This window comes from Bacillus sp. FSL P2-0099, assembly GCF_038007445.1.
GTDB classification, from domain to species: domain Bacteria; phylum Bacillota; class Bacilli; order Bacillales; family Bacillaceae_G; genus Bacillus_A; species Bacillus_A mycoides.
Genome location: NZ_JBBOXE010000001.1, coordinates 4,398,938 through 4,514,280, shown reverse-complemented (window position 1 = coordinate 4,514,280; position 115,343 = coordinate 4,398,938). Strand labels below are relative to the sequence as shown.

Below are 115,343 nucleotides of genomic sequence, written 5' to 3'. Positions count from 1 at the left end.
AACAGCTCACCTTTTAGCACAAGCGTTAAAACGTTTATATAAAGATGTTAAGCTTGAGCTTGGCATTGGTCCAGTAATCGAAAATGGCTTCTACTACGATATTGATATGGAAGAAGCAATTACAGTTGAAGACTTCAAGAAAATCGAAAAAGAAATGCAAAAAATCGTGAACGAAAACTTAGAAATCGTTCGTCATGAAGTACCGCGTGCAGAAGCACTTCGTCGCTTTGAAGAAATCGGCGATGAGTTAAAATTAGATTTAATTAACGATCTTCCAGAAGATGCAGTTATTTCAATCTATGAGCAAGGCGAATTCTTCGACCTTTGCCGTGGTGTTCACCTTCCATCTACAGGGAAGATTAAAGTGTTTAAATTATTAAGTGTTGCTGGTGCTTACTGGCGCGGCGATAGCAATAATAAAATGTTACAACGTATTTACGGTACTGGATTCGTTAAGAAAGCAGAATTAGATGAGCACTTACGTATGCTTGAAGAAGCGAAAGAGCGCGATCACCGTAAATTAGGTAAAGAGTTAAAACTATTTACTAATAGCCAAAAAGTAGGACAAGGTTTACCACTTTGGTTACCAAAAGGTGCAACAATTCGCCGTATTATCGAGCGTTACATCGTTGATAAAGAAGCAAGCTTAGGCTATGATCACGTATACACTCCAGTATTAGGAAGTAGAGAGCTTTATGAAACTTCTGGTCACTGGAACCATTACCGTGATGGCATGTTCCCATCAATGGAAATGGATAATGAAGAGTTAGTTCTTCGTCCAATGAACTGCCCTCACCATATGATGGTTTATAAAAATGATATTCACAGCTACCGTGAATTACCAATCCGTATTGCGGAACTTGGAACAATGCACCGCTATGAAATGTCTGGAGCATTATCTGGATTACAACGTGTACGCGGAATGACTTTAAATGATGCGCACATTTTCGTTCGTCCAGATCAAATTAAAGAAGAATTAAAACGTGTTGTAAACTTAACGTTAGAAGTGTACAAAGATTTCGGTTTAGAAAACTATTCATTCCGTCTATCTTATCGTGACCCAGCAGATACTAAAAAGTATTATGCTGATGATGAGATGTGGGAAAAAGCACAAGGTATGTTAAAAGAAGCTATGGATGAAATGGGTCTTGATTACTATGAAGCTGAAGGTGAAGCGGCATTCTATGGTCCGAAACTTGACGTTCAAGTTCGTACTGCTCTTGGAAAAGACGAAACACTTTCAACTGTACAATTAGACTTCTTACTTCCAGAACGCTTTGAATTAACTTACGTTGGTGAAGACGGTAAACAACATCGTCCAGTTGTAATTCACCGTGGTGTTGTATCAACTATGGAACGTTTCGTAGCCTTCTTAATTGAAGAATACAAAGGCGCATTCCCAACTTGGTTAGCTCCAGTTCAGGCGCAAGTAATTCCAGTTTCTCCGCAAGTACATTTAGACTATGCGAAGAAAGTACAAGATGAATTACGACGTGCTGGTATCCGTGTTGAATTAGACACTCGTGAAGAGAAAATTGGTTACAAAATCCGTGAAGCACAAATGCAAAAGATTCCGTACATGCTTGTAGTAGGTGACAATGAAGTTACTGAAAATGGCGTTAACGTACGTAAATATGGTGAACAAAAATCAGAAACAATCGCATTAGATGCGTTTGTTGACATGATTAAGGTAGAAGGAAAACGATAAGAAAGAGCCGCGGTATACCGCGGCTTTTTTATGTATTATAAAAAAGGAAATCTAGAAAAAATAACCAAACAATACTTATCATAAAAAAGTATTGCAAGTATGCTGGTTGTTTGTTACAATATTTCTTGTTGTTAGTAAAACACATCGCGTCTTCTTGACAGACGTCATGTCCTATGATAAACTCATCAAGGATAATAGAATATGGTTTTGACAAGTAGAAGCACCCGCTTCTCACCTGATGGACGCATTCGCAGTTAGCAGGTAAATGTATTTCTTACTAAAGATATTACAAGTGTGGGTGCCGTGTGCCCGCACTTTTTTTGTTCGGGTTCTACAATTGCAAAACGTATTCTAAGAAAACCTTGGAGGTGGCTTACTATTAGCAAGGATATGATGATTAACGAGCAAATTCGTGCACGTGAAGTACGCTTAGTTGGCGCAAACGGCGATCAACTTGGAATCAAGTCTCGTAATGACGCTTTAGACTTAGCTGCAGGTCTTAATCTTGATTTAGTATTGGTTGCTCCAAATGCGAAACCACCAGTATGCCGCATTATGGACTACGGTAAATTCCGCTTTGAGCAACAGAAGAAAGAAAAAGAACAGCGCAAAAATCAAAAAGTAATTAGCATGAAAGAAGTTCGTTTAAGTCCAACAATTGATGAACATGACTTTAACACAAAACTTCGTAATGCTGTCAAGTTTTTAGAGAAAGGCGACAAGGTTAAAGCGTCAATTCGCTTTAAAGGACGTGCCATTACTCATAAAGAAATCGGTCAACGTGTTTTAGATCGCTTCTCAGAAGCTTGTGCTGAAGTTAGTACAATTGAATCTAAGCCTAAAATGGAAGGACGTAGTATGTTCTTAGTTTTAGCACCGAAAAACGATAAGTAATAGATAGAGGAGGAAATACCTATGCCTAAACAAAAAACTCATCGCGGCGCTGCAAAGCGTTTCAAAAAGACTGGATCTGGTAAACTGAAGCGTTCTCACGCTTACACAAGCCATTTATTCGCTAACAAATCTACAAAAGCTAAACGTAAACTACGTAAAGCTGGTGTAGTTAGCGCTGGTGACTTCAAACGCATTCGTCAAATGCTTGACAACTTAAAATAAGTTCGGCTGATATATAGAACAAACTAGGAGGTAATATTATGCCAAGAGTAAAAGGTGGTACAGTTACTCGTCAACGTCGTAAAAAAGTTATAAAATTAGCAAAAGGTTACTACGGTTCTAAGAGTACATTATTTAAGGTTGCTAACCAACAGGTTATGAAATCTCTAATGTATGCATTCCGTGACCGTCGTCAAAAGAAACGTGACTTCCGTAAATTATGGATTACACGTATCAACGCAGCAGCTCGTATGAATGGTCTTTCTTACAGCCGCTTAATGCACGGTTTAAAAAATGCTGGCATCGAAGTTAACCGCAAGATGCTTGCTGACTTAGCTGTTCATGACGAAAAAGCTTTCGCTGAATTAGCAACAGTTGCAAAAAACAACATTAACTAATTGTTTAAAACCTTAGAAGATTTTCTTCTAAGGTTTTTTTATTTGTATTTATTGTAAAATCAGCCACTTATTATCGTTATTTCTTGCTCAAGTATATTAAGATGTGCTTGTAAGAATTTTTGTAACGATAACGTGGAGACTTTTACATGAAAGTAGGAAAGATTAACGGATGTGTCGTTATCGATATGACAAAATCAATATAAAAGCTATAGCGATATAAAAGAATATATATATAAACTCAGGAGAATCCTCCTGACTTTTTTTATTTGAACTCATTCGTGAGAAGTGCATCTTTCCTAGCAGAAACGACACTGCTATAATGGAAAGATGATATGGAACTTTCATCAAGTGAACAATATATGAGTGATGATTGAAACGTATTTGCAAATTAAGGACAAGCTATCTTTATAAAGATGTAGGTAGCTGACTTGTTAATAAGAAACGAAAAATAATAATGAACTTTGAGATGAAACAACATTGTTGCGGAAAATGCGATGTTGGAGGAGGACAATAGAATGGACTTACTACAACTATTTAAATTACAAAAAGAATTAGATGACCGTATTGTGAAAGAACATGACTTACAACCGAAAAAATTGTTAAAAGAAAAAATGTTAGCTCTTCTTGTAGAAATTGGAGAACTTGCAAATGAAACACGTTGTTTTAAATATTGGAGCAATAAACCAGCTTCAGAACGTGAAGTAATATTAGAAGAATACGTAGATGGTTTACATTTTATTTTATCAATCGGAATCGATTTAGGAATTGATAAAAACTTCTTATTCTATAAATGTGCGCAAACGAATAAAACACAAGTGGAAATTTTCTTAGACACATATGCGAAAGTAATTCGTTTTACAGATCAACCTTCTATTACGAACTATATTGAACTATTTACAAGCTATCTTCGCCTTGGACAAGCGCTTGAATTTGAACAAGATGAAATTGAAAAAGCATATTTGGATAAAAATGAAGTAAATCATCAGCGTCAAACACAAGGATACTAATTTAATTTTTGAATATTTCAATTTCCTTTTGTATAATAAAGTGACTGAAGAAAAAGGAGGGTGTTGGCAATGATAAAATTAGACGAGACATTGACAATGCTAAAAGAATTAACAGACGCACGCGGTATTGCGGGTAACGAGCGCGAACCACGTGAAGTAATGAAGAAATATATTGAGCCGTTTGCAGATGAACTTTCTACTGACAATTTAGGAAGTTTAGTTGCGAAAAAAGTTGGGGAAGAAAACGGCCCGAAAATTATGGTTGCAGGTCATTTAGATGAAGTCGGATTTATGATTACGCAAATTGATGACAAAGGCTTCCTTCGTTTCCAAACGGTGGGTGGCTGGTGGTCGCAAGTTATGCTTGCACAGCGCGTAACGATTGTAACGCGTAAAGGAGATGTAACAGGTGTAATTGGTTCAAAACCACCGCACATTTTACCTCCAGAAGCTCGTAAAAAGCCAGTTGAAATTAAAGACATGTTCATCGATATTGGTGCTTCTAGCCAAGAAGAAGCGATGGAGTGGGGCATACGACCAGGAGATCAAGTTGTACCGTACTTCGAATTCCAAGTGATGAAGAATGAAAAGATGTTACTTGCAAAAGCATGGGATAACCGAATTGGTTGTGCAATTGCAATTGACGTATTAAAACAATTAAAAGATGAAAAGCATCCAAACGTTGTATACGGCGTTGGGACTGTACAAGAAGAAGTTGGTCTTCGTGGTGCGAAAACATCTGCAAACTATATTAAGCCAGATATCGCATTCGCAGTAGATGTAGGTATTGCTGGTGATACACCAGGTGTAACGGCAAAAGAAGCACAAAGTAAAATGGGTGATGGTCCGCAGATCATTCTATATGATGCTTCTGTTATTGGTCATACAGGTTTACGTGATTTCGTTGTTGATGTTGCGGATGAATTACAAATTCCATATCAGTATGATTCTGTAGCGGGCGGGGGAACGGACGCAGGAGCAATTCACATTTCTGTAAATGGTATCCCATCTATGGCAATTACGATTGCGACACGCTACATTCATTCTCATGCAGCGATGTTACATCGTGATGATTATGAAAACGCGGTGAAGTTAATTGTAGAAGTTATTAAACGTCTTGATAAAGAGGCTGTACATAACATTACATTTAATTAATAGAAAAAAGCGAAGGATAACCTCCTTCGCTTTTTTCATTTTTAAAACGGTCTTTCTAATCCTGCTGCAGTATGAGCTCCTAAAATAATTAAGCGAGTTAATTGCATTGCCATGAAATGTGGGGTATAAATCATGCCTCTTTTTAACCATGACATAATCATTCCGATATGAGCGCCTGTAACATAACTAATAAGAATATCACGAGGGACCATAAGGTCTTCATCATCTGGCTGGGAAATAGATAGGCTTAATGTTAAATGTGTTTGAATTGTTTTCATCATTTTATAAGAATAGTTTCCAGCTGCCTTATCGCCGAGCATAACGTTATAGAAATTAGTATTATCTGCGATATGCTCAAACAAAGCTAAAAAAGTTGGATGCGGTGAATCAAAAGTGAGCTGAAAATCTTCTTTATTTCGATTTTGTGGTTTAATTACTGCAGCTAGTTTTTCTAACATTTCTTCTATGCTTTTTTCTAATAAATCATATTTATCATGGTAATGGCTATAAAATGTAGCGCGATTTACAGGAGCGCGTTCCGCGATATGTTGCACAGTTACATTTTCGAAGCCCTTTTCGCCTACTAAAGCGACAAAAGCATCCTGTATGAGTTGTCTCGTTCGTTTTACACGTGGATCATTTGTATTTTTAATAGACATTTTTACTTCACCTCGTTTAATTTTTTAACCTTAAACAACACATGTATAGTGTAATGTTGTTTAAACAACATATAGGTTTAAATTGTTGGTTGTAGATTCGGGATAATTATTTATAATTATAAACGATAGTCCTTTAGAAATCAGCACCGCTAGGATGCAGACAAAACATAGTTTGCGTCGTAAAAGGTGTGCTTTTTTTGTTTAAAGGTTAATATAATTAACAATTAAACAATATAAACACTAAGGATATAAATAGTTTAGAAAAAAATTATATGCGATATAAGGAGAGGAATGCAATGAATCAGTTTCGAAGAATGGTAATTATCAACATTATCACATTAATTGTATTAGTTGGCGGCGGTATTGGCGGTTATTACTATTACAATCAAGCGGAAAACTATTTAAAAACAGAAAATGCAAAGATTGACGGGAAAGTAATCCCAATTGCATCACCAGTAGCAGGTAAATTAACAGACTGGAAAGCTGAAGTCGGAAAAAATTACAATGAGAACGATAAATTAGGTGCGGTTACTGTAGCAGGAGCAAATGGTGAGCAAACAGTAGATGTAACAATTCCGCAAAATGCAACAGTTGTACAATCAAATGCAACAACTAATGCGTTCGTTGGGGCAGGTAGCCCGATTGCTTATGCATTTGATATGAGCAATTTATGGGTAACAGCAAATATTGAAGAAACAAATATTGATGATGTTCAAAAAGGCCAAACAGTAGATGTGTATGTAGACGCATACCCAGATACAACGTTAACGGGAAAAGTAGAACAAGTTGGATTAACAACGGCGAATACATTCTCGATGTTGCCATCAAGTAACGCAACAGCAAACTATACGAAAGTAAAGCAAGTTGTACCAGTTAAAGTTTCTTTAGATCATAGTAAATCAGTAAATATTGTTCCTGGAATGAATGTGTCAGTTCGTATTCATAAGTAAGGGGGAGATGAGATGTCCTCAATTGCAATTGTAGGATATGCACTATTTTGTATAATCGTCTTCTTCCTTGTAAATCGTCTTTTACGAAAGAAAAAAACGAATTTGGGAGAAGAACAAGTCCCAGCCGTAAGTAAGATAGAAGTAAGTCAAGCAGAAACAGTAGAGAAAGAACTTGAACAAAAACAAGAAACAGAAGCTTCTAACGTAGTGGAATTAGAAACAGGGAAGCAAGAGCAAGTAAAACAGGAAAAAGAAATGCTGAAGAGACAATTGCCGGTAGAGAATGTGAATGTAAAGGCAGTTGTAGCTGTATTAATTCTCGGTATGTTCGTTTCTATTTTAAACCAAACGATCATTAATGTTGCACTGCCTCCATTAATGAATGAATTTAACGTATCAACTTCAACAGCACAATGGTTAATTACAGGCTTCATGCTTGTAAACGGAATTTTAGTACCAATCAGTGCATTTTTAGTTTCACGATTTACGTATCGTAAATTATTCATAGCAGCAATGTTATTCTTCACTGTAGGATCTATCATTTGTGCTACATCAGGAAACTTTACAATGATGATGACAGGCCGTGTTGTTCAAGCGGTTGGTGCAGGTATTTTAATGCCAGTTGGTATGAATATCTTCATGACATTATTCCCGCCTAATAAACGCGGAGCAGCTATGGGGTTACTTGGGGTAGCGATGATTTTAGCACCAGCTATCGGACCAACTGTAACAGGTTGGGTAATTGAAAACTATAGCTGGAACTTAATGTTCTATGGGATGTTTGTTATCGGTTTAATTATTACGTTCTTATCTTTTAAATTCTTTACACTAGCTCAGCCAGTGTCCAAAACAAAGTTAGATGTATTCGGTGTTATTAGTTCAAGTATTGGACTAGGTAGCTTACTGTACGGATTTAGTGAAGCTGGAAATAATGGCTGGACTAGTGCAGAAGTTGTTATAACACTTATCATCGGTGTCATTGGTTTAGCTGTATTTATTTGGAGAGAGTTAACAACAGACAATAAAATGCTTGATTTACAAGTGTTTAAATATCCGACGTTCACTTTCACATTAGTAATTAACGCGATTGTAACGATGGCCTTATTCGGAGGTATGCTATTACTTCCAGTATACTTGCAAAACATTCGCGGTTTTACGCCGATGGAATCTGGTTTATTATTACTTCCAGGATCATTAATTATGGGGATCATGGGACCAGTTGCAGGTAAACTATTCGATAAGTATGGTATTCGTCCGTTAGCAATTGTCGGATTAGCCATTACAACATATGCGACATATAAATTTACAACGTTATCGATGGATACACCGTATAGCGTTATTATGACGGATTATATTATACGCTCAATTGGTATGTCATTCATTATGATGCCAATTATGACAGCTGGTATGAATGCACTGCCGATGAAATTAATTTCTCACGGTACAGCAACGCAAAATACGTCAAGACAAGTAGCTGGTTCAATTGGAACAGCGATATTAATCACGCTTATGACGCAACAAACTACTGCTCACGTAGCGGATTACGGCAATATGTTAACAACGTCAAACCCGATTTTAGTTGATAAAGTACACGGTATGGGCCAAAGCTTAGCGGCATTAGCCGGATCAGCTCAAGCAGGAGATGCGATGAGTACACAACTATTATTCGGACAAATTTCAAAGCTATCTGCAATTAACGGTATTAACGATGCCTTCTTAATTGCAACAATATTAGCCGGTATTGCTTGGGTGTTATCGTTCTTCTTACCATCAGGCAATAAACCAAATAGAAAAGCAGGGAATTAATTTCCCTGCTTTTTTGCCTTTTTAAAGAGTAAGATATAAAAAATGATAACCAGCTACGGAGCACAGCCCTGTTATAAACAAAATTGTTCCCATAGCACGAATGCTGGATATTTGTCTTCCACTTATAATAGCTAATAGTCCAGCTAAAGAGAAGAAACACCAATATAAAGTTCCTGAAATTGGAACCATCCCCTCTAAATCTATTCCAAAACCTATACAAATGATAGGAACAACAATAAGCGATATGCTAATTAAACCAGCTATAATAGTAAGTGATTTACGATATTTAATGCCAGCAATAATTAAAAAAATGCCAACGATGAATTGGCATAACATCAAAGTAAGAGCCAAAACCATCCAAGTTAATATTCCAAACACTTCTGTATTACCTCCGATAAAATATTATATATAGAATGAATCCCCTACAGACATAAGTACCCAGAAAATAACCCCTAATATGCCAGCGATAAAAATAATGAATCCCATATTACGTATACTTTTAATCTTTGCCTGTAATCCATTTAATCCTGCCAATAATCCAGTTAAAGAAAACAGTATCCAATATAAAGTAGTTGAAATAGGGAGGATCGTATCGCTATTCACCCCCATGCCCCAAAAAACAAAAGGTAGTGTGACAAAAGATAGGATAAGTAGCCCCATTAAACCCACAAATAATTTAAGATGTTTAATGCTAGTAATAATTAAAAAAATACCACCGAAAAATCCGCATAAAACAAGAAGTGGCATATAAAAAATCCAAAGTAAGCTCGACATAAATAATCTCCTTCTATGGTGATGAGTTATATTTTACTACATGAGGTTTATTTTGGATATTATTAATAAATATGTATAAATTGATAGAAATGAGAAGTGATGATACGAATTAATAAAAGAGGTATCGCGATGACACCTCTTTCTAACTCAAGAATGCTAACATATTATTCATAATATGAAATAACATAGCTGGAATAATGGATTTTGTTTTTTTACATAAAATAGCCATTAATAATCCCATGAAGAAAGTAATTACCATTACTCCAAGTGAGTATGTATGAGCGATACCGAAGAAGAAGCTTGTTATGATGGCTGCAATCCAAAATGGAAAGCGTTCTGAGAAGAAGCGAAGTATAAAACCACGGAAAATAAGCTCTTCAAAAATTGGTGTGAGTATAGCGAAGCCGAGAAGTAATAATATTTGATACTGCTTAAAAACGTCTAAGTTTAGTGCGGAAGATTGCTGCTTTGTTGCGTCTTGGAACACATAATTTAACAAGATGTAATTGAGTATAATGTTTATAGCGAAGAAAAGAAGTAAGTATACGTATGTACGCCATTCTTTAAGTACTTTAAAGTTAAAAGATTTTAGTAGTAATTTTTTTGCGGGTTCGAATTTAAAAATGAAGAATAACAACACGGCTAGTTGTAATACGATACTTGCAGTATTTGCAATAGATTCATACAGGGCAATTTGTTTTTTATCTGTAAGACCGGCTGTATAAATTGTTAAGGGCATTGCGAGGAACACAGTAATAAGTCCGGTTCCGAAAAAAGCGAATAAAACGGAGCTAATAAATTGTCCCCATGACATAGAGTATTTCTGCTCATTAGAAAGTTGTGTAACGGGTTGCATTTGTAAAATCACCTCTTTATATTTGTATATTTAATTATAAAGTATTTTACTTTTGAGTGTAACATTTAAATATTACATACAAAGGTGTATTTTTCGCAAAATAATAAAAGAGGTATCACCCTATAGTGATGCCTCTTTCTCATTGATAACTATGTTCTGCCTTGTCATTCAATTTCTTTTGCTCTATTTGTAATTCACGCTCTACCAATCGGTCTAATTGCTGAATTGCTTTCAATGCTTTTTCATAAGAAATAGTTCTATAATGGTGTGCGCCACCTGGTTCTTCATCGGCTTCATCCGCCCACTTAATAACATTTTGTAGAGGTGTTCTTTCAAGTGTTTGTTCTAGTAGGAAAGAATCAGTGTGCAGAAGAATTGCAACAGAAATTTCTTTTGCTAGTTTAGGATGTTCTCCTAATCTAATAAGCAATTTATGAGATCTTTCTGCCCCTTTAATCGCATGTATATCATTCTTTTTGTACAAGTCATAGTCCCATTCGCCGCCTGTGTACCACGTATGATGTCCGATATCATGAAGGAAGCCAGCCTTTGTCGCAGCATCGACTGAGGCGTGATGCTTTTTGGCTAAGTGAAACGCATGGTAAGCGACAGCAATCGCGTGGACCATTCCAGAACGGTTTACATATTTTTGTGTAATGTGATGTTTAAAAACTTGTTCAAGCGTAATACGTTGCATAAAACATTCACTCCTTTTATCCCGCTTTAACGGGCAATAAGATTCCCACCTTAAAATTTAGCGAATACGAGGAAGTTAGGTGGGGAATCAACTGCCCGTAAAAGCCCGATTGGTTCAACTAATAATCAGTGTGGGGGGGACCCCCACTGATTAAAGTTTCACTTTATCTAATGATGTACATGAAGAAAAACCGATCGGTTTAAATGTATTTTGAATATTGTACTCCATCGGGGTAGTGTTAGTAAAGTAGAAATGTTTAGGAGAAGAAAAATTTTATAGACATAAAAGGTCACCTTAGTTTTTTTTCTAAGGTGACCTTTTATTGCTTATTTTTTTAATCCTTGCTCCAGTGTTCCTAACATTTCGTGTTTTTCATTTTCATCAGCATTTTTCCAAATGACTTCGAATAAAACGCCAAGACCTGGAAGCATTTTTTCTTCACCGCTTTGAATTGCATCGACAATCGTTTCTTGTAATTGGTCTTGTGAATTTCCAGATACATTCGCTAATACCGCGCCGCGTAAATTAAAACTCATTATCTTCACCTCTTCTTCAGAATTGAAACTGACGTTAGTTTTTGTTCTTTTTTATGTAAATATGTATGAAAAATAGGCTATAATGATAAGACAAGAAGAGAGGGAAATACATATTATGAAAAACATTGATTCAGTACAAAACCCGCGTGTGAAGCAGTGGAAAAAGCTGCAGACGAAAAAAGAGCGCGATAACAAAGCTTTATTTTTTGTAGAAGGATTCCATTTAGTAGAGGAAGCGTTAAAGGCAGGAGTTGTAACAGAACTTATCGTTTCAGATCAGACAGATCTTCCGAAAGATTGGACAGTTAATGATGTTGAAATGTATATTGTGCCTGAAGCAATTGTAAAAGTACTTCGCGAAACAGAAACAACGCAAGGTGTATTTGCTGTTTGTGAGAAACATGAGAAAGAAGTAGCTCTTACTGATGGGAAATTTCTTTTATTAGACGGCCTTCAAGACCCAGGTAATTTGGGAACGATTATTCGTACAGCGGATGCAGCGGGTATTCATGCCGTTGTGCTTGGAGAAGGGTGCGTTGATGTTTATAATAGTAAAGTACTACGATCTACACAAGGTTCTATTTTCCACTTACCGGTTGTGAAAGGGAACTTAGAAGAATGGGTAGACAAGTTAAAAGAAAATAATGTCCCTGTATATGGAACAGCTCTTGAAAATGGAGTTCCATTTGGTGAAGTAACCCCGGCTGGAAGTTTTGCATTAATTGTAGGGAATGAAGGAAGCGGCGTACGCCAAGAAATTCTTGCGAAAAGTGATCAAAACTTGTATATTCCGATTTACGGCGGGGCAGAATCATTAAATGTTGCGGTTGCAGCAGGGATTTTAACGTATTATTTACAAAGCCCAGTTGCGAATCGATAAAAAACTTCTTATAATAAGTTGAAGTACATGTTCATAAAAAAGTGGTGAAATGAGTATCGAACTTTTTTGAACATATAATAAAAGTATATTAATGAAAAACGTTGATAGAGAAGAGTAGCTTACAAAATCGCCATATAGGGAGAGAGTGCCGTAGACTGAAAGCATTCTTATGGTAGATGGAAGTGAATTCACCTCTGGAGTTGGCGCCAGGACCATTTATATGTAAAGGCGTTCCGGTCAGAATTGATCGTTATAACTAATGAGTGGGCAGACTTGTTCTGTCAATTTAGGGTGGTACCGCGAATTTACCTCGTCCCTTTTTGGGAGCGGGGTTTTTTTATTTTTAAAATTAGGAGGGTTCCAAATGGAAGCACGTTTAAAAGAGCTAAAGCAAAAAGCGTTAGAGCTTATTGAAGAAGCGAAAGAGCTAAAGGGCTTAAACGACGTACGCGTAGCGTATTTAGGGAAAAAAGGTCCAATTACAGAAGTATTACGCGGCATGGGGAAATTATCAGCAGAAGAGCGTCCACGTATGGGAGCATTAGTAAATGAAGTACGTGAAGCGATTCAAACGCGTCTAGAAGACAAAATTGGTAACTTAGAAAAAGCAGTAATTGAGGCGAAATTAGCTACTGAAACAATTGATGTTACACTGCCAGGTCGTCCTGTTGAAACAGGTTGTCACCATCCGTTAACAGCAGTTGTTGAACAAATTGAAGATGTATTCATCGGTATGGGTTATGAAGTAGCTGAAGGAACAGAAGTAGAAAAAGACTACTACAACTTCGAAGCATTAAACTTACCGAAAGATCACCCAGCGCGTGATATGCAAGATACATTCTACATTACAGAAGAAACGTTACTACGTACACATACATCTTCTGTGCAAGCACGTACGATGGAAAAGAATAAAGAAAAAGGACCGATTAAAATTATTTGTCCTGGTAAAGTGTATCGCCGCGATGACGATGATGCAACGCATTCACACCAATTCATGCAAATTGAAGGTCTTGTAATTGATAAAAACATTCGCATGAGTGACTTAAAAGGTACACTGCAAGTATTCGTGAAAAAGATGTTCGGTGAAGATCGTGAAATTCGTCTTCGTCCAAGTTTCTTCCCATTCACAGAGCCGTCTGTAGAGATGGATATTTCTTGTATGATGTGTCACGGTAAAGGTTGTGGCACTTGTAAAGGGACTGGTTGGATCGAAATTTTAGGAGCAGGTATGGTTCACCCGAACGTACTTGAAATGGCTGGTTATGATTCAAAAGAATATCAAGGTTTCGCATTCGGTATGGGCGCAGAGCGTATCGCAATGTTGAAATACGGCGTAGATGACATTCGTCATTTCTATACAAATGATGTACGTTTCTTACAACAATTCAAACGAGCGTAAGGGAAGGAGAGGATAAATATGTTCGTATCATATCGTTGGTTACAAGAGTATGTAGATATTAAAGATGTAACAGCACAAGAACTAGCAGACAAAATCACGAAAAGTGGTATTGAAGTAGAAGGTGTTGAAGTATTAAATAAAGGTGTAAAGGGTGTTGTAGTTGGTCACGTATTAGAATGTGAAAAACACCCAGAAGCTGATAAATTAAGCAAATGCTTAATCGATATCGGTGAAGAAGAGCCGGTTCAAATTATTTGTGGAGCTGCTAACATTGCAAAAGGTTTAAAAGTACCAGTTGCAAAAGTTGGCGCTGTACTTCCTGGTAACTTCAAAATTAAAAAAGCAAAACTACGCGGGGAAGCTTCTCACGGTATGGTTTGTGCTCTTCAAGAGCTTGGTATTGATGGGAAATTCGTTGCGAAAGAATATGCAGACGGTATCTTCATCTTCCCAAGTGATGCTGAAGTTGGTGCAGATGCACTTGAAATTTTAAATTTAAATGATGAAGTACTTGAGCTTGGTTTAACACCAAACCGTGCAGATTGCTTAAACATGTTAGGTGTTGCATATGAAGTAGCTGCTATTTACGGCCGTGAAGTAAAACTTCCAGCTATCGACTTACAAGAAACAGCAGAAAAAACTTCTGATTACATTTCTGTAAGTGTAGAAGCGAAAGAAGAAAACCCATTATATATTGCAAAAATGGTGAAGAACGTAAAGATTGGTCCATCACCAATGTGGATGCAAACTCGTCTTATGGCAGCTGGCATTCGTCCAATTAGTAATGTAGTTGATATTACAAACTACATTTTAATGGAATACGGTCAACCGTTACATGCATTCGATTACGATAAATTAGGTTCAAAAGAAATCGTTGTTCGTCTTGCAAAAGAAGGCGAAAAGATTCAAACATTAGATGCTCAAGAACGTACGTTACAAAGCCACCATCTTGTAATTACAAACGGCACAAAAGCGTTAGCTGTTGCTGGTGTAATGGGCGGAGCGGATTCTGAAGTTGATAGCGAGACAGTAAACGTTCTAATTGAGTCTGCATACTTTGCAGGTCAAACAGTGCGTCGTACATCAAAAGACTTAGGTCTTCGTAGCGAATCAAGTGCACGTTTTGAAAAAGGAATCGACCCAACACGTACATTTGAAGCAATTCAACATGCAGCTGCTTTAATGGCAAAATACGCTGGTGGAGAAGCACTTGAAGGTGTAGTAGAAGCTGACAACTTACAAGTACAAGAGCGTACAGTATCTGTTACTGCTGAAAAAGTAAACCGTGTATTAGGTACAGATATTTCTGCGAGTGAAATGGGTACAATGTTCACAAACTTAAAATTCCCATTCACAGAAGTAGAAGGAACATTCCATGTAAATGTACCAGCACGTCGTCCTGACATTACAATTTCAGAAGACTTAGTAGAAGAAGTAGGTCGTCTGTATGGTTATGATCACATTCCAGTTACATTACCATCTGGAACAATGACACGTGGTAAATTAACATCAGCACAAACGAAACGTCGTAAAGTACGCCGCTTCCTAGAAGGTGCTGGTTTATATGAAGCAATCACATATTCATTAACAAGCGCTGACAAAGCGAAACAATATATGGTTGAGCCGAACGAAAAAGCTCCTGTAAATCTTGCGCTTCCAATGAGCGAAGAGCGTAGCCAACTTCGTTTAAGCTTAGTGCCACAATTGTTAGAAGCAGTTTCATACAATGTTGCACGTAAAAACGACAGCGTTGCATTATATGAAGTAGGTTCTATCTTCTTACCAACAGAAGCAGGAGAACTTCCGAAAGAAGAACAACATCTTGCAGGTGTTATGACAGGTCTTGCTCTTCACCATGCATGGCAAGGTGAGAAGAAAGTTGTAGACTTCTTCGTTGTTAAAGGTGTATTAGAAGGATTATTCGACGTACTTGGCGTGGCAAATCAAATCACTTATGCACCAGCAAAACGTGAAGGTATGCACCCAGGCCGTACAGCTGACATCGTATTAGATGGTGAAGCAATCGGATTCATCGGTCAATTGCACCCGGAAACAGAAAAACAATTAGATGTGAAAAATACATTCGTATTCGAATTATCTCTTGCAAAAGTATTCGGTGCAGACGCTGAGGAAACTTACTACTTAGCAATTCCACGTTTCCCATCTATGACACGTGATATGGCTGTTGTAGTAACAACAGAAACAAAAGCTGGTGAAATGAAGCAAGTCATTGCTGAAGCTGGCGGAGAACTTCTGAAAGACGTAGCACTATTCGACTTATACGAAGGTGAAAAAATGGAAGAAGGCAAGAAATCACTTGCATTCTCTATGAACTACTTCGATGCAGAACGTACATTAACAGACGAAGAAGTAACAGAAGCACATAACCGTGTATTAACAGCGGTAGAAGAGAAATTTGGTGCGGAGTTACGTAAGTAATAAAAAAGTTGCCGGAATATTTTCCGGCAACTTTTTTATAGAACAACTATCGAAGGATGTCGGTAGGTCGATATATTGCGAAAATCGCTGATATATTTTCTGGCATCTTGCATCTTTCTCTCGAATGTAGTACATTAATTTTAGTTTAACAAAACGAAAGACGATGATAAGGAAAAGTAGTATATACTATAATCCAAAGCGAGTCAGGGGCGGTGAGAGCCTGATGAGGCGGTATATGTGAAGAACACCTTGGAGTTGCTAACCGAAATTGAAGCTTGTATTCAAGAGTAGACTTAGACGGGAATCCGGCCTGTTACAAACCGGGAAGTATGTATTACATACGAGTTAAAGTTGGTCTTTATGACAAATTGGGTGGTACCGCGAAGTTTAACCTTTCGTCCCTTTATGGATGAAAGGTTTTTTGTATTTAAATATATGAGTAAAGGAGAATTTTACTATGGAAAACATATTAGTAAAAAGTCTGTATAGAGATACAGATAAATACGCAGATCAAACAGTACAAGTATCAGGTTGGATTCGTAACTTACGTGATTCAAAAGCATTTGGTTTCATCGAATTAAACGACGGTAGCTTCTTCAAAGGTGTTCAAATCGTTTTCGATACAGAATTAGAGAACTTCAAAGAAATTGCAAAGCTTCCACTTAGCTCTTCAGTTAAAGTAGAAGGTAAAGTAATTGCAACGCCTGGAGCGAAGCAACCATTTGAAATTAAAGCAGAAAAAATTGATATCGAGGGCTTATCAGATTCTGATTACCCACTTCAAAAGAAGCGTCATACGTTTGAATATTTACGTACAATCGCTCACTTACGTCCAAGAACAAATGCATTCTCTGCAACGTTCCGTGTGCGTTCTATCGCAGCATTTGCGATTCACCAGTTCTTCCAAGAGCGTGGATTCGTACATGTTCACACACCAATCATCACTGGTAGTGATACAGAAGGTGCAGGCGAAATGTTCCGCGTAACAACGCAAGATTTAAACAACGTACCTAAAGGTGAAGACGGACAAGTTGACGAATCAAAAGACTTCTTCGGTAAAGAAACAAACTTAACAGTAAGTGGACAGCTTAATGCTGAAGCTTATGCGTTAGCATTCCGTGATGTGTATACATTCGGTCCTACATTCCGTGCAGAAAACTCAAACACAACTCGCCACGCAGCTGAGTTCTGGATGGTTGAGCCTGAGATTGCATTCGCTGAGTTAGGCGATGTAATGGATCTTACAGAAGATATGCTGAAATATGCAATGAAATACGTACTAGAGCATGCACCAGAAGAAATGGACTTCTTCAACAGCTTCGTTGATAAAACAGTTCTAGAGCGCATGAACAACGTAATCAACTCTGACTTCGGTCGCATCACTTATACAGAAGCAATTAAAGTACTTCAAGAATCAGGTGCTGAATTCAAATACCCAGTAGAATGGGGTATTGACTTACAAACAGAGCACGAAAGATACTTATCAGAAGAAATCTTCAAACGCCCTGTATTCGTAACTGACTATCCGAAAGACATTAAAGCATTCTACATGCGTATGAACGAAGATGGTAAAACAGTAGCAGCTACTGACCTTCTAGTTCCTGGCATCGGCGAATTAATCGGCGGAAGTCAACGTGAAGAAAGAATGGACGTTTTAGTAGACAGAATTAAAGAATTAGGTATGAACGAAGAGGACTACTGGTGGTACTTAGAACTTAGAAAATACGGCGGTACAAAACACGCTGGATTCGGTCTAGGTTTCGAGCGCTTCCTAATGTATATCACTGGTATGGCTAACATCCGTGACGTAATTCCATTCCCAAGAACTCCAGGTTCTTCAGAGTTTTAAAATATAAAAAAGCGAGAGGATTTCCTCTCGCTTTTTTTATTGGAAAGGGTGTAACTACAAGCCGAATTTTATAAAGTATTTCACGATTGGAAAAGATGTTGTTCATAGTTCCCTTCCCACTTCATATATAAGTAAAACGAATGCGACATTTATAGGGAAGGGGTTTTTGTACAATGGGAGAAATTCCAAGTCATACAAAGTGGACATTGCGTGACAAGTATATAGTGATCACTGGTGCAACAAGTGGTATTGGATTAGCGGCAGCTAAGGTATTTGCCGAACGCGGTGCCAAACTAGGAATCATTGCACGTAACGAAGCAAAAGCGAATGATGTTATGACTCAAATTAAAAATGTAACGAATGGGAATGCAGTGGTAGATAGATTTTTAGCTGATATGGCTTCCCAACAATCTATACGCCGGGTAGCTACTGATATTTTAGAAAGGTGTCCGAGAATAGATATATTAGTGAATAATGCTGGTGCTTTATTTCAAACAAGGCAGCTTACGAAGGACGGTTTGGAGATGACCTGGGCGGTAAACCATTTAGGTCCATTCTTACTCACTAATTTGTTGTTGGAGCGTTTAAAAGAAAGTGCTCCTGCTCGTGTCATTACCACTGCATCTCACGGTCACAAAATGGCTAAAAAGGGAATTGACTTCGGTGATCTAGATGCAGAACAACTTTATCGCGGTGTTAAGAAGTTCATGGGCGGTCCCACAATGCGTTATGCGCAAACAAAACTGGCTAACATTTTATTCACCTCTGAATTGGCACAGCGGTTGGAGGGAACGAGTGTTAGTGCCTATAGCTTTGATCCAGGGCTAGTGGATACGAATTTTAACCAGGACAATGGTCTGGTTGCTCGCTTAACTATGGCAGCAATGCAACCTTTCTCTCGTACACCCGAGGAAGGTGCTGAAACTCTAATATGGCTAGCAGAATCAACTGAATTTACTGATCATAGTGGTTATTACTATGCCGATAAGCAAATAGGAAAAATGTCTGAAGCTGCCTTGGATAAGGATGCCGCAAAACGTTTATGGGACATTAGTGAAAAACAGATAGGAGGATAAAAGAGTAGCCAGTATATGTTCAGATGGTTATGCTGAATAGTTTTTTACTCTTAAGTGAAAAGTAATCTTGGGGGTGATTGTAATGAGTAAGAAAGTGAAAACAGACCATTCTAGATCAAGCTTAGGTTCTCCGGAAGTGGAAGGACAAGGAACGACTACGCATGAAACGGGTTCTTATAAAGTACCTTCATCAAATAAGAAGCAGAAACGAAGTTAAACATAAAAAGGGAGTCATGGAGACTCTCTTTTTTTAGGTGAATAGTGAATATATATCGTCCTAAATTTAAATATATATCGATATAACGAAGAAGTGCGACAAAAATAGGAACGTGTGAGATTCTATTTATCCATTTTTCATCCATAAAAGGCGAAAAGAATTCAATTCTTTTCGCCTTGTTTAGTTCATTCATATCCTGTCGATACTAAAAAGTAGTTATTTTTTTAATAAGCGAAACGCCTTCTCTGTATTAGCAAAATGCACTTTCACAAATTCAGGTAGTCTTTCTTTACCGACTTTTTGAATTAATTTAGCAGCGGCAATATCAACTTGTTTACCAGCACCTTTCGGAAGTTGCATACCAGCTTTTTTGCTTAGTTCGTCAAATTGTTTTACGAATGAGTAACGAGCTAAAATGGAAGCGGCGGCTACTGCTAAATGGACACTTTCACCTTTTGTAGCGAAGTAAACATTTTCACGCTGTACCTGTTTTTGTTTCGCTAAATATTTATAGTATGTATCAGGCTGTGTAAATTGGTCGATTAAGATACCCTCAGGTGTTGTAGGTGCAATTTTAGCCAATAAGTTTGTGATGGCTTTGTTATGTAGTAAAGCTTTTAGTTTACCTTGGTTGTTTCCTTTATCAAATAGCTCGTTATATTTTTCATTATGAAGAACGAGGGAGCTGTAAGGAACAACGTGAAGGAGTTGTTTTGCAATCTCAGCAATTTGAGCATCATTTAAGTTTTTGGAGTCTTTTACACCGAGTTCTTTTAAAAGTGGAATTTGCTTCGCATCCACATATACAGCAACAACTGTCATCGGTCCGAAGTAATCACCAGTACCTACTTCATCGGACCCTAAAATCGACATTGTACCAATAGAAGAAGGTGGTGCATATTGATGCGAATTGACCGATTTTTTTACAGTGGATTTTGGTGTTTGAGAGACAGTTTGCCAACGAGAAGCTTCTGCTTCAGCACGTCCACCTTGAAACATTACTTTTCCTGATTTATAGGCTGTAATTGTGCAAGATGGAACCTTTGCCATAAAGATACCGCCTTGCGGAATTTTGGGGCTAAGTGCTTGTTTGTATTGTTGTTTCATGTCTTCAATTACTGTAGAACTTGTTTGTATTACGATAGAATTTGACAAAATGGTCGCTCCTTTTTTATGTTGTTATTTTTATCATATCGGATTGTTCTTTCTGTTTCCATATTATGATGGTTCATGGTATGATAAACTTTAGGATTCTGTACGTGATTGGAGGCCGGTGAGTTGTCACAACAAAAGGGAAATAAAAGTCGAATTAATGTAGAAATATATGGCCAACAGTATTCAGTTGTTGGCGATGAAAGTACAAGTCATATCCGCATGGTAGCAGCGATTGTGGATGATAAAATGCGCGAACTCAATGCCAAGAATCCTTCGCTTGATACGAGTAGACTAGCGGTATTGACGGCGGTAAACGTCATACACGATTACATAAAATTAAAAGAAGAACATGAGAAGTTGAAAGAAAGTATGACACAAAAAGGAATGGAATAAACATGATTGATATTATTATCATTTTATTGCTTGTTATGGGATTTTTCCTCGGTTTACGCAGAGGATTTATTTTGCAACTTGTAAAGTTAACAAGCTTTATTATCGCATACCTCGTTGCATACTGGTACTGTAAAGATTTAGCGCCAACGCTTGCGAAATTTATTCCGTATCCATTCGATAAGAATGTATCTGTTCCAGAATGGATAGATGCGAATAATATTGAGGGTGTCTTCTATCAAGCAATTGCGTTTATTGTATTATTTATTATTACAAAAATCGCACTTTCACTACTTGGTAATTTACTGAATATGTTTGCAGAAATCCCAGTTTTAAAGCAAGTCAATGCGGTTGCTGGGGCACTTCTTGGCTTTTTAGAAGTGTATATCGTTCTGTTTGTCTTAATTATTGTTGGAACAATTCTTCCAATTGAACAAATACAAACACCATTACAAAAATCATCAATTAGCAAAATAATTGTAGACGATACACCGATTCTTTCTGAAAAGGTGAAGGAACTATGGCAGACAGGTAGCAGAGTGTAACTTCTCTTTTTTCGGAAAGAGAAGTTTTTTTCTATGAAAGAAAGGCGGGGCAATGATGAAAGTGAATAAAAAACAAGTTATCAAATTACTAGAGACAATCGGCCTATTTATGGAACTAAAGGGCGCGAATCCATTTAAAATATCTGCATTCCGTAAAGCGGCGGCAGCACTAGAAAGTGATGACCGTAGTCTTTCTGAAATTGAAGATTTTACAAAGATTCCAGGTATCGGAAAAGGAACGGCAGCAGTTATTCAAGAATATATAGAATCGGGAACATCTGAAGTACTACAAGAACTTGAAAAAGAAGTACCAAGCAGTTTATTACCACTATTAAAACTACCAGGCCTTGGTGGTAAAAAGGTGGCCAAGTTATACAAAGAACTTGGTGTTGTTGATATGGAAACGTTAAAAGCTGTTTGTGAAGAAAATAAAGTACAAGCTTTAGCTGGATTCGGTAAGAAAACAGAAGAGAAAATATTAGAAGCAATTGATCAAGTAGGCTCTCGTCCAGAGCGTTTACCAATTGCGATGGTATTGCCTATTGCCGGGGAAATAGAGGAGAAATTGTCGAATGTTGCTGAAATAATTCGTTTCTCACGCGCTGGTAGTTTACGCCGTGTTCGTGAGACAGTGAAGGACTTAGATTTCATCATTGCAACGACAGAGCCAGCAGTAGTGCGTGAACATTTACTACAATTTGATAATATGATTGAAGTGATTGCAAGTGGAGATACGAAAGTATCTGTTCGTCTTCAATATGAATATGATATTTCAATTGACTTCCGCTTAGTAAAACCAGAAGAATTTATTACAACTCTTCACCATTTCACAGGATCAAAAGACCATAACGTAAAAATGCGCCAAATTGCGAAAGATAGAGGCGAGAAAATTAGTGAATACGGTGTGGAAATCTTAGAGACAGGTGAAGTGAAAACATTCGAAACAGAAGAAGCATTCTTCGCCCACTTTGGCCTTCCATTCATCCCACCAGAAGTGCGTGAAGATGGAAAAGAAATTGAATTAATTAAAGAGTATCCGAACTTAATTCAGTTCTCTGATATACAGGGTGATTTACATATGCATACAACGTGGAGTGACGGTGCTTTTTCAATTGAAGAAATGGTGCAAGCGTGCCGCGCTCGTGGATATAAATTTATGGCAATTACTGATCACTCGCAATACTTGAAAGTAGCAAACGGTTTAACGAAAGAGCGTCTTCGTGAACAAGCGAAAGAAATTGAACGTATGAATGAAAAGTATCCAGACATTACAATTTTGCGCGGGATTGAAATGGACATTTTACCAGATGCGACACTTGATTTTGACGATGAAGTATTAGCAGAACTAGATTATGTCATTGGAGCTATTCACTCTAGCTTCTCACAAGACCGTGAAACGATTATGAAGCGTCTTCGCACTGCACTTGAGAATAAGCATGTCACAATTATTGCCCATCCGACAGGACGTCTTCTTGGGCGCCGTGAGGGTTACGATGTAGATACAGATTTATTAATCCAGCTCGCAAAAGAAACAAATACAGTTTTAGAATTAAATGCAAATCCAAACCGTCTAGATTTAAGCGCGAAATTATTAAAACAAGCACAAGATGCTGGTGTAAAAGTAGCGATTAATACGGATGCCCATACACTTGAAATGTTAGAAGATATGGAAACAGGTGTAGCAGCAGCGCGCAAAGGTTGGATTCAAAAAGATAACGTGATTAACACATGGGATATTGAACGTTTATTAGACTATATTAAACGTAATAAGTAATACAGGGGGGACCTGCAACATGTTAGAACGAACGTTGCGTGTATTAGAATACAATAAAGTAAAAGAACAATTACTTGAACATACAGCATCTTCACTTGGTCGTGATAAAGTGAAGAATTTAGTGCCAAGCACAGATTTTGAAGAAATTGTGGAATTGCAAGAAACAACGGATGAGGCAGCGAAAGTCATCCGCTTAAAAGGACATGTACCACTTGGAGGGATTTCTGATATTCGTGCAAATATTAAGCGTGCGAAAATTGGAAGTATGTTAAGTCCTCATGAATTAATTGAAATCGCAAGTACGATGTACGGTAGTCGCCAAATGAAACGTTTCATTGACGATATGATTGACAACGGTGTTGAGCTTCCAATTTTAGAAACACATGTCGCACAAATTGTGTCTTTATATGATTTAGAAAAGAAGATTACAAATTGTATTGGTGACGGCGGTGAAGTAGTCGATAGCGCAAGTGACAAATTGCGTGGTATTCGTAATCAAATTCGTACTGCGGAAAGCCGTATTCGTGAGAAATTAGAAAACATGACGCGTTCTTCAAACGCGCAAAAAATGTTATCAGATGCAATTGTAACGATTCGTAACGAACGCTACGTAATCCCGGTAAAACAAGAATACCGCGGCGTATATGGTGGTATTGTTCACGATCAATCTGCTTCTGGACAAACATTATTTATCGAACCGCAAGTAATCGTGGAATTAAATAACGCACTTCAAGAAGCACGTGTGAAAGAAAAACAAGAAGTAGAACGCATTTTAATGATGTTAACGGAAGAAGTAGCAGTGGAAGCTGATATTGTTTTATCAAACGTAGAAGTAGTTGCAAATCTTGATTTTATTTTTGCGAAAGCTCTTTATGCGAAGCGAATTAAAGCGACGAAGCCAATCGTAAATAATGAACGCTACATGGATTTAAAACAAGCACGCCATCCGCTTATTGATCCGGAAATTATCGTGCCAAATAACATTATGCTTGGTAAAGACTTTACAACAATCGTTATTACAGGACCGAATACAGGTGGTAAAACAGTTACACTGAAAACAGTCGGTATTTGTGTCTTAATGGCGCAATCTGGTCTTCATATTCCAGTAATGGATGAATCAGAGATATGTGTATTTAAAAACATCTTTGCTGATATCGGTGATGAGCAATCGATTGAACAAAATTTAAGTACATTCTCTTCTCATATGGTAAACATTGTAGATATTTTAGAAAAAGCTGATTTTGAAAGTTTAGTCCTATTTGATGAATTAGGTGCTGGGACAGATCCGCAAGAAGGGGCTGCACTAGCGATTTCTATTTTAGATGAAGTATGTAACCGTGGTGCTCGCGTTGTTGCAACGACGCATTACCCAGAATTAAAAGCATATGGATACAATCGTGAGCAAGTTATTAATGCGAGCGTTGAGTTCGATGTGAATACATTAAGCCCAACGTACAAATTATTAATCGGTGTACCAGGACGTAGTAACGCCTTTGAAATTTCGAAGCGTCTTGGTTTGTCTGATCGAGTTATTGATCGTGCTCGTAACCATATTAGTACAGATACGAACAAAATCGAAAATATGATTGCAAAGCTAGAAGAAAGCCAAAAAAATGCAGAGCGCGAACGAAAAGAAGCGGAAGAGCATCGTAAGCAATCTGAAAAACTTCATCGTGAATTACAACGTCAAATTATTGAATTTAACGATGAGCGCGATGAAAAATTATTAAAAGCGCAAAAAGAAGGGGAAGAAAAAGTCGAAGCTGCAAAGCAAGAAGCAGAAGGCATTATTCAAGAACTTCGTCAATTGCGTAAAGCACAGCTTATAAACGTGAAAGACCATGAGCTTATTGAAGCGAAGAGCCGTCTAGAAGGTGCGGCGCCAGAGCTTGTGAAGAAACAAAAAGTAAACGTGAAAAACACAGCGCCAAAACAACAATTACGCGCAGGTGATGAAGTAAAAGTGTTAACGTTCGGTCAAAAAGGTCAATTGCTTAAAAAAGTAAGTGATACAGAGTGGAGCGTACAAATTGGTATTCTGAAGATGAAAGTGAAAGAATCCAATATGGAATACATTAATACACCGAAGCAAACTGAGAAAAAAGCAGTCGCAAGTGTGAAGGGTAGAGATTATCACGTGTCGTTAGAGCTAGACCTTCGCGGCGAACGTTATGAAGATGCAATGATGCGCGTTGAAAAATATTTAGACGATGCACAGCTTGCAAGCTATCCTCGTGTATCAATTATTCACGGCAAAGGAACAGGAGCGCTTCGCCAAGGTGTACAAGATTACTTGAAGAAACATCGCGGTGTGAAAACCTACCGCTACGGTGACATGGGCGAGGGAGGCCTAGGCGTAACAGTTGTCGAATTAAAATAGTAAACAACCAAACAAAAGGGGAAACCATTATATGTTTATGGACAAACTTGCAAAAGTATTGTTAGCTTGTTGCGGAATATTTTTGGTAATTGGGGTTATTTATTTAGTTGTTTTTGCGAAGTAAAGGAGCGTCAATCTTGGCATAATGATATCGCCATGGATTGACGCTTTTAATCTATAAGAAAAGGAACAAAACATGAAAATCAACCAATACATAAGCGAAGCAAAATCCTGCTCAAGACGTGAAACAGACCGTCTCATTAAAGCAGGACGTGCCTGTATTAACGGTGAAGTATGTACGCACGGTGCACTCGTTAATGAAGGTGATATTGTAACGATTGATGGGCAAGTTATTGTAAAAGAAGAGAAAGAAAAGGTGTATATTGCCTTCCATAAACCAGTCGGAATTACTTGTACAGCAGCTGAACATATTGAAGATAATATTATTGATTATATCGATTATCCAGAACGAATCTTTCCTGTTGGACGATTAGATAAAGCATCGGAAGGACTCATCTTATTAACGAATGACGGTGCGATTGCGAATCAAATTTTGCACGGTGATCATGAGCATGAGAAAGAATATGTTGTCACTGTTGATAAGCCGTTTACAGATTGGTTTATTGATGAGATGTCCAGCGGTGTAAAGATTAAAGATGGAATGACGAAGCCATGTAAAGTGACGAGAGTTAATCAGTCTACATTCCGCATCGTTTTAACGCAAGGAATGAATAGGCAAATTCGTAGAATGAGTCGTGCTTTCGGATTTACTGTAACAAAGCTAAAGCGAGTACGCATTATGAATATAGAGCTAAATGAGCTTGAAGCTGGAAAATGGCGAGACATTACACCTAAGGAATTAGAAATATTAATAGGGCAGTTATAGGGAGGAAAGTTTTCTCCCTATATTTTTTTGTCAGAAAAAATAAAACTATTGATTTTTTAAAAAATAGCCCATATAATAAAAAACAACAAGTTTCGACAACATATTTTATAAAAGTAATGATGAGGACATGAGTTGTTTTTGACGATTCTCAGAGAGGGAAGCCTTAGGCTGTGAGCTTCCTAATACGGAAAGACAAACTTACCACCTCTAAACTTCAAGAGTGAACTGCAGATGCATTGTAATTCTTGGCGGATAAAACCGTTATCAATTTACACGAGCTATAAAATGAGCTTATTTCGTTATAAATTCATTTTATTAGAATAAGGGTGGAACCACGATTTCAACACTCGTCCCTTTGTTAGGGACGGGTGTTTTTTGCGTTCTTTTACGGGGAAGTATGCTTGAAAGAGGATATGTGACGGATTTTAATTCAGAATATTTTGTCAATAAAATAATTAGGAGGTAGTAGAAATGAAGTCATCTTTAAAGTTTTCTGAGATGTTTGCAATAAGCTTAATGTTATTTGCACTGTTTTTCGGTGCCGGTAATATGATTTTCCCACCAGCGTTAGGGCAAGGTGCTGGAACAGATGTATGGATCGCGTTATTTGGCTTTATCGTAACAGGTGTAGGACTGCCTTTATTAGGAGTTATTGTTATAGCTCTAAAGGGAGATATTAATGAATTAGCAAGACGTGTACATCCTGTATTCGCGCTAATTTTCATTACTGCAATTTATTTATGTTTAGGCGTATTTGTTAGTGTGCCACGTACAGGGACTGTTGCTTATGAAATGAGTGTTGCACCGTTTTTACCAAGTGAGATAGCTGGTCAATCCTATCCACTTGTTATCTTTACATTTATTTTCTTTGCAGTAACTTTCTATTTAGCATTAAACCCATCGAAATTAGTGGGGCGCATTGGTAAAGTGTTAACTCCAATTTTATTAGCTGTTATTGCAATTATTGTAGCGAAAGCAATTATGACTCCAATGGGAGAGTTTGGTGCCCCTACAGAAGCGTATAGTGCCCCACTCTTTAAAGGTTTTATTGATGGATATTTAACTTTAGATGGACTTGCAGCACTTGTTTTCGGAAATGTTGTGATCAATGCTTTAAAAGCAAAAGGCATTACAAATAAGAACAGTATTGCGAAAGTAACAATCTTTGCAGGATTTATTGCAGCACTTGGCTTACTTCTTGTTTATTTAGCACTTGCTTACCTTGGAGCTTCAAGTGTTTCACTTGGAATGGGAGCAAACGGCGGAATTATTTTAACAAACGTCGTGAATCATTTATTTGGTAGCTACGGAACATTATTACTAGGTATCGCAATTACAGCAGCATGCTTAACAACTTCTGTCGGTATTGTAGCAGCTTGTGGAGAATATTTTTCTTCGTTATTACCAAAGCTTTCTTATCAAAAAGTCATTTTTATTTTCTCTGTATTAGCATTTATGGTAGCAAATCTTGGTTTAACTCAGTTAAACGCATTAGCATTGCCGATTTTAATTGCAATTTACCCAATTGGTATCGTACTGATCGTATTATCACTTGTTGAAAACTATATTCGTCTTCCATTAGCTATGTATGTAGGCGGTATTGTAGGCGCATTTGCAATTAGCTTCTTTGATGGATTGCATAATGCAAATCTTCAAGTAGCGGCCCTTGCTCCTATTTTAGATAAAATTCCATTATATAGTGTAGGGATTGGTTGGCTAGTTCCGGGTATCATTGGAATTGCAATTGGATATGTAGTTTCTTTATTTCAAAAGCAAGAAATTGCTGTAGAAAAATAAGGGAAAGAGGCTTTCTTTAAAAGAAAGCCTCTTTTTTTGTAGAAAAATTATATATAGAAGAATTCAGATATTAAAAATTTTATACGTAATATAGTTGACAAAAAAATTACCAGTAGGCTAAGATTGACTTAGTTGTGGGAATATTGGAAGGGAAGAGGTTTTCTATGACTATATCATTTTTGTAAGAAGAGGTGATAAAACGATAGAATTAGGCGGTTTATTTTTTTTGAAATTCGTTGAGAATGATAATCAATAAAATGATGAAAGAGTTTTATGTTTATTCTTATAGGAAAAATTGGTGGGATTATTTTTTTGTCTATCAATGAGAATGATAATCAATATATTTCTAACTACATAGTGTTACTCGTTATAAAATAGAGATAGAAAGATTATTTTTTTCTTATATATTGAGAATAATTATCATTTTCAAAAAAGAAAAACAAGGAGGCAGTAAGGTAAATGAGAAAGTTTTCGGTATTACCCGCTTTTATTATGACATTCGTATGTATGCTAGCTTTTCTCGTAGTGCCATTCGGACAAGCTTCGGCAAATGTAGCTGACGGTACTTACGATATTAACTATGTCATACAAAAAGCAGAAAATGATTCAGCTTCAATGGCAAATGATTATTTTGAAAAACCAGCTAAGTTAATTGTAAAAAATGGTGAGATGAGAGTACAAATTCCTATGAATCATAGTGCTTGGATTACAGAATTTAAAGCACCAGAGAACGGGAACTTTGTTGAAGCAAAAGTTGTTAGTAAAGATGAATCTGCAGATAAAAGAACTGTAGAGTTTAAAATAGACGACTTATCTAAACCAGCAGCTGTAAAAATTCATGTTGTTGTACCGAACGTAAATTATGACCATAACTACACAATTCGCTTTGCGTTTGATGCAAATGTAAAAGCAGTAGGTGGAGAGAATAAGGAAACTGCTGCAACAAAAAATGAAGATCAAACTCAAAAAAATACACAAGTAAAAGAAGAAGTGAAGAAAGAAGAGAGCAAAGAAACAAACAAAGAAACAAACAAAGATGTAAATAAAGGAACAAATGAAAGTGGGAAAGCTGAAAAAACAGATAACCCAAAAACAAGTGATGAAGCACGTATCGGATTATTTGCAGCGTTAATTCTTATTTCAGGTGTTTTCTTAATTCGTAAAGTGAAGTTAAGTAAATAAATCTTTTGAAGGGTGATGAATATATGTTTAAACAATTTAAAATGATTATTGCCGTATTTGCTGTTTTATTTACGTTTATAGCAACACTAGGTTCACAAGATACAAAGGCTGCTACAAAATTAGCTGATGGAAAATATAATATTGCTTTTACTGTATGGAAAGGCGATAAAGATGAATCATCTAGAATGAATAGTTATTTTGAAAGTCCAGCAACATTAACAGTTAAAAATGGAAAACAATACGTTTCGTTGAAAGTGAAAGATAGTGTTTCTATTAAAAGTTTCCAAGTAGAAAAAGATGGTCAATTTTTAGAAACAACAGTCTTAAGTGAAAACAAAAAAGAGAATACTAGAGTAGTAGAATTTGAAGTAGCTGACTTGTCAAAAAAACTAAATGGCAAGGTGAAAATTAATATCCCAATTATTAATTATAACGCTTCGTATGATATTCGTTTTGTATTTGATGGGAACAGCATTAAATAATTGGAAGTTTTTAAAAAAGGAGAGTCATTCTATTGAACAGGTATTTTAAAATTGTTGTTGCAATGTTTCTAACGATTTTCACATTCGTATCAACGCTACAACCACTTGCAGTTCAAGCTGCTAGTCAACTAGCTGACGGTGAATACTCAATCGGTTTCAAAGTTCTTAAAGACACATCAGATGAAGAATCTATGATGAATCAATACTCTGTAAGTCCAGGAACTTTAAAAGTGAAGAATGGGAAAAAGAAAGTATCCTTTACGTTAGAACATAGTTCATGGATTACAAAGTTTGAAACGGAAAAAAGTGGTCAGTTTGTTGCGACAAATGTAATTAGTGAAGATCAAGAAAAAGATACAAGAGTCGTAGAATTCGATGTGGACGATGTAGAGAAGGTATTAAATGCGAAAGTAAAAGTAGACATTGATTTTTTAAATTATCATCATGACTATGATGTGCGTATTGCATTTGATCAAAATAGTATTACACCGATTCATGTAGAACAACCAAATGAAAAAGAGGACCCAGCTAATAAGCCAGATCCAAATGAAAATCCGGATCCGAGTCAGAAGCCCGACCAAAAGCCTGACCCAGATCAACAACCAAATTCTAACACAATTAAAGATGGAGAGTACAGCATTCCATTTAAAGTGTTAAAAGATCAAACAGATGAAGAATCTAAGATGAATACTTACATGGTAAATCCAGGGGTATTAAAAGTAGAAAATGGTAAGAAAAAAGCAATTGTAACACTAAAAAGTAGCTCATTAATTAAAAATTTCCAAACGGAAAAAGATGGTGCGTTTGTTGATGCAAAAGTAGTGAGTGAAGATAAAGAAAAAGATACAAGAGTAGTAGAGTTTGAAGTAAACGATTTATCTAAAAAACTAAATACAAAAGTATTTATCGAAATGGCATCAAGAAACTATAAGCAAACACATGATGTGCAACTTTTATTTGAACAAGATAAGCTTGAACAAATTAAAAATGAAGAGAAACCAGAAGTAGAGAAGCCAGAAGTAGAGAAGCCAGAAGTAGAGAAACCGGAAGTAGAAAAACCAGATGGAAACAAAAATCCAGATGCTGAAACAATTAAAGATGGTGAATACAGTATCAATTTCAAAGCTTTAAAAGATCAAACAGAAGAAATTTCAATGATGAACACGTATACAAAGAGTCCAGGCGTGTTAAAAGTGAAAGATGGTAAAAAATATGTATCATTCACATTAACGAATAGCGCTTGGATTACAAAGTTTGAATTTGATAAAAATGGTTCGTTTGTTGATGCGAGTGTATTGAGTGAAGATACGAAAGCTGATACGCGTGTAGTGGAAGTGGAAGTAGCAGATTTATCGAAAAAATTGAACGCAAAAGTAAAAGTCGATATCGATTCAATGAATTATCATCATTTCTATGATATTCAATTTGCATTTGATAAAGATAGCATTAAACCGTTAGACAACCAAGGCGGAAACGACAACCAAGGCGGAAACGATAACCAAGGCGGAAACGATAACCAAGGCGGAAACGATAACCAAGGCGGAAACGATAACCAAGGCGGAAACGATAACCAAGGCGGAAACGACAACCAAGGTGGAAACAACAACCAAGGCGGAAACGACAACCAAGGCGGAAATGATAACCAAGGCGGAAACGACAACCAAGGCGAAAACGACAACCAAGGTGGAAACAACAACCAAGGTGGAAACAACAACCAAGGCGGAAACGACAACCAAGGCAATAATACAACAATTGATCCAAACGCTCTTAAAGACGGTGAATACAGCATTGGCTTTAAAGTATTAAAAGATCAAACAGATGAAATATCAATGATGAATACATACACAAAAAGCCCAGGTGTATTGAAAGTAAAAGATGGTAAGAAATATGTATCGTTTACATTAACAAATAGTACATGGATTACAAAGTTTGATTTTGAGAAGAATGGCTCGCTCGTTAATGCAAAAGTATTAAGTGAAAATAAAGAGCAAAATACAAGAGTAGTAGAAGTAGAAGTAAATGATTTGTCTAAAAAATTAAATGCAAAAGTAAAAGTAGATATTGATTCAATGAATTATCACCATTTCTACGATGTTCAATTTGTATTTGATCAAGATAGTATCAAAGCTTTAGGGAACCAAGGTGGAAACGATAACCAAGGTGGAAACGATAACCAAGGCGGAAATGATAACCAAGGTGGAAACGACAACCAAGGCGGAAATGACAATCAAGGTGGAAATAATACACCGAAAGTAATAGTTGATCCGAAAAATTTAGTAGATGGTCAATATGATATTACATTTAAAGTGTTAAAAGACAAAACAGAAGAACTTTCAAAGATGCATGACTATACTGTAAATCCAGCAAAATTAATCGTTAAAGATGGTAAAAAGTACATTGAGATGACGCTGAAAAATAGTGCGTGGATTACGAAATTCCAAACAGAAAACAATAGTCTTTTGGCTGATGCAAAAGTAGTAAGTGAAGATAAAAATGCAAATACGCGAGTAGTACAATTTGAAGTAGAAGATTTATTTAAAAAATTAAATGCAAAAGTGAAAGTAGACATTGATGAGATGAACTACCACCACTTCTACGATGTCCAAATTCAATTTGATACAAATAATATTGGTGCGTTAGGGACTATTAAAGAGGATCCAAAAAAAGATCCGAAAAATGATCCGAACAATCCAGTGATTACACCGAAAGTAGATAATGTAAAAAAAGTAGATAATCCTGATTTTAACCGAAATGCAGATGATAAGAAGAAAAAAGAAGATCAAAAAAATGATTCAAAAAAAGAGAAAAACTCAAAAACGGCAGATACAGCACAACTAGGTTTATACATGGTGCTATTGCTTGGGTCACTTGCTTTACTAGTTCGTAAATATAGAGCAGGTAGATTGTAATTTTTGGAGTCTTGATGCATGTTTGCATGCATCAAGACTTGTTTCATATTGTTTGGAAAGGAGTGGTGATTAAGAGTGAAGAAAATTGTAAGTGTACTAATGGCTATCATTTTATTAGTGAGTATAGCTGGATGCCAGGCGCCCAAAAAAGAAACAGCGAAGCAGGTAAAGAGTGAGGGTAAAGAGAGGATTGTCGCAACGACAGTTGCTGTTACTGAAATTATGGATGCGTTAGAAGTAGATTTAATTGGTGTACCAACAAGTACTAAAGATTTACCAAAGAGATATAAAGGTTTACCTGAAGTTGGGAATCCGATGAGTCCTGATATGGAAAAGGTAAAATCATTAAAGCCGTCAGAAGTATTATCCGTGACAACACTTGAATATGAATTAAAGCCAGTTTTTGATGGTGTAGGTATGAAAGCAAACTTTTTAGATCTAACAAGTTTAAAAAATATGCAAAATTCCATTAGTAATTTAGGTAAGCAATATGGACGTGAAAAGCAGGCTGAAGCAGCTGTAACTAAGTTAGATAACAAGGTTGCAGAGATTCAAAAAGCAGTAAAGGGAAAGAAAGAACCGACAGTGCTTATTTTATTAGGTGTACCGGGGAGTTATTTAGTAGCAACAGAGCATTCTTATATTGGAGATTTAGTGAAACAATTAGGTGGTAAAAACATTGTACAAGGTGAACAAGTAGAGTATTTAGCTTCTAATACAGAGTATTTAAAAAAAGCTGATCCAGACATTATTTTACGAGCGGCACATGGTATGCCTGATGAAGTTGTAAAAATGTTTGATAAAGAATTTAAAACAAATGATATTTGGAAACACTTCGCTGCAGTTAAAAATAATCGTGTTTACGATTTAGAAGAGCGTTTATTTGGAACGACAGGAAATTTAGCAGCGACTGAAGCGCTAGATGAATTGAAAAAAATGATGTATCCGTGATGCATTTTAATATAAAGGAAGATTAGCATGAATAAAAAATTTTGGAGTTTCTTTATTGTTACTGTATTACTCATCATTATGACTTTGTTGTCAGCGACGAAAGGTAGTTTAGAAGTAGGTATTATTGACCTTGTACAAGGAATATTTACAGGGGCAAATGAAGATGTTGAAGTGATTAAAGATTTACGTTTCCCACGTATTATTATTGCACTATTTACTGGAGCAGCTCTTGCTGTTTCGGGCGTGCTCTTCCAAGCTGTCATGAAAAATCCACTTGCTGATGCTGGGGTAATCGGGATATCTTCAGGAGCAAGTTTTATGACACTTGTTATTATTACGCTATTCCCGCAATTCTTTTTCTGGACGCCGGTATTCGCCTTTCTAGGTGGTGCGTTTGCGTGTTATCTCGTTTATTCGTTTTCATGGAAATCAGGATTAAGTCCGCTTCGCATTATTTTAATTGGTATTGCCATTAATGCGATGTTCACTGGATTAAATGAATCGTTCATTACGATTTGTGGATACTTCATTAAGAGTATTAAGCAAACGACGACTTCTAATATAACGATGAAGACGTGGGGCGATGTAGAAATAATGGTTACTTATGGAACAATTGGTCTTATTCTTGCACTGTTTGTCGGAGCTTGGTGTAACTTATTATCTCTACAAGATAAGACTGCAAAAAACTTAGGCTTGCACGTGACGAGAGTTCGTCTTATTATTTCTGCCATTGCAGTACTCTTAGCGGCAGTATCAACAGCAATTGCAGGTGTTATCGCTTTCGTAGGATTACTCGTTCCGCACATTTCAAGACAACTAGTTGGTTCAGACCATAAAGCATTAATTCCATTTTCTGCTCTTGCAGGGGCGTTATTAATTTTGACGGCGGATACGATTGGAAGGTTAATTGTGCCACCTAACGAAATTCCAGCAGCGACGATTATGGCAGTTATTGGTGGCCCATTCTTAATATTCTTGCTTAGAAAGAGTGATAAAGTTCATGGAAATTAAAAATGTAACCTTTTCGTACGATAATGTAACGGATCGATTAAAGTCGGTTAGTAGTGAAATAGAGATTGGTAAAATTACAACAATTATTGGACCAAACGGTTGTGGGAAATCAACATTACTTGGTGTGATGTCAAGAAATCACGATCCTCGTAGTGGAGAGGTAATACTTGATGGGAAGGCAATTAGCCAATATAAACCGAAAGAGTTTGCTAGAAAGTTAGCCGTTGTCCATCAACAAAATGAAGCACCGGCAGATATGACGGTAGAGAAATTAACAAGCTTTGGCCGTATGCCTCATAAAAATATATTTTCTTCGCAAACTGATGAAGATAGAGAAGCAATAGAAAGGGCTTTAGCATGTACAAATTTGCTAAGTAAACGTGATAAAGAGATTCACGCCTTATCTGGTGGAGAAAGACAACGTGTTTGGATTGCCATGACGTTAGCTCAGAAGACGCCAATGCTCTTTTTAGATGAACCGACAACATATTTAGATATTTATTATCAACTTGAAATATTAGAGCTAGTAAAAGAGTTAAATGAAGTACATGGATTGACAATCGTTATGGTATTACATGATATCAATCAGGCGATTCGCTATAGTGATCATATCATCGTTATGAAAGACGGCGAAATTGTTACAAAAGGCAAGCCGAATGATGTTGTGACAGAAAGTATGATAAAGACGATATACGGTGTAGATGTCGTTGTAAAGCAAGATGAAGATACAGGGTTGTATATGGTCCCAATGGGCATTTAAACATGCGAACAATCCGTTTTGAGGTGATGATTTGAGTAGTAAAAAAGAACGGAAGAAGAATTCTTTTTTTCAACGAATACTTACAGTTGTTTTTTTAGGTACCTTTTTCTATTCAGTATATGAATTAGGTGATATTTTCATGGATTACTATGAAAATCGTAAAGTAATGGCCGAAGCACAAAACATTTATGAAAAGAGTCCGATGGAAGAGCAATCACAAGACGGGGAAGTACGTAAACAGTTCAAAGTTCTACAGCAAATTAACCAAGAAATAGTTGGATGGATTACGATGGATGATACACAAATTAATTATCCAATCGTTCAAGCAAAAGACAATGATTACTATTTATTTCGAAATTATAAAGGTGAAGATATGAGAGCAGGAAGCATTTTTATGGACTATCGTAATGATGTGAAATCTCAAAATCGAAATACTATTTTATATGGTCACCGTATGAAAGATGGTTCTATGTTTGGAAGTTTAAAGAAAATGTTGGATGAAGATTTCTTCATGTCGCATCGTAAATTATATTACGATACATTATTTGAAGGATATGATCTTGAAGTGTTTTCGGTGTATACAACAACAACTGATTTTTATTACATTGAAACGGATTTTAGTAGTGATACGGAATACACATCATTTTTGGAGAAAATTCAAGAAAAATCGCTGTACAAAACGGATACAAAAGTGACAGAAAGTGATCAAATCGTAACACTTTCGACGTGTGACTATGCACTTGATCCAGAAGCGGGAAGATTAGTAGTACATGCGAAACTAGTAAAAAGACATTAAATAAAAAAAGTATAGAATATGAGAAGTGGTAACACTCTTCATATTCTATACTTTAAAAAATAAATATGCTTACTGTGCTGCAGCCATTGGCATACGTACAACTTTTACATCATAGTAAGCAATTTTATTATCAAGAATATAGTCTGGCATCCCGCCTTGATGTGAGTGAGCATCTTTAAATGCTGAGCTCTTTGTCCAACCTTGGAAATCTTCTTTTGCATTCCAGCGAGTGCTAATTGTTACTTCATCATAATCAACTGTATTTTGCGTTAAAAGAACTTCTAATCCTAAAAATCCTGACATTGTTTCGACTCTACCCACTTTATTAAAACGCTCAATTAATTTATGGCCATTTCCCTTTGTAATTTTAGTTGTATTTGTAACAATAATCATGTTTATTCCTCCTATAAATGTAGCCTTTATTTTCAAGAACTCATATACATTAAATGATAATGAAAATCATTATCATTGTCAATAGTAATTTTCATATAAATGTAGAATTAAGGATGAATTTACTATTATATAAATAATTTGACCATATAGTTAATGAAGTTATATATTATTAAAATAAAACAAAATAAGAAATATACATAAGCAAAGTATGGTTTATACCTTGCTTTCGCAATACTATGAACAAGGAGGGTATTATGGTCGAATCACTGTTACTTAGTATCGTTATTATTATTACACTAGGCATCGCCTCACAATGGACTGCATGGCGCTTCCAGCTCCCTGCTATTGTTGTTATGGCAGTTGCCGGATTATTAATTGGTCCAGTTTTCGGTATTATTAATCCAAAAGAGGTGCTTGGAGATGTTTTTAGTCCACTCGTATCACTTTCTGTTGCTATTATATTGTTTGAGGGTAGTTTAAGTTTAGATGTACGTGAACTGAGGGGACTATCAAAACCAGTATTTCGTATTGTTACGTTTGGTGCGTTTATTGCTTGGATTGCTGGCTCACTTGCAGCTCATTACGTCGCTGGATTAGATTGGGCGGTTGCATTTATTATTGGAGGACTTTTTATTGTGACAGGTCCAACTGTAATTATTCCTTTGTTACGCCAAGCACGATTAAAGCCAAGGACAGCTGCAATTTTAAAGTGGGAAGGGATTATCGTTGATCCGTTTGGAGCATTACTTGCTGTATTCGCCTTTCAAATTGTAAATTTCTTAACGAAAGAAAATGTACACTTACATACGTTACTATATTTCTTTGCAGGTTCGTTATTTGCAATGGTGCTTGGGTATGCGTTTAGTATTTTTATGAGTTATATGATTTTAAAAGGGAAAGTACCAGAATATTTAAAGGCACCGATTTTGCTCGTTACGGTATTACTATGCTTCGGCATTGCAGATGAAGTCATGCATGAAACAGGTATGCTAGCCGTAACTGTAATGGGGATTACACTTGCACGGATGAAGAAATATATTTCTTCTATCGGTGATATTCGTCATTTTAACGAAAATATTTCCGTACTATTAACATCGACTGTTTTCATCATCTTAACAGCATCACTTCCAAGAACGACGATTATGGAGATTTTTAGCTGGCCTATTATTAGCTTCGTACTTATGATGATATTTGTTGTTCGTCCTTTATCAATTTGGGTATCGACAATCGGAACAGAGTTAACAAGATCAGAAAGGGCGCTAGTTGGTTGGATTGCGCCGCGAGGTATTGTTGCATTAACGGTTTCAAGTTACTTTGCGACGGAGTTATTACAAGAAGGGTATAAAGATGCTTCTATATTAACAGCACTTACATTTGCACTCGTAATTACGACCGTTTGTGCTCATGGATTTTCAATTGGATTTTTAGCAAAAAAATTAGGATTAGCCAATACACAGCCACCAGGTATTTTAATTTCAGGAGCTAGTACATTCTCAACTGCATTCGCTATGCATTGTAAAGAGATGGGGATTCCGAGCTTAATCGTAGATGTATCGGAAGAACATTTGCAATGCGCAAAAGTGAAAGGGCTTAATACATATAACGGCCAAGTACTCTCAGAGCAGTTGCAATTTGAAGTAGATATGAATCAGTATGAATACTTAATTTCAGTTACAGATACGGATTCTTACAATGTATTAGTCGCAAACACATATGTACCGCAGTTTGGACATCATAATACATTTTTACTTCCGATTCATGATGTGGAAAAGATTGAGCAAGAACGCATCTCTCTTTCGAAAAAAGCTCATTTACTGTTTGGTCAAAATGAAATTTATGAAGAGTTAGATAGAAAAATTGAAGAGGGTTATACATTTAAAACAATACAAGTTGAGGAAGAACAAAAAATTAATAAAGAAGAGAGCGATTCAGAGGATGTAATATTATTTATTCGTCACGATGATGGTAGTCTTACTTTTTCAACATTGTATAAATATATAGCGGTTATACCAGGAGATGAGCTAGTTGTACTAGCAAAGCAATAATATGGTATAGTGAAACGAGGCTTTTTTCAGCCTCGTTTTTTACATTGCTTCCTACTAATTAGAAAGCATTCAAATGGAAAGGAAGACATTACATGCGATCTGAAGTAACTATAAAAATAAAACCGAAGTTTATAAAAGAAATTAAAAGTGGATATCCACTTATTTTAAAAGATGCTATTCAAAATTTAAATGATGTACGTGAAGAAGGAACAATCATCAACGTAGTAGATGAGAAGAACCAATTCATCGGAAAAGGCTATTATGGAAAACAAAATAAAGGATATGGATGGATTTTAACGAGAAAAGAGAAAGAGCAAATTAATCAACCTTTCTTTGAAAGTAAAATCAAATCTGCTTTACATAAACGAAAAGATTTTTATAAATCAAATGATACAACAGCATTCCGTGCCCTGAATGGTGAGGGCGATGGCCTTGGTGGTTTAATCATCGATTATTATGACGGCTATTACGTAATAAGTTGGTATAGTGAAGGGGTTTATACTTTCCGCGATGAGATTATAGCAGCACTTCAAAAAGTAGCAAATTTCAAAGGGATTTATGAGAAAAAGCGTTTTGATACGAAAGGGAAATACATTGAAGGTGATGATTTTGTCGCAGGAGAGCGCGGTGAGTTCCCACTTATCGTAAAAGAAAACGGTGTAAACTTTGCTGTATATTTAAATGACGGGGCGATGGTTGGTGTGTTTTTAGATCAGCGTAACGTTCGAAAACAAATTCGTGATAAATATGCAAAAGGAAGAACGGTTTTAAATATGTTCTCTTATACTGGGGCTTTCTCTGTATTTGCAGCGCTTGGCGGTGCAAGTAAAACAACAAGTGTGGACCTTGCAAATCGTAGTTTAAGTAAAACCATTGAGCAGTTTAGTGTAAATGAAATTGATTATGAAGCACAAGATATTATTGTAGAAGATGTATTTCTGTATTTCAAATATGCAGCTAAGAAAAAGATGAAATTTGATATGGTTGTACTTGATCCCCCAAGCTTTGCACGCTCTAAAAAATATACGTTCAGTGCGGCGAAAGATTATAAAAACTTATTAAAAGAAACAATTGCGATTACAGAAAATAACGGTATTATCGTTGCTTCTACAAATTGTAGCGCATTCGATATGAAAAAGTTTAATGGCTTTATCGATACAGCATTTAAAGAAATGAACGGTAAATATAAAATATTAGAAGAACATTCTTTACCGGAAGATTTCCGTACAATTGATCAATTTAAAGAGGGAGACTATTTAAAAGTAGTTTTCATCGAAAAAATTAAAGGTTAATGAAAATAAGAAAAGGAGCTCAAGTTTAAATGAGCTCCTTTTCTTATTGAATAATATTTTGTACTCTGCCAACCTGTCCGTCTTGCAATCTTACTTTAATGCCGTGCGGATGTGAAGGTGAGTTCGTTAAAATATCTTTTACAATTCCTCTTGTTAGCTTACCTGTACGTTGATCTTGTTTTAATACAATATCAACTTCAAGACCTGATGAAATGTTAGATCGTTTTTGCCCGTTCATTTATACACCTGTACGTCTACGTTGGTTGTTTGTTTTCTTCGTTTGTTGGTTTTGTAATTTTTTCGTTTCTTGACTTTGACTTCCATTATTTGAGCCGTTTCCATTTCCTTGCTTTTTCTTCGCAAGTTGTTCGCGCATTAAATCAGCTAAGCTTACTTTTTTGTTTTCTGACATGATAAGTCTCCTTTATATAAAGTTAATTATGAACAATCGTAGTGAATTTCATCATATCATTGTTAAGGAAGGAAGGGAAGTTGGTTTGAAAATTCATATAATTCTTTCCAGCATTCATTCGTTACGATACAATTAAATTGTTAATGTTTGTTAAAAAAGGGGATAGAAATATGTCACATCATATTTTATTAGTTGAAGATGACATCTCAATTCAAGAGATGGTTGAAACATATTTAGTAAAAGAAGGTTTTCAAGTTACAATCGCATCTGATGGAGAAGAAGGAGTTAACGCATTTTTAAAAGGTTCATTTGATTTGATTATCCTCGATATTATGATGCCGAAGTTAGATGGGTTAGAGGTTGTGCGAATCATTCGAGAAAAAAGTGCCGTTCCGATTTTAATGATGTCAGCGAAAGATACAGATGTTGATAAAGCTGTTGGATTAGGACTTGGAGCAGATGATTACATTTGTAAGCCGTTTTCTATGATTGAATTAGCTGCACGTGTAAAAGCGGGTATTCGGAGGTCTACAAAGTATTCGGCTGTGGAATCAAAAGATGAGGCGATTCAGATTGGTGATTTAATAATTGACCCAATTAATTTTACTGTGGAGAAAAAGGGAAGACAGCTTAAACTTACTTTAAAAGAATTTGAGATTTTAAAGCTATTCGTGAAGAATCAAAATCGTGTTTTTACGAAAGCACAAATATATACGCTTGTTTGGAATGAAGAATATTATGGTGATGATAATGTTATTAATGTTCATATGAGAAGATTACGTGAGAAAATTGAAAGTGATCCATCTAATCCAGAATATATTAAAACATTATGGGGCATCGGCTATAAGTTGGAAGTGATGTAGTATGGTTGTATTTTTAACAGTGGTGATTATTATATTGCTTATCGTTATTTACGTGCAATATAAAATTAGGAAAAATAGTAGTAGGAATTTACGCTACACGTATGAGAAGTTAAATCGAATTGTAAAAGAACAAACTGGTGAGAAGCTATTAATTATGACAGATGATCTAGAATTGCAAAAGTTATTAGTGGCGATTAATCATTTATTAGATGCAAAACAGAAAACGAATGCAGATCATGCGAAAGTGGAAATTTCGATGAGAAAAATGCTTTCAAATATTTCGCATGATTTGAAAACACCACTAACAGTTATTCTTGGATATACCGAAATGTTAAATAAGGATAAAACGATAAATGAGGAAGAGAAGCAAATATTACTCGAAAAGGTGCATGTAAAAACACTAGAAGTGATGGAACTGATTCATAAGTTTTTTGATTTAGCAAAATTAGAATCCGGTGACAAAGCAATTGAGATGACAAAAGTAAATATGAATGAAGTTTGTCGCGAGAAGATTTTATCTTTTTATGATTTAGTGACGACGAAAGGGTTTCAAGTTCATATTGATATACCAGAAAGAAATATATATGCACTTGGAAATGTAGAAGTATTAGGTAGAGTATTGAATAATTTAATATCAAATGCGATTACATATGGTGACGATGGAAAGACACTTGGTATGACGTTAAGAGATGATGAAACGAGTGTGTATATAGATGTATGGGATACAGGAAAAGGAATTGATGAATCTCACATTGATAAAGTGTTTGAGCGTATGTACACGCTTGAAGATTCCAGAAATAGATTGTACCAAGGAAGCGGTTTAGGGTTAACGATTACGAAAAGGCTTGTGGAAGCGATGGACGGAGAAATACATCTTTCTAGTAAGCCGTATGAAAAAACAATTTTTACAGTTGTATTAACAAAGATGCTGTTTTAGCTTGTAGAGAAGTAGATTCTACAAGCTTTTTTTTCAGCGTAAGGAATTTGTAAGGAACGGGTAAGAAAAAAGAGATTTCTGTTGTCTATTATAGAAATATAAAGTAGTGCGAAAGGAGACAGTGACATGACATATATATTAAAAACGAATCAGTTAACGAAAGTGTTTAAAGGGAAAGAAGTTATTTCTAGCGTTAACATGCATGTGAAAAAAGGAGAGATATACGGTTTCTTAGGGCCGAATGGTGCAGGTAAAACAACGATTATGAAAATGATTACAAATTTAATAAAACCGACGAGCGGTGATATTGAAATTTTCGGTGAGAAGTTAACAGACACATCTTATGAAGTATTAAAAAGAATGGGGACAATTATTGAATATCCAATCTTTTATGATAAATTAACGGCGAAGGAAAACTTAGAATTACATTGTGAATATATGGGATATTACGATAAAAACGCAATTGATTATGCTTTAAATTTAGTAAAACTGCACGGTATAGATGATAAAAAAGTAAAAGATTTTTCATTAGGGATGAAGCAACGACTTGGTATTGCAAGGGCGATCATGACAAAGCCAGAACTACTCATTTTAGATGAACCGATTAATGGTTTAGATCCAATTGGTATTAAAGAATTAAGAGACTTATTTAAAATGCTGTGTAAGGAATATGGAATTACTTTATTAGTTTCTAGTCATATTTTAGGCGAGATGGAACAAATGGCAGATACAATTGGTGTGATTCAAAACGGAAAACTAATAAAAGAAGTTTCAATGAAGAGTATTAATGGGAAACAAACAGAGTACATTGAAATCACTGTTCCTGATGTGAAGCGTGCAGCTTATATTTTAGAAGATAAACTCGGTATAAAAAATTACAAAATAATGAGCGGAAATATGATTCGTGTGTATGATACGGTAGCGTCTCAGCAAGCCATTTCAAAAGCACTTATTATGAACGATGTAGAAATTGAAAGTATTAATAAGAAACATAGCTCTTTAGAGGAGTATTTCTTAAATGTAATGGATGGGGAAGGCATTCACGCTTAATGTAATTTCAGCGAGGGGGATATGATGATGAATGCATTAATAGTGAACCTTATAGCGGGATTTATCGTAATGCTCATAAGTGGAATTTTATATTATAAAAAGCCAGAACGAAAGTGGAGTTTAATTTTACTAGTGATAGGAATAGTAAGCGTAGTTACGGCTGGAATTAGAATGTTAGTAGCATAGAGGAAGTTATGTCAGTAATGGAGGCGTGGTTTATATGTTTAAATTAATGAAACTTGAATGGAAGAAACATAAATTATCTAGTTACTTTAAAGGGGTAGCCATTTGCATTATAGCAATTTTTGCTGCGGTGAGCCTTATGGCATTGGGAATGAAAGGTGAAGGAGACGCGGCAATCACTGACTTCACAAAATATATGATTTTAGCAAATCTTATTATTAGGATAACATTCATTATTTTTAGTTCGGTCATTTTATCACGTTTAGTAATTGATGAGTACAAGAATAAAACAATGCAATTATTGTTTATGTACCCACTGCAAAGAAAAGTGGTAATGGGAGCGAAATTAGCAATTGTTTTTAGTTTTTGCTTTGTGAGCACGATTATCGCTACTTTCATTATTAGTTTGCTTCTATTCTGTATGAATCCAATGATGGGCCTACTTGAAACACCTGTTACGATGGGCGAAATAATATCTACTGTTCCGGCTACTTTTATAAATGCATTTATGATATCTGGTATAAGTTTAATTCCTTTATTTTTTGGTATGAGAAAGAAATCGGCACCGACAACGATTACTTCTGCAGTAATAATCGCGATGATAATTAACGGTAACGTTGGTACTGGAAACGGTCAAGTAAGTATGTTTAATTTCATAGCTATCCCAATGGTGTTTTGTTTATTAGGAATTTTCATTAGTTATCTTTCGTATCGTAAAATCGACAAGATTGATGTGGCGTAGTAAAGCAAGCTTAAAACAATAACGAACTGGGGTATGAATAGTGAAAAAAATAATAGTAATTGCAATTTTATTGATTACAATTGCTAGTATGGTTTTTGGTTTTAAGACATTTCATAGGAAAGATTTTAAGAAAGAAAATTCTTTTGAGATAAATAATATAAAAGAAATAGAAGTGGACAATGAAAACTGGGATATTGAATTTAAAAGTACAGACTCTAATAAAATAGTAATTTCCGCTCAAGGTCAACGATTAGATAAAGAGATAGATCCCGTTAAAATAGAAAATGACGGAAATAAAATGATGATTAAGCAAGAACAGAAGATGAACGGATTCGTTAATGGTTTTACGTTTAGGAAGAAGAATATCATTTCTATATTTATTCCGAAGAAAGAAATAGATAAAATTGTATTAAATAATAAATCTGGTGATGTGAAAATAAGCGATATAGCAGTGAAACATATCGTCACAAAAAGCAAGTCTGGAGATGAAATGATTGTAGGACTATCCGCAGAGAAAGGTGAATTCATATCGCAAAGTGGAGAGTTAGTTCTAAAAGATAGTTCAGTACAAGAGTTAAATATAAAGTCTACGACTGGTGATAACTATATAACAAATGTAAGTAACTCAAATATGAACATCACTTCAACATCTGGGGAAGTATTACTGAAAGATATGAAAGAAGGAAAATCATTATTTGTAGAAACAAAATCAGGAGATATTGGCGTAAGGTATAAAGGTGTTCCGGCTTCATTGAAACTTACGGCTAAAAGTAATTCGGCTGACATAATGGTGAATGTAAACGGACTTAAGAAAGATAAAAATACAGAAAAGATAAAAGAAGGAACTATTGGTGATGCAAAAAACAAAGTGGAGATTTTAAGTGAAACAGGGGTAATTTATATCGATTAAAATTTAAATGAAAGGAGGGCTATCATGCTACGTCTTATGAAGCTAGAAATGAAGAAGTTTAAGCTTGGATGGTATGTAAGGGGAGTAATTATTGCAAATATCGCTATACTGGCATTATTGACCTCTATGAGCATCGTTTCTCAAATAGAAGGAGATCCAGAAATAAGAGATCCGCAGATGATTTTGTTAGCGGTTAGTACATTAGTAAGAGCAACATTTATTATTTTTGGTAGTGTGTTAATCGCAAGGTTAATAATTAGTGAATATAAAAATAAAACAATACTACTTATGTTTTCTTATCCAATTAACCGAAAGAAAATGATGGTTAGTAAGTTGGCCATTACAGCAACATTAACATTTATAACAGTTATTTTATCGAACATTTTAGTAGTAGGAATTTTCTTTGGGATAGATAGTTATTTTTCAATTCTTCCTAATCCATTTACAGTAGATCAATTGATGCAAGAAGGAATAAAACTGGTTCCTTTAGCCATTGCAACTGCGGGAATGAGTTTAATCCCATTATATTTCGGAATGCGTAAACGTTCAGTGCCAACTACAATTGTTTCATCCCTTATCGTTGTATCAATTGCAATGAATAGCAACCCAACGTTTCCTACAGCAACTTTTCTTCCCCTTCAACTAGCATTGGCAGCAATTGGATTTGCGATTGCATATTACGGAATTAAAAATATAGAGAAGGAAGATGTAACAGTATGACAAGAATAAGAAAAAAGAATTGGCGTTACACCAACTCTTTTTTGTATATGTATGCTTCATTACTACTCTGTATATTTGTAGTGTTTACTTAAATATTCTTGAACTCCTGGAGAAATGTTAAAGTTATTTGGACCTTTATATTCGATAGTAAACTCTCCATCTTCATTTGTTTCAAAGGAGATTGCATAGCTATCTATTTTAGAATCGTAAGAAGTATTTTTGACTTTTGCATCTAGATTAAAGTATTTTGTAATATACTCTTTTGATTCAGGAATTGCTGTTTGTTTTCCCCAAGGGGTACCATAACTTGTGAAATAAAGAGATACACCGATAACTCCAATGATAGAAGTTAGTAAGAGAGTTCTTATTGTTATTTTTTTGTTTTTTGTATTCAATTTAGTTCCCTCCAATTAATATGAATTTATCTTAACGTATTTTCTCATAAAATACCATTTAGTAGAAAATAGTTTCACATGAAACAAGTTACAGAAAAAGACAAGGTGCATAAACACCTTGTCTTTTTCTGTCGTTACATTTGGGGAGCTTCCATTCCAGTAGCAGCCCATTCTTCTTTGGAAGGACCGTATACGCCAGGGACTTTTAATCCAGCTTGACGCATTAAAACAGTCATCTGCCCGCGGTGGTGATTTTGATGATTAATGAGTGTCATTAAAAATATAGAATTCGGCATAGGGCGACCAAAGAAGTCATTAATAGTAGCTAAGTCTTTATCAGTCCATTCACTTTGAAGCGTTTCAACAAAAGCTGCATTCACATTGCGATATCCATCTGCAATTGTTTTTGCTGAAGTTGGTACAGGATAATCTTTCGTTTCTCCTTCAAACTTAAGTCCTGTCCCTGATAGCATAATAGGAAGTGCTGTAACGATATGCCAAGCGACTCTCCCTAAAGTCCAGTGCCCAGGTGCAATTTCTTGTGATAAAGATTCATCGGTTAATGCATCGAGCATCTTCTGAGTAGACTCAGCCTCGTATGTCCATGATTGTAGAAAACCTTCAATAGTTTGGTACATATTTATCCCTCCTGTTTTTCGCTCGTATATTAAATTCGTGAGAGATAATATAATCCCTGTTTCATAAGCGATACTTAATTAAGCATTGCTACAATATAAAAATAATTAGAGAATATTTGTAAAAGTGTCAGAAAACCGCTCTATTCATTCGTATATATAATGAATAGAGAATGGAGTAAAGAGTGGTGATAAGGGTGAAGGATATAGAAATAGTAGAAGGTCTTCGAAAACAAGACATGTTAGCGTTACATACAGTCATTGATCAATATGGAGATTTAATTTATAAGGTGGTTCATAGTGTTTTAGATACGGCACAGAGTAAGGTGCTAGTGGATGAATGTGTTGACGATATTTTATTAATCGTTTGGTACAACATTAATAGTTATGATGAAAATCGTGGGAAGTTTAGAAATTGGCTTATATCTGTTGCGAAATTTAAAGCCATTGATTATAAACGAAAAAGTAATAAGGTCTATCAATTACAAGAGTTTCAGCAAGACATATATGTAGAAGGAAAAAATGTTAATTTAAAAAAAGAAGAGCTAGATTGTAATTTTTTCGTTTTGATTAAAGAATTGAACGAAGAAGATAAGAAAATTTTTATAAAAAGGTATTTAGATGAATATAGTGTACAAGAAATAGCGCTTGAGTTCGGTATGACACGAGATACGGTGTATAGCAGGCTTTCAAGAGGGAGAAAAAAATTGAAGAAGATGTTGGGAGGGAATAGGGATGAATAAAGAAAAGTTCCTTCAGGAATTAAATAATTTGCAGTATAGTGATGATTTTGTAGATGACGATATAAATGATGAAAAAATAGATGAAAAGAAAATAAATCGTACAAAAGAAGTTGTAACAAAAAAAATTTTAATGAAACGATGTCATGAGGTTGTAAAAGAAGGATTACAGGGAAGTGAAGAGATTTTATATAGTATGTTTGCTGAAAATCCTCGCGTGAAAAATTGGCAGACAGGAACAGCGATGAGCTTAGGGGTAGGCGTTCTTGCAATGAACTTCGGTATTAATAATATGCTAATCGTTACAAATGAACGATTGTACGTGTTTTTTGTCGATCGTTATTATAATGACGTTGATCTAAAGGTATGTTTATTAAATGAAATAGCTTCTATGAAAACAATATTAGACCGTAAAGGTGGAAGTGAATTTCTGTATATAAAGTATAAAAATAATAGAGAATACGTATTGTTAGGAAACGCTGATGATTACAGAGAGCTATTTCAAATAGTAGGTGGATTGAAAATGGCAAGCGGAATAGAACTAAGGTTACAGGATAAGAAATTAAAGAGACAGTTAACTTTAAAACGAAGTGTGTTTAATATAATCATGTATTCAATTGTTATATACTTTATTTACAAAGCTTATATTAATTTTATCCCGCATTAACGGACAGTAAAACCCCCACTGATTAAAGCTTCGCTTTTGCATCAGCAAAGTGATCGTTATTGCTTGTTGATGGATCGAACATAACTGTAGGAGCGATTTGCTCTAATTCGTTTTTAATTGCTTTACCACGGAATGAAGTTATGATAATTAAATCTGGTTTTAGACGGCTGATTTCCTCTAAGTTTGGTTGTTGAAGTGTCCCAACATCTACAACATCCTTACTCGGTTTTGTTTCTGTATTTACCCATGTATTATAATTCTTAATGTCTGCCATCCATACTGGCTGAACACCAAGTGCTAATAAGTCTTCTGAATATCCCCACTCAAGTACAACAACTTTTTTCGCTGATTTATCTAACTTCGTTTCCCCTTCAGCGTGTTTAATTGTTATAGCTTGATTTGTATTGTCCGCTTTTGTTTCTTTTTTCTCCTTTTTTTGTTGTTTGTATCTGATATACGATTTATACAAATTTTAATATATTGTATTGAAGTGCATACGTGTATCAAGGTTGAAGGAGCTGAAATTCCTTTAATGAGGAAGGCGAAAGTACAAGCGAAGGGAGAGCGTATTGCATGTAATATTTATTAGAATGTAAGGAAAAAAACTTTGTTTATAAAAGGTTTGTTCCAGAGCGGGTAGTTGATAAGGAAAATAAAAACTGATTTTTATTAGAAAGATATTTTTAATTAGTGGGCTTACTTAAAAAATCGAACACGAAGGAGGGTCAACATGTCTTTATGGAGTAATAATGCAAATGGATATTGTGGATGTAATAATCAAAATGGTGTGCATGTTGATTCATGCTGTTTTAGTTGCGATGGGACAGTTCCTAAGCTCGGTCCAACAGGCGAAACGGGAGCAACAGGAGCAACAGGAGCAACAGGAGCAACAGGAGCAACAGGAGCAACAGGAGCAACAGGAGCAACAGGAGCAACAGGAGCAACAGGAGCAACAGGAGCAACAGGAGCAACAGGAGCAACAGGAGCAACAGGAGCAACAGGAGCAACAGGAGCAACAGGAGCAACAGGAGCAACAGGAGCAACAGGAGCAACGGGAGCAACGGGAGCGACAGGTCCAACAGGAGCAACAGGAGCAACGGGAATAACGGGAGCAACGGGAGCGACGGGAGCGACAGGTTCAACGGGAGCGACGGGAGCGACAGGTTCAACGGGAGCGACGGGAGCGACAGGTTCAACGGGAGCGACGGGAGCGACAGGTTCAACGGGAGCAACAGGAGCAACGGGAGCAACGGGAGCAACGGGAGCGACAGGTCCAACAGGAGCAACAGGAGCAACGGGTGAAACAGGAGCGACGGGAGTAACAGGTACAAGTATAACTGCGACGTATGCATTTGCGAATAATACATCAGGAGCGGCAATATCAGTGCTTCTTGGTGGAACAAATGTCCCACTTCCAAATAATCAGAATATCGGTCCAGGAATTACAGTTTCGGGGGGGAACACAGTATTTACGGCCGCAAATGCAGGGAATTATTATATTTCATATACAATTAATATAACGGCCTCATTATTAGTCAGTTCGCGAATTACAATTAATGGGGCACCGCTTGCTGGGACTATCAACTCTCCTGCATTAGCAACGACTTCATTTAGTGCAACAATTATTACGACTCTTGCAGCGGGGAGTGCAATTAGTTTGCAGTTGTTTGGATTGTTAGCAGTTGCCACGTTATCAACGACTACACCTGGTGCAGTTTTAACGATTATAAGATTAAGCTAAGTAACGTGAACTCTCTTATTCTTTTAAAATTAAGAGAGTTTATACATATAATAAGAAGTTAACGAAGTAAAGCATAGTTATACAAAAGTCAGAATATTATGATTGTAACGCTGTTCTGACTATAATATAATGAAAACAATCATCATGAATGAACATTCATTTATTTTCACAAGTATTGGAAGGGGGAATGAGAGTGGAAAAACCTTGGTTGCAGAGTTATCCAGAGGAGATCCCAGGTACGATTTCATATGATATTCAGCCACTTCATGGATATTTAGAGAAAATGGCTGCTCGTTATCCAGAAAAGAAAGCGCTTCACTTTTTAGGTAAAGATGTTACATTTTCAGATTTCCATGACAAGGTAAAGAAATTTGCGAATTACCTTCAAAGGCTTGGTATTGAAAAAGGCGATAGAGTTGCGATTATGTTACCGAATTGTCCGCAATCTGTAATTGGTTATTATGGTACTTTGCTTGCGGGGGGGATTGTTGTACAAACGAATCCTCTTTATACAGAAAGAGAGCTTGAGTACCAACTTCATGACTCAGGGGCAAAAGCTATTCTTTGCCTGGATTTAGTGTTTCCGAGAGTTACTAATGTTCAAACTGCCACAAAGCTTGAGCATATTATCGTAACCCGTATTGCAGATTTTTTACCATTCCCTAAAAATTTACTTTATCCATTTGTACAAAAAAAGCAGGCAAATCTTGTTGTGAATGTGTCGGAAAGCGAAACGATTCATCTTTGGAAATCGGTAGAAAGAGAAAGTAATGCTGATGTTGAAGTTCCATGTGATCCCGAAAATGATCTAGCCCTTTTGCAGTATACAGGGGGAACGACAGGGTTTCCGAAAGGGGTTATGTTAACGCATAAAAACCTCGTTTCGAACACTTTAATGGGAGCGCATTGGTTATATAATTGTAAAGAAGGAGAAGAAGTAATCCTTGGTGTCCTTCCATTTTTTCATGTGTACGGAATGACAGCTGTAATGAATTTAAGTATTATGCAAGGATATAAAATGGTGCTTATTCCGAAGTTTGATATGAAAATGGTTTTTGAAGCAATTAAGAAACATAAAGTTACACTATTTCCAGGAGCACCAACCATTTATATTGCTCTATTAAATAGTCCTCTTTTAAAAGAATATGATATTTCTTCAATTCAGGCTTGTATTAGTGGTTCTGCACCGCTTCCTGTAGAAGTGCAGGAGGAGTTTGAGAGAGTTACAGGTGGTAAATTAGTAGAGGGTTATGGATTAACGGAGTCATCACCAGTTACACATGGGAATTTTTTGTGGGAAAAGCGTGTGCCGGGAAGTATTGGGGTACCGTGGCCGGATACAGAGGCAATCATCATGTCACTTGAAACAGGAGAGTCATTACCTCCAGGTGAAATTGGTGAAATTGTTGTAAAGGGCCCACAAATTATGAAAGGGTATTGGAATAAGCCAGAAGAAACGGCAGCTGTACTGCAAGATGGCTGGCTCCATACAGGTGATGTAGGATACATGGATGAGGATGGCTTTTTCTATGTGAAAGATCGTAAGAAAGATATGATCGTTGCTAGTGGCTTTAACGTATATCCTCGTGAAGTAGAAGAAGTGTTATATGAACACGAAAAGGTGCAAGAAGTGGTAACAATCGGTGTTCCTGATCCGTATCGAGGGGAAACTGTAAAAGCGTTTGTTGTTTTGAAAGAAGGCGCTGAGTGTTCTGAAGAAGAATTAGATCAGTTTGCACGTAAATATTTAGCAGCTTACAAAGTTCCGAAGGTATATGAGTTTAGAAGTGAGTTGCCGAAGACGACAGTCGGAAAAATTTTACGCCGTGTCCTAATAGATGAAGAGAAGAGAAAGAATGAGGATGAGCAAACGGGCTAAGGCCCTTTCTTTTTGAAAAAATAGGATTGACACTTTTCTAAATAGTCAGTATTATAAGAATATGAATGACTATTCATTCAGTCATCTTCTTGAAGGGGACAGTAAAGTGAAGAAAAATAGACCGAAATACAATCAGATTATTGATGCTGCAGTCATTGTGATTGCGGAGAATGGATACCATCAAGCGCAAGTTTCTAAAATTGCAAAGCAAGCTGGGGTAGCTGATGGCACGATTTATTTATATTTTAAAAATAAAGAAGATATATTAATATCCTTATTCCAAGAGAAGATGGGAGAATTTGTTGAAACAATTCGTCAAAAAATAGCAGGAATTGAAAGCGCTGTAGCGAAGTTATTCATGTTGGTAGAAACGCACTTCTTGCTGTTGTCACAAAATGATCCTCTTGCTATCGTTACGCAATTAGAGCTAAGGCAGTCCAATCAAGACTTGCGCCTTAAAATAAATGAAGTATTAAAAGGCTACTTACAAGTTATGGATGAGATTTTAGAGACAGGTATAAAGCAAGGTGAATTTCAGGCGGATTTAAACGTTCGCGTGGCAAGACAAATGATCTTTGGAACAGTAGATGAAGTTGTGACCAATTGGGTAATGAGCGATCATAAGTATGATCTGGTCGCACTTTCAAAAACGGTACATGGGCTACTTATTGCAGCTTGTGGTTATCGTCAATAATGGGAGGGATCATGTTGAAATTCCTATCTGTAAAAGTTGAAGATCATATCGCGGTGGCGACGTTAAATCATGCGCCAGCTAATGCGATGTCTTCACAAGTTATGCATGACGTTACTGAATTAATCGATCAAGTGGAAAAGGATGATAACATTCGTATTGTTGTTTTACATGGTGAAGGACGCTTCTTCTCAGCAGGGGCAGATATTAAAGAATTTACATCTGTTACTGAAGCGAAGCAAGCAACAGAGTTAGCACAGCTTGGACAAGTTACGTTTGAGCGTGTTGAAAAATGCTCAAAACCAGTTATTGCGGCAATTCATGGAGCGGCACTTGGCGGCGGCCTTGAGTTTGCTATGTCTTGCCACATGCGCTTTGTAACTGAAAGTACAAAGCTTGGTTTACCTGAATTAACACTTGGATTAATTCCTGGTTTTGCAGGTACACAGCGCTTACCACGTTATGTTGGTAAAGCGAAAGCTTGTGAAATGATGTTAACAAGTACACCAATTACTGGTGCAGAAGCATTACAATGGGGACTTGTTAACGGAGTGTTTTCTGAAGAATCCATTTTAGAAGATACGCTTAAAATTGCAAAACAGATTGCTGGAAAAAGCCCAGCAACAACTCGTGCTGTGCTAGAGTTATTACAAACGACAAAATCGTCTCATTATTATGAAGGTGTACAGCGTGAATCACAGATTTTTGGTGAAGTATTTACGAGTGAAGATGGAAGAGAAGGCGTAGCAGCGTTTTTAGAAAAACGTAAGCCTTCATTTAGTGGTAGGTAGTCCAATTATTTTTTTAATAAAAATTAACAGAATTTTAAAATTGATAGAATCTTTCTGAAAAATAAGGGGGTAAATGGAATGAACATCTACGTACTCATGAAACGAACATTTGATACAGAAGAAAAAATCGTAATTAAAAACGGTGCAATTTACGATGGCGAAGCGGAATTCATCATCAACCCTTACGATGAATATGCGATTGAAGAAGCGATTCAAGTAAGAGATGCACAAGGTGGAGAAGTTACGGTTATAACAGTTGGTGGCGAGGATAGTGAAAAAGAACTTCGCACAGCATTAGCGATGGGCTGCGATAAAGCGGTACTAATTAACATTGAAGATGATGTTGAGAATGGTGACCAATTTACAACAGCAAAAGTGCTTGCTGAATATTTAAAAGATAAAGAAATCGATTTAATTTTAGGCGGGAACGTTGCGATTGACGGTGCATCTGGACAAGTTGGTCCACGAGTAGCTGAAGCGTTAAATATTCCATACGTAACGACGATTACGAAGCTTGAAATTGATGGTACAAATGTGAAGATTGAGCGTGATGTTGAAGGGGATACAGAAGTAATTGAATCATCATTACCTCTTCTAGTAACAGCGCAACAAGGTTTAAATGAACCGCGTTATCCATCACTTCCAGGTATTATGAAAGCGAAGAAGAAGCCACTAGAAGAAGTAGAATTAGATGATTTAGATTTAGAAGAAGATGATGTGGAAGCAAAAACAAAAACAATTGAAATCTATTTGCCTCCTAAGAAAGATGCAGGAAAAGTGTTACAAGGCGAGCTGCAAGATCAAGTAAAAGAACTTGTATCGTTGCTCCATACAGAAGCGAAAGTAATCTAATAAAATACGAAATTATATATGCAGGAGGGAAAATCTATGGCTCGTAAAGTATTAGTAATGGGTGAAGTTCGTGATGGATCGCTACGTAACGTTTCGTTTGAAGCGGTAGCAGCAGCAAAAACAATTGCAGAAGGCGGTGAAGTGGTAGGTCTTCTAGTTGGAGACAGCGTTGCCTCTTTTGCAAATGAATTGATTCATTACGGTGCAGATCGCGTTGTGACAGTTGAAAATGATAAATTAAAATCATATACATCTGATGGATATGCACAAGCGTTTTTAGCTGTATATGCTGAAGAAAAGCCAGAAGGCATTGTATTTGGACATACGGCACTTGGTAAAGATTTATCACCAAAATTAGCAGCGAAATTAGAAGCTGGTTTAATTTCTGACGTAACGGCTTTAGAAGTTGAAGGTGGAAATGTTATCTTCACTCGTCCGATTTACTCTGGTAAAGCATTTGAGAAGAAGATTGTAACAGATGGTATATTATTTGCGACAGTGCGTCCAAATAACATTGCAACTCTTGAAAAAGACGAGTCTCGCACAGCTGACGTGTCTTCTATTACAGTTGATGTGAAAGATTTACGTACAATCATTCAAGATGTTGTCCGTAAAACTGCAGAAGGTGTTGATCTTTCTGAAGCGAAAGTTATTATAGCTGGCGGACGTGGTGTGAAGAGTGAAGAAGGATTTAAACCGTTAAAAGAATTAGCTGACGTACTAGGCGGCGCTGTTGGAGCATCTCGTGGTGCTTGTGATGCAGAGTACTGTGATTATTCATTACAAATCGGTCAAACAGGTAAAGTTGTTACACCAGACCTATACATTGCATGCGGGATTTCTGGTGCGATTCAGCATTTAGCTGGTATGTCTAATTCAAAAATAATTGTTGCGATTAATAAAGATCCAGAAGCTAGTATCTTCAAAGTAGCTGACTATGGTATTGTCGGTGATCTGTTTGAAGTATTACCTCTTTTAACAGAAGAGTTTAAAAAGTTAAAAGTACATTCATGATTTGAGTACCCTTGAGTTCCAAGTGAAGTACCCCTATATATAGAAAAAGGTGAGAGATCCCCTGTCTCTCATCTTTTTAGTATTTCATCCATATTTTTATATAGTATAAAGGAACATTTTTTTGTTACAATACATAACGATACATAATATTCGCCACGTATAAAAGTTAATGATATACTCTTGGTAGAATATACTTGAAGGAGGAAATAAAATGGCAATTATAAATGCAAATGACCAAAGCTTCGCAGCTGAAACTAGCGAAGGTGTTGTACTATTAGATTTCTGGGCGCCTTGGTGCGGACCTTGTAAAATGATCGCTCCTGTATTAGAGGAAATCGATTCAGAGTTAGGCGAGAAAGTAAAAGTAGTAAAAGTGGACGTTGATGAAAACCAAGAAACTGCTCGTCAATTCGAAGTAATGAGCATTCCAGCTCTTTTCGTATTAAAAGACGGTAAAGTGGTTGATCAAGCGTTAGGATATAAACCGAAAGAAGCGTTAGTAGAATTAGTTTCTAAACACTTCTAAAATAAAGAAGCTACCATTTGGTAGCTTTTTTTATTTTCTTTTTTACAACCTTTCCGTTACAATAAAAGAACGTATGTTGGGTGTTTTGGCATAGTATGTTTTTATGTGAAAATAAAAATGATAAGCATGTAGAAATGGAGGGAGACGAGTGCACGAGCATTTAAAAGAGAAGTTAGCAATTTTGCCCGATCAACCTGGTTGTTATTTAATGAAGGATAAGCAGGGAACGGTTATATATGTCGGAAAAGCAAAGGTACTCAAAAATCGTGTGCGCTCGTACTTTACTGGTTCGCATGATGGGAAAACACTTCGGCTTGTTGGAGAAATTGTTGATTTTGAATATATTGTGACTTCCTCAAATTTGGAGGCTCTTATTTTAGAGTTAAATTTAATAAAAAAATATGATCCAAAATATAATATTCAATTAAAAGATGATAAAACATATCCTTTCATTAAAATTACAGCTGAAAAACAGCCACGCTTACTCATTACGCGAAATGTAAAAAAGGATAAAGGAAAGTACTTTGGGCCTTATCCAAATGCGCAATCGGCACATGAAACAAAGAAATTATTAGATCGTATGTATCCACTTCGTAAATGTTCAAATATGCCAGATAAAGTTTGCTTGTATTATCATATGGGTCAATGTTTAGCACCTTGTGTGAAAGAAGTAACGGATGAGCAAAACAAAGAAATTGTTGATGAAATTATTAAATTCTTAAACGGTGGGCATAAAGAAATTCGTTCAGAATTAGAAACGAAGATGTATGAGGCTTCAGAAAAGCTAGAATTTGAACGGGCGAAAGAGTTGCGAGATCAAATTGCTCATATTGATGCAATTATGGAAAAGCAAAAGATGATTATGAGTGATTTAGTGGATCGTGATGTGTTTGGATATGCAGTTGATAAAGGGTGGATGTGTGTTCAAGTTTTCTTCGTTCGAAAAGGAAAGCTAATTGAACGTGATGTTTCTATGTTTCCGATTTATGATGAACCAGAAGAGGGATTTTTAACTTTTATCGGTCAATTTTATGAAAACAGTAGTCATTTCAAGCCGAAGGAAATTGTTGTTCCAGGAAGTATAGATTCAGAATTAGTAGAGCGCTTTTTAGAAGTTGAAGCGACACAGCCGAAGCGTGGGAAGAAAAAAGATCTTGTGGAATTAGCAAATAAAAATGCGAAAATTGCACTAGAAGAGAAATTTCACTTAATTGAACGTGATGAAGAACGGACGATTAAAGCTGTTGATAATCTAGGGAAGCAACTAGGGATTGAAACACCATATCGTATTGAAGCGTTTGATAATTCAAATATTCAAGGAACAAATCCTGTTTCAGCAATGATTGCTTTTATCGATGGGAAACCAGCGAAGAAAGAATATCGGAAATATAAAATTAAAACGGTTCAAGGTCCTGATGATTACGAATCTATGAGGGAAGTTGTAAGACGCCGTTATACGAGGGCGCTTAAAGAGAATTTACCTTTACCAGATTTAATCATTATTGATGGTGGAAAAGGCCATCTGGCCGCTACAAGTGATGTTCTGGAGAATGAACTCGGATTATATATTCCGATGGCAGGGCTTGTAAAAGATGACAAACATAAAACATCACATTTAATTATTGGAGCTCCGCCTGAACCTGTGATGCTTGAGAGGAATAGCCAAGAATTTTATTTATTGCAACGCATTCAAGATGAAGTGCATAGATTTGCAATTACATTCCATCGCCAGTTGCACGGGAAATCGGTCATTCAATCAGCATTGGATGATATTCCAGGAATCGGCGATAAACGAAAAAAGGTATTGCTAAAACATTTTGGTTCATTAAAAAAGATGAAAGAAGCTTCCATATCGGAATTTGTCGAAGCAGGTATGCCGAAAAATGTTGCAGAGATGATTTATACTTATTTAACAGATAAGAAGACGTTGTAGTTTACAACGTCTTCTGTTTTTTGGTATAATTTCTGAAGATTTAAAATAAACACACCTAAATGAATATACAAAAAAGTCAACTAAACTTATATGTCTAGTTGACTGTAAGTAGATGCTACACTTCAATGAGATCTTTTATATCCCATTTAACAAGAAATGTAATAGAGTCTGAACGCTTTTTCTGTTCCTCATAGGACTCTGCAACGACGTTTCTTTGTCTTTGAATTTGCTCGGCGATAAATCCAGCTTCTAATTGATAAGATGAATGTCTTTTTTGTTTTTGACGCTCAGTAATAAGTGTACCTTTAAGTTGAAACTGCATTTCACGACGTTTATGTTCAATGATACTTAAAGTGCCCCAACCAGCTTTTTCAAAAAACTGAATGACTTCTTCAATTGTTTCTAGCGGATATTTTCTCGCAAGGTTTCTACCAGCCCAGTATAAAATACCATCTAAATCGTTACCAATTAAATCAGGTAGTAATTCTTCACGTAGCAATTCATAAGCGAAGGCGTTCAATGAAACATCTTCTAAAGATGTTATATCGATTGTATTTTTGCTCACAATATTCCCCTCTTTCTATAGGGATTATTATATAACATTTTTCATTTATAAAAATAGATTTTTCTTTGGGGAAATCTGAATATATAAGAAAAAAAAAGAATTGGCAAATTATATGCAAATTATGTGCAAATTATGTATACGTTTTCTTGACGCTTCGACAAAAATAGGGGTAAAATGAACTTGTTATCAAATTATGCTGAAATATTTCGAATAATTTTTTCAGTTTTTCTTATGCCAATAGTGAAAAAACATTATTGTTGTAAATTAATCTGAAAACAGCAGTCAAACATTCAAGGGGGTAATGGGGACATGAAAGGCCGCGAGTATACGTTTCGTAAGTGGCACTCATTAATGGGGGTCATTCCGGTTGGTGTCTTTTTGACGCAACATTTAATTGTAAACAACTTTGCAACAAGGGGAGCAGAGGCTTTTAACAAAGCTGCAGGCTTTATGGAGCTCCTTCCATTCCGGTATGCGCTAGAAATTTTCATCATCTTTTTACCTATACTGTACCATGCTATATATGGCTTATATATTGCATTTACAGCTAAGAACAATGCGGTATCTTACGGCTATTTCCGTAACTGGATGTTCGTCTTCCAACGAATTTCAGGTATCGTTACGCTGATCTTCATTTCTTGGCACGTCTGGGAAACTCGTATTCAAGCATTGTTAGGTAAAGAGGTAAACTATGATATGATGGCAGATATTTTAAACAACCCATTTATGTTTGGTTTCTATTTAGTTGGTGTTGTTTCAACAATTTTCCACTTTGCAAATGGACTATGGACATTCTGTATAAGCTGGGGAATTACAGTATCTCCACGTTCACAAAGAATCTCTACTTATGTAACATTAGCTATTTTCTTAGGTCTATCTTATGTAGGTGTGAGTGCATTATTAGCGTTCATCGATCCACAGCTAGCAAACCAGTAAGGAGTGGGAGAGCATGAAAGGGAAACTTATAGTAGTCGGCGGTGGCTTGGCTGGCTTAATGGCAACGATTAAAGCGGCAGAAGCAGGAGTAAATGTTGAACTATTTTCTTTAGTACCAGTAAAACGTTCACATTCTGTATGTGCCCAAGGTGGAATTAACGGTGCCGTAAATACAAAAGGTGAAGGGGATTCTCCATGGATCCACTTTGACGATACAATTTATGGTGGGGACTTCTTAGCGAACCAACCACCAGTTAAAGCGATGTGTGATGCAGCACCTGGTATTATTCATTTAATGGATCGCATGGGTGTTATGTTCAACCGTACGGAAGAAGGACTTCTGGATTTCCGTCGTTTCGGTGGAACACAACATCACCGTACAGCATTTGCTGGCGCAACAACTGGTCAACAATTACTATATGCATTAGATGAGCAAGTACGTCGTCATGAAGTAGCAGGACTTGTAACGAAATATGAAGGTTGGGATTTCTTACGAGCTGTTGTAGATGATGAAGGTGTGTGCCGAGGAATCGTCGCGCAAGACTTACAAACTATGGAGATAAAAAGTTTCCAAGCTGATGCCGTGATTATGGCAACAGGGGGCCCTGGTATCATCTTTGGAAAATCAACAAACTCTATTATTAATACAGGTACAGCAGCGTCTGCTGTATATCAACAAGGTGCATATTATGCGAACGGTGAGTTCATTCAAATTCATCCAACGGCAATTCCTGGAGACGATAAGTTACGTCTTATGAGTGAATCTGCACGTGGTGAAGGTGGACGTGTTTGGACGTATAAAGATGGTAAGCCATGGTACTTCTTAGAAGAAAAATATCCAGCTTACGGAAACCTTGTACCTCGTGATATTGCAACGCGTGAAATCTTTGATGTTTGCGTAGAGCAAAAACTAGGTATTAACGGTGAAAACATGGTGTACTTAGATCTTTCTCATAAAGATCCGAAAGAACTAGATATTAAACTTGGTGGAATTATTGAAATCTATGAGAAATTTACAGGTGATGATCCTCGTAAACTACCAATGAAAATCTTCCCAGCAGTTCACTATTCAATGGGCGGATTATGGGTTGATTATAAGCAAATGACAAGTATTCCAGGTTTATTTGCAGCAGGTGAGTGTGATTATTCTATGCACGGTGGTAACCGCCTTGGTGCGAACTCATTATTATCAGCAATTTACGGTGGTATGGTAGCAGGACCGAACGCAATTGAGTATATGAAAGGTCTTTCTAAATCATCTGATGCTGTTTCATCTACTGTATATGAGCAAAATGAATTAATCGAAACAGAGAAATTTAACAATATTTTAATGCTTGATGGTAACGAAAATGCATATGTTCTTCATAAAGAGCTTGGAGAATGGATGACAGATAACGTTACAGTAGTTCGTGAAAATAAAAAGTTACTAGAAACTGATGCGAAAATTGAAGAGTTAATGGCGCGTTACAAACGCATTAACATTAACGATACAGCTAGATGGAGTAACCAGGGTGCTTCATTTACACGCCAACTTGCAAATATGTTCGAGTTAGCACGTGTTATTACAATTGGCGCATATAACCGTAATGAAAGCCGCGGAGCGCATTACAAACCAGAATTCCCAAATCGTGATGATGCAAACTTCTTAAAAACTACGATGGCGAAATTTGAGGGAGAAGGAAAGGCACCAGCATTCCATTACGAAGAAGTGGATGTTTCATTAATTAAACCACGTAAACGTGACTATTCCTCAAAACATGATGTAGCTGCTAAGGGTGAAGAGAAGGGGGATAAGCAACATGTCTGAGAAAACAATCCGCCTCATCATTACGAGACAAGATGGACCAGATGCACAAGAGTTTGATCAAGAGTTTGAAATTCCATATCGTCCAAATATGAACATTATTTCGGCACTGATGGAAATTCGTCGTAATCCTGTTGATTCAAAAGGAAACCAGACGACTCCGATTGCATGGGATATGAACTGTTTAGAAGAAGTATGTGGTGCTTGTTCGATGGTGATTAACGGAAAACCACGTCAATCATGTACAGCTCTTATTGACCAGTTAGAGCAACCAATTCGCTTAAAGCCGATGAAGACATTCCCGATTGTACGTGATTTACAAGTTGACCGTAGCCGTATGTTTAACGCGTTAAAACGGGTTAAAGCTTGGATTCCAATCGACGGTACGTACGACCTAGGGCCAGGTCCAAGAATGCCAGAGAAAAAGCGTCAATGGGCATATGAACTTTCGAAATGTATGACATGTGGTGTTTGCTTAGAGTCATGTCCGAACGTAAACAGTAAGTCTGACTTTATTGGACCAGCACCGCTTTCACAAGCGCGTTTATTTAACTCGCATCCAACTGGTGAAATGCATAAAGCAGATCGCTTACGTGCAATTATGGGTGATGGAGGACTTGCAAACTGTGGTAACTCTCAAAACTGTGTGCAATCATGTCCGAAAGGTATTCCATTAACAACTTCAATTGCAGCATTAAACCGTGATACAACAATTCAATCGTTCAAAGATTTCTTTGGTAGCGATAATAACTATTAATAAATATTGCCTCTTCATGTTGAAGAGGCAATATTTATAACTTTATATTTCTGTTTATTCTGTTTATACCGCATTAACGGGCAGTAAAACTCCCACTGATTAAAGTTTCACTTTATTTTAAGGGCGAAAAGGAGAGGGAACGATGAAGAGAATTTCTTATATTGAAGACTTTGAGCAATGGGAAAGTGATTTTTCATTTTATAATCCTGTCAAAGTTCGTTTTGGTGAAGTAGATATGTTTGGACATGTAAATAATGTCGTTGCTTTTACATATTTTGAAGAAGCGCGTATCGCATTGTTTAAAGAACTCGGATTTATGCAAGAATGGACACATGAATCATCAGAAACGATGATAGTCGTCGCAGATCTACAATGCAATTTTATTAAACAAATTTATTTTGATGAGCAGTTGAAAGTATATGTAAAGGCGGGAGCGGTTGGGAATTCCTCTTTAGATTTACACTATATGGTCAAAAATGCAGAAGGAGAAGTTTGCTTAGTTGGACGCGGTATGATGGTCCAAGCATCGAAAAAAACTGGAAGAGGCGAACCGTGGACTGAGGAATGGAAGGAATTATTACAATAATAGAATAAAAGAAAAATAAGAGAGCGATTCGCTCTCTTATTTTTTGTCCTTCGTTGCCTCTTCTAATGTTAGGTGGTGCTTATATATGTATGCGGCATATGGATTGCCAACGTAGCGTAAGTGCCACGGTTCATATGAATATTCTGTTGTCTCTGTTTTATCCTCTAAATAACGAATGACAAATCCGAACTCATGGGCATGTTCTGCAACCCATTTTCCTTCTGCTGTCTCTCCGAAAATTGGTTCTAATTGGAATTTGGCAGATTTTGAGCTAATATCCATTGCTAGACCAGTTTGATGCTCACTTGTTCCAGGAATTGCACTTACCGAATCAGCTTCAGCTTTTCCTTGGCGTTTAATATATGTGTTATGTAATGACTGTTGGCGTTTGTAAGAACGGTAACCTGAAACTGCTGTAAGTTCTAAACCTTCTTCTTTTGCTGCTTGGAACATCTGCTCAAGAGCGTCTGCAGCATCTTTACGAAGTAATGTTTTCTCTTTATCTTTTGGACTAGTAAATGGTACGTTCGGTTTCGTCAAATCTTCTGGAATGTACCCATCTGGTAATTTACGATGTTTATTGACTAATACAAGAGCAGAATCTGGGTTTGTTACAACGGAAAATTTATCATTTAGTTTCTTTGCATTAGGATTAGCTTTTGGAAAAGCAGGGATTTCTTCTTTTGGATGGTTACTATGCTTTTGACTTTCGACAGCTTTCGCCTCGTTTTGCAGTGGTGATTTAGGACCAAAGTAAGCGAAAGATGTGATACCGATTACAATAGTAGCGGCAGAAATAATTATTATCTTTTTCATGATACCTTGTAATCACTGTCCTTTCTTAATAAAATATGTATCGGTTTTATTATAAGTCTAGCTTATTGAAAAAGAAATATAAGAGTCGTAACGTAATAGAAATGCAAAGAAAATGTCAGAAAATGTGTGAAAATGTAGTATTTTTTCATATAATTCATTTCTTATCTTTCATGAAGTTCATTTTTTATGTAATATATGTATATAAGAAGATGTAGCGATTATCGAGAATAAAAGACCTCTTGTATAGACTAGGAGTGAATGGGAATGGATTTTGCAACAATTATTGGAATCATTTTAGGGGTATTAGCGGTAGTCGTAGGGATGGTCGTCAAGGGCGCTGACATAACAGCCTTACTAAATCCTGCCGCAGCACTAATTATTTTCGTCGGTACATTTGCTGCAGTGTGTATTGCCTTTCCGATGAATCAACTAAAAAAAGTTCCAAAATTATTTAAAGTTCTTTTTGGTTCAAATAAAAAAGATTTAAGTTATGAACAATTGCTAGAATTATTTGTTCATTGGACATCTGAGAGTAGAAAATACGGTATTTTGTCTTTAGAGCAACAATTAGATGAAATTGAAGATGAATTTCTTTTGCGTGGTATGAAGTTTGTGATTGACGGTGTATCTGCAGAGGATTTAGAACAAATTTTAGAAGCCGAATTAGAAGCGATTGAAGAGAGACATGCAAAAGGGGCTGCTATTTTTTCGCAAGCTGGTACATATGCACCTACACTAGGGGTTTTAGGTGCTGTTATTGGTCTAGTAGCTGCACTTGGAAATTTAACTGATATTGAAAAGCTAGGGCATGCTATTTCAGGTGCGTTTATTGCAACGATTTTCGGTATTTTTTCAGGTTACGTATTATGGCATCCGTTTGCAAATAAATTAAAGCAAAAGTCTGCTGCTGAATTAGAGAAGAAACGTTTAATTATTGATTGTTTATTAATGTTACAAGAAGGTACATATCCGTTTATTATGAAGAACCGTATTTTAGGTGCACTTTCTGCAACTGAGCGTAAAAAGCTAGAAAAAGGAGCAGAAAAAAATGCGGAGTAAGAAAAATAGAAGAGGTAAAAAGAAAAAACATGATGAGCATATCGATGAAACTTGGTTAATTCCATATTCTGATATGTTAACGTTGTTATTTGCATTGTTCATCGTATTATTCGCAATGAGTAGTATAGATGCTGCGAAGTTTAAACAGATGGCAGTTGCTTTTCGAAGTGAGTTAGCCGGTGGAACAGGAAATAAAGAGTTTTTAAGCGATCAAAAACCAAATGAGGAAAAAGAATTATCAGCAAATAGCCTTGAGGCAGAACAAGCAAAAAAACAAGCGGAAGATAGAGCTAAAGAAAAAAAAGAAATGGATGAGTTGAAAGCATTACAAAAAAAGATTGATCAATATATTAATGAGAAACAACTATCCTCTTCTTTTCAAACTAAGTTAACTGAAAAAGGATTAATGTTAACGATATTAGAAAATGTACTATTTGATTCAGGGAAAGCAGATGTGAAGTTGGAATCGTTAGGGATTGCAAAAGAGATGTCTAACCTACTTGTTTCAGCATCACCTCGTGAAATTACAGTGTCGGGTCATACAGATACGGTTCCTATCGCAAATGCTCAGTTTGCATCAAACTGGGAGTTAAGTACACAGCGTGCCGTTAATTTTATGCAGGTATTACTTCAAAATAAAGATTTGCAACCAGAAAAATTTAGTGCAATTGGTTACGGAGAATACCGTTCAATTGCACCAAATGATACACCAGAAGGAAAAGCAAAAAATAGACGTGTAGAAGTATTTATTTTACCTTTAACAAGAAATATGCAATAAAAGAGGATGGCGAAAGCCATCCTCTTTGTTATTTTGCATCAAATGATTTTAAATTGTCACGACGAATTTTATCTTTTTCTGCATCTGATTTTTTGAAATCATAGTCATATAAAGCGCCTTCCCAATCGCCATACATCGGATTAGGGAAAAGGATGAATTTCTCACCAAATTGTGCTTTTGAATCTGCGACTGTTTCATTGCGATCTTTTACAGATTTTCCATCAAAACCAGTGAAGTCAGATAAGTTATCACCGAAGAATAGGACAATATCATGTGTTTGAGAAACAAGTTCACGGCGTTTTTCTTTTCCTTTTTCTTTCGGGTCTTGTAGTAATATGTGTTCTTTCGTTGCTTGAGGAGCACCTACACGCTCGAGATTTTTAATTGTTGCATCTAGTTGATTCGTTTTACGATTTGAGATGTAGTAAATATCTACACCTTTAGACTCTGTATATTTTAAGAAATCAATAGCGCCTGGAAGAGCTTCAGCTTCAGCCTTATTAATCCAATCGTCCCATTTATAAGGATAGCCTTTTCCTGTTTTTACGCTCATTGCTTGATGAGGACTGTTATCTAAAACAGTTTCATCTAGATCAAGTACGATAGCAGGTTTTTTTTCTGTCCCTTTTGCAAGAGCTGCATCAAGCTTTAATTGACCAATATTGTAACCTTGGTAGTAAAGTGCTTTCGTTTCACCAGCAGTTTGATACCATAAATCGGCCATCAATTGCTGGTCTGTTAATTTTACTTTTTCTTCTTTCGCCACTGTTTTCTCAGCTGTTCCTGAACATGCTACAAGCGATGTGGAAAGAACGGCTACAGATAATAAAGTGGTAATACCCCTCTTCATCTTCATATGTATCCTCCTTGATGTTAGTAAATCATTTAATATTATATATTAAAATATAATGCTTTTTATATTTTTTTTTATGAACATTTGCATATTGTCTTTTGTATATGTAGTAGTTTGTCCTATATTAGAAAGATGGGTTAAATAATAATAATTATTTTGACAAGTTTTATTGTCGTAATGACAATTATAATTGACAAAAACGGGATTTTTATTTACAATTTTAACTAAATGAAACAAATGATGGGTTAGGTGTAGTGATACATATAAGAGAATGAAATATAGTACTATATTTCATTCTGAACAATCATAGGCTTTAACAGAGGGTACGAATGATAATAAAGGGGAGGCTTTATACATTGAGTTTACAAATTCAAAACTTAACAAAAATATTCGGAGAATCTAAAGCGGTTAATGGTTTGCAAATCTCGTTACCGAAAGGTGAAGTGTTAGGGTTACTTGGCCGAAATGGTGCAGGGAAAACAACGACAATTAAAATGTTACTAGGCTTATTAACGCCAAATGAAGGTTCTATTACGTGGGATGGAAAATCATTTGGTGATAGCGGGGTAACAATTGGATATTTACCAGAAGAAAGAGGATTGTATACAAAAAGTAGAGTAATAGATCAGTTGCGATATTTTGGCAGATTAGAAGGAATGACGAAGAAAGAAGTGGATCTTGCAATTGATCACTGGTTAGAGCGATTAGCAATCCCAGAATATAAATTTAAAACGGCAGGGGAGCTTTCGAAAGGGAATCAACAAAAAATTCAATTGATTGCTGCTCTTCTTCATGATCCAGAACTTCTTATTTTAGATGAACCATTTAGCGGACTTGATCCAGTTAATGCGGGAATGTTAGCTAATATTATTGGAGAACAAGTACAGAGTGGAAAGACAATTATTTTATCAAGTCATCGTATGGAGCAAGTAGAGGCTTTTTGCCAACATGTATGTATTTTGAAAAAAGGCGAAGCGGTCGTAGAAGGACAGTTAAGTGATATTAAGAAAGAATACGGTTTCCGTAATTTAACTATTGAAGATACAGTAGAGAATGAAAAGGGATTAGAAGCTATACACGTTCCGTATGAAAAACAACAAGGCCTTCTTTATGTAAAAGTACAAGGCGATGCAGAAGCTCTAAAGATTTTGCAACAATTGCAAGAACAAGGTGTTGGTTTACGACAATTTAAAATGTTAGAGCCGACGTTAAACGAAATCTTTGTAGAGAGGGCGAAATAAAGATGCGTAAATTTTCTCATGTATTTTCATTTTATTTTAAAGAAGCATTTTTATCTAAAAAATCATTAATTACGAGTGCGATTTTATTTTTGGTTGTGTTTGGGATTTTTGCATTTAATCATTTTACTTCAGGCGATGATAAAAATAAGGATAAAGATAAAATTGCAGTTGTAGTAGAGAGTTCCGCATACAAAGTACAAAAAGAAGAGCTAAATAAGCTATTGCCATCAGCAAAAATAACGGTCGGTTCAAAAGATGATTTTGATAAACTACATAAGCAAGTAGAAGAGGGAGATTTAGATGGTCTATTCCATGTGACGGAAAAGAATGGAGTTCCAGAAGTTACGTATATGTTTAATAAGTTACCTAGTGAAACAACTTCTACAATTATAGCTAGTTATTTAAAAGCGCAATATACGGCGGTAACAATTGCTAAACATAATGTTTCACCGGAAATTGCACAGCAATTGCAAACCGAAATTTCTGTGAAACAAGAAGCGATAAAAGATCGTTCTGCTTCCGCAGGAATCGCATATTTCTTTACATTTGCTTTGTATATGTTTATTATCATGTTCGGAAGTACAATTGCGATGAATATTGCTTCTGAAAAAGCTTCTCGCGTTATGGAAGTTATGATTCCGAAAGTAAAACCACTTACGATGATGTATGCGAAAATTTTAGCGGTTGTTTCAACGGCGTTATTACAACTTGCCATATTGGCATGTGGTTACTTGGTTCCTTGGTTACTAGGATGGGTAGATTTAGAAAATGGTTCATTATTTGGAGCGCCAATTGATTTTACAAAGATAGATGCACAAGTTATCGGTATGTTCCTTATTTATTTTGTTACAGGATATTTCCTTTATGCGATGATGTATGCGGCTGCTGGAGCGGTTGTCTCTAGGACTGAGGATTTACAAGGTGTTATATTGCCAGTATCGATTTTAATAATGGCCGCGTTCTTTATAAGTATTAAATCGCTAGGTGATCCAAATAGTACTGTTGTTGTTGTAAGTTCTTACGTTCCATTCTTCAGCCCGATGATCACATTCTCACGCTTTGTAGCTGGTGAAGCTGGTATGTTAGAAATTACGATAACAATGGCGGTTCTTTTAACAACAATCGGTATATTAAGTGCTGTTACAAGCCGCATTTACGTAAACGGTGTAATGAATTACTCTGATAAAGTGAAGTTTAAAGATTTGGCGAAATTTATAAAGCGTCAATAATAGAGGGAAAGCATGATTTTCTCATGGAATCATGCTTTTTCTTTACCCCGCATTAACGGGCAGTAAAACTCCCATCTCAAAATTCAGCTGGAGCAAAGAAGTTAGATGGGAGATCAACTGCCCGTAAACGCCCGATTGGTTCAACTAATAATCAGTGGGGGATGAACAAAACCCCCACTGATTAAAGTTTCACTTTATGTATAAATTAAAAATAGTATATAATAATAAGAGTTGTCTTTTAATAGAATGAATAAAAAGGAGGGTGTGCAGATGGGAATTAGTAGTCGTTTTACAGTAGGTGTTCATATGTTAACGTTACTTGCAATAGATCGAAACTCTCGCTGTACCTCTGAATGGATTGCTGGTAGTGTGAATACAAATCCAGTTGTGATTCGTCGCATTACAGGAATGTTGAAGAGAGCAGGACTTGTTGATGTACAAGCTGGTAAAGGTGGTACGACACTTGCTCGTGATTTAGATGAAATTACATTACTTGATGTATATAAAGCTGTGGAAGTTGTAGAAGAAGGACATCTATTTTCTTTCCATGAAAATCCCAACATTGAATGTCCAGTAGGAGCTAATATTCAATCGGTATTAGAGATTATTTTAATACAATCGCAAGAAGCGATGGAAAACGTACTTGCAAATGTAACGGTGCAGCAATTAGTTACAAATTTAAAGTCGAAAATTAAAGAATAAAAAAAAGCGAGCTTCCTCATGATGAGGGCTCGCTTTTTTTTATTCGGAAATATTGGAAGTTCTATTTTTCCGTATTTAAAATAAACTTTCCTACAACAGCTGCTACGATACCACCAAAAATTGGGGCAACGATGAACACCCATAGTTGAGAAATTGCTTCTCCGCCAGCGAATAGAGCTGGTGCGATACTACGAGCTGGGTTAACAGATGTTCCAGTTAACGGAATACCTAATAAGTGAATTAATACTAATGTGAAACCAATTACTAGTCCAGCTAAAGAAGAACTTCCCTTTTTGCCTGTTACAGCAACGATAACTAAAACAAATACGAAAGTTAAAATGAATTCAACTAAAAATGCTCCAGATAAACCAAGAGTTCCAAAACTATTTTGTCCTAAATTATCTAAAGGTAATTTAGCAGATCGTAAAATTGTTACTAACGTTGCAGTTCCTAATAAACCACCTAAAATTTGAGCTAATAAATAATAGCTAAGTTCCATAGCGTTCATTCTTTTGTTGATGAACATAGCGATTGATACTGCTGGGTTAATATGACATCCAGAAATTGTTCCAATGCTATATGCCATAGCCACGATAGATAATCCGAAAGCCATAGCGATACCTAATGTTCCAATCCCTTCAATTCCGCCACCAATGACAGCTACTCCAGTTCCGAATAATACAAGTACAAATGTACCAATAAATTCAGCAATTGCTTTTTTTAACATAATTTACCTCCTATTAATGCACATGAAAGGTATTATAACATAGGTTTTAGTATAAACAGCTAATGAAATACTATTCTGATAAGGCGAAATAGGGAGATAATAAAAATAGATATGGTTCTATGAAGAAGAACCATATCTATTTTTATGCTGATTTTTTTTGTTTAATGACTGGAACAGAACGGTTTAAAACACTATTTACGATCATTCCTAGCATGATAATAATCATCCCAATCAGTGACAGCCCGCTAGGGAATGAACCATTTAAGAAAATAATCTCACCAAGCACAGTGAAGACCATCGTTCCAGCTTGTGTTGCTTCAACAGCTCCAAGTAAAGCAAGATTGTCTTTTGCTAAGTCAGTAGCAAAGAAAAATGTCATCGTCGCAATAACTCCGGAACATAATGCTAACAAAAATCCTTGCATCATTTGACTTGATGATGGAATACCGGTAGTGGAAAATCCGTATATACCAAGTAGGATTGTAATAGGGAGACTTCCGATTGCCATTCCTAATACACGTTGGAATGTATCAAGACGCCCGCCAACAAGTTCCATCATTTTTCGGTTACCGAACGGATATAAGAAAGCCGCTAATACGACAGGTAAAAATCCCGAGATGAACTGAGTCATTGTAATATGACCCGCTGCAGTCGCTTGCATACAAATTACACCAAGTAAAATAAATAATGCTACATATAAACTGCGAAGTGGAATTTTTCCACGTACAAGTTTTGTACCTGATTTCGTTTCTATTTTAACGAAAAATAATGGTGATAGTAGTAAACCTGCTAATATCGTAACTTGCCAAGTTCCAGCAACGAGCCAAGCTGGAGAAAAAACAGCTGCGAAACTTAATAAAGAATAGAAGCCGATGCCAGCGACCGAGCCCCACCCGATCCATACAAATGGATGTTTTTTTAATTCTGCCCATAAAGCTCCTAAGTTTTTGCGAAATAAAACGATAAGGAATAAAATAGGGAGAGCAAATAGAAAACGGAAGGAAGCAGTCCAAGCCCAGCTTGTTCCAGATACATTCATTGCTCTGTTAATAATAAAGGTTGCAGAAAAAAAGGCCGATGATAAAAGACCTAGTAATATTGCGCGCATGAAGTATGGCACTCCTTTCGGAATTGAGTATTTATGTATAGTATAATATACTTAAAGTTAATAAAAGTAAACTATTTTATATTTTAAGGTGGTTTTTATATATGAAAGAAAATGAAGATATGCAAACGAAAGAAGTAATTCAGCAAGTAGGTCAGCTATTAAGACAAATTCGAAATGAACAAAAATTAAGTTTAGAAGAATTAGCCCAAAAAACAGGGGTTAGTAAATTAACATTAGGGAAAATTGAGAGAGGCGAAACGAATCCAACGTTAGCTGTTATTTGGAAAATAACGAAAGGGTTATCGATTCCTTTATCGAGATTAATGGTTGTTGGAGAACCTGTAGCTGTTGCGCGCTGCGGAGAAGGATTTGCAGTAGATGTAGGACAAGCATGGCATTTAGAAACGATGTTCCGTTACACGAAAGAAACAGGGATGGAAATGCACCGTGCTTGTTTAAGAGCGAATAGTATATATGAACCGGAAGCTCATCATGAAGGAGCAATTGAGCTTGTAACAGTAATGAAAGGGAAAGTTTCTATTCAAGTTGAGAATGACGTATATGTGCTAAATGAGTTTGACTCCATTCAGTTTGAAGCTAATAAGAAACATAGTTATAAAAATGAAGAGGATGAAGTAGCGGTATTACATTTAACGATGAAATATTCTTCATGAAAAAATCCCCTATAGAAAAATCTATAGGGGATTTTTTATACGCTATGCTCAAATATATGAAAGAATGTTATTAGTAAGAGCGTGGCATAAGTAATAAACAAATAAAATAAACTAAAAACCCCGTCCCAAAACATAAAATAGCAATGACCCAAAGTATGCGAATGAGAGTAGAGCTAATATCAAAATATTCTCCTAAACCACCGCATATACCAAATAACATTTTATCAGTTTCGGATTTATATAACCTCTTCGACATATTATGATCCTCTCCTTTTTATATCACCGCTGTTATGTATGAGTGATACAGTGTACTTTTATTCTATATGGAAATTTATGAGAAGACCATTAGGTTATATTACATTTTTTTGTGAAAGGACAATACAGTGGATTAATTGTCTTAATTTTCAGTTGGTATTAAAATGAAAATGAGGGTGTGACGTATTTTCTAATATAAGGTGGGGAAATGGTAATGACATTATATTGGTTGACTAATGTAAAGCTTGAAACAGGTTATACATATGAAGAAGCGAAAATTTCACAAACGGAAACTGAGATATGCAGTCTTCTTATTGAAGATGGGCGAATTAAAAGAATTATAGCGGGAATCGCCCAAGAGGAAGGAACGTTAACTTTTGATGCTAATCGTTTATTAGTTTTACCAGCTTTTGAAGAGATGCATATTCATATTGATAAAACATATTATAGTGGGCCTTGGAAAGCTTGTATGCCAGCAGAAAATATTTTTACACGTTTTAATGAAGAAAAAACGATTTTACCAAAGCAATTAGCAACTGCTCAAGACAGGGCGGAAAATATGCTAGAGTTATTGCTTCGAAATGGCGCAACAAATATTAGAACGCATTGTAATGTGGATCCGGTTATTGGACTTCGTAATTTAGAGGCAACGTTAGCGGCTTTAGGAACATATAAAGATCGGTTGTCTGGTAGAATAGTTGCATTTCCGCAACATGGATTATTGCGAAGTAATTCTATGCAACTTGTGAAAGATGCGATGCGTATGGGCGCACAATTAGTTGGCGGAGTGGACCCAGCTACAGTAGATAATGATATTGAAAAATCATTACATACGATTATGGACATTGCGGTAGAATTTAATGCGGATGTTGATATTCATTTGCACGATGCGAATAATCTTGGAACGTTTACAATGAAGAGATTAGCAAGTCTAACGGAAGAAGCAGGATGGCAAGGTCGTGTAACAATTAGTCATGCGCTTGGACTTGGTGGTGTTACTGATAAAGAAGCTGAAGAAGTGGCAGAAAGACTAGCAGCATTAAAGATTGATATCACTTCAACCGTTCCAATCGGTAAACAAGTAATCCCAATTCCATTATTAGATCGAAAAGGAGTTAAAGTTTCATTAGGAAATGATAGTATTACAGATCATTGGTCTCCGTTCGGCACAGGTGATATGCTTCAAAAGGCAAATCGATTGGCAGAACGATTTGGTTGGAGTGATGAAAGGTCTTTAGGGAAAGCTCTTCGTTTTATTACTGGAGGGAAAGAAATGTTAAATAATGAAGGAAAACGAGTGTGGCCGAATGTAGGGGATGAGGCAAGTTTTGTTTTAACGAATGCAACATGCGCCGCGGAAGCAGTGGCTCGTCAAACAGAGAAGCGTGTAGTTATGTATAAAGGGAATGTTGTTATAGGGGATTTAGATCAAGTGAAATCTGATAATCTTGTATAGAGGAATCGTTTAGATGTTTTTAGAAGGGTTCTAATTGTGAAAATAGAACCCTTCTTTTTTATTTAGTAGAAACAGGGAAGTACTATACTTCCTTATAAGGAAGCAAGAAGGGATGAAAAGTTTGGACAATCAACATAATCAAAATCATATTATGGGAACTTTGCAATGGTTTATTTTTTTATTAGCAAACTCAATCGCGCTACCAATTGTCGTTGGCGGATTATTTCATCTTACGACGGAAGAAGTATTTTATTTAATGCAGCGTACGTTTTTCGTAGTTGGTATATCTTCTTTTTTACAAGGATGGCTTGGACATAAGCTTCCGATTGCGGATGGACCAGCTGGATCTTGGGTTGGTGTATTTACCGTGCTTGCTTATGCAACTGTAGGGCAGGATCAATTACATAGTACATTGCAAATTTTAGAATTAGGAATGATGGTTGCGGGAGTTGTTTTAATAGGGCTAGGAGTAACGGGAGTTATCGGGCGTATTTTATTTTTATTTACGCCGCTCGTGACAGGGACGTTCTTACTTTTATTATGTTTACAATTAAGTGGTGTATTTTTAAAAGGAATGCTAGGAATTACAGCTACTGTTTCTCAAATTGATGGATTTACAGCATTAATTGCTTTTGGCATATTTTTATTCGTAGTCATACTCTCCAACTTCGGAAAAGGGTTTGTTAAAAGTTATGCGGTTTTAATAGGGTTAATTAGTGGCTGGATTATTTTTCTCATTGCAGGAAAAGTGACGATCCCATCTCAAGTAACTCATTTTGTGCAACTTCCACATATATTCGCGTGGGGAATTCCAAAATGGAATACAGGTATGGCTGTATCAAGTTTCGTTATGGTATGTATTTTAGTTTCAAATACAGTGGCAGCTATTATAGCAATTAATCAAGCTACCATTCATAAAGCGACTATTGAACAAAAACAGTTGAAGGATGGAACGTGGGTTGGAGGGATTTCACATATCATTTCCTCTGTATTTTCAACTGTAGGTGTCGTTCCGTTACCAGCAACGGCAGGGTTTATACGCTTAACAAAACAAAAATATATACGATCGTTCTTAATGGCATGTGCGTTACTAGTCGTAATGTCTCTTTTTCCAAGTATCATTCGTTACTTAGCGTCTTTACCATCCGCTGTCGCATCAGCCGTTTTAATGGCTTCGTTCGTACAGTTAATTGGAATTGGATTTAATAATATAAAACAAGTGCCAATCAGCGAAAGGAATGTAACGATTTTAGGAGTTGCTATATTATTTGGAAGTGGTGTTATGTTTTTACCGTCTGGAGCACTCCAATCCTTGCCGTCTGTGATGCAATATATATTCGGAAATGGTTTGTTCGTAGGTACAGTTGTCAGCATATTACTAGAACAAATATGGCGTACTGAAAAGTAAGTGGATAAAAAGAGTGTACGCACTGTATAAAAGTCTAAAATAACATAAGAAATAAAGCCCATTTTCATTCACCACCTGCACATTTCGTTCATACAATATCTTGACTAAATAAACACCCAACTTACACATATACAGCTCTGGCTTAAGCAAGGAGGGTTATACCAGTTGAAGGAAAAAGCGTATCAATCTAAACCGTTACTCACAAAGAGAGAAAGAGAAGTATTTGAATTACTGGTTCAAGATAAAACGACGAAGGAAATTGCAGGTGAACTGTTTATAAGTGAAAAAACAGTACGTAATCACATCTCAAACGCAATGCAAAAGCTAGGGGTTAAAGGACGTTCACAAGCAGTTGTTGAGCTTCTTCGTATGGGAGAGCTCGAACTATAAGAAAGCAGCCGACTTTTATACAAAAGGTCGGCTATTTTTCTGTTTGTTTCATGCTCCATATGAATGATAAGAATGTTTCATACATAAATAGGTAGTAAGGAGGGGATATGTTGAAAAGGGTATTATTAGTTTCAACAAGCGCTCATGATTTGAATGGACACCCGACTGGTTTGTGGCTGGAAGAGCTCGCAGCTCCTTATCATTTATTTAAAAAAGCTAAGTTCGATGTTGATATTGTGTCGATAAAAGGCGGGAGAGTACCAATTGATAGAGTGTCTATTCCGAATGGCATACCTCGTGAATTTAAGCATGTCGCTTCTTTATTGCAAAATACGAGGGCGATTTCAACTGTTCACTCTTCAGAGTATGATGCGGTATTATTTTGTGGTGGGCACGGGGCGATTGTAGATTTTCCAGGTAATCCATATGTAGCAAATTTAATTGAGAATATGTACAATAATAACCGGATCGTAGCGGCTGTTTGTCACGGGGTAAGTTCTTTAGTTGGTGTGAAAAATAAAGATGGCTCGTTTTTTGTTGCCGGTAAGCGTATAACAGGTTATACAAACGATGAAGAAAAAGCTGTACATTTAGAAAATCGAGTTCCGTTTTTGCTAGAAAGTAAGTTGAAAGAAGAAGGGGCTTTATTTTATGTAGCACCTAATTTCACGCCGCATGTTGTAGTAGGTTATTCCTTAGTTGTCGGTATTGGTTCGATGATATATGGGAAGTTGGCTGATCGTTATAGCGTAAAAAAACTATTGATTATTTCAATTATCATATTTGTAGCGGGTTCTATTATTGGATTTATGAATCAATCTTATGCGATTACCATTCTTGCAAGATTAGTGCAGGCGAGTGGGGGCGCGGCGTTTATTGCGCTTAGTATGATTGCAGTGGCAAAATTAGTTGCTCCTGCTAAGAAGCCTGGTGCATTAGCGATGATTAGTTCTTCTATTGCATTAGCAATAGGCATTGGTCCTTTAGTTGGTGGGGCTATTACAAATACATTAGGGTGGCCATATTTATTTTTATTTATGGTTATTTCAGTAGTTGGGATTTTCTTGCTTATAAAATTTATGCCAGAAGAAGCGCAGCATACGGATGAAGCGTTTCATTTTGATTACATTGGAGCGGCGTTATTATTTGCATTCATTACGACTGTTTTATTAGGTGTCAATATTAATAGTTGGCTATTTGTGTTATCGGTAGCTTTCTTATTTTTATTCACGGTTCGTATGAAGAACGCGGAGCATCCATTTATTGATATTGAGTTATTTTCGAACAAACCATTTCTTCGTTTAATAGCGGTCGGGTTTATAATTAATGTGGCGTTATGTGCTAGTCTATTATTATTGCCATCACTGTTAGGAAGAGTGCACGGATTGTCGCCATTCGTTATCGGAATTGCATTGTTTGTTGCATCACTCTTTGGTATTGTATCTAGTTTTATTACGGGGAAGATTGTCCCTTCGTTTGGAAATGTGAATATGATTTATGTAGCGTCTGTCATTATGATCGTTGGCTTTTTAATTTTAGGGCTTATTCCGAACGGGAACTTAATCATTATTTTAGTGGCGGTTATTTTAACATTTATGAGTTATTCAGCTATTCAAGTATCATTAAACACATTTATACCGAAAACATTACATCCAGCTAAAGTTGGAGTCGGTCTTGGTTTATATAATTTAATTAACTTTTTCGGTATGGCATTTGGACCAGCTGTAGCGAGCAAAGTTATGGAATCTACAAATAGTTATCGTTTGAATTTTATTTTAATCATCATTTTAATTTCTGCTCATTTCTTCTTATTAATAGGAATGTCTTCTTTCCAAAAAAAGATGGAGCAATAAAGTGAAACTTTAATTAGTGGGGGGCATCCCCCACTAATTATTAGCCTACACCAATCGGACTTTTACGGGCAGCCCGATCCCCCATATAACTTCTTTGCTTTCGCTGAATTTTGAGGTGGGGGTCTTACTGCCTGGCAAATAGCGGGGTAAATACGCAATTTATATAGAAGAAACCGACTTTCATATAGAAGGTCGGTTATTTTTCTGTCTTGCAAATTATGAAAAAAAGGAGCAAAATAAAAAAGGTCCTAATCTATATAGGTACAAATGAAAATTTTTATACAGGGGCACTTTAAGTTAGCGAACTTAAAGTGTGTAAAATATACTGATAAACATAAAAGATGATGAATGAGAAAACGGGTGATTAAGTTGAATAGAGCGATCGGTGTTATTGATTCAGGAGTGGGCGGTTTAACAGTAGCGAAGGAATTAATTCGTCAGTTGCCGAAAGAGCGTATTATATATTTAGGGGATACAGCACGTTGCCCTTATGGTCCGCGTTCTCGTGAAGAAGTGTGTCAATTTACGTGGGAAATGACGGAGCATTTATTAGATTTAAATATCAAAATGTTAGTTATTGCGTGTAATACAGCAACTGCGGTTGTATTAGAAGAAATGCAGAAACAATTACCAATTCCAGTAGTTGGAGTTATTCATCCAGGATCACGTACAGCTTTAAAAGTGACAAATACGTATCATGTTGGGATTATTGGAACGATTGGAACAGTAAAAAGTGGCGCCTATGAAGAGGCGCTAAAGTCTATTAATAACCGTGTTATGGTAGAAAGTTTAGCGTGCCCACCTTTCGTTGAGCTTGTAGAGAGTGGGAATTTCGAAAGTGAAATGGCGTATGAAGTTGTAAGAGAAACATTGCAACCGTTGAAAAGTACTGACATTGATACGCTTATTCTAGGATGTACACATTATCCGATTTTAGGTCCTGTTATTAAAAAGGTAATGGGGGATCAAGTACAATTAATTAGTTCGGGTGATGAAACAGCGCGTGAGGTAAGCACGATTTTATACCATAGTAAGATGCTAAATGAGGGAGAAGAACAAAGTGATCATCTCTTCTTAACGACTGGTAAAATAGGCCTGTTTAAAGAAATTGCATCAAAGTGGTTCGGTCAGCCGATTGAAAATGTGAAGCATATCAATTTAGAAACAGAATAATAGTAGATTCATATAAGAGAACTCCTGAGAAATCAGGGGTTTTTTCTGTATAAGTAGCCATAGCTTGTTCTAAAACATGAAACAGCTCGTATACATAATAGTACAAACTTAGATTTTAGGGGGGAATGGCATGCCTAAATCCACTTTTAAATGGGTTGTTGGTGCTACTGTGAGTGCGATTTTATTATCAGGGTGTGGCTTGTTAAATCAAGAGAAAGCGACAGAACAAATTGATCCGCCAAAAAAAGTTACGTATACAGAAGGTGAAAAGAAAGAAACTGCTAAAAAAGATAAACAAGGGCAAACAGTAAATAGAGAGTTATACCTCGTTGATAAAAATGGATATGTCGTACCGCAAACTATTGCAATGCCTACTCCGAAAGCGAATGAAGTTGTACAGCAAACGTTAGAGTATCTTGTGAAAGATGGACCAGTTACAAATTTATTGCCAAATGGATTTCGAGCAGTCCTTCCAGCGAATACGACGATGACCTTGAATTTGAAAAAAGGCGGGACAGCAGTAATTGATTTCTCTAAAGAAATGAAAAATTATTCAAAAGAAGAAGAACGTCAAATTGTTGAATCAGTAGCGTGGACTTTGACTCAATTTACAGAAATAAAACAAGTGCAGTTCCAAATAAATGGTGAAAAGTTAGTGAAGATGCCTGTTGCGGGTACACCGCTTGGTGAAGGTGTAAGTCGTGCGAATGGAATTAACTTTGATGATGAACAAGTAGCAGATGTGACGCATACAAAACCGGTTACACTTTACTTTATGGCGCAAAATAATAATAAGCAGCAATATTACGTACCGGTAACAAGGCGCGTTGCAGAAGGAAAAGAAAATGATTACTCGGCAATTGTGGATGAGCTTGTAAAAGGTCCGATTCAAGGGTCGCTACTAAATGATTTTAATCCAGGAGCTAAGCTTATTACGAATCCAAAAGTGGAGAACGGAAATATTACATTAAACTTTAATGAAAATATATTTGTGAACCCAGACAAAAACATGATTTCAAATTATGTGTTGAAATCGTTAGTCTTATCTTTAACGGAAAAACAAGGTGTGAAAAATGTTTCTATTGAAGTGAATGGGAAAGCAAATCTTATGGATGAGAAAGGTGAAAAGTTAATAAAACCTGTTGATCGTCCACAAAACGTGAATACAGGTAGTTTTTAATCGCGAATAATTTGATATACTTATGTAAGAAAGGGGAATTGCTTTTTGAGTTCCCCTTCTTTTATTGTTATACATATCGTACATTTAAATTTGGCTATACTAATGAGAGTATTTATGAGGGGGTTATTTTTATGCGAGTAGATGGTAGAGGAAAAGCAGAGCTACGCCATATACATATTCATACAAATTATTTAAAACATCCAGAGGGATCAGTACTAATCGAAGTTGGGGATACAAAGGTAATTTGTTCAGCGACAATTGAAGAGCGTGTACCGCCGTTTATGCGCGGAGAAGGAAAAGGCTGGGTAACAGCAGAATACTCAATGATTCCACGTGCGACAGAGCAACGTACAATCAGGGAGTCAAGTAAAGGGAAAGTAACAGGGCGTACAATGGAAATCCAGCGTTTAATTGGACGAGCATTACGTGCGGTTGTTGATTTAGAAGCGCTTGGCGAAAGAACGGTTTGGATTGACTGTGATGTAATTCAAGCGGATGGCGGAACGAGAACAGCTTCTATTACAGGTGCTTATGTAGCGATGGTATTAGCTTTTGAAAAATTATTGCAAGCAGAAAAAGTATCTAAAATTCCGGTGAAAGATTATTTAGCGGCAACGTCAGTAGGTGTTGTTGAAGAACAAGGTGTTGTTTTAGATTTAAATTATGCTGAAGATTCTAAAGCAGACGTTGATATGAACGTTATTATGACTGGAAAAGGTCAGTTTGTTGAAGTGCAAGGAACTGGAGAAGAAGCGACGTTTAGCAGAGCTGAATTAAATGAATTACTTGATGCTGCTGAACAAGGGATTTTCCAACTTGTTGAAAAGCAAAAAGAAGCGCTAGGTGACATCGTATCTCATATAGAGTAGAGGTGGAAAATATGAAGCAAGTTGTTGTAGCGACGAAAAATCTTGGGAAAGTACGTGAGTTTGCTGAGTTATTTGAGAGATTTGACTTAGAAGTGAAATCTTTACACGATTTTCCTCATATTGAAGAAGTCGAAGAAACTGGTGAAACATTTGAAGAAAACGCAATTTTGAAAGCGGACAGTCTTAGTAGACAGTTGAATTCCATCGTAATTGCGGATGACTCAGGTCTTATTGTAGATGCCTTAAACGGGAAACCAGGTGTATATTCAGCTCGTTTTGCTGGAGAGCCGAAAGATGACCAAGCGAATATCGATAAAGTGTTGCAAGAGTTAACTGACATCGATTTAGAAAAACGTACAGCTCGTTTTTACTGTGCACTAGCGGTTGCTTTCCCTGAGGCAGATAAAGAGCCGGTTATTGTAAACGGAACGTGTGAAGGGAAAATCTTAGAACAGCGCCGCGGGGAAAATGGTTTTGGATACGATCCGATTTTTTATGTAGAAGAATATAAAAAGGCAATGGCGGAACTAAGCTCAGATGAGAAAAATGCCATTAGCCACCGCGGACGCGCTCTTCGTAAATTAGAAGAGAAAATCCCGGAATGGTTTTTAGAAGAATAAGGGAGAGAGATTGATGAAAGCTTTAATCGTAAGCGATAGTCATAGCTCTGTGAAGGAATTACAGCAGTTAAAAGAGAAATATGAAGGGAAAGTAGATGTCATGATTCATTGTGGTGATTCAGAGCTAACGCCTGCTCACGAAGAGCTACAAGGTTTCCAAGTTGTAAAAGGAAATTGTGATTATGCTAACTTTCAAGATGAAATTGTAACCGATGTAGATGGAATTCGTTTCTTAGTTGTACACGGTCATCGTCATGATGTGAAAATGACGTTACAAACGTTAGCGTATCATGCAGAAGAAGTAGGAGCACAAGTAGCGTGCTTTGGACATTCTCATGTATTAGGGGCAGAATTACTTGATGGGATTTTATTTATTAATCCAGGAAGTATTTTGCTCCCGCGCTCTCGTGTGGAAAAGACATTCGCTTTATTAGAAATGGATGAAAATCATATAGAAGTTCGTTTTGAAACATTAGATGGACAGCTGGTGGAACAAGCAATTTTTAAAAGAGGATAAGAAAAATTATCCTCTTTTAAAAAAGTGTTGACTTTATAAGTAGTTATGAATATAATAAATATTGTCGATAGGGCAACGGCGCTAACGAAGAAAAATAAAATAACATATGCGGGTGTAGTTTAGTGGTAAAACAAGAGCCTTCCAAGCTCTGGTCGAGAGTTCGATTCTCTTCACCCGCTCCATGTCCCAGTAGCTCAGCCGGATAGAGCATACGCCTTCTAAGCGTACGGTCGGGAGTTCGAATCTCTCCTGGGACGCTAAAAAAACCTTTTGCGGTGACGTCAAAGTCCGCAATATATAAGCTCTCTAATTCGTAAGTTGAATCGTACAATGTGCGGTCGCTAACGAGTTAGGGGGCTTATTTTTTTATGTCTAAAAGACGTGATTCTTTAACGATTAGTGAGGATTTATCGAATGTTTTTGGCGATAGATTGAAAAGCGATCAGCGAAAGAAAGAGACCGCAGAAAATCGTTATACGTTCAATTTAACAATCGACAAAGCGCTCGAGATAATTGTACGTCAAATGAAAGCGACAGGCTTACGCGAGCGTACGATAAACGATTATTACATACACGTTAGTCATTTTGCGAAAATAACAGACACGCATTATATAGAAGAGTTGAACGTTAATCATATTTACGAGTGGTTGTCGTCTATGAATGTTAGTAATCAAACGAAATTAACCCGTTTGAAGTGTCTAAAGGCATTTCTAGGACGTTGCCATGATAACGGCTGGATTGATATTAACTTTTGGCGCAATGTGAAGATTAAAGTGGATACGCCTGTTAAAGAAGGTGCGACTGATAGAGAAATTAATATTCTGTTATCTGTACTCGACTTAACACGCTTCTTAGATTTGCGAGATGCTACTGCAATTCTCATAATGTATCAGACTGGAATACGAGTCGGCACATTGGCGCAACTAGAACATAAGCACGTCGATTTAGATGCGAAAGTATTAAATGTTGATGGTGGAATTATTAAGAATCATGAATCGATATATCTACCGTTTGATGACGTTCTTGCACGGTTAATAAGCGTTCTTATGAAACAAAACAAAATTATTCGAAGGGAATATAACGTAAAAAATGATTATCTTTTTATTACGAAGAGTGGTGGAAGTGTCCTCACGAGTCCGACGAATAACATCATAACAAAACGAATGACTAAACATGCGAAGGAATACGGACTTAAAAACATTAATCCACACGCTATACGAAGAGGGTTTGCGAAGAATCTTTTAAAGAAAGGCGCAAATGTTGCGTTAATATCTAAAGCGTTAGGACATAGTGATATATCTGTTACAACACGTTATCTACATTTAGATAAGAATGAAGTGGCGGAAAGTCTGAGGAATTTCTTATAAATAAAAAGTCCCCAGCGCCAACTGGAGACTCAAAACTATACACATCGAAACTAAATAACGGACAAGCCGTATCAGTCCGACCATCTACTTTGCATTTTATCGAAAAAATTCGGAAATTGCAAGGTGTCTTTAGTAATGTCTTTTTTAGGTACTGATGCGGTAAGTCAAAAAAAGCGGAAGCCGTACCGCTATAAAAACGTAAAAGGTGAGCGAGAGCCGACGCAAATAAATCAGCGCTATACAACCAACATGTATCCCCTTCCGCATGCGTATAGGCTAGGTGATTGCGACCATTAACGGCAAGGAGTGGCAATACGTTGTTCTAAGGAACAGGGTGTATTATCGGGCTTAATCGTAAGATTGGGCGCATATTGGGACGTATGGATATGAGATAGTGTGTGCGAAAGTGCAGGGACGGAAGGGGCGTTACTACGATACACTACAAGCGATCCGACGCTAGTAAAACGCCTTACCCCTTATTTGCATAGAACTATGAAATTATGACGAAGTTTAAAACGTTTCGTTAATTTTTTATCTATGCGAATAGGGGTGAAAACTGCGCCCAACTCAATCTATCTTCGCTCACCTCGGCTAGTCGCCGTCCACCAATCGTCAATAGCATAAATTCGATATTGAATGCCACTAGCGGAAGTGAGTTGAATATCGGAGGATACAGGTGTTATAAGAGGTGGAAGACTTACGTATGGAAAGCAGACTTACTATAAGACGATACGCAAATAAAGACGAGGACATAAACGAAACATTAAATAGAATAGCGATACTAGCTAAAGAAGAAGTGGAAGATTATTACACTGGAATATGCGATAATAAGTATACAGAAAAAATTGAAGCGCATTACATACCGTTGATTGAACGCTTAGCTAAAGATAACTGGTATAAGATAAATAACGAGGTACATTTTATTGATGATTGTTTTCGGAGAATAAGGTATGCGATTAGAACGTTTGATATAAATAAGGGCGATTTCGATAAGAGGGTTAAGTGTTTTATTTATCAAGCTTTACGTAAATATTGCGGAGAAAGAGGAAAAGGAAGAACGGTACTAAAACTTATAAGTGATATAAACGTACTTGAAACACTAGAGGGTTGTGCAGAAACTGCGGAAGAGAAAGCGATCTGCAATATAATGACTAACCGAGATACTTACGAAAAGCTATATGAAAACATATGCAAGAAGAAAATAGATTTCATTGTACTAGATACTATGATACATACGGCAGAGAATAACGACGAGGTTACAGAGGTTGCGATTTCTAGAGCATTATCGAAGAAGACGGGGCGATCATTTAATTCCGCTAGAAGTACGGTGAGAGGATTTAAGCAGAGAATCCGAAAAAGAAATATTAGAAAGGAAGGCAGAGCGTGAAGGATAGAAAGAAAGAGAAAAATACAAGGGCGAATCTTTTAATAGTTGCATTTGTATTGCTGGTTGTTACAAAGATAATAGGAAACGCCATTATAGGTGGACTAGCAGTAGTGTTTGCAATGGCAGTAGTCGCATCGGTTATTACTGCTAGAATTGGAGAGTTTATACGGAAGAGGAAGGAAGATGAGGACGTATAAAGGTTCGGAGAAAGACGGAGGAATTATACTATGAAAAATAAGCGCAAAGAAACGTTATTCATTGTATTCACATTTTTATTTATGACTGTAGCGAAAGCATTCGGTAATCTATACGTAGCAGCTTTCGGCGTAATCTTTGGGTTATCCGTAGGTTTGGCGTTTGTTACTGCGATGATTGGCGATTTTATACGCAAGAGGAGAGAAGAGGAGGACGTATAAAGAGGTTGCTATTAAAATGAGTTATAGCCGAAATCTAAGAGTATTTTTATCAAAAATGAAAACTAATGTATCAAAATTTGAGTTATCTGGAACATATAAAGGTGTAGGGGGGAAATTTTACTGTAGCTGAAGAAAGGGGGTTTTAGGATAGTTGAAAAATGTTAAAATTAAAAAGAGAGATGGCTGGTGCGGTAATCATTAAAGTAGAAAAATAGGATTGGTAAAAGCTTTTTAGGAAGAGTTACGATAGGTGCTATAAAATAAAAAATTAAGCATTTATTAAAAGAAGGTATTTACTATTTATGGATATACCCGTATGAGTTTCTTTTTCTTGGTATGTCATTAATTTTCTTACTGGCTGATTAATAGTATCGGAGAGATATCTTCCTCAAGTATTTACCGTTTTATGACAAAAAAATAGAGTTAACTTTTATTGGAATAAGGTTAATTTTATTAACAACTTTTTTGACAAGTACTTTATTGACATGAGTTTTAGAATGTTGTTTCATAGTCATTGTATTGAAAAAAATCGACTGTTGTGTCGAAAAGTAAAATTTAAAAAAAGAAAGAATTTATACATATATCTTGTGTCTTATTTTGAAACATAATACAATATATATTGAAAACAGCAAGAATTTACATAATATGAATTGGTATCAAAAAGTAACTCTAGCACACTATTGTAGATTTTGTGGTTTTTCATCTCTCTTTCCATTTTTGGGAGAGGAGGTGATATTATGTTCGGAATGTTAGGTACAGTATTTTTGATTGGGTTCGCAAAAGGCTTAGTTAGTGTTGTTGGGGTCAAAATGGGAACGGTAGTTGGAAATTACCTATATAAAAAAGCGAAAATCATCCTATTCCCTGAGAAAGATAAGGATGATTCCCGCAATGAAAAATAACATATTGATGATTTAACCACACCATCTATTCACCACAAATAGTGATGGGTTATTGAAGACAGGAGCCTGAGAAACTTCTGTCTTTATTAGTTTACGTATATTGTTAACTCTTTTATACAGAAACCTTCCGTTTTTTGTTTACAAAATATCTGAATTTTGATAACATGGGAAAGTCGCAATTTTTTAGGAGTTAACTATCTGTTTACATTATAACATGATTTATTAGTAAAAATGCAAGCAAAAAAGTCTCTTTGAGGGTAACATGATTTATTAGTGAAAATGTAAGAAACATTAAAGTTGTTGGCTTAACTTAATCCCCAACGCAGAATAGACCTTGAATGTTAATACGTTTAACTGAAGTCCTATATTATCTTTAAATAAAAGTGTATCTGGAAGATATGATAAAATAGTATCAAGAAAATTTATCCAATAAATGACGAGGGTGCTACGGGGGAGAATCATGGAAACCGACGATACCACCAGCCACATTATAAAAGAATACATCGTATTAAATGGCGCTAGGACTAACCACCTTAGCGTCTTTTTTTATGACTTCGTATATGTATAATTTTTATATGATAAGCAATGCAATTACGTATGCTTATCGTTGAGGTGTCGTACACAAATCGACTGTACACTAGTTGGTAATATTGCGCATGATATAATGTCTTATCCATGTTAGCCTGTAGCGTGAATTCTTCGTTAATATCCGCAGTATTAACGTCTGTCTTCGTCTTCTTATCGAAATTTAACTGTTGTATATGAACATATTTGCTATCACGTAATAACATACGTACTTGTGGCGTTGCCTGTTTCGGATATGATCGCCAATTTTATATGAAACAGAAAAGAAGTACGTGAGTAATTGTAACAGAACGTAGGTGACGCAAACAGAACGATAGCCACGGCAATTGCGTCGGCGCATGTGCAATGTTAGTTGTTGTTAAGTTGTTGTTATTTAAATGTTTTGTATTGAAATGTTGCTTATAGCAACGTTATAATAGAAATAGTTGTACTGGAATCAAACTAAAATCCGAATTAAATCGGAACTTAATCAGATTTTATTCAGAACTTAGTCAGAATAAAATCAGACTAGAAGAATAGTTATTACTATTTAAAGGAATACTATACAAAGAAAAAAGCCTTTTAGTGCGCTAACACTGAAAGACTTTCAATAAAAATATTACTTTTTGCCTTTGCTCATGTTAATCATTCCCATAACGACCATGAGTAAGGAACAAACCGCAGTAACGGTGATAGCATCCATGTATGTATTCACCACCTTACGAAGCTTGTCGTACTACCAATACGACGGGCTTTTTTCGTATATTCGTATTATAACCCAACTTGGTTATAGATTCCAAAAGTTATTTTCTATACAAAAAACTAAATCTTTATTTTGAAACTAATAGGAACAAGCCTAAAGTAATCATGAACTACTATGCTTTGAGGTATGCGAAACTGTATAATAATTTCCTAACACTTCTAAGCGAAGCGGTACGCATTAATTTGCGCCCACTTCGTTTTTTGTTATATTGTTTAGTAATGTATCTCGCCATTCTTTCTATACATTACTAATAATTAGGCGATATGCACAAACTGCTTTTTATTTTCTCATTTTTGCCTTCCTTACTAAAATATCCTGTTTATAGAATAATCTATCGCGTGTTGTCTCTTTAATCGGTATTAGCTTTTCCTCTTTTATCAACTTGTTTAAATACTGTCTCGAACACCCGAGAATATCCAAAGCTTCCGAGGAATTCAAAATTTCATCTTGTATGAATTTTGTTAGTTGTTCTTTTGTTTCAAAATTAAACATTATTCTTCTCCTTTATATACAAGGTAGTTATATTAACCAACATTAAAAATAAAGCTATTCCAGTAAAAATAATGTAGATATAACTCCCCGTATCTAGATTGTTATAATCAAGGGTTGTTAAAACAAAAATTAAAAATAAAGCAACAGGGACATTTGTCCAGATGAATTTTTTCATAATTAGTATGAATGTGTTATAATCTTAGGCATAGGAGAGGCTTCTCTCTCCCTGTGGTTACTTTGAGTCGTCTTCTTGGTGGGAGCGACTCTTTTCTCTTTAACCTTGTAGTATGTATCTACACTGTTTTCACTTAGTGATGATAATTGACTCAAGGTTGCTATTACAGCACCTAAGACTATCCACAAATTCATGTTTTCACCTCTTTTTCTTTATAATCTCATTATACAATATAGTTGACATGAGGCAATTGATTCGTATGCATTTTCCTTAAATTGATTAAAAACACAAGTAGCGAAAATCCATTTCTCTTAAAAGACTACTAAATAACTGATAAAAGGGTGCTAGGGTGATTAGTCTATTTACTATTTTCGACCTTTCCCGCATCTGTGTCGTACCTCTGTTTATTTATATTCCATACTGTATAAATCGGATGTTAATATTAATGTAAACTCACGTAATATTGCTGATAAAACGTTGAATCCCTTGCGAGAGTAAGGTTTACGGTGGTTTAAGTGTAACGGTGGCGGTTACAACGATTTGCAAAATAAGCGATGTCACGGGGGGGAATGTCATCAGATTGGTGTGTGTGTGTAGCGCTGTGAATGACGGCTATACACCTGCTGAGGGATAGGAAGAGCGTCGACTTCGGAACTCAGGGGGTGAAGAAATCAGCGCATAATAAAAAGACACCGACCTATTCTGCCGATGCTTCTTGCTGGTCACGTTGTTTTCTAGCGAATCGTTGTAGCGTACTCATGCTAATACCCGTTGCGTCCGATAGCTGGCGGAATGAGTAGCCCATTTTCTCTTTCATACGCATAGCTTCGACTAGTTTTTTATCTGAATGTGACTTCGGGCGACCTTCCTTGTAATTCGGATTCTGTCTAGCTACTATTTTACCTTCCTGCGTTCTTTCTAAGATTAGGTTACGCTCCATTTCTGCGACTGCTAATAACGTTTGTAAGAAGAAACGCCCCATTGTCGTATCTTCTAGTAGTCCTACGTTGAGAACGTGAACCCTTATACCTCTCTTGAATAGCGCTTCAATTATCTCGATACCTTCCTTTGTATTACGTGCAAGGCGATCTAGCTTTGTTACTGTCAGTGTATCTCCTTCGCTTAATATTGCGAGTACTTTCGATAGTTCGGGGCGGTCTGTCGTCGTTCCCGTGAACTTTTCCGAATAAATGACATCGCACCCTTCTGCTTTTAACGTTTGTAATTGTGATTCTAAATCTTGAGTTACCGTTGAGACGCGAGCGTATCCATATTTCATAATTAATCCGTCCTTTCTGTGTCACCGTTTTTGACATAAAGTTATGACATAACAAGATGATGCTATACTACTACACTTTAAAATCTATGTCAAATCTCGAGAGTTATGACATAAGTGTGGTGACATATGACATCGCATCTATTGACCAAGGCGCTACTATATCCACGGATAGCCCGCCATATGTTTCGTATTTACCAAGTGCTGACATCCTTCGACCAACAGGCGGATACGTATTACCAACAGCCCGCACCATATTACCAATAGCTCACTACCTAATCCGTACACCACGGCATGCCTATGCCATCATACAAGGCGTATACATAGTCGTTACATAACTCGTAATACATTAAAGTATCCATTCGTCTTAACTACTCGGAGACTAAGCGTATGAAGACGAGAGTTCATAGGGATACAGGCGATCATAAGCCAACGCACCATACATCGCAGTAGCTACACTATGTCACATGGTAACAGCGTGAGAGTATTGTGAGTAGCGAGTGGAAAGCGTGAACTGATTCGTTGTTCATTTTGTTTATTATCTGCGATGAAAAGATATTGAAAGTCTTGCAACTTCTTCAGTTGTTCTTCTTCTGATTGTTTTCGATTCAATTGCGATTGTGTTCGTGATTCATTTCGATTGTAATTCAATTCGGATGTTCTTCGCAGTAAATTCGATTCAGTTTCGTTTGTGATTGCGAATTGATTTCGATTGAATTGTTTCTTTGTATTAATTTCGCTTTCTTTTTTGATTGAGAAATCTTTGTGAAGTATTTAAAGGCTCACTTTGGTGCGCTGATGAACGAGAACGAAGTAAGAACCGAAGCCAAGTCGTCTTCCCAATCTCGAAAAATGCCCGACCTCCCAACTAGGGGGTCAAATCCCCGTCAGCAACGGTTCTCAGAAAATCCGCACCATTTTTGACTCAGGGTGTTTGACGCACCTACTAACGAAGTCCTTTCTGAAGATTTCATGTAATCCGTGCCATTCCCTTCCGAAGTCCTTTGCGATTCCCTGTCGCATCTACCCAAGGCAGTCTTTATACGAAATAGTACGCTTCCCATAAAATTTCTGCGCTGAATTTCTAACTCAGGGGGTTTATATCGTCCTCCTGACGTCCTCATCACGCTCTCCTTACGATTATCAATTGTAACTGAATGACAGCGGAACAGGTTACAAGTAAATCTGAGAATCCTCACGTGTATTCTGAGCGTGTTTATTATGGTTATTTCGCATAATGACACCAATAAACGACCTCACTAGCGCCTATCTCTTCGTACGAGTCAAAACATTACGCTCTATTGCGTAGCCGTATCGCCCTTATGTACATGTAGGTATCACCGCAATATCGAAAAAGTATATTCGAGTTTGTCAATGTAATACCCGATAACGGTTTTATTCGTGCCTATGTTTTTAGAACGTGTGAACCGATTCGCAATGTTATCGGCGTTTATGTACGTGTGACCGAAAAGGGTGTACATGTAGCGCCAATAACTACGTAAGGGGATGAGGGAAACGAGGTATATCGTATTAACCTTTTTAGCGAGTGTCACGCCCCTATATAAACGTAAGCGACGCAATACACTACGTCGTCAATTACTATCACTGAGTGGGCGCTTTTCCCGTTGCCCTTCCCTCTTTCTATTCCATTAGTAATGCGTGCCGATCTTTTAACTAAGTAAGTACGTTATTACTATTATTGCGTTAGCTTTAGCTACGCTCTTACGAAGTAAGACGATATATTCTCTAGTTACATAAATATCGTTATATAAATCTAGTTTAACCAGAAGAATACTGCCGAGAGTTGAGCGATATTCCGCCGAGAGTTTGGCGATATAATGCCACAAGCGAAATTCTGCCCAACTCTAGCAATAAAAAGAAAGTGAGATGGTCATTAATGGTAGAAGAAACAACGAAGCAAGAAGAACGAGAAGTATCAATCGAAGCAATAACGCAAACAATCGAGGCACTAAAGGACGACAAGCCGCTATTAAATACAGACGTCGAAACACTCGCCGTAGGTTTAAAGAATCGCCCTGTATTCGATAAGTCACTGGACAATCCCGACAAGAAGCCCGAATTAATGTTTATTAAGATGCCGACATATCTACGAAACTACGTGTATATGCAAGATTACGGGATAAATGATAGTGCGTTGATGCTATATCAAATTATTGTCGATAAATTCAATAGAGATACAAAGAAGGCGTACCCCTCTCAATACAAGCTAGCGCTAGAGACGGGGAAAAGTGTACGAACGATTAATCAAAACTTAAAAGCGCTCGCTAGTGTTGGTTTAATCGAAATTAATCGTACGGGCATACGTCAAAATAACGAATACAAGCCAAAGTTACCGCTAGACCTAGACGAGTTGCTACAAAGATTTCCTAAAGCCCGTCTACGCTATTTAAAGCACACGCTAGCGGTCGAGAAACTTCGAAGAAGAGACGTCGAAAAGCGAAATGAATTACTATCAAGAATCGTAAAAAACGGCGGGAAACCAGCCAGCGCAACGAAGCAAGGCGGAATGCAAACGGACTACGACGATATTACGTTCTAAGGGGCGATCCATATGCGAAAAGAAATAACAAGTACGTATGGTTTCATAGAAATACCCGCAAGCGCTACGAGATATCTAGACCTTCCCGAGAGTGTGAAAGCCGAACTCTATGCGAAGAAAAGAAGGCGAAGGCGTCGCAGGAAACCTACGAGAAGTACCGCAGAAACGTCGCAAGATGGCGTTAATATATTCGAAGGAAATAACGAAGTAAAAACGAAGAGGAGGCAAACTGAAGCGCCAAAACAAGCTGGGAGAGAGCGTAGTACAAGGCGAAATAAGATGCCCAAACTAGTAATAACGTTCAATGGCGGGAAACCGCTGGAAGACGATGAGTAAGCGATTATAAAACGACTAAATTAAAGGAGAGGTTAAAAGATGAAACTAGAACTAGTAATCAATGAGGATGTAGTGCAAGGAACGGTTAACGAAGTGGAATTAATCGAATCAAAGGCGCAACGTGACGAACTGGCGGGGCGCATTGAGGTACTAGAGAAGGTCAAAGAGTTGCTACTACTTCCCGAAATGGAGTTCGCTACAACTCGTCAGATTGCGGACTATTACGAAGTACCAGTTAAAACGATACAGACAATTTACGCCCGTCATACGAGGGAAATACACGAAGATGGATACAGGACGGTAACGGGTAGGGAATTAGTGGAGAATTTAGCCACCCTCACAATGAATACGGCTAAAATCGAGCAGAAGCGAGGACAAATAATAGTAGAAACCGAAGGTCAACGAATCCAGTTATCGTATACGAAAATCGGTCTATATCCGAAACGTGCTATTTTACGGGTAGGCATGTTATTGCGTGATAGCGAGGTTGCTAGGACAGTCCGCACCCAATTATTAAATATAGAAGAAAATACGAGAGCGTCGGCGAAGGTGGTTGCGATTAATAGCGAACTGGCGGAACTACGAGCGAAGGCGGAGCAATACGACCGTTTAACGGCTGGAATGTCGGTAGGACACGTCGAAACGATGGGGCAACTACTAGACACGTTAAATCAAAAGCTAGTAGAAGCAGAAGGGAAGGCGGAAAAGCTAGAAACCCATATCGAAACCCAGCGAACGTATATCAATGAAGAATCGCTACTATGCTTTACTGATTTCGGTACATTCTACCTAAACGGTGCTACGGCGCATCAGGTTCGTACGTGGTTACAAGAGGTCAATGTATTGAAACTGGCGAAGCGTAATAACCGTTGGCAACCGTATAAGGACTATGCGCCATGTTTCGGACTGGGACAGACGAATAAGAATGGCTACATTAAATATGATACGAGAATCAAGCCGAAAGGCATCGATATATTACTACGTAAATTAGATTCGCACCCGATTGCGACGCAGTTTATCGACTAATCGGAAGCTGCCTTCATTATTTCGGGAGCTAAAATCACGAGGGAAAAGGTCACATTCTAATAAAATCCGACGACGACGGTAGGTTGCGCCAATTACTACGAAGCGGAAATATAATTTCACGTATCATAAATAAATTTTAAAAAATATTACGCCGAGTATACAAGAAACGTAGCGCTAGCCGATCCTATAGACGAAGGAGTAAATACTAGTTCCTGCACCCGTTACCGCTGGGGCGTCGGTAAAACGTCCCGCTCTTTTGTTTTGAAAATAATCTATTAAATTAATAGAACATATACAAATTACATGCCATTAGAAGGATATATATAACAGAGGGGAATAACACAGTTTATGTAGTAGACTCGCACAACTCTCCTTTCATTAGTTTAGTTAGCTACGATGGTGTCATTAAGTCATAGCGAGTCTATTGCATGTTTTATAAAAGTAACTTTGAGCGGTAGCATCGTGCCAACTATCGCTATATAAAATCTTCATTCGAGATTGCGCAAACGTCGATGTGTATTCATTCGCACAAGCGACAACAGGCGGGTTCAAGTCCCGCTTTTATTTACAATCAAACTATTAAAATAAGGGGGTTTCATTATGAATCCAAATATCCTAAAAATGTTCATGGAACTAGCGGGCGTGAGTCAGCAACAACTATCGCAATTGCTCGGCGTTCATCAAACGACTGTAAGCGCATGGCTAGTCGAAAGGCATAGGATGCCGAAGCCACACACCGACAAACTAACGAGAATCATCGGAGAGCATAACGTTTTCCTACTCGAAGTCCATAACGGAAGTATGCAAGTAATCACCAAGGACTTAAAAAGACGACTGAAAGGGCGTGTATAAATGGCGCATTACGCGAAACAAAATGCCAGGGATGAAGCGCAGCAAGAAAGATCGGCGGGGAAAATATTCCGAAGCACGTTCAAAATGCTACACAAAAAGGTTGCGAGTTTTATCAACTACCTAACGGTATAAACATACCAGCGGGCTTTATTAATCAAGTTATTGACGGCGTAATGTCGTTCATATAAACCAAAATAAACTAACTAACGGGGGAATTCAAATGACTAAAACTATCAACAACAAACTAATGGTATCAGAAATCAAAGAAAGACTATTAGATGCGAGAGAAGTACGCAACTCGCTTACTGGACATATGGCTCATGAGGTAATGCCGCGAGTACGAAGCATACGCTATAAAATCGGAAAAGATGCGAATTTAACGACTAAAGGACAGGCGGAGAAAAAAGATAAATTCACTAAGCAACAAGAAGTGAAACTATTTAGCGAAATCTCAGAAGCTAAAGAAACGTATACATCACTATTACAGGACGCAAAGGCATCGGCTGAAGCAATCCTAATCAAAGACATCGAGCAACCCGATGAAACTAGTCAGAAACTATTCGACATGCAAAAGAATAAGCTACAATCGGCGGTGTTATTCGCACCTACAACTGGCGAGAAAATCAAGGCGTTAACAGAATTCGCACAACTAGGCGAAACAGGACAAGCCTATGCACAACAAATTCAAGGTGATTTCCTTGCGATGTCACAACAAGCGATGGTAAACGCATCGAGACCCGAAGACCGCTCGGAACTAACTCACACACTAGGACGACTAAACACGAAACTAGAAGCGAATGCATTTAGTGAAGACCAAAAAGAAGCGAGTAGCCTACTAGAGTCGATTCAAGGTCATCTTGCGATGGAATTCGTTAACACGGCAGTACTAGGTGACGCATTAATGGAAATCAGCAAAGAAACACGAAAATACGCTAACAACATCGAAGGCTATGTATCAGCCCACGCCGACCGAGTAGAGGAATACGAGCAAGCGCAACGCTTCGGTCAAATCATCAAGTAACAAGCGAGAAGGGGACGTTATGCCCTCGACTCTTACAATATAAAAAATATAAACATATCGGAGGAAACAAAACTATGAAAACTATCATCGAAATCGAAGCAACAAAAGGCGAGCAAATCAATCACGACAACATTAAGCGTCAAATGTACGCACTAAACGAGAAGTACGGTAATGATATTACGGTTAAATTCTCGGCGAGTGGTACGGCAAACGAAGTCGTAGTTAATGCGAAATAACAAACGTAACGGGGCGGACGATATCGCCCCGCCTATTCTACTAATCGGAGGGAAACGGAATGAGTAAAAGAAAAGGCGAAGCAATTCTACATAATCTCGACCAACTAACGAAATCAGATAAAGAAGACGTAAACACAATGCTACGAGTAGGAATGCATTTGCACGGGCGTGACGGATTCAATTTAGTACGTTGCGTAGAGTCTAACGAGTGGCAAATAGTAAAGAAAGTCAATCGAGGGAACGCAGGAGTTGACGCCTACGAGCGAAGCAAGTGCGGGTATACGAGTGACGAATTGTTTTACGCAAACTAAAAAGGATCGCTGGAAGAAAGGGAGAGATAATATGAACGGAATAACGAAAACAACGCTAGAATTAAGTAATGCGGTGGTTGTCGAGGATATCGGCAAAGCATTACGAAGTAGAATAGAGTTAATACCACAAGCATACGTAGAAATGGTGAGAATCACAAAAGAGGACGACGGCGCAACGCTTTCGGATATGGTACTAATGGATGCGATTTGGCGTGTGCGAGAGTTAGAAAAGCAAGTTAAACAACTAAGCGAAGGGGATGGATAATATGAAGAAACAAGATGTGCAAAAGATCGCGCAAGAACTGGCGAGAATGGAACGACAAAAATTAAGAGTGAGGGGGCAATGGTAGCAGGGATATGCGAGAGGGTTTCGGCTCGCTCTTTTATTTTTATTTAATATATACGAAAAGCACGATGCTGAGAGACGCAATTCTAGAAGATTAGATTTAATGTGATGAACAAATTATGTGCTTATATGCGTTCTATTTCAATTTAATTAGATTAAGGGAACGGGAGATTTGTTACATTTTTTTATTGTTATGTGCTATATTTAGAAGTGAAAATTTAATTATTCGAATAATATGAAAATTACGCAACCTGCGTAATAGAAGGAGTCACACATTATGAAGATTGGAGATTTAATAAATTCTCTTAAAGTAAATAATGCTAAGGAAGTAGGGAAAGAAATTGGTGTATGTGATAAAAGATTGTTAAAGGGATTGAAAAATGCGGGGTATGAATATAGTCGAAAAAGTGGTAGGGGCTGGTATTTTGCGGGTATAGGTGAACCGCCTTTAAAAGCGGATATCCGAGAATTTATAACAGGAACTGACGATGCGCAGGTGGGAAATGCAGATAATACTCTTACGAAAAAAGAGGTAAGTGAGCTACGGAAAATGCAACAAAAGGAAAAGGTTAGTAGGACGGTGTATCTCGGCAAGGAGACATGTTCGGAATTAGGTATAGCCGAAGATGTGCTTCGAATCAATCGTGATGATATTATAGAGATTGCGCTTTGTGAGTTCTTTGAGAAATATAAGGCGCAGTAGTGGCGAGAGGGACGCGGGTTTTGTATCTACGTCTTTTTTTCGTTTATAAACGTGGGAAGATACGCTGAGATTTGCATTCTAAGGCGATTATCTTTTCCTTCGTGGGGATAGTTTATCATCTAAATGCGTCAGAATCACGCATAGGGAAATTGGTAGAATAATAGTGCTTTCAGCGTTGACGCAGAACTACTATATAGCGTATAATGTTAATTAACAAAAACGGTCAGTTGACCGCACAAATGAACGTTCAGCAAGCGATGAAAGAATCGTTTATATATCGTAGGTAATTGACGGGTCGGGAGTTCGAATCTCTCCTGGGACGCTAAAAAAACCTTGTTATCTTTTGATAACAAGGTTTTTTGTTTGTTTTAAATTAGTTATTAATAAATTTTTCAAAGACAAAACCGTAATCTTTCACGTTATATTGCTTTTTCGTATCAACGAGCCAGTTAAAGGCGATCTCGTTCATCTCTTTAAACTGTTCTGCTAAATTTACTTGTGCATTTGAAATACGGCTGAAAGCGTTAGATGCCATATCTAAACTTTTATGTGCATACTGCAATGTAATGTCGTTGTCGTATGAAATTTCTTCGATTTTAAGAAGAGCCTTATATAAATCTTTTAATTCTTCAATATGTTTTTTATGAACATCAATTGAGTAATGCTCATCTCCCATTTGAAATTTAATTTCTACATCTAAATCAATCGTTCCTGCAGTTTCAAGTGCTACGTTTTTAATTTGATATTTACTATAGCTAAAGCGGCGTAATGTACGTTTTTTGCTTGTGGCACTTGTACCATCTAGGTGAATTAATCCTTTGTTTGTAAAGCAATATTCATCCGATTTTGATTTAATAAGAAAGTAAATTTTCTCCCCATCTTCATGCATTACGTAATCATCAGCATCAACCTTATCATAATCTTTTGGTGTAATGACAGAACCTACATCGCTTAATCCTAAAACATCAGCTGCCATTTTTTTGAACATATATAATCCCCCTTGTAAATTAAATTCTTAATTTTACAAAAATACATTAACATGATTTTAAACTTATTTTTGAAATCTTACAACTCTGTAAGGTAAGTGTAAGGAAGTTCGATGGTAACAAATTACTAATCTTATATAATGAAGATAACAACGATAAATGAGGAGGAAGAGATGATGAAAGGATTAATCGTAACGGGTTTAACAGTAGCTTTTGGGTTTGTGGCGTATGAAAAGTTAACATATGTAATTGATGTTGTAAAACATTTAGTAGCGTAGAAAAAACTGCCATGAGAGGGAAAGGGAATGAGTGAATGAATGGAATGGTTATTTGGAATTATAGGTACTTGTAGTGTAGTTTTATTGTTCTTTGTCCCAAGTGGTATACTTAGTTCGACAACGAGTTTGTTCTTTTTAAGTTTGTTTGCTTGTACGATGCTTATTATTATGTTTTTAATGAAGCGAAGTAAACCAATCTTCTATTTTAGCATGATTGTTATGGCAATTATTGTTCTCCAAATTATTACCCTTGTTATATACCCCACAATTATAAAAGCTTTCCATTAATGATGAACCCTCTGCCGTCTGTTGCTGAGGGTTTTTGTTTGTGAAAAATGAATTTCATTTAGAAGTTTGTTGCTTTTTTGTTATGAAAATAGAATATTCCTATATTTCAAATAAATAATTTTGGAATGTTGTGTTCTCATTACGCATTTGATATATTTACTTTGAAGATCATTAAAATCTAGAAAAAGAGGCGGACGTATGGATAAAAAAGAAAATACGGTCGTATTGTTTCCGCAACTATCAGAACGCTATATTGATAAAGGTTTTTTAGCGTTGAAAGAGCGGGAATTCGAAGATGCATTGCGCTGCTTTGAAATATTACGTCAGTATAATGCAGAAACGGAACAAACAGAATTAGCTTCCGTTATTTGTTTGCTAGAATTAAAACGTATGGAAGAAGCGAAAGAAAAATGTGAGCAGTTACTTGAAACAGGAGCTGTATTATTTGGTGATATTCTTGAAACGTATGTAACTATTTTAGTTCAAACAAATGATTATGAAGGTGTCATTGAAACTGTTGAGGAAGTTTTGCAAACGAAAGATATAATTCCTGAGCAAAAGGAAAAATTGGCGCAGCTTGCTTTGTTTGCACAAGGGATGCTGAATGCAGAAGATACACCGCTAGTGGATTCGAATTTTGAATTAGAAGAATTTACCGATGGGCTTTTTGGAGAAAACTTTGGTCAAAAGCTAAGAGTGATCCAGAAACTTTCGTTAAAAGACCTGGATCTCGCACTTCCTACTTTAAAGAAATTTTTAATAGACGAAGATCAGCACCCTTATTTAAAAACTTCTATTTTGTATAAAATGGTAGAAAATCAAATAGAAGAAGAGATAGAAGTAGAGAAGTTTGGAAATACGATAAAGGTGATTCCAGCATTTACAGGTCGTAATGAGGAGCAATCCGATAAAATTATACATAAATTCTCAAACCGATTAGAGCAAAATTATCCAGATATATTTAGTACGATGGTTACATACTGGAAAGAATTACAAATTAGCATTTTTCCGTTCCCTCTATTAATGGATAAAGTAGAAATTTGGGCTGCTGTCTTAGAGAGAATTGGAAGAAAGCGTTTCGGATTGGCTATTGATGAAGAAGAACTTATGACAGCGTACAATATTGAGTTTGAGGAATTTCATATTGCCTATCAATGGTTACTGCGCATTGAAAGAGAAGGGTATTTGCCCGTATAATTATGAAAAAGAATCGTTCAGTTATTGAAACGAGCACATTCTATGTTATAATGTAAGGGTTGCAAAAGGCAGAAATCTGCCTGTTTGTAAGAGAAGAGGAGTATAATTCTCTTACTTAATATGTTTCATATTAGTCTCGAACAAAATATACCGTAGTTGTCTTTTAGACAATTAGTAGATTGGAACATTGTATCTGAAAGCTTTTTGCTAGAGGGTTATTTGTACATTTGTTATTTCAAGAAAGAGATAATAAAAATTTTGATCTATAGAGGTATGTGCATACATTATTATAGTTGGAGGGAAAGAATAAATGTCTACAAAATGGGAAAAATTAGAAGGTAACGTTGGCGTTTTAACAATCGAAGTTGATGCTAAAGAAGTAAATAACTCTATCGACGCTGCATTCAAAAAAGTAGTAAAAACAATTAATGTACCAGGTTTCCGTAAAGGGAAAATGCCTCGTCCATTATTCGAACAACGCTTTGGTATTGAATCTTTATACCAAGATGCTTTAGATATCATCTTACCAAAAGCATACGGTGAAGCAATCGATGAAGCTGGTATCTTCCCAGTTGCTCATCCTGAGATTGACATCGAGAAATTCGAAAAAGGCCAAAACTTAATTTTCACTGCAAAAGTTACTGTAAAACCTGAAGTTAAATTAGGTGATTACAAAGGTTTAGCAGTAGAAAAAGTTGAAACAACTGTAACTGACGAGGATGTAGAGAACGAAGTAAAAGCTTTACAAGAGCGTCAAGCTGAACTAGTTGTTAAAGAAGACGGAACTGCTGCAGATGGTGATACAGCTGTAATCGACTTCGAAGGTTTCGTTGATGGCGAAGCATTTGAAGGCGGAAAAGGCGAAAACTATTCTCTTGCAATCGGTTCTGGTACTTTCATCCCAGGTTTCGAAGAGCAAGTAATTGGTCTTAAATCTGGTGATTCTAAAGAAGTTGAAGTATCATTCCCAGAAGAGTACCATGCTGCTGAATTAGCTGGTAAACCAGCAACATTCAAAGTAACAATTCACGAAATCAAAACAAAAGAACTTCCTGAGTTAAACGACGAGTTCGCTAAAGATGCTGACGAAGAAGTTGCAACTCTTGATGAATTAAAAACAAAACTTCGTACAAACTTAGAAGAAGGCAAAAAGCACGAAGCTGAGCACAAAGTACGTGACGAAGTAGTAGAATTAGCTGCTGCTAACGCTGAAATCGACATTCCAGAAGCTATGATCGACACTGAGTTAGATCGTATGGTTCGTGAATTCGAGCAACGTTTAAGCCAACAAGGTATGAACCTTGAGCTTTACTACCAATTCACAGGTACTGACGCTGACAAATTAAAAGAGCAAATGAAAGAGGATGCACAAAAACGTGTAAGAATCAATCTTGTTCTTGAAGCTATCATTGAAGCTGAAAACATCGAAGTTACTGAAGAAGAAGTAACTGCAGAAGTTGAAAAAATGGCTGAAATGTACGGTATGCCAGTAGACGCTATCAAGCAAGCTCTTGGAAGCGTAGACGCTTTATCTGAAGATCTTAAAGTGCGTAAAGCTGTAGACTTCTTAGTAGACAACGCTGCATAATAAAATAACAAGGCGCGATTTTAATCGTGCCTTGTTTTATAAATATAGAAATATATTTATAAAACTTTTCGATGAAGAAGGAAAAGTGCCTTTGTAAGTCGAATATACATATTTCAAAAGTTTTAAAATTTTTTTATTTGTACATAACTAGTCATATTATTTGTATTTCTCGCTACGTAGTGACATAATATGTATTTACATACGATACATTTATCGTGTACATACGAAGGCAAGAGGTTAGCACTTTGTAAGGGGTGTGAAAATATGTTTAAATTTAATGATGAAAAAGGTCAATTAAAATGTTCTTTCTGTGGTAAAACACAAACGCAAGTTCGAAAGTTAGTTGCAGGTCCAGGTGTTTACATTTGTGACGAGTGTATCGAGCTTTGTACTGAAATTGTACAAGAGGAGCTTGCGAAGGACGAAGAAGTAGAATTCAAAGATGTACCGAAACCGGTAGAAATTCGTGAAATCTTAGATGAGTATGTCATCGGACAAGATAACGCGAAAAAAGCACTAGCGGTAGCGGTATATAACCATTACAAACGCATTAATTCTAACAGCAAAATTGATGATGTAGAATTAGCGAAGAGTAATATTTCACTTATTGGGCCAACTGGTAGTGGTAAAACATTATTGGCACAAACATTAGCGCGTATTTTAAATGTTCCATTTGCAATCGCGGACGCAACATCTTTAACAGAAGCTGGATACGTTGGGGAAGATGTAGAAAACATCTTACTAAAACTAATTCAAGCGGCTGATTACGATGTAGAAAAAGCGGAAAAAGGAATTATTTATATTGATGAGATTGATAAAGTGGCACGTAAGTCCGAAAATCCATCAATTACACGTGATGTATCTGGTGAAGGTGTACAGCAGGCACTTCTGAAAATTTTAGAAGGTACTGTAGCGAGCGTTCCACCTCAAGGTGGTCGTAAGCACCCGCATCAAGAGTTTATTCAAATTGATACAACGAACATCCTATTCATTTGTGGTGGAGCGTTTGATGGCATCGAGCCTATTATTAAACGTCGCCTTGGTGAGAAAGTAATTGGATTTGGTGCTGAGAAGAAAAATGCTGATGTAAATGAGAAGCATGTTTTATCTCACGTTTTACCAGAGGATCTTTTAAGATTCGGTTTAATTCCGGAGTTTATCGGTCGTCTTCCAGTTATTGCGAACCTAGAGCCGCTTGATGAAGATGCTCTTGTAGATATTTTAACTAAACCGAAAAATGCACTTGTTAAGCAATTCCAAAAATTATTGGAGCTTGACGATGTTGAGTTAGAGTTTGAAGAAGGTGCACTAGTTGAGATTGCGAAAAAAGCAATTGAACGTAAAACAGGTGCTCGTGGACTTCGTTCTATTATTGAAGGCTTGATGCTTGATGTAATGTTCGAACTTCCATCTCGCAAAGATATCGAGAAGTGTATTCTTACGAAAGAAACAGTAGCTGATAATGAACCGCCGAAATTGGTGTTACAAGACGGTACTGTACTTGATACAAAAACATCTGCATAATGCGAAGAAGAAACAGCAATTTTTATAATTGCTGTTTTTCTTTATGTTTAGCACTATTCCTCCCAGGAAATACTAAAAGGTAAAACATAGCGGGAGGAAATGAATTATGAGCTGGACAAATATATTTTTACTTGTTCAACTTGTTTTTGGCGTAATTGTCGGATTGTATTTTTGGCATTTACTTCGAAATCAGCGAACACAAAAAGTTTCAATTGATCGAGAATCGAAAAAAGAATTAGAGCAGCTTCGTAAAATGCGTGAGGTTTCTTTAACAGAGCCGCTTGCGGAAAAGGTACGTCCTACATCCTTTATAGACATTGTAGGGCAAGAAGACGGGATTAAGTCGTTAAAAGCGGCTCTTTGTGGTCCTAATCCGCAACATGTGATCATATACGGTCCGCCAGGTGTCGGAAAGACAGCGGCAGCACGCCTTGTATTAGAAGAAGCGAAACGAAATCCGAAATCTCCATTTCGTACAAATGCAACATTTATCGAACTTGATGCGACGACAGCTAGGTTTGATGAGCGTGGTATTGCGGATCCATTAATTGGTTCAGTGCATGATCCTATTTATCAAGGAGCAGGTGCAATGGGACAAGCGGGTATCCCGCAACCGAAAAAAGGGGCTGTAACAGATGCGCATGGTGGTATTTTGTTCATTGATGAGATTGGTGAATTACATCCAATTCAAATGAATAAAATGCTAAAAGTGTTAGAAGATCGGAAAGTGTTTTTGGAAAGTGCGTATTATAGTGAAGAAAATTCGATGATTCCAACGTATATACATGATATTTTTCAAAAAGGTTTACCTGCAGATTTTCGCTTAGTTGGTGCAACGACACGTTCACCAGAGGAAATTCCTCCTGCAATTAGGTCGCGTTGTTTAGAAGTGTTCTTCCGTGAGTTAGATACAGAAGAAATTCAAAAAGTAGCGAAAAATGCAGCTGACAAAGTGGAGATGCAAGTAGGTGAGAACGGTATCGAAATGATTGGAATGTATGCAAGAAATGGGCGAGAAGCAATTAATCTCGTGCAAATTTCTGCTGGTATGGCGATAAATGAAGAACGACCTTTCATTAAAGATGAAGATATTGAATGGGTTGTTCATTCTAGTCAGCTTACACCAAAGTACGAAAAACGTATTTATCCAATTCCGAGAATCGGTCTTGTGAACGGGCTTGCTGTATATGGGCCGAATACAGGTGCGTTATTAGAAATTGAGGTAACAGCTATTCCTGCGAAAGATAAAGGATCAGTAAATGTCACTGGAATTGTAGAAGAGGAAAGTATTGGAAATCAAACGAAATCAATCCGCCGTAAAAGTATGGCGAAAGGTTCTGTTGATAATGTGTTAACAGTACTTCGTTCTCTAGATGTGTTGCCAGAAGGGTATGATATACATATTAATTTTCCTGGTGGTATCCCGATTGATGGTCCTTCAGCAGGTATTGCTATGGCAACAGGTGTCTATTCAGCAGTGCATCGTACGTATGTGAATAATGAAGTAGCGATGACAGGTGAGATAAGTATCCACGGAGAAGTGAAGCCTATTGGTGGTGTGTACGCAAAAATAAAAGCTGCGAAAAAAGCGGGAGCTAAGAAAGTCATCATTCCGGCTGAAAACATGCAACCATTTTTGTATACAATAAAGGGAATTGAGATCATTCCTGTTCGCAAATTAAAAGAAGTATTTGAATTAACATTTATGCAGGAAAATATGCATCGTGAGCTTGATGCACATAATGATTTGGACGAAACAGATGCACAATCAATGTGAGAATATACAATAATAAAAATTTGCCAGACTTCGTTTAAGTTTGTATGCTTAAGCGGAGTCTTTTTTCTTTTCGTGAGGCACAAAAAAACAGGGGATTAACAATTGCGAAGAATCTCTGCAATTGCATCTAGATGTATTGTAATATAAAATAGTTGAACAGGAGTTTAATTTATTATGGAGGTGCTATGTCTAGTATGAATACGAATGAAAGAATTGTGCCCCTCCTACCATTAAGAGGCATTCTCGTATATCCAACGATGGTTCTGCATCTTGATGTAGGACGTGATAAATCGATACAAGCACTAGAGCAGGCGGCAATGGATGAAAATATCATCTTTTTAGCAATGCAAAAAGAAATGAATATCGACGATCCGAAAGAAGATGACATATATAGTGTAGGTACAGTGGCGAAAGTGAAGCAAATGTTAAAATTGCCGAACGGTACGCTTCGTGTCCTTGTAGAAGGTTTACATAGAGCAGAAGTAGTAGAGTTTATCGAAGAAGAAAATATAGTGCAAGTTTCTATTAAAACGGTAACGGAAGAAGTAGAAGATGATTTAGAAGAGAAGGCTCTTATGCGTACGTTACTGGAGCATTTCGAACAATATATTAAAGTTTCGAAAAAAGTTTCAAATGAAACATTTGCAACGGTAGCTGATGTAGAAGAACCGGGAAGACTAGCTGATTTAATTGCTTCTCACTTACCGATTAAAACGAAGCAGAAACAAGAGATTTTAGAGATTGTATCTGTGAAAGAACGACTACATACACTTATTTCAATTATTCAAGATGAACAAGAGTTACTTAGCCTAGAAAAGAAAATTGGACAAAAAGTGAAACGTTCAATGGAGCGCACGCAAAAAGAATATTTCTTACGTGAGCAAATGAAGGCAATTCAAACTGAACTTGGTGATAAAGAAGGCAAGGGCGGGGAAGTTGAAGAACTTCGTGAGAAAATTGAACAGTCGGGAATGCCTGAAGAAACAATGAAGGCTGCACTGAAAGAATTAGATCGTTATGAAAAATTACCTGTAAGTTCTGCTGAGAGTGGTGTCATTCATAATTATATTGATTGGTTATTAGCTCTCCCATGGACAACAGCAACAGAGGATATGATTGACCTCACTCATTCGGAAGAAATTTTAAATAAAGATCATTACGGTCTTGAAAAAGTGAAAGAGCGAGTACTTGAATATTTAGCTGTACAGAAGTTAACGAATTCATTAAAAGGGCCAATTCTTTGTCTAGTAGGACCTCCTGGGGTTGGGAAAACTTCGTTAGCTCGTTCTATCGCAACATCGTTAAACCGTAATTTTGTACGTGTTTCTCTTGGTGGTGTGCGTGATGAATCTGAAATTCGTGGTCACCGTCGTACATATGTAGGAGCGATGCCAGGACGTATTATTCAAGGTATGAAGAAGGCGAAAACAGTTAATCCAGTCTTCTTATTAGATGAGATTGATAAAATGTCTAACGATTTCAGGGGAGACCCATCAGCGGCGTTACTTGAAGTGTTAGATCCAGAACAAAACCATAACTTCAGTGATCATTACATTGAAGAGCCATATGATTTATCGAAAGTTATGTTCGTTGCAACTGCTAATACACTTGCAAGTGTTCCGGGCCCATTGCTTGACCGTATGGAAATCATTTCAATTGCTGGTTATACAGAACTTGAAAAGGTGCACATTGCTCGTGAGCATTTATTGCCGAAACAATTAAAAGAGCACGGTTTGCGAAAAGGTAATTTGCAAGTACGTGATGAAGCGCTTCTTGAAATTATTCGTTATTATACACGCGAGGCTGGTGTTCGTACGTTAGAGCGTCAAATTGCAAAAGTTTGCCGTAAAGCAGCAAAAATTATCGTTACAGCAGAACGCAAGCGCATTGTTGTAACAGAGAAAAATATTGTTGATTTACTTGGTAAGCATATATTCCGTTATGGTCAAGCTGAAAAAACAGACCAAGTTGGTATGGCAACAGGTTTAGCTTACACAGCAGCGGGCGGCGATACACTTGCAATTGAAGTGTCTGTAGCGCCAGGAAAAGGGAAATTAATTTTAACAGGGAAACTTGGGGATGTTATGAAAGAATCCGCACAAGCCGCGTTTAGCTATATTCGTTCTCGTGCAGAAGAACTTCATATTGATCCGGATTTCCATGAGAAAAACGATATTCATATTCATGTTCCAGAAGGAGCAGTTCCAAAAGATGGACCATCAGCAGGTATTACGATGGCAACGGCACTTATTTCTGCACTAACAGGTATTCCTGTAAGTAAAGAAGTTGGTATGACAGGTGAAATTACACTTCGTGGTCGTGTATTACCGATTGGTGGTTTGAAAGAAAAAACATTAAGTGCTCACCGCGCGGGATTAACAAAAATTATTTTACCGGCGGAAAATGAGAAAGATTTAGATGATATTCCAGAGAGCGTAAAAGAAAACCTTACGTTTGTGCTTGCATCTCATTTAGACGAAGTATTGGAGCACGCATTAGTAGGAGTGAAACAATGAAAGTAACAAAAGCAGATATTGTAATTAGTGCCGTTAAACCGGAACAATATCCAGACAGTGATTTACCAGAAATTGCCTTAGCAGGTCGTTCTAATGTCGGGAAGTCTTCCTTTATTAATAAAATTTTAAATCGTAAAAAGTTAGTACGTATTTCTTCTAAACCAGGAAAAACGCAAACGCTGAACTTTTTCTTAATCAATGAAATGATGCATTTTGTTGACGTTCCAGGTTATGGATATGCGAAAGTATCTAAAACAGAGCGCGCGGCATGGGGCAGAATGATTGAAACTTACTTTACAACACGTACGCAATTAGACGCAGCTGTATTAGTAGTTGATTTACGTCACCAACCAACAAAAGATGACATTATGATGTATGATTTCTTAAAGCATTATGAAATCCCAACAATTATTATTGCAACGAAAGCCGATAAAATTCCGAAAGGGAAATGGCAAAAGCATTTAAAAGTTGTAAAAGAAACGCTTGCTGTTGAAATTGGCGATGAAATCGTTCTATTCTCTTCTGAAACAGGACTTGGAAAAGAAGAAGCATGGAAAGCAATTCATAAAATGACAAAAACAAAAAACGCGTGACGAATGTCGCGCGTTTTTTGTTATTTACTAAACTTTTAGCGTACGTTTAATGTAACTTCAATATTTCCTCTTGTTGCTTTAGAGTAAGGACATACACCGTGAGCGGCTTCTACAAGTTCTTGTGCTTCGGCATGAGAAACACCAGCAACATGTACGTCAAGTACAGCAGATAGTCCGAAACCACCATCTGTATCTTTACCGATAGAAACGTGTGCAGTCACTTCTGTACTTTCCACCTTCATACGTTTTGTACGAATTACAAGTTGTAATGCACTATCAAAGCAAGCTGCATAACCAGCTGCAAATAATTGTTCTGGATTTGTTGCTTCTCCGCCTGCGCCACCTAGTGCTTTTGGCATTTTTACATCAAGATTTAATATGCCATCATCTGAAACTACCTTACCGTTTCTTCCACCTGTTGCTGTTACTGAAGCAGTATATAATTTATCCATGTTTATTCCCCTTTTCTGTCATTAATTTTTTTCATTGTTTCAATTAACGTGTTTAATTGGATTAATAAAGAATGATATTCTTGTTCTGTAATGCCTAAATTTGTAGCCATCGTTGTTGGTAATGAACAAGCTATTTCTTTTAAATCTTTACCTTGTTTTGTTAATTCAATACAAACTTTTCGCTCGTCTTCTTTTGAACGAACACGTTGTACAAGTTTTAATGATTCCATACGTTTTAACATAGGTGTTAAAGTACCAGAATCTAAAAATAGACGTTCTCCAATTTCTTTTACTGTTAGTCCGTCTTGTTCCCAGAGTACGAGTAAAGTAATGTACTGGGGATACGTAATGCCCATTTCTTCTAAATAGGGGCGGTAAAAACGGGTAACCTCTCTAGAACAAGCGTAAATAGAAAAACAAAGTTGGTTATCTAGATGCAAAGGATTTTCTTTCATAGGCAACTCCTTGTATTTTTAAATTGTGCACAATTTAATTTTGTAAAACCAATATAACGAAAAAGAAATACAATGTCAAATGCATTGCATCGAGAAAGTGAGTACTATATTTTGGAACAATCATACATATTTTCCTTCATGATGAAAGAAGATAGAAAAGATGATGTTATAATTAATATGGAATAGTTTCCATCACTTGATTATGAGGACTTTTTTTGGTAACGTACAAATAGAGTTGTTATTTTATAATTATTATAAAGTAGAAAGTTCTTTATTAATCTTACTGAAGCTCCTTTATTACATATGGAGAATAAATAAAAAATAATCAGTTGTTCACACGATTGTCAGATTCATAAGAGGAAAGTTGTATTATGATAGTAGATAAAGTGATAAAACGGGTGAAGGGGGACATGCTGCGTGCATATTCTTGTTGTTAGTGTAAATTATCGAACAGCCCCTGTAGAATTTCGTGAGAAACTCACATTTCAGGCAGCAGAGCTAGAGCAAGCAATGACTACATTACAAAACCAAAAGAGCGTGCTAGAAAATGTCATTGTATCAACTTGTAATCGCACTGAGATTTACGCTGTTGTCGATCAATTACACACGGGACGGTATTACATTAAGAAGTTTTTAGCTGATTGGTTTCAGCTTGAAATAGAAGAAATCGCACCATACTTGTCTATTTTTGAACAAGATGGCGCAATAGATCATTTATTCCGCGTAACGTGCGGTTTGGATTCTATGGTTGTTGGAGAGACGCAAATTTTAGGTCAAATAAAAGATAGCTTTTTAGAAGCACAACAAGTAAAAGCGACAGGTACAATTTTTAATGAGTTGTTTAAGCAAGTGGTTACGTTAGCAAAACGTGCGCACTCAGAAACAACGATTGGTGAAAGTGCGATGTCTGTTAGTTATGCTGCTGTTGAGCTCGGAAAGAAAATATTTGGCGATTTAACAGATTGTCATGTACTTATTCTTGGTGCGGGTAAGATGGGTGAACTTGCACTGCAAAACTTATACGGAAGTGGAGCTCGTAAAGTAACGGTTATGAATAGGACGCTTACGAAAGCGGAAGTGATGGCTGAGAAATATATGGGACATGCAAAGCCTTTAAGTGAATTGCAATGTGCATTATTAGAAGCGGATATTTTAATTAGTTCAACGGGTGCATCAGAATATGTCATTACGAAAGAAATGATGACAAAAGTAGAGAGAATGCGCTCTGGTCGTCCGTTATTTATGGTTGATATTGCAGTACCACGTGATATTGATCCAGCGATTGATGAATTAGAAGGCTCTTTCTTATATGATATCGACGATCTGCAAGGTGTAGTTGAAGCAAACCGTGCTGAACGTTTAAAAGAAGCAGAGAAAATTCAATTTATGATTGAAGAAGAAATGGTTTTATTTAAAACGTGGTTAAGTACGCTAGGTGTTGTACCGTTAATATCAGCTCTTCGTGATAAAGCGCTAGCAATTCAAAGTGATACGATGGAAAGTCTTGAGCGAAAAATACCAAACCTTAGTGATCGTGAGAAAAAAGTAATTAGTAAACATACGAAAAGTATTATTAACCAATTGTTAAAAGACCCAATTTTAGTAGCTAAAGAATTAGCTGTTGAAGAGGGAGCTGGCGAAAAATTAGCTTTATTTGCGAAGATTTTTGATTTAGAAGTGGAAGAAGCGGGAAATACGGAAGAAGTAGAACATAAAAGAGCGTGGACACCATCCGTTCCATCTTTATAACTTGGAAGGATGATCGGATGAGTTTTTTAAATAACAGTATTATTTATCATATTGCAATTATTTTATATGCTTGTAGCATTAGTTTATATTTTATAGATTATTTCCAAAGTAACCGAAAGGCGAACCGCTTTGCTTTTTGGTTACTTTCGATTGTATGGGTTCTGCAGTCTATCTTTATGTTGCTTAGGGCTACAGATTCAGAAACGAATCCTATTTTAACTTTATTATCAGGGATTTATTTTTATGTTTGGTTATTGATTACGATGTCATTAGTCATTAATCGATTTATGCGTATTGACTTTTTAGTCTTTTTTACAAATGTTGTAGCATTTGGCGTAAGCGCTTTTTCTATTTTTACACCGCTCGGGAAGATGTCGCCAGTACTTGCAGAGCAATTAGTTTCAGAACTTGTATACGTGCATGTCGGTATGGCGATTATTTCTTATGCAACGTTTACTGTATCGTTTATTTTTTCTATTATGTATTTATTGCAATACCGACTATTAAAAAAGAAAAAGTGGAATGCGAGATTAAGAAGATTAGGAAATTTGCCGAAGCTTGAATCTATGTCTTACGGATTAAATTTATTTTCTGTTCCGTTTTTCTTATTAGCAATTATATTAGGATGCATATGGGGATATACAAAATTGGATAATTTCCATTGGTATGATACGAAAGTAATTGGGTCTTTTGTCGTTCTATTTGTATATTGCGTGGGCTTATATTTACGAGCAGCAGATGTGTTGCAAGGTAAGAAAATTGTGCAGTGGAATATCGGGGCATTTCTCGTAATGCTAGTTAACATTTTTCTATTAAGCAGTTTATCTAATTTCCACTTTTGGTATTTATAATGAGGAGAGAGAATTATGCGCAAAATTATTGTAGGTTCACGAAAGAGTAAACTAGCATTAACACAAACTAATTGGTTTATTGATCAATTAAAAGCGCTTGGTTTACCATATGAATTTGAAGTGAAAGAAATCGTCACAAAAGGTGATGTTATTTTAGATGTTACTCTTTCAAAAGTAGGCGGAAAAGGTTTATTTGTAAAGGAAATTGAACATGCGTTACTTACGAAAGAAATTGATATGGCTGTACATAGTATGAAAGATATGCCAGCTGTACTTCCAGATGGATTAACGATTGGTTGTACGCCAAAGCGCGTTGACCCTCGTGATGCTTTTATTTCTAAAAACGGAGAATCGTTTAAAGACTTAGCAGAAGGCGCGATCTTAGGAACGAGTAGTTTGAGACGTAGTGCACAACTACTAGCTGCGAGACCAGATTTACAAGTGAAATGGATTCGCGGGAATATCGATACACGCTTACGTAAGTTAAAAGATGAAGATTACGATGCAATTATTTTAGCGACAGCTGGATTACAGAGAATGGGCTGGGACGGAGAAGTTATTACAGAACATTTAGATGAAACGTTATGTGTACCAGCCGTAGGACAAGGTGCATTAGCGATTGAATGTCGTGAGGATGATACGGATTTACTTCAGTTGTTAGCGCATATTAATGATGCAGTAACAGAAAGAACAGTGGCTGCTGAACGAGTATTTCTTCATAAACTTGAAGGTGGATGCCAAGTTCCAATCGCTGGATATGCAACTCTTAAAGAAAATGATGCAATCGAATTAACAGCGCTTGTCGGTTCTATGGACGGTTCTGTTTTATTGAAAGAGATAGTAGTAGGTAATGATCCGAAGCAAGTTGGATTAGAGGCTGCGGACCGTTTAATTAAACAAGGAGCAAAAGAGCTCATCCTTGCTGCAAATAAGGAGCAACAATAAATATGAACGCTCTCGCTGGCAAAACAGTATTGATTACACGTGCCCAGCACCAAGCGAAACAAATGAGTGTAGCAGTGAAAGAAAGGAGCGGAATTCCATTGGAAATTCCGCTTTTGCGTATGGAAGGTACGTCTCATAGGCAAATTCAACACATAGCAGGGCAGCTACATTCGTATGACTGGGTTATTTTCACGAGTAAAAATGGTGTAGCTTTTTTTCTAGATAGTTTGAGAAAGAAGCTCCCCGGACTGATTAAAATTGCTGCAGTAGGCGTGAAAACAAAGTTAGAGTTAGAAAAGCGAGGCTATCAAGTAGAGTTTGTTCCCACTGCATTTGTTGCAGAAACATTTGCCGAAGAGTTTCTAAAAGAATTAAGTGGAAACGAGCGTATTTTATTTCCGAAAGGGAATTTAGCAAGAGATGTAATCCCGGTTAAACTTAGGGAGTTTGGTGTTTTTCTAGATGAGTTAATTGTATATGGTACGAAGGTGAATGTAGAGAAAAAACAAGAACTTATAACAGCATTGAAATTAGGGGAAGTAAATATTATTACATTTACGAGCCCTTCAACTGTTGATAGTTTTGTTCGTTTACTTGAGGGTACAAACTGGAGAGAATGGACGAAAAAATGTACAATTGCTTGTATAGGGCCTATTACGGAAAAAGAGGCGAACCTCTATTTTCCACATGTTATTGTGCCAAAAGAGTACACTGTAGAAGCATTACTGCAATGCATTTGTGAATCTATAAAATAAAAGAATGGGGATAGAAATCTATGAATTCTTTACAATTTAATCGTCATCGTCGTTTAAGACAAAGCGGGGGCATGCGTGCGCTTGTACGTGAAACATTTTTACATACAGAAGATTTTATTTACCCTATTTTTGTATTAGAAGGAGAAAATACTCGTAATGAAGTTCCTTCTATGCCAGGCGTATATCAAATGTCTTTAGATTTATTGCAAGCTGAAATGCAAGAGGTCGTTGATTTAGGTATTCGTTCTGTTATTGTATTTGGTTTACCTGCTGAAAAGGACGAAGTTGGATCATCGGCATATTGTGAGCATGGAATTGTACAGCGTGCAATTAAGCAAATTAAAGATGAGTTCCCAGAGCTAGTAGTAGTTGCAGATACATGTTTATGTCAATTTACAAGCCATGGTCATTGCGGTGTTATTGAAGATGGCGTTATTTTAAATGATGAGTCTCTTGCAGCTCTTGCAAAAACAGCTGTAAGTCAAGCGAAAGCAGGGGCAGACATTATTGCACCATCTAACATGATGGACGGATTCGTAACAGCAATTCGCCATGCATTAGATGAAAATGGTTTCGCGCACGTACCAGTTATGTCGTACGCTGTGAAATATTCATCAGCATTTTACGGACCGTTCCGTGATGCAGCACATGGTGCACCGCAGTTTGGTGACCGTAAAACATATCAAATGGACCCAGCGAACCGTATGGAAGCATTCCGTGAAGCAGAATCAGATGTAATGGAAGGGGCCGACTTCTTAATTGTAAAGCCAGCTCTTTCTTATCTAGATATCGTTCGTGATGTGAAAAATAACTTTAACTTACCAGTCGTTGCTTATAACGTAAGTGGTGAATATTCGATGATTAAAGCAGCAGCACAAAATGGTTGGATTAATGAAAAAGAAGTTGTACTTGAGAAATTAATTAGCATGAAACGCGCAGGAGCAGACTTAATTATTACGTATCATGCAAAAGATGCAGCAAGATGGTTACAAGAAGGAGGCGCTAAATAATGAAAAAATTTGATAAATCGATTGCGGCGTTTGAAGAGGCTCAAAATTTAATGCCTGGAGGCGTAAACAGCCCTGTCCGTGCTTTTAAGTCTGTTGGTATGAATCCGCTGTTTATGGAGCGCGGAAAAGGCTCTAAAGTATATGATATCGATGGGAATGAATACATCGATTACGTATTATCGTGGGGACCTTTAATTCATGGTCATGCGAATGATCGTGTTGTTGAGGCTTTAAAAGCTGTTGCTGAAAAAGGAACAAGCTTTGGTGCACCAACAGAAATTGAAAATAAATTAGCGCAGCTTGTTATCGAGCGTGTACCATCAATTGAGATTGTGCGTATGGTTAACTCTGGAACAGAGGCGACAATGAGCGCGCTACGTTTAGCTCGTGGTTACACTGGACGTAACAAAATTTTGAAATTCATTGGTTGTTATCACGGTCATGGTGATTCTTTATTGATTAAAGCAGGTTCGGGTGTAGCAACGCTAGGTTTACCAGATAGCCCTGGTGTACCAGAAGGTGTAGCGAAAAATACGATTACAGTAGCGTATAACGATTTAGAAAGTGTAAAATATGCTTTCGAACAATTCGGTGATGACATCGCTTGTATAATTGTAGAACCAGTGGCAGGGAATATGGGTGTTGTTCCCCCTCAACCAGGGTTTTTAGAAGGACTTCGTGAAGTGACAGAGCAAAACGGTGCACTACTTATTTTTGATGAAGTAATGACAGGATTCCGTGTTGCTTATAATTGTGGACAAGGTTACTACGGTGTAACTCCTGACTTAACTTGTTTAGGTAAAGTAATCGGTGGTGGCTTGCCGGTAGGAGCATACGGTGGGAAGGCAGAGATTATGCGTCAAGTTGCACCAAGCGGACCGATTTACCAAGCTGGAACATTATCGGGTAATCCACTTGCAATGACAGCAGGTTATGAAACGTTAGTGCAGTTAACGCCAGAATCATATGTGGAATTTGAGCGTAAAGCAGAAATGTTAGAGGCTGGACTACGTAAGGCAGCTGAAAAGCATAATATCCCGCATCACATTAATCGTGCAGGTTCTATGATTGGTATTTTCTTTACAGATGAGCAAGTTATTAATTATGATGCAGCAAAATCTTCAAACTTAGAATTCTTTGCAGCTTACTATCGTGAAATGGTAGAACAAGGTGTATTTTTACCACCTTCTCAATTTGAAGGTTTATTCTTATCGACAGCACATAGTGATGCAGATATTGAGGCGACAATTGCGGCGGCCGAAATTGCAATGTCAAAATTAAAAGCATAATTTCTTAGAGAAAATCGCTTTCCATTAGGGGAGCGATTTTTTTTATTCATAAAGTAGCCTTAGGGAACATAAATCTGTAATGACATATAGTTTGGGAGGGGGAAAAGAAGTGGCAACAGATCATTCATTACGATTTTCATTAAAAGAATCTGTTTGGTTCCAGAAGGGACAGGAAGTCGAAGAACTTTTGTCAATTTCGTTAGATCCAGACGTTGAGATAGAGGAGCTCGATCATGAAGTTATCGTGAGGGGGCAATTAGATTTAACGGGAGAGTATGTTGCAAGGCAAGATGATTCAGCTTATTCATTAAGAGAGCTATCACCAGCAAAGGCAATTGATTATGTAGAAACAAGGGCAGACGGGGTTAATGAGCTTGTCCATTCCTTTCCGCTCGAAATATCAATTCCAAGAAATCGAGTGAAAGTAATTGAAGAATTATATGTATCAATCGAGGAATTTGATTATGAATTAAAGGAAAATGGTTGCTTACAACTATTAGCGGATATATCTATTACAGGTTTATGTGACGAAGAAAGAACCGAGGATGAAGAGGAAGAGACTGTGTATGCCGAGTTGGAAGCTGATTCAGCTGAAGAAGATGAAAGTAGACCTGCGCCGCACGAAGAGGTACCAGCCTATAAAGAATCAGATGGATGGGAAGATTATGCATTTGAGCCGTTTCAGTTAGAAGAAAGAAAAGAGCAAGAAATAGAAGAAGAGGAATTAGAAGAACATGAACTTGTGGAGCGTGAAGAGGAGCAAGAAAAGACGCCACAATTTGAATTGTTCGGGCGGAAAAATTTCAAGAAAGAAAAAGCGAAAAAGCAGGAAGAGCCAGAGGAAGAAGCATAT

Annotated in this window: 118 protein-coding genes, 2 tRNA genes, 2 pseudogenes and 4 other annotated features (2 of these 126 running past the window's edge); of the genes and pseudogenes, 98 read left to right on the top strand and 24 right to left on the bottom strand. The window is 36.8% G+C overall.

Going from position 1 to position 115,343, the window contains the following annotated elements:
* The 6 genes from thrS to MKY90_RS23320 form a co-directional block, all read left to right on the top strand.
* A protein-coding gene (gene thrS / locus MKY90_RS23345) for a threonine--tRNA ligase (RefSeq protein ID WP_002034275.1) crosses the window boundary here: on the top strand, positions 1-1,708 show its 3' portion. 230 nt of this gene lie to the left of the window's left edge; 1,708 of the gene's 1,938 nt are visible here — the last part of the coding sequence; the start codon falls outside the window, past its left edge; its stop codon occupies positions 1,706-1,708.
* A 206-nt stretch (positions 1,709-1,914) separates the two neighbouring features.
* Positions 1,915-2,035 (top strand) — a sequence feature (ribosomal protein L20 leader region).
* Positions 2,036-2,098: 63 nt separating this feature from the next.
* Complete coding sequence (gene infC, locus MKY90_RS23340) at positions 2,099-2,602, top strand: translation initiation factor IF-3 (RefSeq protein ID WP_002015470.1); 504 nt, start codon at positions 2,099-2,101, stop codon at positions 2,600-2,602.
* A 21-nt stretch (positions 2,603-2,623) separates the two neighbouring features.
* Positions 2,624-2,824: a 50S ribosomal protein L35 gene (gene rpmI, locus MKY90_RS23335; RefSeq protein WP_001125945.1), complete on the top strand. Its 201-nt coding sequence runs from the start codon at positions 2,624-2,626 to the stop codon at positions 2,822-2,824.
* A 38-nt stretch (positions 2,825-2,862) separates the two neighbouring features.
* Entirely contained in the window at positions 2,863-3,219 is a 357-nt protein-coding gene (gene rplT / locus MKY90_RS23330; RefSeq protein ID WP_001138364.1) for a 50S ribosomal protein L20, read from the top strand.
* A 515-nt stretch (positions 3,220-3,734) separates the two neighbouring features.
* Positions 3,735-4,226, top strand: coding sequence for a dUTP diphosphatase (locus MKY90_RS23325; RefSeq protein WP_002015469.1), 492 nt, complete (start codon positions 3,735-3,737; stop codon positions 4,224-4,226).
* A 69-nt stretch (positions 4,227-4,295) separates the two neighbouring features.
* Positions 4,296-5,381 (top strand): M42 family metallopeptidase, encoded by a 1,086-nt coding sequence (locus tag MKY90_RS23320; protein ID WP_002088917.1) that lies wholly within the window; start codon positions 4,296-4,298, stop codon positions 5,379-5,381.
* Between the two features lie 41 nt (positions 5,382-5,422).
* Here the strand turns inward: MKY90_RS23320 and MKY90_RS23315 are convergent, their stop codons facing one another.
* Positions 5,423-6,040, bottom strand: coding sequence for a TetR/AcrR family transcriptional regulator (locus MKY90_RS23315; protein WP_002015467.1), 618 nt, complete (start codon positions 6,038-6,040; stop codon positions 5,423-5,425).
* A 296-nt stretch (positions 6,041-6,336) separates the two neighbouring features.
* Between MKY90_RS23315 and MKY90_RS23310 the strand changes: the two genes are divergently transcribed.
* Complete coding sequence (locus MKY90_RS23310; protein ID WP_002190842.1) at positions 6,337-6,990, top strand: HlyD family secretion protein; 654 nt, start codon at positions 6,337-6,339, stop codon at positions 6,988-6,990.
* Positions 6,991-7,002: 12 nt separating this feature from the next.
* A complete protein-coding gene (locus MKY90_RS23305) occupies positions 7,003-8,796 on the top strand; it encodes a DHA2 family efflux MFS transporter permease subunit (protein ID WP_063218382.1) in 1,794 nt (597 codons plus the stop codon).
* Between the two features lie 21 nt (positions 8,797-8,817).
* Here MKY90_RS23305 and MKY90_RS23300 read toward each other — a convergent pair whose 3' ends face one another.
* The 5 genes from MKY90_RS23300 to sspI form a co-directional block, all read right to left on the bottom strand.
* Complete coding sequence (locus MKY90_RS23300; RefSeq protein WP_016102978.1) at positions 8,818-9,174, bottom strand: hypothetical protein; 357 nt, start codon at positions 9,172-9,174, stop codon at positions 8,818-8,820.
* A 24-nt stretch (positions 9,175-9,198) separates the two neighbouring features.
* Positions 9,199-9,570, bottom strand: a complete 372-nt coding sequence (locus tag MKY90_RS23295) for a hypothetical protein (RefSeq protein ID WP_063218383.1) — start codon at positions 9,568-9,570, stop codon at positions 9,199-9,201.
* A 142-nt stretch (positions 9,571-9,712) separates the two neighbouring features.
* On the bottom strand, positions 9,713-10,426 hold the full coding sequence (locus tag MKY90_RS23290) for a CPBP family intramembrane glutamic endopeptidase (RefSeq protein ID WP_061673930.1): 714 nt from the start codon (positions 10,424-10,426) through the stop codon (positions 9,713-9,715).
* 139 nt (positions 10,427-10,565) lie between these two features.
* Positions 10,566-11,123 carry an HD domain-containing protein gene (locus MKY90_RS23285; RefSeq protein ID WP_002067431.1) on the bottom strand — a complete coding sequence of 186 codons (558 nt, stop codon included), beginning with the start codon at positions 11,121-11,123 and terminating at the stop codon, positions 10,566-10,568.
* Positions 11,124-11,449: 326 nt separating this feature from the next.
* A complete protein-coding gene (sspI, locus tag MKY90_RS23280; protein ID WP_000009511.1) occupies positions 11,450-11,659 on the bottom strand; it encodes a small acid-soluble spore protein SspI in 210 nt (69 codons plus the stop codon).
* A gap of 82 nt (positions 11,660-11,741) precedes the next feature.
* Between sspI and MKY90_RS23275 the strand changes: the two genes are divergently transcribed.
* From MKY90_RS23275 to MKY90_RS23250, 6 genes are all read left to right on the top strand, one after another.
* Positions 11,742-12,539, top strand: coding sequence for a TrmH family RNA methyltransferase (locus tag MKY90_RS23275; RefSeq protein ID WP_002015458.1), 798 nt, complete (start codon positions 11,742-11,744; stop codon positions 12,537-12,539).
* Positions 12,540-12,631: 92 nt separating this feature from the next.
* Positions 12,632-12,860, top strand: a binding site (T-box leader).
* 43 nt (positions 12,861-12,903) lie between these two features.
* Positions 12,904-13,938 (top strand): phenylalanine--tRNA ligase subunit alpha, encoded by a 1,035-nt coding sequence (gene pheS, locus MKY90_RS23270; protein WP_002015457.1) that lies wholly within the window; start codon positions 12,904-12,906, stop codon positions 13,936-13,938.
* 18 nt (positions 13,939-13,956) lie between these two features.
* Positions 13,957-16,377 (top strand): phenylalanine--tRNA ligase subunit beta, encoded by a 2,421-nt coding sequence (gene pheT / locus MKY90_RS23265; RefSeq protein ID WP_002129337.1) that lies wholly within the window; start codon positions 13,957-13,959, stop codon positions 16,375-16,377.
* Positions 16,378-16,531: 154 nt separating this feature from the next.
* Positions 16,532-16,783 (top strand) — a binding site (T-box leader).
* 51 nt (positions 16,784-16,834) lie between these two features.
* Positions 16,835-18,226 carry an asparagine--tRNA ligase gene (gene asnS, locus MKY90_RS23260; RefSeq protein WP_002112170.1) on the top strand — a complete coding sequence of 464 codons (1,392 nt, stop codon included), beginning with the start codon at positions 16,835-16,837 and terminating at the stop codon, positions 18,224-18,226.
* Between the two features lie 173 nt (positions 18,227-18,399).
* Positions 18,400-19,302, top strand: coding sequence for an SDR family oxidoreductase (locus MKY90_RS23255; protein ID WP_341092665.1), 903 nt, complete (start codon positions 18,400-18,402; stop codon positions 19,300-19,302).
* A gap of 82 nt (positions 19,303-19,384) precedes the next feature.
* Positions 19,385-19,519, top strand: a complete 135-nt coding sequence (locus MKY90_RS23250; RefSeq protein ID WP_002112167.1) for a YuzL family protein — start codon at positions 19,385-19,387, stop codon at positions 19,517-19,519.
* A 216-nt stretch (positions 19,520-19,735) separates the two neighbouring features.
* Here the strand turns inward: MKY90_RS23250 and rnhC are convergent, their stop codons facing one another.
* Entirely contained in the window at positions 19,736-20,674 is a 939-nt protein-coding gene (rnhC, locus tag MKY90_RS23245; protein WP_098167948.1) for a ribonuclease HIII, read from the bottom strand.
* A gap of 123 nt (positions 20,675-20,797) precedes the next feature.
* Between rnhC and zapA the strand changes: the two genes are divergently transcribed.
* The 13 genes from zapA (at position 20,798) to srtB (ending at position 36,537) form a co-directional block, all read left to right on the top strand.
* Complete coding sequence (zapA, locus tag MKY90_RS23240) at positions 20,798-21,067, top strand: cell division protein ZapA (RefSeq protein ID WP_002088902.1); 270 nt, start codon at positions 20,798-20,800, stop codon at positions 21,065-21,067.
* Between the two features lie 2 nt (positions 21,068-21,069).
* A complete protein-coding gene (locus MKY90_RS23235; protein ID WP_016092403.1) occupies positions 21,070-21,609 on the top strand; it encodes a CvpA family protein in 540 nt (179 codons plus the stop codon).
* 55 nt (positions 21,610-21,664) lie between these two features.
* Positions 21,665-23,383, top strand: a complete 1,719-nt coding sequence (polX, locus tag MKY90_RS23230; RefSeq protein ID WP_341092664.1) for a DNA polymerase/3'-5' exonuclease PolX — start codon at positions 21,665-21,667, stop codon at positions 23,381-23,383.
* A gap of 19 nt (positions 23,384-23,402) precedes the next feature.
* The gene (locus MKY90_RS23225) at positions 23,403-25,763 is read left to right on the top strand and encodes an endonuclease MutS2 (RefSeq protein WP_061673926.1); all 2,361 of its coding nucleotides are present in this window, start codon (positions 23,403-23,405) and stop codon (positions 25,761-25,763) included.
* Between the two features lie 196 nt (positions 25,764-25,959).
* On the top strand, positions 25,960-26,649 hold the full coding sequence (locus tag MKY90_RS23220) for a 23S rRNA pseudouridine(2604) synthase RluF (protein WP_033731387.1): 690 nt from the start codon (positions 25,960-25,962) through the stop codon (positions 26,647-26,649).
* A gap of 107 nt (positions 26,650-26,756) precedes the next feature.
* Positions 26,757-27,007 (top strand) — a binding site (T-box leader).
* A 113-nt stretch (positions 27,008-27,120) separates the two neighbouring features.
* On the top strand, positions 27,121-28,446 hold the full coding sequence (brnQ6, locus tag MKY90_RS23215) for a branched-chain amino acid transport system II carrier protein BrnQ6 (RefSeq protein WP_002184862.1): 1,326 nt from the start codon (positions 27,121-27,123) through the stop codon (positions 28,444-28,446).
* Positions 28,447-28,905: 459 nt separating this feature from the next.
* Entirely contained in the window at positions 28,906-29,628 is a 723-nt protein-coding gene (gene isdC, locus MKY90_RS23210) for a heme uptake protein IsdC (protein ID WP_341092663.1), read from the top strand.
* A gap of 23 nt (positions 29,629-29,651) precedes the next feature.
* Positions 29,652-30,110 carry an NEAT domain-containing protein gene (locus tag MKY90_RS23205; RefSeq protein WP_341092660.1) on the top strand — a complete coding sequence of 153 codons (459 nt, stop codon included), beginning with the start codon at positions 29,652-29,654 and terminating at the stop codon, positions 30,108-30,110.
* Between the two features lie 32 nt (positions 30,111-30,142).
* Positions 30,143-33,019, top strand: a complete 2,877-nt coding sequence (locus MKY90_RS23200) for an NEAT domain-containing protein (protein WP_341092658.1) — start codon at positions 30,143-30,145, stop codon at positions 33,017-33,019.
* Positions 33,020-33,094: 75 nt separating this feature from the next.
* Positions 33,095-33,970, top strand: a complete 876-nt coding sequence (isdE, locus tag MKY90_RS23195; RefSeq protein WP_002034254.1) for a heme ABC transporter substrate-binding protein IsdE — start codon at positions 33,095-33,097, stop codon at positions 33,968-33,970.
* A 27-nt stretch (positions 33,971-33,997) separates the two neighbouring features.
* Entirely contained in the window at positions 33,998-34,981 is a 984-nt protein-coding gene (locus MKY90_RS23190; protein WP_002034255.1) for a FecCD family ABC transporter permease, read from the top strand.
* Positions 34,971-35,741, top strand: coding sequence for an ABC transporter ATP-binding protein (locus MKY90_RS23185; RefSeq protein WP_016086040.1), 771 nt, complete (start codon positions 34,971-34,973; stop codon positions 35,739-35,741). The genes MKY90_RS23190 and MKY90_RS23185 overlap by 11 nt, the downstream gene beginning before the upstream one ends.
* Positions 35,742-35,772: 31 nt before the next feature.
* Complete coding sequence (gene srtB / locus MKY90_RS23180; RefSeq protein ID WP_002129321.1) at positions 35,773-36,537, top strand: class B sortase; 765 nt, start codon at positions 35,773-35,775, stop codon at positions 36,535-36,537.
* A 69-nt stretch (positions 36,538-36,606) separates the two neighbouring features.
* Here srtB and isdG read toward each other — a convergent pair whose 3' ends face one another.
* On the bottom strand, positions 36,607-36,930 hold the full coding sequence (isdG, locus tag MKY90_RS23175; RefSeq protein ID WP_201064301.1) for a heme oxygenase: 324 nt from the start codon (positions 36,928-36,930) through the stop codon (positions 36,607-36,609).
* Positions 36,931-37,184: 254 nt separating this feature from the next.
* Between isdG and MKY90_RS23170 the strand changes: the two genes are divergently transcribed.
* Positions 37,185-38,975 carry a cation:proton antiporter gene (locus tag MKY90_RS23170; protein ID WP_002167604.1) on the top strand — a complete coding sequence of 597 codons (1,791 nt, stop codon included), beginning with the start codon at positions 37,185-37,187 and terminating at the stop codon, positions 38,973-38,975.
* Between the two features lie 92 nt (positions 38,976-39,067).
* Complete coding sequence (locus MKY90_RS23165; protein ID WP_002067464.1) at positions 39,068-40,267, top strand: class I SAM-dependent rRNA methyltransferase; 1,200 nt, start codon at positions 39,068-39,070, stop codon at positions 40,265-40,267.
* 43 nt (positions 40,268-40,310) lie between these two features.
* On the opposite strand, the gene MKY90_RS23160 is transcribed toward MKY90_RS23165, so the two are convergent.
* Both MKY90_RS23160 and MKY90_RS23155 read right to left on the bottom strand, forming a co-directional pair.
* The gene (locus MKY90_RS23160) at positions 40,311-40,505 is read right to left on the bottom strand and encodes a YwbE family protein (RefSeq protein WP_001014315.1); all 195 of its coding nucleotides are present in this window, start codon (positions 40,503-40,505) and stop codon (positions 40,311-40,313) included.
* Positions 40,506-40,679: a hypothetical protein gene (locus MKY90_RS23155; protein ID WP_002015431.1), complete on the bottom strand. Its 174-nt coding sequence runs from the start codon at positions 40,677-40,679 to the stop codon at positions 40,506-40,508.
* Between the two features lie 170 nt (positions 40,680-40,849).
* Between MKY90_RS23155 and MKY90_RS23150 the strand changes: the two genes are divergently transcribed.
* The 7 genes from MKY90_RS23150 to MKY90_RS23120 all read left to right on the top strand — a co-directional run bounded on the left by MKY90_RS23150 (position 40,850) and on the right by MKY90_RS23120 (position 46,084).
* Positions 40,850-41,542: a response regulator transcription factor gene (locus MKY90_RS23150; protein WP_002088884.1), complete on the top strand. Its 693-nt coding sequence runs from the start codon at positions 40,850-40,852 to the stop codon at positions 41,540-41,542.
* A 1-nt stretch (position 41,543) separates the two neighbouring features.
* A complete protein-coding gene (locus tag MKY90_RS23145; protein WP_061675614.1) occupies positions 41,544-42,479 on the top strand; it encodes a HAMP domain-containing histidine kinase in 936 nt (311 codons plus the stop codon).
* Positions 42,480-42,605: 126 nt separating this feature from the next.
* Positions 42,606-43,529 (top strand): ABC transporter ATP-binding protein, encoded by a 924-nt coding sequence (locus MKY90_RS23140; RefSeq protein WP_341092650.1) that lies wholly within the window; start codon positions 42,606-42,608, stop codon positions 43,527-43,529.
* 27 nt (positions 43,530-43,556) lie between these two features.
* Positions 43,557-43,715: a hypothetical protein gene (locus MKY90_RS23135; RefSeq protein WP_162181133.1), complete on the top strand. Its 159-nt coding sequence runs from the start codon at positions 43,557-43,559 to the stop codon at positions 43,713-43,715.
* Positions 43,716-43,749: 34 nt separating this feature from the next.
* Entirely contained in the window at positions 43,750-44,454 is a 705-nt protein-coding gene (locus MKY90_RS23130) for an ABC transporter permease (protein WP_002034266.1), read from the top strand.
* Between the two features lie 40 nt (positions 44,455-44,494).
* Positions 44,495-45,364 (top strand): DUF4097 family beta strand repeat-containing protein, encoded by an 870-nt coding sequence (locus tag MKY90_RS23125; RefSeq protein WP_002034267.1) that lies wholly within the window; start codon positions 44,495-44,497, stop codon positions 45,362-45,364.
* A gap of 24 nt (positions 45,365-45,388) precedes the next feature.
* A complete protein-coding gene (locus tag MKY90_RS23120; RefSeq protein ID WP_002129315.1) occupies positions 45,389-46,084 on the top strand; it encodes an ABC transporter permease in 696 nt (231 codons plus the stop codon).
* A gap of 62 nt (positions 46,085-46,146) precedes the next feature.
* Here MKY90_RS23120 and MKY90_RS23115 read toward each other — a convergent pair whose 3' ends face one another.
* Both MKY90_RS23115 and MKY90_RS23110 read right to left on the bottom strand, forming a co-directional pair.
* Positions 46,147-46,479, bottom strand: a complete 333-nt coding sequence (locus tag MKY90_RS23115; protein WP_098167952.1) for a YfjL-like protein — start codon at positions 46,477-46,479, stop codon at positions 46,147-46,149.
* A gap of 134 nt (positions 46,480-46,613) precedes the next feature.
* On the bottom strand, positions 46,614-47,117 hold the full coding sequence (locus MKY90_RS23110; RefSeq protein WP_033731375.1) for a DinB family protein: 504 nt from the start codon (positions 47,115-47,117) through the stop codon (positions 46,614-46,616).
* A gap of 185 nt (positions 47,118-47,302) precedes the next feature.
* Between MKY90_RS23110 and MKY90_RS23105 the strand changes: the two genes are divergently transcribed.
* Together MKY90_RS23105 and MKY90_RS23100 are read left to right on the top strand one after the other, a co-directional pair.
* Positions 47,303-47,857, top strand: a complete 555-nt coding sequence (locus MKY90_RS23105; RefSeq protein WP_050001079.1) for a sigma-70 family RNA polymerase sigma factor — start codon at positions 47,303-47,305, stop codon at positions 47,855-47,857.
* Entirely contained in the window at positions 47,850-48,521 is a 672-nt protein-coding gene (locus MKY90_RS23100; RefSeq protein ID WP_002165017.1) for a hypothetical protein, read from the top strand. Before MKY90_RS23105 ends, MKY90_RS23100 begins: the two co-directional genes overlap by 8 nt.
* A gap of 40 nt (positions 48,522-48,561) precedes the next feature.
* On the opposite strand, the pseudogene MKY90_RS23095 reads toward MKY90_RS23100, so the two are convergent.
* Positions 48,562-48,990 (bottom strand): annotated as a pseudogene (locus tag MKY90_RS23095) (ABC transporter substrate-binding protein); the annotation flags it as partial.
* 695 nt (positions 48,991-49,685) lie between these two features.
* Here MKY90_RS23095 and MKY90_RS30465 point away from each other — a divergent pair.
* The 9 genes and pseudogenes from MKY90_RS30465 to uvrC all read left to right on the top strand — a co-directional run.
* Positions 49,686-49,823 (top strand): annotated as a pseudogene (locus MKY90_RS30465) (cell wall anchor protein); the annotation flags it as partial.
* Between the two features lie 31 nt (positions 49,824-49,854).
* On the top strand, positions 49,855-50,262 hold the full coding sequence (locus MKY90_RS30460) for a BclA C-terminal domain-containing protein (RefSeq protein WP_445661556.1): 408 nt from the start codon (positions 49,855-49,857) through the stop codon (positions 50,260-50,262).
* A 193-nt stretch (positions 50,263-50,455) separates the two neighbouring features.
* Positions 50,456-52,141, top strand: a complete 1,686-nt coding sequence (locus MKY90_RS23085) for a long-chain-fatty-acid--CoA ligase (protein WP_113734146.1) — start codon at positions 50,456-50,458, stop codon at positions 52,139-52,141.
* 106 nt (positions 52,142-52,247) lie between these two features.
* A complete protein-coding gene (locus MKY90_RS23080; RefSeq protein ID WP_012261773.1) occupies positions 52,248-52,835 on the top strand; it encodes a TetR/AcrR family transcriptional regulator in 588 nt (195 codons plus the stop codon).
* 11 nt (positions 52,836-52,846) lie between these two features.
* Positions 52,847-53,623, top strand: coding sequence for an enoyl-CoA hydratase (locus MKY90_RS23075; protein ID WP_341092645.1), 777 nt, complete (start codon positions 52,847-52,849; stop codon positions 53,621-53,623).
* A gap of 78 nt (positions 53,624-53,701) precedes the next feature.
* On the top strand, positions 53,702-54,475 hold the full coding sequence (gene etfB, locus MKY90_RS23070) for an electron transfer flavoprotein subunit beta (protein WP_002088867.1): 774 nt from the start codon (positions 53,702-53,704) through the stop codon (positions 54,473-54,475).
* A 36-nt stretch (positions 54,476-54,511) separates the two neighbouring features.
* Positions 54,512-55,489 (top strand): electron transfer flavoprotein subunit alpha, encoded by a 978-nt coding sequence (gene etfA / locus MKY90_RS23065; protein ID WP_002015402.1) that lies wholly within the window; start codon positions 54,512-54,514, stop codon positions 55,487-55,489.
* Positions 55,490-55,700: 211 nt separating this feature from the next.
* Entirely contained in the window at positions 55,701-56,015 is a 315-nt protein-coding gene (trxA, locus tag MKY90_RS23060; RefSeq protein ID WP_000974757.1) for a thioredoxin, read from the top strand.
* Positions 56,016-56,163: 148 nt separating this feature from the next.
* Positions 56,164-57,948 carry an excinuclease ABC subunit C gene (gene uvrC, locus MKY90_RS23055; RefSeq protein WP_063219801.1) on the top strand — a complete coding sequence of 595 codons (1,785 nt, stop codon included), beginning with the start codon at positions 56,164-56,166 and terminating at the stop codon, positions 57,946-57,948.
* A 115-nt stretch (positions 57,949-58,063) separates the two neighbouring features.
* On the opposite strand, the gene MKY90_RS23050 is transcribed toward uvrC, so the two are convergent.
* A complete protein-coding gene (locus tag MKY90_RS23050) occupies positions 58,064-58,513 on the bottom strand; it encodes a YslB family protein (protein WP_002015405.1) in 450 nt (149 codons plus the stop codon).
* 309 nt (positions 58,514-58,822) lie between these two features.
* On the opposite strand from MKY90_RS23050, the gene sdhC reads away from it, so the two are divergent.
* From sdhC to MKY90_RS23030, 4 genes are all read left to right on the top strand, one after another.
* Entirely contained in the window at positions 58,823-59,449 is a 627-nt protein-coding gene (gene sdhC / locus MKY90_RS23045; protein WP_002015407.1) for a succinate dehydrogenase cytochrome B558, read from the top strand.
* A 13-nt stretch (positions 59,450-59,462) separates the two neighbouring features.
* Positions 59,463-61,256, top strand: coding sequence for a succinate dehydrogenase flavoprotein subunit (sdhA, locus tag MKY90_RS23040; RefSeq protein ID WP_002034228.1), 1,794 nt, complete (start codon positions 59,463-59,465; stop codon positions 61,254-61,256).
* Positions 61,249-62,010, top strand: a complete 762-nt coding sequence (gene sdhB / locus MKY90_RS23035) for a succinate dehydrogenase iron-sulfur subunit (protein ID WP_002088861.1) — start codon at positions 61,249-61,251, stop codon at positions 62,008-62,010. Before sdhA ends, sdhB begins: the two co-directional genes overlap by 8 nt.
* Positions 62,011-62,152: 142 nt before the next feature.
* Positions 62,153-62,596 (top strand): acyl-CoA thioesterase, encoded by a 444-nt coding sequence (locus MKY90_RS23030; RefSeq protein WP_098167955.1) that lies wholly within the window; start codon positions 62,153-62,155, stop codon positions 62,594-62,596.
* A 36-nt stretch (positions 62,597-62,632) separates the two neighbouring features.
* On the opposite strand, the gene MKY90_RS23025 is transcribed toward MKY90_RS23030, so the two are convergent.
* Entirely contained in the window at positions 62,633-63,412 is a 780-nt protein-coding gene (locus tag MKY90_RS23025; protein WP_098167956.1) for a M15 family metallopeptidase, read from the bottom strand.
* A 264-nt stretch (positions 63,413-63,676) separates the two neighbouring features.
* Between MKY90_RS23025 and motA the strand changes: the two genes are divergently transcribed.
* Positions 63,677-64,471, top strand: a complete 795-nt coding sequence (gene motA / locus MKY90_RS23020; RefSeq protein ID WP_002088856.1) for a flagellar motor stator protein MotA — start codon at positions 63,677-63,679, stop codon at positions 64,469-64,471.
* Positions 64,461-65,249, top strand: a complete 789-nt coding sequence (gene motB / locus MKY90_RS23015) for a flagellar motor protein MotB (protein ID WP_215599297.1) — start codon at positions 64,461-64,463, stop codon at positions 65,247-65,249. The genes motA and motB overlap by 11 nt, the downstream gene beginning before the upstream one ends.
* A gap of 28 nt (positions 65,250-65,277) precedes the next feature.
* On the opposite strand, the gene MKY90_RS23010 is transcribed toward motB, so the two are convergent.
* Positions 65,278-66,105, bottom strand: coding sequence for a 5'-nucleotidase, lipoprotein e(P4) family (locus tag MKY90_RS23010; protein ID WP_215599298.1), 828 nt, complete (start codon positions 66,103-66,105; stop codon positions 65,278-65,280).
* Between the two features lie 353 nt (positions 66,106-66,458).
* Here MKY90_RS23010 and MKY90_RS23005 point away from each other — a divergent pair, with 353 nt between their 5' ends.
* From MKY90_RS23005 to MKY90_RS22995, 3 genes are all read left to right on the top strand, one after another.
* Entirely contained in the window at positions 66,459-67,343 is an 885-nt protein-coding gene (locus MKY90_RS23005; RefSeq protein ID WP_215599299.1) for an ABC transporter ATP-binding protein, read from the top strand.
* Between the two features lie 2 nt (positions 67,344-67,345).
* Complete coding sequence (locus MKY90_RS23000) at positions 67,346-68,572, top strand: ABC transporter permease (protein WP_201053075.1); 1,227 nt, start codon at positions 67,346-67,348, stop codon at positions 68,570-68,572.
* 270 nt (positions 68,573-68,842) lie between these two features.
* Positions 68,843-69,274: an Rrf2 family transcriptional regulator gene (locus tag MKY90_RS22995; protein WP_002088848.1), complete on the top strand. Its 432-nt coding sequence runs from the start codon at positions 68,843-68,845 to the stop codon at positions 69,272-69,274.
* Positions 69,275-69,335: 61 nt separating this feature from the next.
* Here the strand turns inward: MKY90_RS22995 and MKY90_RS22990 are convergent, their stop codons facing one another.
* A complete protein-coding gene (locus tag MKY90_RS22990) occupies positions 69,336-70,001 on the bottom strand; it encodes an aquaporin (RefSeq protein ID WP_002067333.1) in 666 nt (221 codons plus the stop codon).
* Between the two features lie 142 nt (positions 70,002-70,143).
* Positions 70,144-71,109, bottom strand: a complete 966-nt coding sequence (locus tag MKY90_RS22985; RefSeq protein ID WP_002129291.1) for a DMT family transporter — start codon at positions 71,107-71,109, stop codon at positions 70,144-70,146.
* Positions 71,110-71,210: 101 nt separating this feature from the next.
* Here MKY90_RS22985 and MKY90_RS22980 point away from each other — a divergent pair, with 101 nt between their 5' ends.
* On the top strand, positions 71,211-71,783 hold the full coding sequence (locus MKY90_RS22980) for a helix-turn-helix domain-containing protein (protein WP_002034214.1): 573 nt from the start codon (positions 71,211-71,213) through the stop codon (positions 71,781-71,783).
* Between the two features lie 70 nt (positions 71,784-71,853).
* Here the strand turns inward: MKY90_RS22980 and MKY90_RS22975 are convergent, their stop codons facing one another.
* Positions 71,854-72,039 (bottom strand): PspC domain-containing protein, encoded by a 186-nt coding sequence (locus tag MKY90_RS22975; RefSeq protein ID WP_002129290.1) that lies wholly within the window; start codon positions 72,037-72,039, stop codon positions 71,854-71,856.
* Between the two features lie 213 nt (positions 72,040-72,252).
* Between MKY90_RS22975 and MKY90_RS22970 the strand changes: the two genes are divergently transcribed.
* From MKY90_RS22970 to MKY90_RS22890, 17 genes are all read left to right on the top strand, one after another.
* Entirely contained in the window at positions 72,253-73,494 is a 1,242-nt protein-coding gene (locus MKY90_RS22970) for an amidohydrolase family protein (protein ID WP_215563652.1), read from the top strand.
* 112 nt (positions 73,495-73,606) lie between these two features.
* Positions 73,607-74,902, top strand: a complete 1,296-nt coding sequence (locus MKY90_RS22965; RefSeq protein ID WP_002167618.1) for a purine/pyrimidine permease — start codon at positions 73,607-73,609, stop codon at positions 74,900-74,902.
* A gap of 165 nt (positions 74,903-75,067) precedes the next feature.
* A complete protein-coding gene (gene gerE, locus MKY90_RS22960) occupies positions 75,068-75,292 on the top strand; it encodes a spore germination transcription factor GerE (RefSeq protein ID WP_000659484.1) in 225 nt (74 codons plus the stop codon).
* A 107-nt stretch (positions 75,293-75,399) separates the two neighbouring features.
* Entirely contained in the window at positions 75,400-77,145 is a 1,746-nt protein-coding gene (locus MKY90_RS22955; protein WP_144513180.1) for an MFS transporter, read from the top strand.
* A gap of 360 nt (positions 77,146-77,505) precedes the next feature.
* Positions 77,506-78,318, top strand: coding sequence for a glutamate racemase (gene racE / locus MKY90_RS22950; RefSeq protein ID WP_341092631.1), 813 nt, complete (start codon positions 77,506-77,508; stop codon positions 78,316-78,318).
* Positions 78,319-78,448: 130 nt separating this feature from the next.
* Positions 78,449-79,498, top strand: a complete 1,050-nt coding sequence (locus MKY90_RS22945) for a GerMN domain-containing protein (RefSeq protein ID WP_002129281.1) — start codon at positions 78,449-78,451, stop codon at positions 79,496-79,498.
* Between the two features lie 131 nt (positions 79,499-79,629).
* Positions 79,630-80,367: a ribonuclease PH gene (gene rph, locus MKY90_RS22940; protein ID WP_002015340.1), complete on the top strand. Its 738-nt coding sequence runs from the start codon at positions 79,630-79,632 to the stop codon at positions 80,365-80,367.
* Positions 80,368-80,378: 11 nt separating this feature from the next.
* Complete coding sequence (locus MKY90_RS22935; RefSeq protein ID WP_002143277.1) at positions 80,379-80,987, top strand: XTP/dITP diphosphatase; 609 nt, start codon at positions 80,379-80,381, stop codon at positions 80,985-80,987.
* Between the two features lie 13 nt (positions 80,988-81,000).
* Complete coding sequence (locus MKY90_RS22930; protein ID WP_002129278.1) at positions 81,001-81,504, top strand: metallophosphoesterase; 504 nt, start codon at positions 81,001-81,003, stop codon at positions 81,502-81,504.
* A gap of 108 nt (positions 81,505-81,612) precedes the next feature.
* Positions 81,613-81,686, top strand: a tRNA-Gly gene (locus tag MKY90_RS22925).
* A gap of 1 nt (position 81,687) precedes the next feature.
* A tRNA-Arg gene (locus tag MKY90_RS22920) sits at positions 81,688-81,761 on the top strand.
* 111 nt (positions 81,762-81,872) lie between these two features.
* Entirely contained in the window at positions 81,873-82,871 is a 999-nt protein-coding gene (locus tag MKY90_RS22915; RefSeq protein ID WP_341092628.1) for a tyrosine-type recombinase/integrase, read from the top strand.
* A 135-nt stretch (positions 82,872-83,006) separates the two neighbouring features.
* Positions 83,007-83,168, top strand: a complete 162-nt coding sequence (locus MKY90_RS22910) for a hypothetical protein (RefSeq protein WP_341092626.1) — start codon at positions 83,007-83,009, stop codon at positions 83,166-83,168.
* A 406-nt stretch (positions 83,169-83,574) separates the two neighbouring features.
* Positions 83,575-84,258, top strand: coding sequence for a hypothetical protein (locus MKY90_RS22905; protein ID WP_341092624.1), 684 nt, complete (start codon positions 83,575-83,577; stop codon positions 84,256-84,258).
* Complete coding sequence (locus MKY90_RS22900; RefSeq protein ID WP_341092622.1) at positions 84,255-84,455, top strand: hypothetical protein; 201 nt, start codon at positions 84,255-84,257, stop codon at positions 84,453-84,455. The genes MKY90_RS22905 and MKY90_RS22900 overlap by 4 nt, the downstream gene beginning before the upstream one ends.
* A 30-nt stretch (positions 84,456-84,485) precedes the next feature.
* On the top strand, positions 84,486-84,674 hold the full coding sequence (locus tag MKY90_RS22895) for a hypothetical protein (RefSeq protein WP_341092620.1): 189 nt from the start codon (positions 84,486-84,488) through the stop codon (positions 84,672-84,674).
* A gap of 737 nt (positions 84,675-85,411) precedes the next feature.
* A complete protein-coding gene (locus MKY90_RS22890; protein WP_158319937.1) occupies positions 85,412-85,576 on the top strand; it encodes a hypothetical protein in 165 nt (54 codons plus the stop codon).
* 1,606 nt (positions 85,577-87,182) lie between these two features.
* Here the strand turns inward: MKY90_RS22890 and MKY90_RS22885 are convergent.
* Both MKY90_RS22885 and MKY90_RS22880 read right to left on the bottom strand, forming a co-directional pair.
* Positions 87,183-87,395, bottom strand: coding sequence for a DNA-binding protein (locus MKY90_RS22885; RefSeq protein ID WP_341092616.1), 213 nt, complete (start codon positions 87,393-87,395; stop codon positions 87,183-87,185).
* An 872-nt stretch (positions 87,396-88,267) separates the two neighbouring features.
* On the bottom strand, positions 88,268-88,849 hold the full coding sequence (locus MKY90_RS22880; protein WP_341092615.1) for a recombinase family protein: 582 nt from the start codon (positions 88,847-88,849) through the stop codon (positions 88,268-88,270).
* Between the two features lie 116 nt (positions 88,850-88,965).
* Here MKY90_RS22880 and MKY90_RS22875 point away from each other — a divergent pair, with 116 nt between their 5' ends.
* From MKY90_RS22875 to MKY90_RS22830, 10 genes are all read left to right on the top strand, one after another.
* Positions 88,966-89,184: a hypothetical protein gene (locus tag MKY90_RS22875; RefSeq protein WP_341092614.1), complete on the top strand. Its 219-nt coding sequence runs from the start codon at positions 88,966-88,968 to the stop codon at positions 89,182-89,184.
* A gap of 1,559 nt (positions 89,185-90,743) precedes the next feature.
* Entirely contained in the window at positions 90,744-91,406 is a 663-nt protein-coding gene (locus tag MKY90_RS22870; RefSeq protein ID WP_341092611.1) for a helix-turn-helix domain-containing protein, read from the top strand.
* A 12-nt stretch (positions 91,407-91,418) separates the two neighbouring features.
* The gene (locus MKY90_RS22865) at positions 91,419-91,742 is read left to right on the top strand and encodes a hypothetical protein (protein ID WP_341092608.1); all 324 of its coding nucleotides are present in this window, start codon (positions 91,419-91,421) and stop codon (positions 91,740-91,742) included.
* Between the two features lie 168 nt (positions 91,743-91,910).
* The gene (locus MKY90_RS22860; RefSeq protein ID WP_341092605.1) at positions 91,911-92,768 is read left to right on the top strand and encodes a phage antirepressor KilAC domain-containing protein; all 858 of its coding nucleotides are present in this window, start codon (positions 91,911-91,913) and stop codon (positions 92,766-92,768) included.
* A gap of 600 nt (positions 92,769-93,368) precedes the next feature.
* Entirely contained in the window at positions 93,369-93,620 is a 252-nt protein-coding gene (locus MKY90_RS22855; RefSeq protein WP_341092603.1) for a helix-turn-helix domain-containing protein, read from the top strand.
* Between the two features lie 220 nt (positions 93,621-93,840).
* On the top strand, positions 93,841-94,641 hold the full coding sequence (locus MKY90_RS22850) for a hypothetical protein (RefSeq protein WP_341092601.1): 801 nt from the start codon (positions 93,841-93,843) through the stop codon (positions 94,639-94,641).
* A 74-nt stretch (positions 94,642-94,715) separates the two neighbouring features.
* Entirely contained in the window at positions 94,716-94,877 is a 162-nt protein-coding gene (locus MKY90_RS22845) for a hypothetical protein (RefSeq protein ID WP_021727674.1), read from the top strand.
* 59 nt (positions 94,878-94,936) lie between these two features.
* On the top strand, positions 94,937-95,188 hold the full coding sequence (locus tag MKY90_RS22840; RefSeq protein WP_341092598.1) for a hypothetical protein: 252 nt from the start codon (positions 94,937-94,939) through the stop codon (positions 95,186-95,188).
* A gap of 31 nt (positions 95,189-95,219) precedes the next feature.
* Positions 95,220-95,453, top strand: coding sequence for a hypothetical protein (locus MKY90_RS22835; protein WP_341092596.1), 234 nt, complete (start codon positions 95,220-95,222; stop codon positions 95,451-95,453).
* A 358-nt stretch (positions 95,454-95,811) separates the two neighbouring features.
* Positions 95,812-96,237, top strand: coding sequence for a CopG family transcriptional regulator (locus MKY90_RS22830; RefSeq protein WP_341092594.1), 426 nt, complete (start codon positions 95,812-95,814; stop codon positions 96,235-96,237).
* Between the two features lie 373 nt (positions 96,238-96,610).
* Here MKY90_RS22830 and MKY90_RS22825 read toward each other — a convergent pair whose 3' ends face one another.
* Positions 96,611-97,225, bottom strand: coding sequence for a PH domain-containing protein (locus MKY90_RS22825; RefSeq protein WP_000473869.1), 615 nt, complete (start codon positions 97,223-97,225; stop codon positions 96,611-96,613).
* 315 nt (positions 97,226-97,540) lie between these two features.
* Here MKY90_RS22825 and MKY90_RS22820 point away from each other — a divergent pair, with 315 nt between their 5' ends.
* The 7 genes from MKY90_RS22820 to yihA all read left to right on the top strand — a co-directional run bounded on the left by MKY90_RS22820 (position 97,541) and on the right by yihA (position 106,984).
* Complete coding sequence (locus tag MKY90_RS22820; protein ID WP_001983650.1) at positions 97,541-97,789, top strand: hypothetical protein; 249 nt, start codon at positions 97,541-97,543, stop codon at positions 97,787-97,789.
* A gap of 198 nt (positions 97,790-97,987) precedes the next feature.
* A complete protein-coding gene (locus MKY90_RS22815; RefSeq protein WP_199627456.1) occupies positions 97,988-98,986 on the top strand; it encodes a hypothetical protein in 999 nt (332 codons plus the stop codon).
* Positions 98,987-99,296: 310 nt separating this feature from the next.
* Positions 99,297-100,574, top strand: a complete 1,278-nt coding sequence (tig, locus tag MKY90_RS22810) for a trigger factor (RefSeq protein WP_002015345.1) — start codon at positions 99,297-99,299, stop codon at positions 100,572-100,574.
* Between the two features lie 264 nt (positions 100,575-100,838).
* Positions 100,839-102,098 (top strand): ATP-dependent protease ATP-binding subunit ClpX, encoded by a 1,260-nt coding sequence (clpX, locus tag MKY90_RS22805; RefSeq protein ID WP_000472285.1) that lies wholly within the window; start codon positions 100,839-100,841, stop codon positions 102,096-102,098.
* 106 nt (positions 102,099-102,204) lie between these two features.
* Entirely contained in the window at positions 102,205-103,875 is a 1,671-nt protein-coding gene (gene lonB, locus MKY90_RS22800) for an ATP-dependent protease LonB (protein ID WP_002034202.1), read from the top strand.
* A gap of 185 nt (positions 103,876-104,060) precedes the next feature.
* Positions 104,061-106,391 (top strand): endopeptidase La, encoded by a 2,331-nt coding sequence (gene lon, locus MKY90_RS22795; RefSeq protein WP_002034201.1) that lies wholly within the window; start codon positions 104,061-104,063, stop codon positions 106,389-106,391.
* A complete protein-coding gene (gene yihA, locus MKY90_RS22790) occupies positions 106,388-106,984 on the top strand; it encodes a ribosome biogenesis GTP-binding protein YihA/YsxC (protein ID WP_002088829.1) in 597 nt (198 codons plus the stop codon). The genes lon and yihA overlap by 4 nt, the downstream gene beginning before the upstream one ends.
* Positions 106,985-107,019: 35 nt before the next feature.
* Here the strand turns inward: yihA and MKY90_RS22785 are convergent, their stop codons facing one another.
* Both MKY90_RS22785 and MKY90_RS22780 read right to left on the bottom strand, forming a co-directional pair.
* Complete coding sequence (locus MKY90_RS22785) at positions 107,020-107,436, bottom strand: organic hydroperoxide resistance protein (RefSeq protein ID WP_002015349.1); 417 nt, start codon at positions 107,434-107,436, stop codon at positions 107,020-107,022.
* 2 nt (positions 107,437-107,438) lie between these two features.
* Positions 107,439-107,891, bottom strand: coding sequence for a MarR family winged helix-turn-helix transcriptional regulator (locus tag MKY90_RS22780; RefSeq protein WP_002034199.1), 453 nt, complete (start codon positions 107,889-107,891; stop codon positions 107,439-107,441).
* 417 nt (positions 107,892-108,308) lie between these two features.
* Between MKY90_RS22780 and hemA the strand changes: the two genes are divergently transcribed.
* The 7 genes from hemA to spoVID all read left to right on the top strand — a co-directional run.
* On the top strand, positions 108,309-109,640 hold the full coding sequence (gene hemA / locus MKY90_RS22775) for a glutamyl-tRNA reductase (RefSeq protein WP_002129273.1): 1,332 nt from the start codon (positions 108,309-108,311) through the stop codon (positions 109,638-109,640).
* A 17-nt stretch (positions 109,641-109,657) separates the two neighbouring features.
* Positions 109,658-110,491 carry a cytochrome c biogenesis protein gene (locus MKY90_RS22770; RefSeq protein ID WP_002015354.1) on the top strand — a complete coding sequence of 278 codons (834 nt, stop codon included), beginning with the start codon at positions 109,658-109,660 and terminating at the stop codon, positions 110,489-110,491.
* A 15-nt stretch (positions 110,492-110,506) separates the two neighbouring features.
* Positions 110,507-111,436, top strand: a complete 930-nt coding sequence (hemC, locus tag MKY90_RS22765; protein WP_002034194.1) for a hydroxymethylbilane synthase — start codon at positions 110,507-110,509, stop codon at positions 111,434-111,436.
* A gap of 2 nt (positions 111,437-111,438) precedes the next feature.
* The gene (hemD, locus tag MKY90_RS22760; protein ID WP_078422013.1) at positions 111,439-112,191 is read left to right on the top strand and encodes a uroporphyrinogen-III synthase; all 753 of its coding nucleotides are present in this window, start codon (positions 111,439-111,441) and stop codon (positions 112,189-112,191) included.
* Positions 112,192-112,211: 20 nt separating this feature from the next.
* Positions 112,212-113,201, top strand: a complete 990-nt coding sequence (gene hemB, locus MKY90_RS22755) for a porphobilinogen synthase (protein ID WP_002015358.1) — start codon at positions 112,212-112,214, stop codon at positions 113,199-113,201.
* A complete protein-coding gene (gene hemL, locus MKY90_RS22750; protein ID WP_002034163.1) occupies positions 113,201-114,490 on the top strand; it encodes a glutamate-1-semialdehyde 2,1-aminomutase in 1,290 nt (429 codons plus the stop codon). Before hemB ends, hemL begins: the two co-directional genes overlap by 1 nt.
* Before the next feature lie 79 nt (positions 114,491-114,569).
* A protein-coding gene (gene spoVID / locus MKY90_RS22745; RefSeq protein ID WP_002015360.1) for a stage VI sporulation protein D crosses the window boundary here: on the top strand, positions 114,570-115,343 show its 5' portion. It continues 234 nt past the right edge of the window; only the first 774 of its 1,008 coding nucleotides appear in the window; its start codon is at positions 114,570-114,572; the stop codon falls past the right edge of the window.

Coding starts and splice junctions, on each gene's coding strand:
- infC (WP_002015470.1), top strand. CDS start 2,099: ATGATGATTAACGAGCAAATTCGTGCACGTGAAGTACGCTTAGTTGGC.
- rpmI (WP_001125945.1), top strand. CDS start 2,624: ATGCCTAAACAAAAAACTCATCGCGGCGCTGCAAAGCGTTTCAAAAAG.
- rplT (WP_001138364.1), top strand. CDS start 2,863: ATGCCAAGAGTAAAAGGTGGTACAGTTACTCGTCAACGTCGTAAAAAA.
- MKY90_RS23325 (WP_002015469.1), top strand. CDS start 3,735: ATGGACTTACTACAACTATTTAAATTACAAAAAGAATTAGATGACCGT.
- MKY90_RS23320 (WP_002088917.1), top strand. CDS start 4,296: ATGATAAAATTAGACGAGACATTGACAATGCTAAAAGAATTAACAGAC.
- MKY90_RS23315 (WP_002015467.1), bottom strand. CDS start 6,040: ATGTCTATTAAAAATACAAATGATCCACGTGTAAAACGAACGAGACAA.
- MKY90_RS23310 (WP_002190842.1), top strand. CDS start 6,337: ATGAATCAGTTTCGAAGAATGGTAATTATCAACATTATCACATTAATT.
- MKY90_RS23305 (WP_063218382.1), top strand. CDS start 7,003: ATGTCCTCAATTGCAATTGTAGGATATGCACTATTTTGTATAATCGTC.
- MKY90_RS23295 (WP_063218383.1), bottom strand. CDS start 9,570: ATGTCGAGCTTACTTTGGATTTTTTATATGCCACTTCTTGTTTTATGC.
- MKY90_RS23290 (WP_061673930.1), bottom strand. CDS start 10,426: ATGCAACCCGTTACACAACTTTCTAATGAGCAGAAATACTCTATGTCA.
- MKY90_RS23285 (WP_002067431.1), bottom strand. CDS start 11,123: ATGCAACGTATTACGCTTGAACAAGTTTTTAAACATCACATTACACAA.
- sspI (WP_000009511.1), bottom strand. CDS start 11,659: ATGAGTTTTAATTTACGCGGCGCGGTATTAGCGAATGTATCTGGAAAT.
- MKY90_RS23275 (WP_002015458.1), top strand. CDS start 11,742: ATGATAAGACAAGAAGAGAGGGAAATACATATTATGAAAAACATTGAT.
- pheS (WP_002015457.1), top strand. CDS start 12,904: ATGGAAGCACGTTTAAAAGAGCTAAAGCAAAAAGCGTTAGAGCTTATT.
- pheT (WP_002129337.1), top strand. CDS start 13,957: ATGTTCGTATCATATCGTTGGTTACAAGAGTATGTAGATATTAAAGAT.
- asnS (WP_002112170.1), top strand. CDS start 16,835: ATGGAAAACATATTAGTAAAAAGTCTGTATAGAGATACAGATAAATAC.
- MKY90_RS23255 (WP_341092665.1), top strand. CDS start 18,400: ATGGGAGAAATTCCAAGTCATACAAAGTGGACATTGCGTGACAAGTAT.
- MKY90_RS23250 (WP_002112167.1), top strand. CDS start 19,385: ATGAGTAAGAAAGTGAAAACAGACCATTCTAGATCAAGCTTAGGTTCT.
- MKY90_RS23235 (WP_016092403.1), top strand. CDS start 21,070: ATGATTGATATTATTATCATTTTATTGCTTGTTATGGGATTTTTCCTC.
- polX (WP_341092664.1), top strand. CDS start 21,665: ATGAAAGTGAATAAAAAACAAGTTATCAAATTACTAGAGACAATCGGC.
- MKY90_RS23225 (WP_061673926.1), top strand. CDS start 23,403: ATGTTAGAACGAACGTTGCGTGTATTAGAATACAATAAAGTAAAAGAA.
- MKY90_RS23220 (WP_033731387.1), top strand. CDS start 25,960: ATGAAAATCAACCAATACATAAGCGAAGCAAAATCCTGCTCAAGACGT.
- brnQ6 (WP_002184862.1), top strand. CDS start 27,121: ATGAAGTCATCTTTAAAGTTTTCTGAGATGTTTGCAATAAGCTTAATG.
- isdC (WP_341092663.1), top strand. CDS start 28,906: ATGAGAAAGTTTTCGGTATTACCCGCTTTTATTATGACATTCGTATGT.
- MKY90_RS23205 (WP_341092660.1), top strand. CDS start 29,652: ATGTTTAAACAATTTAAAATGATTATTGCCGTATTTGCTGTTTTATTT.
- MKY90_RS23190 (WP_002034255.1), top strand. CDS start 33,998: ATGAATAAAAAATTTTGGAGTTTCTTTATTGTTACTGTATTACTCATC.
- MKY90_RS23185 (WP_016086040.1), top strand. CDS start 34,971: ATGGAAATTAAAAATGTAACCTTTTCGTACGATAATGTAACGGATCGA.
- isdG (WP_201064301.1), bottom strand. CDS start 36,930: ATGATTATTGTTACAAATACAACTAAAATTACAAAGGGAAATGGCCAT.
- MKY90_RS23170 (WP_002167604.1), top strand. CDS start 37,185: ATGGTCGAATCACTGTTACTTAGTATCGTTATTATTATTACACTAGGC.
- MKY90_RS23165 (WP_002067464.1), top strand. CDS start 39,068: ATGCGATCTGAAGTAACTATAAAAATAAAACCGAAGTTTATAAAAGAA.
- MKY90_RS23160 (WP_001014315.1), bottom strand. CDS start 40,505: ATGAACGGGCAAAAACGATCTAACATTTCATCAGGTCTTGAAGTTGAT.
- MKY90_RS23155 (WP_002015431.1), bottom strand. CDS start 40,679: ATGTCAGAAAACAAAAAAGTAAGCTTAGCTGATTTAATGCGCGAACAA.
- MKY90_RS23150 (WP_002088884.1), top strand. CDS start 40,850: ATGTCACATCATATTTTATTAGTTGAAGATGACATCTCAATTCAAGAG.
- MKY90_RS23145 (WP_061675614.1), top strand. CDS start 41,544: ATGGTTGTATTTTTAACAGTGGTGATTATTATATTGCTTATCGTTATT.
- MKY90_RS23140 (WP_341092650.1), top strand. CDS start 42,606: ATGACATATATATTAAAAACGAATCAGTTAACGAAAGTGTTTAAAGGG.
- MKY90_RS23135 (WP_162181133.1), top strand. CDS start 43,557: ATGAATGCATTAATAGTGAACCTTATAGCGGGATTTATCGTAATGCTC.
- MKY90_RS23130 (WP_002034266.1), top strand. CDS start 43,750: ATGTTTAAATTAATGAAACTTGAATGGAAGAAACATAAATTATCTAGT.
- MKY90_RS23120 (WP_002129315.1), top strand. CDS start 45,389: ATGCTACGTCTTATGAAGCTAGAAATGAAGAAGTTTAAGCTTGGATGG.
- MKY90_RS23110 (WP_033731375.1), bottom strand. CDS start 47,117: ATGTACCAAACTATTGAAGGTTTTCTACAATCATGGACATACGAGGCT.
- MKY90_RS23100 (WP_002165017.1), top strand. CDS start 47,850: ATGAATAAAGAAAAGTTCCTTCAGGAATTAAATAATTTGCAGTATAGT.
- MKY90_RS23075 (WP_341092645.1), top strand. CDS start 52,847: ATGTTGAAATTCCTATCTGTAAAAGTTGAAGATCATATCGCGGTGGCG.
- etfB (WP_002088867.1), top strand. CDS start 53,702: ATGAACATCTACGTACTCATGAAACGAACATTTGATACAGAAGAAAAA.
- etfA (WP_002015402.1), top strand. CDS start 54,512: ATGGCTCGTAAAGTATTAGTAATGGGTGAAGTTCGTGATGGATCGCTA.
- trxA (WP_000974757.1), top strand. CDS start 55,701: ATGGCAATTATAAATGCAAATGACCAAAGCTTCGCAGCTGAAACTAGC.
- sdhC (WP_002015407.1), top strand. CDS start 58,823: ATGAAAGGCCGCGAGTATACGTTTCGTAAGTGGCACTCATTAATGGGG.
- sdhA (WP_002034228.1), top strand. CDS start 59,463: ATGAAAGGGAAACTTATAGTAGTCGGCGGTGGCTTGGCTGGCTTAATG.
- sdhB (WP_002088861.1), top strand. CDS start 61,249: ATGTCTGAGAAAACAATCCGCCTCATCATTACGAGACAAGATGGACCA.
- MKY90_RS23030 (WP_098167955.1), top strand. CDS start 62,153: ATGAAGAGAATTTCTTATATTGAAGACTTTGAGCAATGGGAAAGTGAT.
- MKY90_RS23025 (WP_098167956.1), bottom strand. CDS start 63,412: ATGAAAAAGATAATAATTATTTCTGCCGCTACTATTGTAATCGGTATC.
- motA (WP_002088856.1), top strand. CDS start 63,677: ATGGATTTTGCAACAATTATTGGAATCATTTTAGGGGTATTAGCGGTA.
- motB (WP_215599297.1), top strand. CDS start 64,461: ATGCGGAGTAAGAAAAATAGAAGAGGTAAAAAGAAAAAACATGATGAG.
- MKY90_RS23010 (WP_215599298.1), bottom strand. CDS start 66,105: ATGAAGATGAAGAGGGGTATTACCACTTTATTATCTGTAGCCGTTCTT.
- MKY90_RS23000 (WP_201053075.1), top strand. CDS start 67,346: ATGCGTAAATTTTCTCATGTATTTTCATTTTATTTTAAAGAAGCATTT.
- MKY90_RS22995 (WP_002088848.1), top strand. CDS start 68,843: ATGGGAATTAGTAGTCGTTTTACAGTAGGTGTTCATATGTTAACGTTA.
- MKY90_RS22990 (WP_002067333.1), bottom strand. CDS start 70,001: ATGTTAAAAAAAGCAATTGCTGAATTTATTGGTACATTTGTACTTGTA.
- MKY90_RS22985 (WP_002129291.1), bottom strand. CDS start 71,109: ATGCGCGCAATATTACTAGGTCTTTTATCATCGGCCTTTTTTTCTGCA.
- MKY90_RS22980 (WP_002034214.1), top strand. CDS start 71,211: ATGAAAGAAAATGAAGATATGCAAACGAAAGAAGTAATTCAGCAAGTA.
- MKY90_RS22975 (WP_002129290.1), bottom strand. CDS start 72,039: ATGTCGAAGAGGTTATATAAATCCGAAACTGATAAAATGTTATTTGGT.
- MKY90_RS22970 (WP_215563652.1), top strand. CDS start 72,253: ATGACATTATATTGGTTGACTAATGTAAAGCTTGAAACAGGTTATACA.
- MKY90_RS22965 (WP_002167618.1), top strand. CDS start 73,607: ATGAAAAGTTTGGACAATCAACATAATCAAAATCATATTATGGGAACT.
- MKY90_RS22955 (WP_144513180.1), top strand. CDS start 75,400: ATGTTGAAAAGGGTATTATTAGTTTCAACAAGCGCTCATGATTTGAAT.
- MKY90_RS22945 (WP_002129281.1), top strand. CDS start 78,449: ATGCCTAAATCCACTTTTAAATGGGTTGTTGGTGCTACTGTGAGTGCG.
- rph (WP_002015340.1), top strand. CDS start 79,630: ATGCGAGTAGATGGTAGAGGAAAAGCAGAGCTACGCCATATACATATT.
- MKY90_RS22935 (WP_002143277.1), top strand. CDS start 80,379: ATGAAGCAAGTTGTTGTAGCGACGAAAAATCTTGGGAAAGTACGTGAG.
- MKY90_RS22930 (WP_002129278.1), top strand. CDS start 81,001: ATGAAAGCTTTAATCGTAAGCGATAGTCATAGCTCTGTGAAGGAATTA.
- MKY90_RS22915 (WP_341092628.1), top strand. CDS start 81,873: ATGTCTAAAAGACGTGATTCTTTAACGATTAGTGAGGATTTATCGAAT.
- MKY90_RS22910 (WP_341092626.1), top strand. CDS start 83,007: ATGTCTTTTTTAGGTACTGATGCGGTAAGTCAAAAAAAGCGGAAGCCG.
- MKY90_RS22905 (WP_341092624.1), top strand. CDS start 83,575: ATGGAAAGCAGACTTACTATAAGACGATACGCAAATAAAGACGAGGAC.
- MKY90_RS22895 (WP_341092620.1), top strand. CDS start 84,486: ATGAAAAATAAGCGCAAAGAAACGTTATTCATTGTATTCACATTTTTA.
- MKY90_RS22890 (WP_158319937.1), top strand. CDS start 85,412: ATGTTCGGAATGTTAGGTACAGTATTTTTGATTGGGTTCGCAAAAGGC.
- MKY90_RS22885 (WP_341092616.1), bottom strand. CDS start 87,395: ATGTTTAATTTTGAAACAAAAGAACAACTAACAAAATTCATACAAGAT.
- MKY90_RS22880 (WP_341092615.1), bottom strand. CDS start 88,849: ATGAAATATGGATACGCTCGCGTCTCAACGGTAACTCAAGATTTAGAA.
- MKY90_RS22870 (WP_341092611.1), top strand. CDS start 90,744: ATGGTAGAAGAAACAACGAAGCAAGAAGAACGAGAAGTATCAATCGAA.
- MKY90_RS22865 (WP_341092608.1), top strand. CDS start 91,419: ATGCGAAAAGAAATAACAAGTACGTATGGTTTCATAGAAATACCCGCA.
- MKY90_RS22855 (WP_341092603.1), top strand. CDS start 93,369: ATGAATCCAAATATCCTAAAAATGTTCATGGAACTAGCGGGCGTGAGT.
- MKY90_RS22850 (WP_341092601.1), top strand. CDS start 93,841: ATGACTAAAACTATCAACAACAAACTAATGGTATCAGAAATCAAAGAA.
- MKY90_RS22845 (WP_021727674.1), top strand. CDS start 94,716: ATGAAAACTATCATCGAAATCGAAGCAACAAAAGGCGAGCAAATCAAT.
- MKY90_RS22840 (WP_341092598.1), top strand. CDS start 94,937: ATGAGTAAAAGAAAAGGCGAAGCAATTCTACATAATCTCGACCAACTA.
- MKY90_RS22835 (WP_341092596.1), top strand. CDS start 95,220: ATGAACGGAATAACGAAAACAACGCTAGAATTAAGTAATGCGGTGGTT.
- MKY90_RS22830 (WP_341092594.1), top strand. CDS start 95,812: ATGAAGATTGGAGATTTAATAAATTCTCTTAAAGTAAATAATGCTAAG.
- MKY90_RS22825 (WP_000473869.1), bottom strand. CDS start 97,225: ATGTTCAAAAAAATGGCAGCTGATGTTTTAGGATTAAGCGATGTAGGT.
- MKY90_RS22820 (WP_001983650.1), top strand. CDS start 97,541: ATGGAATGGTTATTTGGAATTATAGGTACTTGTAGTGTAGTTTTATTG.
- MKY90_RS22815 (WP_199627456.1), top strand. CDS start 97,988: ATGGATAAAAAAGAAAATACGGTCGTATTGTTTCCGCAACTATCAGAA.
- tig (WP_002015345.1), top strand. CDS start 99,297: ATGTCTACAAAATGGGAAAAATTAGAAGGTAACGTTGGCGTTTTAACA.
- clpX (WP_000472285.1), top strand. CDS start 100,839: ATGTTTAAATTTAATGATGAAAAAGGTCAATTAAAATGTTCTTTCTGT.
- lonB (WP_002034202.1), top strand. CDS start 102,205: ATGAGCTGGACAAATATATTTTTACTTGTTCAACTTGTTTTTGGCGTA.
- lon (WP_002034201.1), top strand. CDS start 104,061: ATGTCTAGTATGAATACGAATGAAAGAATTGTGCCCCTCCTACCATTA.
- yihA (WP_002088829.1), top strand. CDS start 106,388: ATGAAAGTAACAAAAGCAGATATTGTAATTAGTGCCGTTAAACCGGAA.
- MKY90_RS22785 (WP_002015349.1), bottom strand. CDS start 107,436: ATGGATAAATTATATACTGCTTCAGTAACAGCAACAGGTGGAAGAAAC.
- MKY90_RS22780 (WP_002034199.1), bottom strand. CDS start 107,891: ATGAAAGAAAATCCTTTGCATCTAGATAACCAACTTTGTTTTTCTATT.
- MKY90_RS22770 (WP_002015354.1), top strand. CDS start 109,658: ATGAGTTTTTTAAATAACAGTATTATTTATCATATTGCAATTATTTTA.
- hemC (WP_002034194.1), top strand. CDS start 110,507: ATGCGCAAAATTATTGTAGGTTCACGAAAGAGTAAACTAGCATTAACA.
- hemD (WP_078422013.1), top strand. CDS start 111,439: ATGAACGCTCTCGCTGGCAAAACAGTATTGATTACACGTGCCCAGCAC.
- hemB (WP_002015358.1), top strand. CDS start 112,212: ATGAATTCTTTACAATTTAATCGTCATCGTCGTTTAAGACAAAGCGGG.
- hemL (WP_002034163.1), top strand. CDS start 113,201: ATGAAAAAATTTGATAAATCGATTGCGGCGTTTGAAGAGGCTCAAAAT.